This window comes from Acinetobacter sp. AOR01_HL (assembly GCF_027855455.1).
Classification (GTDB): Bacteria; Pseudomonadota; Gammaproteobacteria; order Pseudomonadales; family Moraxellaceae; genus Acinetobacter; species Acinetobacter baumannii.
Window position 1 is genome coordinate 115,343 of record NZ_JAKTIM010000051.1, and the last position, 115,343, is coordinate 230,685.

Genomic DNA, 115,343 nt, shown 5'->3' on the forward strand with positions numbered 1-115,343 from the left:
ACAATGAAGAACGTATTCGTCTAGCTCAATATGGCACTTCTAATATTGGCCGTTTCAAGACGCTTTATCGCCGTGGTTTAGGTATTCGTTATGGTCGCCGTATGCAGACGATTTCGGGCGTACACTATAATTTATCTTTCCCTGATTCTCTTTTTTCTGCCTTGCAGGCACATGAAACTGACGAAAAATTAAAAGCACTTAGTCTGCAAGATTATCGTAGTCATCGCTATTTTGGTCTGATTCGTAACTTTATTCGTTTAACGCCACTGGTTATGTTTTTGGTGGGTGCGAGTCCATCGGTTTGCCGTTGTTTTCTGACGGGTCATGAACATCATTTGTTGCCTTTAATCAAAGGGTCATATTATTTACCGTATGCTACAGCTCTGCGTATGGGACGTTTAGGCTACCAAAACTCGGCACAAAAAAGTTTAGGCATTCACTATAACAACTTAACTGGTTATTTGGATGGTTTACAAAAAGCAGTACATTCTCCATATCCGCCATTTAGCCGTTTAGGGTTAAATGATGCCTCTGGTGAACCATTGCAAATTAATGATCATGTTTTACAAATCGAGAATGAATATTACAGTCTCGTGCGTCCAAAACAAGTTCCTCAAGCGGGTGAAACACCATCTCAGGCCTTGAAAAATCGAGGAGTGGGTTATGTTGAACTTCGTGCAGTGGATGTAAATCCATATTCGGCAATTGGCGTCAATGAAACAACAGCAGGTTTCCTTGAGGCATTAGCGCTTTATTGTTTATTAAGCGATAGTCCTGAACTGTTATGCCCTGAGCAAGATTTGATTGAGAAAAACCAGACAGAAGTGGTTAACCGTGGCCGAGCACCAAACGCAACCATTACTGATTTAAACGGGTCTTACCATATTGAAGATTGGGCACGTCAGCATATTTCTAAAATGCAGGATTGTGCTCGCTTACTCGATCAGACCTATGCCACAGATCTATACAGCTCGGCTTTGGCTGTGATGCAAGAACGTATTGATGAAGTAGATGAAACATTATCTGCTCATGTGATTGATGACACATTAAAGCATGGTGGAACCTGGAGCTTTGGTAGTCATATGGCACAGTTACATGCTGAAACTTATGAAAAGCATGAGATTAGTGCAGAGACTTTGCAATATTTTGAACAATTGGCTGTGCAATCTTTACAGCAGCAAGAACAACTTGAGCAAGATAGTCAGATCAGTTTTGATCAATATCTTGAACAATATAGATAAAAACGAGGTTTTACATGCGATTAAGTTACCGTTTGGTGAGTGGACTGCTTGTTCTGGCAAGCATTGTCGGCATGTCTTTTGCGTTGTATTTAGAACATGTAAAAGGGTTGGAGCCATGTCCGCTCTGTATTTTTCAACGTGTTGGCTTAATGGCAATGGGTTTTGTGGCTCTTATTGCGTTTTTGCATAACCCGGTTTCCAATACGATTAAACGCTTTTATGCATTTTTGGCAGGTATTGCAATTTTATGGTCAGTGGGGGTGGCGGGCCGACATGTTTGGCTACAGCATTTACCACCAGATCAAGTGCCAAGCTGTGGTCCGGGTTTAAATTACCTCATTGATGCTTTACCAATGAAAACCGTTTTACAAGAAGTACTTTCTGGCTCAGGTGAGTGTGCGGCAATTGACTGGACTTTTTTAGGTCAGTCTTTACCAGTTTGGTCATTGGCCTATTTCCTTTTACTGTTATTGGTTTGTTTATGGCAGTTATTCCGTTTTTATCCAGTGTTTAAGACGGCTAAAAAGTAAGTTTAAAGTAATTAAAAAAGCTCAACTTAAGTTGGGCTTTTTTTATAACTTTCGAATAAGTGAAAATATAAAAAAATTGATAGAAATAACGCATAATTTTGTAGACAGATAGTTCTGTTTTTTATAAAGTGCAGCCGTTTATATATCCTTATGATTATAAAAAAATGCTTTTTAATATATTTAGTGTCTTGGAAAAAATAGGGCTAAATGCTCAGAAACGTGCTATCCACGTACAATTTTCTAATGAACTACTCAATCCTCAAGTATTCTTACAACGTGTAGAAGGCCAACATCAGCTAAATGGTGGCCTAATGGCAGAATTGATCTGCCTTTCAACCAATGCCCAAATTGCATTGAAGCAATTTATTGGTGTTCAAGTCGCTGTTGATCAGGTCACTGATTCGGGGCAATTGTTCCGAACTACAGGTATTGTGACTGAGGCCAGTTATGGACAAAGTGATGGCGCTTTAACGCTTTATAAGCTGACTATAGAAGATGCGACAAATTTATGGCACAAACGCCGTAATAGTCGTGTTTTTATGAATAAAAGTATCGTAGAAATTACCGAAGTTCTATTTAAAGAATGGCAAGAAAAAAGTCCACTGTTTGCTGCGAGTTTAAGTCTTGATTTGGGTGGGTTAAGTCAAAACTATGATATTCGTCCGTTCACTATGCAGCACAATGAGTCTGACTATGACTTTCTCACACGTTTGTGGCGAAGTGAGGGGGTTAGTTGGCTCATTGATGAATCAGAGCTTTTTGTCCCTCATTTTACTGCACCAATACAAGCTCAAAAACTAAAATTAATTGATGACAATAACCAATACCAAGCTTTAGCGCGTCGTAGTATTCGCTATCACAGAAGTAGCGCAACCGAATATCAAGATAGTATTACAGGCTTTGTTGCAGTGCGAAGTCTGCAACCGACTGCCGTACATGTACAGCGTTGGCAGCCCGATGCGTTAGCGCAAGAAGAGGGTAATGGTTCAGTTGTTACTACCCATACACACTCAGATAACTTTGATTCGGCTACTTTAAGTCTTGAGCAAGCATGGCACGTAAGCCCCGCCTGGATGCAAGATTTAAAAGGAGAAGATCAGGCAACCGCTTCAAGCAGTAGCCAATTAGAAAAATTAAATCAGCACTTCACTGACATGCATGCGAGTCGGGCCAAATACTTTAAAGCCTACAGTAGTGTGCGCGATACCCAAGTCGGCTATTGGTTTAATCTACGCGAACACCCTGAAATTGATCAGCATGAAGGAGCAGATCAAGAGTTCCTAATCATTGCCAAAAATTTCTATAACCAAAATAATTTACCTAAAGATTTACATCAGCAAGTTAGCCAGTTATTAACCCAAAGTCGTTGGGATCAACATGGTTACGATGATATCGAACGTCAAAGTAATGAGCTGACGTTAATACGCCGTCAAATCAAAACGGCACCTGAATACAATCCGGAACAGCATCGACCAATTGCTTACCCACAAAGAGCGAAAGTCGTGGGACCTGAGGGAGAAACTATTCATGTCGATGAATGGGGACGCATTAAAGTACGTTTTCTATTTACTCGTAGTGATGATCATGGCCATGATGGTGGCGCAGGTAGTAATGACAATGATACCGACTCGGCTTGGGTGGATGTACTGACTCCTTGGGCAGGAGAAGGTTATGGTGCACGTTTCTTACCACGTATTGGTGAAGTGGTGGTCATTGACTTCTTTGATGGCAATATCGACCGTCCATTTGTGACGGGCCGAATCCATGAAGCACAGCGTTCGCCAACTAAATTCGATGTAAAAGGGCAGCTTCCTGATACTAAAAAGCTAAGTGGCATACGCAGTCAGGAGGTTAATGGCAGCGGGTTTAATCAATTACGCTTTGATGACACAACTGGGCAGATCAGTACCCAACTACAAAGTAGTCATGCCGCAACACAGTTGAATTTAGGTAATTTAAGCCATCCTAAAGAACAAGCGACAAGCCAAGGCCGTGGTGAAGGCTTTGAGCTTAGAACAGACGCTTGGGGAGCTGTGCGGGCGGGTAAAGGCATGCTCATTAGTACCTATGCACAAGAGCAAGCGATTGCAGATCATTTAGAGGCCGCACAAGCACAATCCTTACTTTCACAAGGCTATGAAAGCATGAAAATGCTCAGTGAAGTTGCAGCCAAGCAACAAACTGATGCTTTGAACGTGATTAATCGCTTACCCAAATTCATCCAGTCGCTTGAGTTAAAAACCACAGGTCAGGCATTAAATAGTACGGTAAACCTATTCAAAGAAGGAATTAATAACGATCCTATCCATGCCCTAAAAGACTGCGGTGGCTTTATTCAAGACATCGGTGCACTAGGAGGAAACGCAAAAGGCGTTGTAGATGAATTTAATTCTTTCTTTAGCGATGCCAAAGATGCGGTAGAAAATTTAAAAGCATTCATCGAAAACGTTGAAGAACATGGCCCTGATATTGTTAAAGGAAAACTCGCAAGTATTAAAGACCGAATTCATAAAAATCCATTTGAAAGTATTCAAGAGGTCGGGAGAGTCTTAGCAAATGTCGAGACTAAAGACTTTGATTTGATGAGTACGTGCGGAACTTTTAGTAAAGGCAGTAAATTGGAAGTATCACCTTCTAAAGCATTGAGTTCTTTACAAGGCTTTATGGAGGGTTATACCCAAGGTTTAGAAAGCAGTTCCGATACTAAACAGCAAGAGCAAGGTAAGATCTTCAGACAAGCCCTTATGTTGTTAGCATCACCAAATGGTATTGCTTTGACGACGCCTGAAAATATTATTCTACAAGCTTCGCAAGATATTGCCGAAAGTGCCAGCGGTTCAATTAATTTAAGCGCACAGAAAAATATCATTGGGCATGCACAAGACAAAATTAGTTTGTTTGCTGCTCAAAAAGGTTTGCGTGCTTATGCAGCAAAAGGAAAGCTCGAACTACAAGCACAAGATGATGCTATTGAAGCAATTGCGAAGAAGGTCATTAAGCTCATTTCTACCGAAGAAAAAATCGAGCTTACGAGTCCAAAAGAAATTGTATTAACCGCAGGTGGGTCACAGCTCAAAATTAATGCCAATGGCGTATTTTCAACAACAGGTGGTAAGTTTGAAAGTAAAGCTGGGCAGCATTTGTTTACGGGTGGGGCCAAGGTTTCTTATGAGGTTCCTGAGTTGCCGAATACCCCAACTTTTAGTAACCGTTTAGATATTTATGATCTATTTTGGGAAAGTGATTTTAGCAAACTTAGCTATAAAGCGTTCATGCCAGAGACAAATTCATTTACTTCAGGGGCTGTAGATGAGCATGGGCGTACAGGAAAAATCAGTAGTGCTGATCCAACAAATGTTCAAGTTTTAATTGGTTCTGATGATGAATGGGGACTATTAATTGATAGCTTTGATGCAGATGATTTTTTAGAAGATCAGAGCATAAATGGTAGTAACTCTGAAATCGATAATAATACTGAAGATAGGGGCTGAAAAATGAATAAAAAATCATTAGTTACAATACAAATTTTAGATTTATTTGGCAGCCCAATTTCAAAAGCACAATATGTAGTAAAAAATCAGAGAACTGGAAAAGTTATTGCTGCGGGGCCAACAAACTCATCTGGATGTATTGTTGAAATCAGCCAAGATAAAGGAACTACTTTAGATGTATATATTAAAAGTATGTTTAAGGGTTCAATGGTTAAAGTACAAAGTTTTGTAATGTCTAAAGACCGAATGGTCGTAAAAATTACAAGTCCTAAAGTCCTTTTGGATTTAAAAACATTAACAAATCAAGGTAATAATGGGCAATATAAAAGAAAAACGCATATTGTTAAAAAGGGTGATACGCTTTTTGAAATAGCACAAAAAAATCATACGACTGTTCGAGCACTGGAACGTTTAAATAAAATAGACGATCCCAATAAGATCAGTGTTGGTCAAGTCATTAAATTACCAGTTCATATTCCTGCTTCTGGAAATCATTCACACCAAGACAAACCTAAGCACAAGCACTCAGCTCAATCTACAAATAAACCTACTGCTAGTAGTGCAAAAACTACCCCAGCTCCAGCAGCAAAAAGGCCAGCTAATCCTGCTTCTCAAACAAAACAAGAAAATGGGCTTCCAGAAAAAGCACATCAACTTTATGAAGATACTAAAAAAGCATTGAATGAAGCTGCAAGTTCAGTTTCTAAAATTTTGACTGTTGATGATCGTAGTCAAGATGGAGGTACTCCTAAAGCAAATACTACAAATATTTGTAAAACCAATCCTCAATGTATTTCCAGTGGTAAAAGTGAGTTAATCAGAGAAGTTAATATTCGCTTAGCAGGTTTTGGTGGAGCATTACCAACAGATGAATTTACAGAACTAACTGCAACATGTATTAAACAATTCCAACGGGATTATATGGGAGTTCCAGACACTGGAAAGATTTGTGGTTCTGTTTTAGCTGCCTTAGATAGATTCAGAGATGAATATGGAATAGCTTCTTACTTTGAATCAATGAAATGCCCTTGTGGGGAATGTTCGGGTTTTGGTCGTAGCAGAAGTGGTAATTTCAGATTTGAGATGTATAACAAAACTACGAGACAATACGTTGAGGTCTATCGAGATGCGAAAGAATATAATGGCATGCATAGAAGTTTGATCTGGGCACTTAAAGCAATGCTATTTTATTTTAAAAAAATGCCTAACTCAGCAGGATATAAAATTGTAAAAATTTCTTCAGGATATCGTTGTATCGATAATAATTGGAAAAATAGACGTCCAACGACTAATCATATGGGGTGTGCTTTAGATATTGTAGTTCATAATAAGAATAATCAAGTGGTTAGTATGAGCGAACTTGAGAATCAAGTAAGAATAAAATGGTTTGGTAAGTATTTAAATACTAGTCTAGGATGGTCACCAGATAAATTTGGTTTAGAACGTATCTCAGACGGTGCAAAAACATGGGTTCATTTAGATGTTCGTGAATTTAATAAAAAATATAAAATTGACAAGTTATTTAGCACTAGTAAAGATGGGTTAAATGGAGATTATCTAATAAATTTATTTAAAGCTGATGAGAAAGCTAATAAAATATTAGGATGTTCCGGAATAGTTGTTTCCCCAAATAAAAATCCTAATCTAAATGATAGTTCTTTAGAGGATCTGATTAGGCAGTTGGGGAGTGTTATCTCTCATGGTGAAGGTAATTATGAATCTTATAATACTGGAACAAAAAATGTTAAAGGTGATAAAGTTGGCTATTCATTTAAAAACCCTGGAAAAGGCACCGTAACAAGCAAAAGAATTCAGCAAATTATTGATAATGCAGAAGCAAAAGATGGTAATGATAAAAATCGTCTATTTGCAACAGGTAAATATCAGACGACCTACTATACTCTTCAGGAAGGGATTAAACAGGGATATTTTACTGGAAGTGAAGTATATGATGCAAATATGCAAGAACAGGTATTTCGAGAATTTCTAATTAGTAAACGAACAAAACTTTCTCAATTTGTGAGAAAGGGTATCGGTAGTTTAAGAGATGCCCAATATGATGCTGCTCAAGAATGGGCATCAGTAGCAGTACCAAAAGGCCTTCCTTTAAAAAATGGGAAGATATCCGATGGAAATAAATCTTATTATGAAAAACCTGGACAAAATTCTTCTTCTCCAGAGTCGACTAAAATGGTTTTAGAAATTTTAGAGAAAATTCATAGATTTCATAAAGATGGTAAATAGATTAAGTGGTGGAAAAATGAAAAATACGTCTGTTAGCTCAACTATGCTTATAGTTTTATCAATTTTAGGATGCTCAAGTAATACATCTATAGCTAAGGGTATCAATAAAATAGATGTCAAGGACTGCTCAATTGATTATGATGAGGTAGATTTTTGTTCCAAAGAAAGATTAAAAGATTATAATAATATTTTAAAAAACAAAGTATCAAATTTTGATAAAAACAAGTTTTTAATGAATTTTAAAGAAAAAAACTATTTATATTTTGCAGTTATTGATTTAGAAAAGCTTAAGGTTTTCACATTCCCAGCTTCATTAAGTGTAATGTCAAATATTAAACCTATAGAATTCTCATCTGATAGTAATTCATTTTGTTTAAATGGTAACTTTAATCAATATCAAAACTCTTATAGAGCAGTAAAAACTTGTTATACATATAATAATGGAAGTTTTGATTTTAAATCTAGAGTTGAATTAGATAAGGATATAAATAATTCTAATAATGTGATAAAAAAACTCAATTTACCAATTTCCTCAGATTTTTTCTCTAAATGTAGGGAGAAGAACTCAGCTAAGAAATGCACGCAACTTGAAAATTCTAATAATCGGGCTTACTCTTTCTCTGAATTAGAAAAAATATCTCCTGATTTTATAAATGTACTTAATGACACAAAAGTGGATTCGTTAAATGTAAATACATTTAGATTCCTACCTCAATTCAAAGATAGCTTTTATGCTATTGCTGAAAAATATATTGATACAGATGAAAGTTCTAGTTCTGAATTTTATTTAATAAAAATAAAACCTGATTTAAAAGTGGAAAAAATAGGAGATTACTACTCAATTGATAGTTCAGGCGTAATAAGTTATAGAGATAAAAATAGTAAAATTTTAAAGAAAAATTTAAGATAAGAATGGTCTTAAAAATTAGACTAATATATACTTTGATTGTACCCCAATAGATTTGGGGTACAGATAGAAATTTTTAATGAAAATTTTGAGAATATTAGTAATATTTTTTATTATTACATAAATATCAAAGTATTTTTCACAAGGAAGATATTCAAAGAGTAAATATTTCTCCTATTAGTTTCAAAAAATGTAAATAAAAAATGTTGCGATGTTTTTTATAATTTTTCTTGTAAAATAAGATATCAGCTTAGGTATAATTTATGAAATATAAATTATTTACATTTATTTTTCTATCCTTTTTCTTTAGTGTTACAAGTGCAAGTAACGATGAGAAATGTTTTGAAGACTCAAAAAGTTTAATCACAAACTTATATAAAAACTATCCTGTGGATGGAAATAAAATTATTGAGAGTGCTGATAGAAAAACTATTTCTAGGTTTTTTTCTAATCAATTAACAAATATGTTAGTAAAAGATTATGCTTGTAGAAGTAATTTAAATGGTGTATGCAATATAGATTTTAATATTTTAAGTAATGCACAAGATGATATAGGTAAATTTAGTATACTACAAGCTACAGATAATATTGTTACTGTTAAATTTAATACTCCTACACATGGTGAGTTTATTGATTTTTTGATAGAAAATAAAGGAAAATGTAAGCTTATTAAGAATATAAAATACGATAATAATAGTAATTTGATTAAGATTTTGCAGCAATAATATTTATTTCTATTTAGTGTATACTAGTGCAATATATAAATTATGGTTGGGTAAAACAAGAAACTTTAATATATTTGTGATGTTGTTGTAAATTTTTTATAAAATAGAAACTTGTCTGAATTTTGATTTTTATTGAAGGTACATATAGTGAGAAATAGTTTCACTAAGTTTTCTAATATTTTATTAGTCTCTAGTTTGAGTATCTATTCAAATGCTGCAGATTATAAACCACAACGGTTAGACGAGAAAACAATATATAGTAATAATGAGCATGATCTGAATGGTATATATTCAGATATAAAAAGCTATATCAGTGATAATAAGAATGAAGTTAAGTATCTGGTAGATACTCAACGTTGTTGGTTGAAAGATAGAAATTTAAAATGTAAATTTAATGGGAAAGAAGCAAGTAGTGAAAACTATAAATGTTTAAGTGATTTTAATAATTCTAAAATAAAAGATTTGAAAAAGTCATATTTGGACCTTGAAAGTTTAGAGGGAAACCTAATAAAACCATTTAAATACACAAATGGTATTGTGAAAGAGTTAGAAACAGGTAGATGTTATTGTAGTGAAAGTACAATTAACATTTTAAAAAATAAAATTTATATATATCAAGCTTGTGATCAAGGGTTAAAGGAGCCACGTATATATAATATTGTTGGTAAGAAAAAAGACGAATTTTCTATGGAATATCAAATTGATACGAATAATAATAAAGTTCCGGAATTTAATTTGGCATTCGTTACTAACGGTAAAAATGTTTGGAATATAGTTCCGAAAATCTTTAGAAAAGAAGATTTAATAAATTTAAATTTTGCAATTAATTATACAACTGATGTGAATATAAAAAACAAGAAAAATGATTGTTATGATGATAAAGAATAACCATGAATTTTTAAAATTTTGATTATATTTTATAATAATATCATTTTGAAAGATGATATTATTATAAAAGAGATCATTCAAAGTAAATAATGAGCTTAGCTTAAATGAATAAATATCTTAAATTTATAGTTTTTACCGCTTTCATGATTGGTCCTATAGTATCTTCATATGCTGTCTTTGGTTTTATTCAAGATAAGGATGGGTACGTTAATGTACGAGGAAATTCAAGTTTAAATTCTAAAGTTACGACCAAATTAAATAATAATGAAATTGTTTCTTGTGTGATGGATGAAGGGACAAATAATTTTTGTTTAGTTAATGCAAGCAATGGTGTAACTGGATTTATCTATAAAAATAGAATAAATAATTTTAGTGGTTACACTTCTATTAAGCTATCTCAATATTCTAGAGAAAAAGCTGTTTATAATGATAAAAACATAATAGTAGAAGTGTATGCAAAAAAAGCTATTTTAGATCCTAAACTTTATAAAAATTTTAAAGGTGAATATAAGTATTTTAATAATAAACCATTCTTTGGTACTGATGGTACTTTACCTAATAATGATTTTTTACAACTTGATAAAATCATAATTAAGAATAAAGATAAGAAAATAGAAATTGGTAAAAAAGATATAGAGCAATACTTTTTTCCTAAAAATGGTATAGATGGTGACAAGAACGAGCTTGGTGATTTTAAAATATATTATTTAAATAATAATATTTATATTTTAAATACTTTTAATAATGGTGGTGCAGCAGCTTACAATATTGTTTTAAATATAAAAAATGGAAAAGTAATTGCCAATAAAGCTTGGAAGGTTGAAATTTAAAAATATTTTCTTTCTTCTACAAAAGCTAATTAATTAAAAAAGCCCAACAAAAGTTGGGCTTTTTTACACCTCTAGAATCCCTTCCAAATCTTTGAGTGTATAGTTCCATTCATTAATTATGAGTTTGAATACGTTCTTGCACATAATCATGTACATGGGTAAACAACTAACAAGTATTTTTTTTAGAAAAATTGAATGGTGCTGAATTTAAGAATACTTTAAAATAAAAAACATTGCCTTATATGAGTTCGTAACTATAAGCATAAATAAATAATTGATTTAAATTCAATAATGTTATGTTAATAAATTGAGTGTATTAGATGTATAGAATTAAATTGTTTTTAATATTAGCTTTATTAATACCAAACCTTTCGCAGGCAAAAAATATTATTTTATATGATGATTCAAATAGTTTTATTTCTCAAGGGTATAAAAGTATTAATAAACTTGGCCAATCTGTAAGAATAGATAAAGATTATGAAATTCTAGCTAAAGAAAATTATTTGAATTCTAGTGATAAAGATACTCATTCTTATAGTATTCTTCTGAAGGAAGGGAATAGTTTATATACTTTGTATAATAATAAAATATATGGTTTGAATAAATATATTATTTCACTATATTTTTCAGATAATAATTTTATTGGTTTTGTGGAATATACAGAAAATGTATTAAGAGGTGATTTTTATATCATAAAGAAATTTTATATTTTTAATAAAAAGGCAAAAGAAATTGCTGTTGTTAAATTAATAAATACAAGTGTTTTACCAAATAGAAAAGGTCAATATGATTATAATTTTCTTGATCAAAACTATATAAAGAAAATTACTATGAATGATTCTTTAAATATTTATGCTATAAATTCTATATATGTTAAAAACAATCCTGCTGTCTGGGGAGTGATGTCAAAAGAATTTAAATCAGGCTATAAAGTTAATGATGGTTTTAAATTTAGATTAACAAAAGATAATAAAATTAAATGTGAGAATTTAAAAGGTTCAACTTTAGAATGCAATGAAGGTTTTATGCAAATTTATCAAATAAAATAGAGCTTTAGTTTTTGCTTAATTTTTAAACGTGTAATTATATTTAATTAAGAGTCAAATTAACCGGTAAAGATCACTTTTATAGGCACTTTTATTACTAAAAGTGCCTATACTATCTTCATTTAGTCGTTAGAAAGCTTATATAAACAATACTCATATCATAACTTTTAAACCCAATTTAATAGTTTTAAATTTTTGATTTTTATATGTTTAATCTTATTATTATCTCCATTAATTAAGTAGGAGAGTTTGGCACCCATCAAAATAGGCAAGTCATCTTCAATATCATCACTGTATGTCGCGAACCAAGGTTGTTTGATATCAAGTTTATTCAATCTTCTTACTTTTTCTTCAGACCTACAATGTATCCCACTTGTCCATCCTCCTAGTTTCTTTTGCAAAGGAGTACCAATAATTTGTACATCTAGATTGATAGACTCGAGTAAAACATTCGCTAACTTTTCTGGTGCAGCCGTGGCAATAAACACAATCCTTCCATGTGCTAAATGATCTTTAACTTCAGTTATACCTTGCTCAAACCAATATAATGAATCAGAAGTAATATCTTTGATATTATTGGAAAAAAATTTTAAAACTGTATTCTAATTCTTCTTCATTCACACCATACGTTGCAATCCATAAATATAATGAAGCACCTCTAGATTTATACTTCTTAAATTTCATAAGAGGTAAAGCAACTGGCGTAACAATGAATGCAGCGATAAATCTGAGAAGATTAGATTTCAATTTATCTGTTAACCATGCCTTTGTAGAATCACCCGAAAGTAATGTCCCATCCAAGTCAAAAACAACGATTTCCTTCATATATTTCTCTAAATTTAGTAATAGTGATAAGAATTAGTTTTTAAAAGAAACATTTTAATATTTACTTTATAAATTTATAAAATATTTTATTATAATTTTGTTATAGTTGTTTGATCTTATTATTTATAAGCTAATTTAATGAAAAAATATTTTACTATTATTATGTTTTTCATATCATCTCTAATATTATATTCTCAGAATTTATTTGCAAAGGATCAATGTAAGATTGACCAACAAGTAAAATTAAATATATTTAAGAAAAATGATTATAAATTTTATAATTATATATGTGAGTCTTCAGAAGATTCATATCTTAAAGGTTATTTTGGAGATCAAGAGAAGAAAATATTTGTTGGTGATTACTCTGATTTTGCAGCTAAAGAAAGTCCTAAACTTTTAGCTGTCGGTATCTATAAATCAACTAAAAGAAAACCTCCAATATTGATTACTATTAATTCAGCATATTACTGTTGTACTCCACAAATAGAAGGGAAGGTTTATCAAGTTAAGCTATATCAAATTAGTGAAAATAAGATATTAAATCTGAAAAATATAACAAATATATTAGGTAGTAATGCAGAGGGTTTTGAAGGAATTGCAGAAGGGAAAGTCTATTATAAATATAAAACTATATCTGAAATTAAAAAATGGTTAGATAAAAGTTATTGATGGGTTTATGACCTTGAAAAATATAAAATTTAAAAAAACCCAACATAAGTTGGGCTTTTTTTACGTCTCTACAATTCCTTCTAAATCTTCGAGTGTATAGTTCGGCATATCAATAATATGGGTTTGAATACCGTCTTGCACATAATCATTCACATGAGGATATAACCAGCGAGTAATCTGTTCGGCAACACTTGAGTGATACTGAATTTCAAAGTGATTTAAGCCATAAAACACCGCTTTATGTGAATCTGGAACTTTAAGCTGAAAACGTGGATTAGGATGTTCACCTAGTGCGCTTTTTACACTCACTAAGTAATCGCCAATCACGGTAAGCGCTTTATTACGCACCTTTTCAAACTCGAGTGTTCCTGCCACTAAAAAGGTATTGATATGGGAAGGTAGAGGAGCCGGAGCACGGTTGTCATCCATCATACCAATACGGGCATCCATGTATTCCCAGTCATCATCTCGAACACTACCATGGCGTAAGTCTAAAATCCCATTACTACGGATGTTAACCAGCTGACCAATTAGGCCAACAAATGGAAAAGCGCCTAGCCGATCTTGTAGCGCAAATCCAAAACGCTCAAGCACTGCACCGTGGTGGGGAGATCCAATACAGACGAGGTTTTCGACCATATGAATCCATTGGTACATATTTTGTTTACCGTAAAACAGTGCGCTACGGGAAACTAATCCACCCATGCTATGACCAATTAAATCAATGCTAGTAATTCTTGGATTACGCTGTACTAAATCTTCTAATAAATTTGAGAAACTGCGGCCATTGGCTGAAATACGGCGGCCTGTATTGTAATTTAAATACAGCATCGTGTTGTGATCACGCTGCGCTAACAAACGCTCGCCAATCCCGCCATAATGCGCATTTGACCAAGTAAGATGGTTCATGCACAAACCATGAACCAAAATTACAATACGGCCTGCAAGTTCGCCTTGTTGGATTGCACCGTAGTGGTCGTATAGAACCATTGGCAAGGCGAGGGGACTATGTTGTTTAAGTAGATAGTCTCCGAAAATACCATTTAACACTCCTACTAAAAAATGAAGGGTTGGTGTTAATGGCTTCTCATGAAGGGTTGGAAATTTTTCAATAATGCGACGTAATCCTGGTGCTAAAAAACAACTACCATATTTTTGTAAGGCACCATAAGAAAACTGATATGCCTTTTGGACAGAAGGCCGTTTTTGGAAATTTTTAGCATTTTGGGCACTAATACCAAAAGCATTTTTTAATACTTCAATATTAATGACTTGTATTAATTCATGTACACCATTTAAGCTGGTACTGAACAGTTGAGCTAAACCTTCTAGTACGTCGGCCTGACTAGGTGGCGTACGATCCCATTTACAATAAGTTTCATGTAACGGTGTTAAGCTCGGCATATCTTTTCCCCATTTACGTTATAACCGACGTTTTAAGCTGTACTTTTTATCAACGGCAGCTAACGTTTCCATCTTAGTAGTTTAAATAACACATGTTTTTAAAATACTGATGAATGGTAAGTTGAGTGGTTTTTCTTGTCTGACAATAGTGTTTTTATATACAAACTGAGAACAAAAATGTGAGTTTATTCTCAATTTAGAGGGAAAAATATATGAATATTATCTACCTCCATGGCTTTAATAGTAGCTCTTCTTCAATTAAAGGGCTCAGCCTTAAGCAGTATTGTAGCGAATTGGGCATAAATGTGCATTTGCCAGATTTAAATAGATCTCCGGAACAGGTAGTAGCACAGGTTTCAGAGCTGATTGAGTCTTTACAAGAGGTGGCTTTAGTCGGCAGTAGTCTTGGTGGATTTTTTGCGACATATTTTGTCGCGAAATATAATATTCCGGCTGTACTGATTAACCCTGCTATGCAACCATGGAAGCTGTTTGATGAGTTATTTCAAGTTGAAAGCATGCCTTATAAGGTGAACGATCAATGGTCAATTGATCATGTTCAGTTACGACAGTTAGAACAACTGGAACTGAAACAGCCTGAAAATGCTGACAAAATACTCGTCTTGTTGCAACAAGGCGACGAAATTTTGGATTATCGTCAAGCACAACGCTATTATAGTGCTGCAACACCATCCTCATTGATTTTGACGGATGCTCATGGCAATCATGCCATGGAAGATTTTGAAGAAAAATTACCCTTAGTGATCGAATTCTTTGCGCACACCATCAAATAAGGAAAACGTACAACGTGACACAATATACGGCTCAATCGCTTGAAGTTCTTTCCGGTTTAGACCCTGTTCGTCGTCGTCCGGGGATGTATACCGATACTTCTCGTCCTAACCATTTAGCCCAAGAAGTTATTGATAATGCTGTCGATGAAGCCTTAGCCGGTCATGCCGACAAAATCTGTGTCACGGTTTATAAAGATGGTTCGTTGTCGGTTGAAGATAATGGCCGTGGTATGCCAGTCGATATTCACCCTGAATATGGACAAAGTGGTATCGAAATCATTTTAACCAAGCTGCATGCTGGCGGTAAGTTTAGTACCGATAACTATCAGTTTTCAGGTGGTTTACATGGTGTGGGGATTTCGGTTGTAAACGCTTTATCTACACGTGTTGAAGTAGAAGTTCAGCGTCAGGGTAATTTATACCAGATGGCATTTGAGCAAGGTGAACCTGTTGCTCCTTTAGCGGTGTTAGAAGGTAAAGCACCTAAACGCGCGACAGGAACTACGGTACGTTTCTGGCCTGAAGCCAAATATTTTGATAGCCCAAAATTTGCTTTAAAAGCACTCAAACATAATTTAAAAGCCAAAGCTGTTTTAGCTGCTGGTTTAAAAATCACTTATATCGATCAAATTAACGATGAAAAAATCGAATGGCAATTTGAAAATGGCCTTGTCGATTATTTGATGGATGAATTGCAAGACCGTGAAATTCTACCAAACCCTGCATTTGTAAGCAGTGGGCAAGCAGACCGTGCGGCATGTGAATTTGCGATTTGCTGGAATGTAGAGGGTGGCGAACAGGTTCAAGAAAGTTATGTCAACCTGATTCCAACTGCACAAGGTGGTACTCATGTGAACGGTTTGCGTTCGGGAGTGACCGAAGCGCTACGTGAATTCTGTGAGTTACGTAATTTATTACCACGTAATCTTAAACTTTCGGCTGAAGATGTTTGGGATGGCGTGAACTATATTTTATCGCTTAAGTTCCAAGAACCACAGTTCTCTGGTCAAACCAAAGAGCGTCTTTCGAGTCGTGAAGCTGCCAATATTGTTTTAAATATTGCTAAAGATGCGTTTGCGCTCTGGCTCAACCAGCATGCTGAAATTGCCATGCAACTTGCTGAAATGGCAATTTCTAAAGCAGGGCGCCGTTTAAAAGCTGCGAAAAAAGTTGAGCGTAAAAAGATTGTTTCTGGCCCGGCTTTACCGGGTAAGCTGGCGGACTGCGTGGGCCAAACGCGTGAAGAAAGTGAACTCTTTATTGTTGAGGGTGACTCTGCGGGCGGTAGTGCCAAGCAGGCGCGTGATAAGAACTTTCAGGCCATCATGCCAATTCGTGGAAAAATCTTAAATACATGGGAAGTTTCTTCAGATGAAGTACTTGCTTCTCAGGAAGTTCACGACATTGCCATTGCAATTGGTGTAGACCCGGGTAGTGATGATTTATCTGAATTACGTTACGGCAAAATCTGTATTTTGGCCGATGCCGACTCGGATGGTTTACACATTGCGACTTTGCTTTGCGCTTTATTCGTTAAACATTTTCCAGCATTGGTTGAAGAAGGGCATTTGTATGTAGCAATGCCACCATTGTTCCGTATCGACATTGGTAAAGATGTCCATTACGCGCTAGATGATGAAGAGCTTGAAACCATTTTGAAAAATGTTAAAGGCAATAAGAATCCGCAAATTACCCGATTCAAAGGGTTGGGTGAGATGAACGCAATTCAACTACGTGAAACAACAATGGATCCGAACACCCGTCGTTTGGTGCAACTCGATCTAGATGATGCACATTTAACAGCAGGTTTACTCGACAAACTCCTTGCGAAAAAACGTGCAGCAGACCGTAAGCAGTGGCTTGAGCAAAAGGGTAACTTAGCTGATATCACTGTTTAATTAAAGTGTGCAGGATAATTTTTTATAAAATTATCCTGCACCTGACAACTCATATACTTTATTGAAAATAACTAATTTATGAGTAATTTTCTTAATTTTAGGCAATCCTTTATCTTTTGATAGCCATACTTCTAAAAAAGCTGTCTTATTCTGTTCTTTAAAGAACAAATGTTTTCCTTTGGCGGTTGTTTATCCCCTCTGCTGCTAACCATACACTTCATATAAATCATCGTTATGGTGTTTTAGTCATCTCAGTTTTTCCATGAATTTATGTAATTAATTTGCAAAACGTATTGGAACAGGATGAAAGGGAATTTAGTAATACTTTAGCTCTCTTTACATCTCATGTGGTGACTCATCGCTAATAGGCCCTTGATCCGAACTTGGCTAGATCTGGTATAGCCAAAGAATGATTAAAGCGTCTGCACACCATCTTTAAATATGAAAAGGAAAAAGCTATGGATCTCCAACTGAAAGGTAAAACAGCTATTGTAACTGCGGCAACAGCAGGCATCGGTCTAGCAATTGCGAAAACTCTGGCTAAAGAAGGAACTGATGTCATCATTACGGGCCGGACCCAAGACAAATTGGCGGCGGCGGTAGCCGAGATAGAAGCAAATGCTCCCTTGGGCAAAGTATGTGGTTTTTTAGCTGATCTTAGTACATCAGAGGGAGTTGAGACATTAATTTCACAACACCCTTACACTGATATTTTAGTAAATAACTTGGGATATTATGAAGCTAAACCATTTACTGAGATTACAGACGAAGACTGGTGGCATATGCTTAATGTGAATGTTATGTCAGGTGTACGCTTATCTCGTCACTACTTTCCAAAAATGTTAGAAAATAATTGGGGAAGAGTGATTTTTATGTCGAGTGAGGTAGGAGCATTCACTCCACCAGATATGGTGCATTATGGCGTAAGTAAATCTGCTCTATTGGCTGTATCACGTGGAATGGCCGAGTTAACAAAAGGCACAGGAGTGACGGTGAACAGCGTACTTCCTTCTGCCACACGTTCCGAAGGTATTATGGACTATTTACGTCAAACTGCTACTCGTCCCGACATGACAGATCAGCAGATTGAAGCACATTTTTTTGAGACATATCGTCCAAGCTCATTGATTGCAAGAATGATTGAAGCTGATGAAATCGCATCTATGGTTGCGTTGTTAGCAAGTCCCTTGGGATCAGCATCTAATGGCGCAGCAGTTCGTGTTGAAGGCGGAACCTTCCGTTCCATTCTGTAATACTCAAAGCTTAGGTTGGCGTTTGAAGCGCACGACTCTGTTCTTACGCGGCCATTGGCATTTTGATCACTAAATTAAAATAGACAGATTTGTCTATTTTAATTTAGACAGTAATTTTTATCGGATGGGGAAATTGAAAAATATCGCAATTTGCACCGCCTCCAATTTGATCCACTACTGCAAAATCACTCGGCGCTTCAAAGGTAAGCAAAGGATGATGCCAAGTACCTGCCCGATAATTGATACTTTGCTTACCATCCGAAACAAAAGCACATAGTTTTGAAATATCAGGAGTATTTTCGTCTAAAGCAGGGGCCACAATAATTAAAAATTTTTGTTGCTGTAATGGAATGAATGCTTGAGAGCCTTTCGGATGGCGCTCTAGCATTGAAATTTCCATAGGTAACACACTGGCCTTAATATTTCGGAAAATACTAATTCCTGCCTTTGCTTCGCCTTCAATTTCAGTTTCGACGAGCGCATGGTAGCGTTCGGTGTGTGCATCATTAATATGAAAAAAATCATGCCCGTCACAACAAATGACTTCTCCGAAGGGCTGAAAGTTCTCAATGGTTAAAGGCTGAATTTGAATATTCTTCATGATCATGACTTGGCAATTTTTCCCCATAAACGGACACGGCTAATACCACCATCCGGAATCATATTAATACGGATATGCGAGGCTTTTTCATGCTGTAAAATTTCATTCATATATTCATGAATATGGTCCATTTGCATAGGTTGGGCTTCAAGTAAGTAAGACCAAAACATACTTTGTGGAATCAGCTGTGCATCGGTTGCATTTTCAAGGTAGACAGCCTGAATAGAAACTTCAGCAGGAAAGTTACCTTTAAAATGCGCCGTATCAATTTCAATTTTTTCAATTTTTCCGCTTTTACCCAATGCAAGAATACACCAGTCATAACCTGGTGCACGGCGGCGTTTGGTTTCCCACCCATCGCCCATGTTGACGCCACGGCCTGGGTTAATCAAATTACGTGGATGTCCAAAGTGCGCATCGCTATAAGCAATTACACGACCGCCATTTTCTAAGGCCAATAAATCGAGAGTCTGCTCGTGGTCGGTCACCTGAATATGAACGTCACCATAAACGCGTAAACGGGCAACACCACCATCTGGGAAAATATTGAGGCGTATATGCGTGAAAATTGCATCATTATTGACCATAAAAATATGATGTTGACTCGGCCCTAGCTCGGTATTTTCTAAAATACTCTGCCACTTTGCCCCAGTAAGGTCATCATTTGGTGCATAACATGCCTCTAATGAGGCAGATGCAGGATAATTTCCTGTAAAAAACGTGGTGTCGATATCAAGTGCACTGATTTTTCCACTCACACCTAGTTTCACAATACACCAGTCATAGCCTGCATGACGTTTACGGCGGGTCTCCCAACCGTCCATCCATTTGCCATGATCATCAAATTTATCTTCAACAAAAATAGGTGCTTCAAATTGCAGCATACGCTTTGCTTCTGCAAAGAAATCATCTGAACACTCAATCACTTGTGCACCAATTCGGGCATCTGCCAAATTTGTTTTAGTATTCAGAATTTCAGGAAGTTCAAAAGCTGGAGCGTGCAATGTTGCCATAATGGAGTATCCGTATTTCTTGTTAAAAACATGATTTTTCATTTAAAACTGCACTCACACTGAGCGTGTTGAGATGAGTTTTATACATAAATATATAAGCATGGTGCATGCCAGTTTTGTGGAAAAGCTAAATAAATTTTGAACGATGGCATGTTTTTAGCATAAGCACCCTATAGGTGAATATCTATAGGAGCGTGTTATGAATGTGGTGATTATTGGTGCGGGAATGGGAGGTCTAACCACAGGCATTGCATTAAAGAAATTTGGTCACCAAGTTCGTATTTTTGAGCAAACTGAAAAGATTCTTCCGGTCGGCGCGGCAATTTCGCTGTGGTCGAATGGGGTGAAATGTCTGAACTATCTGGGATTAACTGACAAAATCGCCAAACTTGGTGGACAAATGGATGACTTGGCCTATGTAGATGGTTTAACTGGAGATGTGATGACACAATTCAGTTTACGACCATTAATTGAAGAAGTAGGACAACGCCCTTATCCGGTTGCACGTGCCGATTTACAAAATATGTTAATGGATGAGTTTGGTCGAGATCAGATTTATTTAGGCAAAAAAATGGTCAGCCTTGAAGATAAAACTGATTTTGTCGAAGTTCATTTTGCTGATGGTAGCTCAACACAGGCTGATTTACTCATAGGGGCAGATGGTACGCATTCAATGACACGGACTTATGTGCTCGGTCAGCAAGTGCAGCGCCGTTATGCGGGATATGTGAACTGGAATGGCCTAGTTGAAATATCTGAAGATTTAGCGCCAGCCGAGCAATGGACGACTTATGTGGGCGAAGGTAAACGTGCCTCCCTAATGCCAGTTGCAGATGGAAAGTTCTATTTCTTTTTAGATGTGCCTTTACCAGCAGGGTTGGATAATAATCGAGATGAATATAAAAAACTTTTAAAACAATATTTTGCTGATTGGTGTCAACCAGTACAGCAGCTTATTGAACGCTTAGACCCGCAAAAGACCAATCGGGTAGAAATACATGATATTGAACCATTCACTCAATTTTATAAAGGTCGCGTGGTGATTTTGGGTGATGCTGCGCACAGTACGACACCTGATATTGGACAAGGCGGTTGCCAAGCGATGGAGGATGCGATTTATTTAGCGCGTTCTCTGCAAATTAATACTTTGGGGCTAGAGGATGCTTTGCGACGTTATCAAAACAAGCGCAATGAACGTGCCAATGAGTTGGTGCTTCGTGCGCGCAAACGCTGTGACGTAACGCATATGAAAGATGAAACGGTCACGCAGGCATGGTATGCGGAACTACGCCGTGAACAAGGCGGACATATTATGCAGGGAATTATTAGTAATATTGTGGGTAATCCACTCGATTAAAAACAAAAACAGCAAGGAGTTTTCCTTGCTGTTTTATCTTCTAAATAAAAATTTTAGAAGTGGTATTTAACCAATGCACTGACGTTATTTTCGTCGGCACCTTTAATACCAAATTTGTTATTCCACACAGAGTGCTCAATACCGAGGTATAGACGTGTATCAGGAGAAATGTGTTTACCTACATTCCATTTCCATTGAGTGGTCCAGTTCAACTCACTCGCATGGTCATCTTCAGCGGTTGACCAGTCTAGGAAACCATCTACCAAGAAATCTTCAGATGCGATTTTAAATGGAATTCCATAAACGAACGTCATTTGATAATCGTCGTCAGTGTTCTCATTATTCGCACGGTAGAAGTTTAAATTCGCATATTGGAAATATGGGATATCTAAATCAACTGCAAAACCATACAAGAAGTTGTCAAAGTTATTGCCGTTTTCGCTATTACTTTCCCAAGTGGTACTAATGAGTACATCTTTAATTGGGCCGTACGCCAGTTTTTTGCCAGACACTTCGCCTAAGCTTAAACGTGGTGATAACTCAAAATAAGTACTCTTATGGTCATTTTCGCCACGCATGCGGTCCATAAAGAAAAATACATCAGCATATTTAACTTTTGCTGCATATTCCAAAGTAATCGTAGTTTCTTTGTCATCTACAACTTCATAGTTTTCACCATAAAGTCCAGTCACGCTAAAATCTTGCCAGATTGGTTTTGCCTGAACCATGGCAGTTGCAGATAACAAGGCACAAGTCGCCGCAAGTTGCTTTAATTGCATTTAAATGATCTCCCCCAAATAAAGCACGCTAAGGATACAGGGTCTTAAGCAAAAATGAAGCCAAATTTGATCAACGGTTAAAAAAAAGCCCACCGAAGTGGGGCGCTAAAAAACTAACTCATTAATGTGTATTTCGTGTGTTTATTGTTTGGCTCAAATGCGGGGTACGCGAGCTGCGAAATGAAGGTAAGTGATTAAATAACAAATTCAATAAGATAGCAAAGATACAAGTCGAACTAATACCCGAATGGAACAAAGTTTGTACCCAAACTGGGAAATGAGCATAAAATTCATGGTTAATAATTGGAATCATCCCAGCTGATAAAGCAGTTGCCACAATAATCAAATTTTTCTGATCGTTATAATCAATTTTTGCCAAAGTGCGAATTCCACTTGCTGCAACCGACCCAAATAAGACCAAACCCGCACCACCAAGTACTGGCATAGGAATTGCCGCAATAAGGCGGCCCATAACAGGTAATAGACCTAAAATAATCAGAATGACTCCGCCTGCTGCCACGACAAAGCGGCTTTTGATGCCTGTAATTGCCACCAGTCCAACATTTTGGGCAAAAGCACTTTGCATGAATGAACCAAAGATAGGAGCAATAGCGCTTGAAAACATATCTGCACGTACACCATTGGCGATGCGTTTTGAATCGACTTGGGTTCCTACAATGTCTCCGACAGCAATAATATCGGCTGTGGTTTCCGTCATAATCACCAAAGTAACGATTAGCATCGATAAAATTGCACTTAGCTCGAAAGTTGGTAAACCAAATGCAAATAAGTGTGGAAATTGCAGCCATGCGCCTGAGCTCACCTGACTAAAATCTCCAAAACCCATAAAGTAGGCAAGGGTAGTACCAGCAACAATAGCCAACAAAATTGATAAACGGCGAATACTTGCTTGTGGCAGCATATTTAGAATAATCACAATGCCTAAGGTCAGCAAAGCTAAAGAGATATTCTCGACGCTACCCCAATCAGGTGCTTTGTTGTTGCCACCCATCATCCAGCGAATCGCAACGGGTAACAGAGATAACCCAATAATCGTGATGACACATCCCGTCACAACAGGTGGAAAAAAACGAATAATTTTTGAAAAGTAAGGTGCAAGGCATAGTCCAATTAAAGATGCGGCAATAACCGCGCCGTAGACAGCAGGTAAACCACCGCCTGTAGTGATAATAGCAACCATGGTTGCCACACCAGCAAAAGACACACCTTGCACCAGAGGTAATTTTGCCCCTAGATATTTGGTTCCGATGGTTTGTATGAGAGTTGCCAACCCGCCTACAAATAAGGCTGCTGCAATGAGCATTCCGACTTGTGCTGCGCTTAAGCCAGCTGCCGTTCCAATAATCAGTGGCGGGGCTACAATACCCCCATACATGGTGAGTACATGCTGTAAGCCGTAAGCAAAACTTTTGGAAATTCCTAAATATTCATGCTCTGGAGAAATCGCATTCTTTTGCTGATAATTCATATTTTTCTCCTATTTATATTTGAGTTAGCTGCCGCGATAAGTGGAGTAAGCAAATGGACTAATGAGTAATGGAATGTGGTAATGCTGATTGGTGTCTTCTATGAAAAATTGAATACAAACACGGGGGAAAAAAGTTTTGATTTGCTGTGATGAAAAATAAGGGGCAACTTCAAATTCAAGTTGATAAGCACCTTTACCTAAGTTTTTTATTCCAAAATTAATCACTCGCCCATCTTGGTTGGTAATTGCAGTCGCTATCAGTTCATGAGTGACTGCATGAAACAACTTCACTTCGACCTGTGCAGCCGGTTTACCTAAATTCGTATCTAAAATATGAGTGCTGATCATGCTGGTACTTCCTGAGATAAACGTAATAGAGCAATTGCAGCGAGTTGCTCATGTACAATGACTTTTTCTATAGCTAAGTTGTTTTGAAGACGTTGATGGAGTTTTTTTAAAATCTCGTCGCTACTGAGGCCTGCGGCTTTAATTAGAAAAATAAAACCAAACTTCTGCTCATACTCGATATTACCTTGCAGCAGGGCTTGTTGTGTTTGTTCATCTAAGGAAATGCCAGCTTGTTCTTGGGCTGAAAAATTTTGCTCTTTTGCATTGAGCTGCTTTTTTGCTTGTCTTTCACCAATTTTTGGATGGGTGGCTAATGCGGCCTGAATCTCTTGCCATGACCATGTGTGGCTTAATTGTTCTGCATACCCTAAAAGTACTGATGTTGATGAGTAGGGACGTTCTGAAATAATTTTTTCGGCCCATACAGGAATATGGACGCAGTTGTTTAACAGAGTCTTGAGTTGGTCGGGTGGGGCTTGATTAAACTCGGCTAAAAACACTGTTATTCCTAAACTCGTTGTCGTGATATAGAGTTTTAGCAATAACAGTGCCAAGAGTGATTTGATATTTGCTTAAGAATTTGGAAAATTAAAAATCAATTATTGATTTATGTGATTTTTAAACCAATATTCTGCAATATCCTGACGGCGACATACCCAAACACGATCATGCATTTCAATATAGTCTAGGAATCTTTGTAATGCTTTAAAACGACCCGGACGCCCTAAAATACGGCAGTGCATTCCAATAGACATCATTTTTGGTGCAGTTTCTCCCTCGGCATACAACACATCAAAACTATCTTTTAAATATTGAAAAAACTGTTCTGAGCTATTAAATCCACCTGGTGAGCAGAACTTCATATCGTTACATTCCAAAGTATAAGGAATAATCAGATGAGGTCGTGATGCACCCGCCGTATCGGTAAGTGTGGTCCAAAAAGGCAGGTCATCACCATAATAATCAGAGTCGTATTGTATTTGCGGGAACTCTGCAAGCAACTGACGCGTATTGGGGCTATCACGCCCGGTGTACCAACCTATGGTTTTATTTCCAAACAAGTTTTCTAAAACAGATAAGGCTTGTTCCATATGCTGTTTTTCGACTTCAAGATCACTCTCTTGATAATGAAGCCAGCGGTAGCCATGAGAAACCACATCGTAATCGGCTTGTTTAATTGCCTCTACAATATAAGGGTTGCGAACAAGTGCCATTGCTACTCCAAAAATGGTCATGGGGAGCTTGCGCCGTTGAAACTCATTATGAATGCGCCAAAAACCAGCACGTGAACCATATTCGTACATAGAGTCCATCGACATATGTTTGGCTGGGTAACTTGCAGCGCCAATAATCTCGGATAAAAACTGCTCTGAACCTTCGTCGCCGTGTTCAATATGTTTTTCGCCACCTTCTTCATAATTCAGCACAAATTGCACGGCAACCTTAGCATTATTAGGCCATTTCACCTCTGGAGGCTGTCCGTGATAACCGATTAAATCACGTGAATAAGGAGACTTTTGAATCTGCTCAATAAGTTCTGCTCCAGATAGATAAGATTCGGACACAATTGCTCTCCTTTTGTTCAATTTTTCATAAAAATTTAAAAAATCAGCTTGCATATTTTTATAGATGGATTGATATTGAAGGTATGAAGATCTTCAAAATAAATTAAAAGCAGTACGTTTAAGTCAGGAGATAACAAACCATTACACCATCAAAATGTACAATTGAAGTCAGTTCATGCATGCTTAAAACATGCCAACATAAAAAAGTTTTGCATAGAAAAGATCCACAGTAAGAAAGAGAGGATGGTATTTATGAATATTGAAATCCGCACAGATAAAAACATCCATAATAGTGAACGTTTAATTACTTATGTACGTGCAGAACTTACTCAAGAATTCCAACGTCATAGCGAACGTATTACACATTTCTCGGTTCATTTTAGTGATGAAAATGGGGACAAAGGTGGAGACAAAGATATCCACTGTATGATCGAAGCACGTCCTTCTGGCTTAAAACCAGTTGCAGTGCACCATAAAGCAGGAAATATTGACGCTTCAATTCATGGCGCGATTGAAAAGCTAAAACGTAGCCTTGAACATACCTTTGAGAAAAAAGAACACCCGAGAGGTGGTCAACCAGAATTCATTGATGATGAAGTTTAAAAAACACTAAAAAGCCCTTCGGGGCTTTTTTTATGAAGACATAAAAAAACCAATAAAAACTCTTCACAACTTTAGGTTTGCAATGCAATAGCGTTGACCTCTAAAATCTTCAGTAGAGATTAGGCATAATAGCGCTAATATATTTTTGAGAGATGGTCATGTTAACCACCCAACAGCAGGCTTTAATTAAAGCCATAGAAGAATTAGAACTCGCGCAAGTACAAAAATTACTTGCTGAGGGTCTTGATCCGAATTTCATTGATCCGGAACAAGGACCGCCAGTGTCCATTATTTGTGATGGAATTTTTAAATGGTGGGAAGACGTCTCTGAAGCGTATGAAGCGGGGACTCCATTATCACAAGAAGAAAAACAGCAAGCCCTGCAAGTTTATCTCGATATTCTTGAAGCCCTCATTCAGGCAAAGGCAAATGTTCATCTTTGGGATGCAGAAGAGTTTTATGGTCCACTATGGGATGCAGCAAGTTCGGCATGTGCACCAGCAGTTCAGCGCTTGCTAGATGAAAAAGTTGATCCAAACACACGTGATGAAGAAGGACTCACCATTTTATCTTCAATCAGTCAGTTGTTCTTTGATTGTGATTTTGATGAAATAGATTGGTCAGAAGCGCTTCAAGAAGAGCGTGAAACACTAGAGTTATTGCGCCGTCACGGAGCAAAAATGTCAAAAGAATTAACTACTTGATTGGATAATAGAATGAGAATATTTCAAATTTTAACTTTTGCTCTGACCGCTGTTGCTGCAGGAAGTACTTTTGCCGCAGAGTTCTCGTTTGATCGTCCGGGTTCAGGCTTTGGAACAGGCATTACGCCAGTTGGTAAATTAGCATGGGAACAAGGTTTACCAAGTGCAACTTATACAGAGACAACTGTTGATGGCGTTAAAGAAAAAACAGTTACTGTAAATGAGGATATGTTATTCCGTACAGGTTTAGCTGATGGTTTGGAATTGCAATTAGGCTGGCAAGGTCCGGCATGGACTCAAACTAAACGTGCTGGTAAAAAAACGGATAACTCTGGTTTTGGCGATGTAAGTATCGGCTTAAAAAAAGCGATTGATTTAAATGATGAAAATTTAACAATGGCTGTATTGGCTGAAGCTGTTATCGCAACAGGTAATGATGAGTTTACTGCCCATGACGATATATATAGTTTAAGTTCAGCAGTAGCTTATAAATATAATGATTTGTTGGATACTTCTATTACCATGCGTTATGAAGTACAAAACAGTAACTGGGCAGTGACTGCAATTCCAACCATCAATTATAAGATTGCGGGCAAACTTTCAGGATATTCTGAATTTGTTTATCATAAAGCTGAAAGCCAAGACTACCAATATGGTTTAGGAACAGGTTTAGTTTACGCAGTAAATAACCGCACTCAACTTGATGCAAATATTGGTGTGGACTTAGAAGGTCAAGATAAGAGCTACAAAGGTGGCTTAGGCATGGCATTCTTATTCTGATCAGACTAACTTGAATTAATTATTATTGATGAAAAAGCTTATTTCTCAGGGAATTATTTATTTTCTAGTAGCCGCTACTTTTGTATTGAGTCAGTTTGTCTTTGCAGAAGATAAGTTATTGTCACCCGAACAGGCTTTTTCATTTTCGGTTGAATCGCCACAATCGCATACCGCAAAGTTATCGTGGCAGATTCAGCCGAATTATTATTTGTATCAGCATAAATTTACCGTACAACAGGGCAATCAGCCTTTAACTTTAAATTTGCCTAAAGCGGTTTCTCAATATGATGAGAACTATGGCCAAAGCCAAGTTTATTACCATCAAGTCAACTTCCAGATTAAAACCAAGCCTTCAGAGCACTACACAGTAACTTGGCAAGGCTGTGCCAAAGACCGTATTTGTTATCCTCCACAAACTATTGAGTTTCAAACTGACGCAGATGGTCTGGTCGGTCTGCAAAATCAGGCAGGTGCAGCACCAAAACGCTTATTAGATTTGGCAAATACCCAAGCATCAAACTCTACGGAGCCTTTAGAAAATCAGAGTTCAGCTACTCAAGCTGAAGGAGCTGCTCCAGAGATTGCCCAAGATCAGGTTTGGTCAGCAAAGTTAATTGAACACTCGCTTTGGTATGGTGTTTTATTATTTTTAGGTTTAGGCATGCTGCTTGCATTTACGCCATGCTCTTTACCAATGCTGCCGATTTTAACTTCATTAATTATCCGAGATCACAAAGGTTTAAAAGCTTGGACGATTGCACTTACTTTTGTGTATAGTATGGCATTGGTCTATGCAGGTCTAGGCTTGATTGCTTCTTCAGCGGGTTTAAATTTCCAACGCTGGCTACAACAGCCTGCTACTCTTATTGCGTTTAGTTTGTTGTTTGTGGTTTTTGCGCTAAATCTGTTTGGGCTTTTTGAGCTTCGGTTACCGCAAACTTGGTTAAATCGCCTTGATCGTATTCAGTCTATGCAACAAGGCGGCACTTTAGTTGGTGCAGGCGTTATGGGCGTGGTTTCTGCGCTCTTGGTTGGCCCATGCATGACTGCGCCTTTGGCTGGAACTTTATTATTTATTTCTCAAACCCAGAACCAATGGCAAGGTGCTTTGCTTTTATTCTGTCTCGGTTTTGGCATGGGAATCCCTTTACTCATCGCGAGTGTTTTAGGTGCAAAGTTCTTACCTAAAGCGGGCGACTGGATGCATCAGATTAAAGTGATTTTTGCTTTTCTGATGTTGGGGTTAAGCCTTTATTTCATCCGTCCTTTATTACCAGATTGGGGGATGCAAGCACTTAGTTTTGTACTTGGGTTGGCTTTTATTATCTATGCGCTGTATCAGTTCTTTTGGAAAAAAGGACAGTTACAGTGGCTTTATGCGCTCCTACTTTTATTGGTAACGCCATTCGTGGTTTATAACCAGTATCAACATATTCAAAATCGTAGCTTACAAAATTCTGAGCATATGGCTGAGTGGCATGTGGCGACCACGGCAGCAGACTTTCAAAAGATTTTAGCAGCAGCTCCTGCTGATCGGGCTATTGTTGTTGATGTCTATGCCGATTGGTGTGTGGCTTGTCAGCCTATTGAACATCGTATTTTAAAAGCATCTGAGGTTCAGACGGCTCTTGCACCTTGCTATCTCATTAAACTTGATTTGAGCCATTATGACCAATCACATGAAGCATTGCTCAAACAATGGAATATTCTTGGGCCACCTACATATCTCTTTTTAAACAAGCAACAGCAAGAAATTCGTTCTTTACGTTTAACAGGCGCATTTAGTCAGCAAGAGCTTTTACAACAACTGGCAAGCTTATCAAAAGTTAAAGATTCAAATTGATTTGATCTGAGGTAGTTGGTGAAAAGTGCGTACTTGATTACGCCCAGAGGCCTTTACCGCATAGAGGGCTTGATCGGCTTGTCTAATCACAAGATAGGGGTCATTTGCAAAAGCAGAACTGCTGATGCCAAAGCTGGCACTTACATGAATTTGGATATTTTGATTATTTAAGATAGTCAATTCTTGTAAAGCTTGTCGGCAACGTTCGGCAATTTTTTCTGCTTGAATAATATCGGTATGAGGAAGTAATAAAATAAATTCTTCTCCACCAAAACGTCCAATAATATCTTCATTACGTAAGTTTTCAGAAAGACATTGAGCAATTTTAATCAAAACCTGATCACCTTGGTGATGTCCGTATATATCATTAATTTTTTTAAAATGATCGATATCAAGAAGTATCACGGCATAATCAAATTGTTGCTCATGAAGTGCTTCAAGATGAGTGTTTAAGCTTCGTCTATTTAAGACATTAGTTAACGGGTCGATTTGGCTTAAACGTTGAATATAGGTTTCTCGTTGACGCCATTGGGTCAGCAATATTTCAAATAAAATAAAACACGCCACTAAAATAGGCATAATAAAAAACAGCATACTTCCTAGCCAAAATGGATTGGTTTGGGCATGACGCATCGCTGTAAAATTAAATAGGGGCGCATATGAGATAACCCCCGTCATACTTAAATATGTACATATCGCTAGAATAATAGTTGCAGGTATAAAAGCGCTATAAACAATTTTTCTTTCAAATAAAACCAAACCTACGCCAATAGTACCTACATAACCCACCATTGTGGCAGGGCTGATACTACCAATTAAATATCCATCGTGGCACAACATCAGCATAAAGGCTTGTACACTAATTAAAGGCACAATTTTTTGCGCCCAAGCTTGGTCTTTGTAGCGATAACAAGGAATAATGAGTACAGCTAATAAAAATAAGGTCAGTAAATTCAGCCAGATTTGTGATTCAACTAAAGATAGATTTGCCCATTGCCAAATACTAGGAGTAATTAAAATATAGCCTTTCCATAAAATCCAACTAAAATTCATTGCGCAGGCGAGGGTAAGCATTAATGCGCTTTTTTGTAATGGGGTCCAGTTAATAATGTGATTGTGATGGATGAAATCGAGAATCACCTGTTTTATTTTATTTATAGGACGAGTGATTAAACGAATTTTCATAATAATAAAGGAACTCCTAAATAGAGATGTCTCTTCGTCAGATCATCCTAAAGAGGGAGAGTTTGAAGGATTCATAACCTAAACATACCATGATTCATAAATTAAACCTCATGATTTGGATGATGAAAAATAAGAAGAAGCGACAAATTTTAAATTTGTCACTTCTTCATTTTGATTACGTCTTATCAAGTTCATGAGCAAACTCAGCAATATCCGCCATCGCCTGTTTTGCTTCTTCGAACCAAGCATTAAACATTTGGAAGTTATGCCACATGCCTGTGTAAAGTTTAAAATGCACTTTTACACCTGCTTCTTCAGCTTTCTCTCTAAAACGTTTGGCATCGTCTAATAAAATTTCTTTTGAACCGACCTGAACTAATGTTGGCGGTAAACCTTCTAAGTTATCGAAAATAGGTGAAACACGCGGGTCATCTGCCGCAATATGATTGCCAATATAATGCTGAATACCTATTTGCAGGGCTTCAAGAGAAAGCAGGGCATCATGTTTTTGGTTAAATCTTAAAGACTCACTGGTTAGGGTTAAATCTAGAAAAGGTGACATTAAAATCAGGCCACTTGGCATAAGTTCAGGTTGTTCTTTTAAACGTAAGCAAAGTGCCAAAGCCAAATTAGCTCCACAAGAGTCACCAGATAAAATAATATCTTTAGGTTGGATACCTTGAACTAATAACGATTGATAGACGTCATATAAGGCCTCAGTCGCCTCAGGATATGGATGCTCCGGTGCAAGTGGATAGTCCACATGAATAATCTGCATTTGGGTACGAGCAGCCAAATCTGTCATGAACGCATGATGTGTTTTTAAATTTCCTAAAAAAAAGGCGCCGCCGTGAATATGAAAAATAAGCTGGGTCGCTGAATCTTGGGCTTTAATTTCTTCACCCTTAATGCCAGCAAGTCGGATTGGTCGAACGGTTACATTTTTTTGTTTTGGAAATGCTCGGCAAAGTTGTTCAAGCATAGGGCGCAGAGCAGTTGGAGGTAAATTCAACTGACTTGGTTTGCGAATTGCTGTTTTAAGAAATGTTTCTGTGAAATAATATTTTAAAACATTAGGTATATTCATATAGTATCCGCTTATGTTAATTACTTGTTTCCCTATAAATTTTATTTTTCAAGGTTACAAGGTTACACGAAACAGTCACATTCAAAAATTGCAATATCGTTGCGAGTTTTGAATACTGAAGTCTTGGAAGACCCAAGGATATTACAAAAATGAAAAAGATTGCTTTAGCTTTAGGACTTGTTGGTATGGCTGCATTTGCCAATGCGGCTGACCCACTAAACGGAACGGTATGGAAAACGATTGATGACCAAACCAATAAGCCCAAAGCCGTAGTAAAATTTACGGAACAGAAGGATGGAACCTTAACTGCAACCATTCAAAACATTTTGACACCAGGTGAAGAAAACGCTTGTACAAAATGTGAAGGTCCGTATAAAAACAAACCGCTTAAAGGTGTGACCATTGTACATAATCTAAAAAATGTAGGTGGCAACAGTTATGAAAACGGTACAATTTTAGACCCTAAATCTGGCAAAACTTACAAATTAAAAGGTGAGTTGGCTGAGGGCGGTAAGAAGCTTAAATTACGTGGTTATATTGGCGTTTCAGCATTGGGCCGTAACCAAACTTGGATTCGTGCGAACTAAAAGCCTAAATAAAAAAACGAGCCATTGGGCTCGTTTTTTTATGCACTTAAGTTTTGATAGGCCGTTTCATCAAAGCCCACAAGAAACCCTTTAGAGGTCTGTAGAACTGGTCGCTTGATTAAGCTTGGCTGAGCAATTAGCGCTTCAATAAGATGATCTTCACTGCTTAAAGCACGCGTTTGTTCTTCTTCAGATAGTTTTTTCCACGTAGTACCTTTCTTGTTGAGCACCGTATCTTGTCCAATTTCTTTTAGCCAGATTTTTAGAGTATCAGCATCGATCCCTTGTTTTTTATAATCGTGAAATTCGTAGCTCAAACCTTTTGCTTGTAAAGCATCAAATGCTTTTTTCATCGAGTTACAGTTTTTAATACCATAAATTTTTAACATTTTATCGGACCATGTCAAAAAGAAAGAACATACAGCCTAACCCAAAATGCATTTGAGCACTACTTTATACAGATACTTTTAAAACAAATGAAAAATAATGATTAAAACAATAAAGAATGTCATGTTATTGTCATAAGACAAGGTAATAATGAGCTTAATAAGAATAAATTAAAAACTAAAAGAACGTAGCGCAAAAAATAAGAGATAGAAAAGAGAAAACCCGCATTTAATCATCCTGATCATGCGGGTCTCATTTCAACGTCCATTGTCACATCCTTGCAAATAAACTTATCTTAAGTTTATTTTATCTTCCTACGGCGTCCTATCCTTTTGCGTCATCCTGACTGCTTCCCTGTGCCGTGGGGCTATAATGCCGTTAAACATGTGTAAGAAAAATACTCAAAAGCGACATGTGTTGTAAGCAAAAACGACAATGTAAGTGAACATGTGTTCACTTATTCTTGAATTTTATAGTCGATAATAACTGGAGCATGGTCACTAAACCATTGATCTTTATAGACCCATGCATTTACAGTGCGCGCTTTCCAGTCTGGTGAACATGCGTGATAGTCAATACGCCAACCTACATTTTTCGCACGCGCTTGTCCGCGATTTGACCACCATGAATACAATTCCGCTTCTGTTCTTACAACACGGAAAGTATCTACATAACCAAGTTCATCATAAATGTGGTCAAGCCAAGCACGCTCATGTGGTAAACAGCCAGACGACTTTTGGTTGCCAGACCAGTTTTTAATATCAATCCGTTTATGAACAATGTTGTAATCGCCACAAATAATGATGGACTTATTCTCATCACGCCATTGTTTCAAGATTTTGGCATATTCACCTAAAAATAAATCTTTACGTGCTTGCGCTTCTTCACCACTTGAGCCTGAAGGTAAGTATAATGATGCAATATGTACGGGATGTGACAAACCTAAATCGAATTCGGCAGAAATGAAGCGGCCTTGACTATCGGCCAATTCAAACCCTAAACCATCTTTAATAGAGACAAAGGGTAAGCGGCTATAAATTGCAGTACCTGCGTAGCCTGCACGCTCTGCTGGAAAGAGATGGGTATGCCATCCCTCGGGTCTAAATTTCTCAGTCCATTGTTCATGGGTAATGCGGCTTTCCTGCATGCATACGACATCGGCATCTGATTGTTCTAACCATTCAAGTAAGCCTTTCGTCACTGAAGAACGTAAGCCATTTACGTTAATGGAAACGACTCGAAGAATTTTTACATCACTTGGATACTGATCCTTTGGTATCATGCGAAAATTTAACCTCAATTGTGAATTTGGAGCACCTCATGACAACGCCTGTGTCATTTCACCCGCAAGCATTTATCGAACTCGCATTATCACGCGGTGTGCTTAAATTTGGTGAGTTTACTTTAAAATCTGGACGCGTGAGTCCTTATTTTTTTAATGCAGGCCTACTCAACGATGGTGAAGCTTTATCTCTTTTAGCACAAGGCTATGCCGATAAATTAACACAATGTGAAAATGTTGATGTGATTTTTGGACCAGCTTACAAAGGTATTCCATTTGTAGCTGCGACTGCTGTTGCTTTATCGCAAACACATAACAAGAGCGTGCCATGGGGCTTTAACCGTAAAGAAGCAAAAGATCATGGTGAAGGCGGTGTTTTAGTCGGTGCTGCAGTTGAAGGTAAAAAAGTCTGGATCATTGATGACGTGATTACCGCAGGCACAGCGATTCGCGAAGTGGTAACGATTTTGAAAAATGCCGGTGCAACTATTGCGGGTGTGTTGGTTGCGCTAGATCGTCAAGAACGTGGGCAAGGTGAACTTTCTGCAATTCAAGAAGTTCAAAAAGAATTAGAAATCCCTGTGCACGCACTGATTACCATGAAAGATTTAATGGATTATTTAGATGGAAAAGACGAAAAAGAAGCTTTAGCCGATATGCGAGCGTATCGTGAAAAGTACGGAATTTAATTTTTAACAATTTAAAAGGAAGCACAAAGCTTCCTTTTTCATTATTAATTTTTCTTAAAGGATATATAAAAAATAGAGTTAAAAATTATATAAAATATTCTTTCTTATTGTAAATATTATAAATTACTAAATAATACTTTGATTTTTTTACTAAATAATATTTTTATTTTTATTTTTATTTTTATTTTTATTTTTGGTTTTGTTTTTATTTTAAAATTCATGTGAAATCAATAATTATATTTAAAACTTAAAATACTCTTTAGAAACTATATTTTTTTCTTTTTGATAAAATATATTAAATTGCTGATGAATAATAAATTTAATAATTTTTAATTTTAAAAATTTTACCTAAGTTATTGATCTTGACGAATGCTAGAAATGAGCTCATTTATAGATAAAAGCGTTAAAAGATGTAAGAAATTTTCCAGTTTTTCATTTCATAAGGATAAGAGGTGGAAACATGGCAGTTTTTGGATATTCATCAGCAACTTCCGTCTTACCTGGAAGTTCAATCAGTTTTTATCTCAGTACTGATGTACCTGGGGTAATGAATTTAACCATAGAGCGTATAGGAACAACCTCAGTATCATCAACAATTACTACAACTCTTTTTACCCGATCACTTCCGACTACCAACCCATGGGAAGGATTTGGTTGGCCAGTTTCAACAACATTTAATATCCCTTCAAATTGGCCTTCTGGGTTATACAGACTTGCCTATATGTCTCAAGATGTGCTTACTTTTGTGATTCGGCCAGTCATTCCGGCGGCCGTTTCTAAGGTGCTTTTACAAGTCTCTTTTCTGACACCGACCGCCTATAATGCGGCAGGTGGCAAAAGTTTATATGATTTTAATAGTGTGGGAGGAGCTCGTGCGAATAAAGTTTCATTTAATCGATCTGGTGGTACACCAGCAAGTAATGGGCCTGAGTCTATTCTCATTCACTGGCTTGAAACTGAAGGAATAGCAATTGAATATTGCTCAAGTGTGGACCTCCATAGTATTTCAAATCTACTCACGAACTATGAGTGTTTGATCATTGCAGGACATGATGAGTACTGGACAAGAGCAATGCGAGACCAAACGGAGCAGTTTATTGCTAACGGTGGTAACCTGATCATACTTTCTGGTAACACATGCTACCGAGCTGTAAGGTTAGAACAAGGGAACCGCATGGTTGTTTTTTATAAATTTGCTGGTAGTGACCCGAATCAAAATGCTTATGATACGACTGTAGCATGGGCAGAGCCACCATTGAACCGACCCCAGAATTCATTTCTTGGGACTGGTTTCACTGAAGGTGCTTATGGTGGAACAGCGACAGCATATACAATCCGGTTTCCAGAACATTGGGTGTTCAACGGAGTTTTATCCACAACTACAACATCAGCTTTTATGACCTATGAGACTGATGCTGCAGCTTATGTAGATGAGGAGGAGGGTTACCCACGTGTTACTGGAGATGAAAATACACCACTGACTATGACTGTGCTTGCCTCAGCAGAGCTTGGTTCATGGACTGGTAAACCAGGGCGCGCGACAATGGGTATATTTTCTCATAACGGTACAGTTTTTAATGCTGCAACAACGGACTGGATATATGTTTTGGGTAGTGATGCCGTTGTGACTACTATCACACGTAATGTATTTTCCCGTCTTAAACAGCGTATAACATGGGATTGGGAGAATATTGGATATGCAAATGATTGCTGTGCGCTCACCGCATTGCAAGGCAAAATTTTCATGGCAACAACACAAAATAGACTTTTACAGCGGTACCCTATTGGTGCAGATGTAGCTTGGCGTGATGTTAGTCATGCGTATAATGTCGTTGCAATGACAGCTCTTGGAGATACACTTTATTGTGTTACATCCGATAATCAACTTTGGTGGAAGCCTGCTTCAGAGGGGGGGGCAGCCTTGGGCTTCAATGGGGACTGGCCCGACTGGTGGAACCAAGGCGTTAGCTGCTACGGGCGGAATGCTTTATGCAGTTGATAGTCTGGGAGCATTATGGAGGGCGCCAGCAACGAGAACAACTCCGTCATGGGTAGCAATGACGACATTCACGCAGGATGCTACTGTTAATGCAATGGCTGCTTATGGAGATATTCTCTTCGCTTCAACTACAGATAATCGCTTGTTACGTTCAAACAATGACTTTATTTGTGAAAGTAGTGCATGGGCCTATATCCATCACTGTAACTATTCTGCTGGTCTGGCAGTAGTTGAATCAATCCTCTTTGTTGCTACAACCCAAAATCTTCTTTGGAAAATTGACCTTTATGGACTCCGTCAGCCTTAAGATTCTAAAATGTATACTATCTAATAAAAAGGCATACCTCTAAAATAGGTATGCCTTTTTAATACTTACTTAAAATTGATAATTCAAACGCAATAATACATTACGTGGTGTGCCTGGCATGCTGTCCGAACGCCAGTACTCTTTATTGGTTAGGTTATTTACCGCAAGTGTGACATTCCAAGGGTCGGCACTGTAGCCAATTGCTGCATCGACACGATTGAAGCCTTCCATTTTTACTTGATTATTAATATTTGGATAATAAGAACCCACATAGGTCACGCCCACTTCGGTATACCACTGCTCGGTTGGTAAATAACGAACAAATAAATTACCTGTGTTCTTAGATGTGTTGGCTAAATAATTGCCTTCACGTTCAGGATTTTGCTTGTCTTCTTTAACTTTGGCATCGGTATAGCCATACCCACCGCGAACAAAGACATTATCAAGTACACGGCCAATAAAACTAAATTCGAGACCACGAGATTGATGTTGACCAGCAGTTGCCCATACCTCTGGTTCACTGTCAGGATTCGGTTTATAACGAATATTATTTTTACGAATATCAAAGACAGAAAATTGAGTATTTAAACGATTATCGAACCATTCACTTTTTACCCCAACTTCATATTGCTCGTTATATTGAGGCTCTTTATCCATTTTCGCGACATCGGTACTTCCAGTAACTTGGTTGACACCCATTTGTCCACCAAATGGTGCGAAGCTTTTAGAGTAAGACGTATAAAAGCTATGTTCAGGAACTGGTTGCCATACCAAGCCAACATTTGGGCTAAAAGTACTGTCTTTTACATTACGATGTTCATTCTTAATTTTGTTAGTGGTTGAAAAATCGAAGTAATCGTAGCGGAGTCCCATCATAAGTTTAAGTTGGTCATTTAGACCAATTAAATCTTGAATAAATACGCCGTAAGTTGTGCCTTCATTATAGTTATGCTGACTAATCTTTAATGGGCCATTGCCACGACTGTACTCTCGTTCACCAGTGATTGGATTAACGTAACCATAAATGGCCGATCCATTTTGAGTTTTATTGGCTAGACGTGGTTCTCGTTGTTCATAAGTCCAGTCTGTACCGACCATAATTTGGTGTTCAAGCTGGCCTGTCTTGAACTTTCCTTTAATATCAAATGTATTGGTTGTGGTCTTGTTGCTGGTTTGTTGCCAGTAGTAAATTTGATCGATGTAACCTTTTTTTGTACAAGCCTCATTCTTTGAGTTTTTTCCATTTAAACCACAATAATTTCCAAAGTAAAAGTGGTCAAAGTTCTGTTCTGCTTGTCGGTAGCTTGCTGCCCAGTGGAAGTTCCAATCAGGCGCATATTCATAATTCACATCGGTACGAACGACTTGCAAAATATCATCAACATAATCGCCGTCTTGGGCAAATCCCATTTTAATTGAAGTTCCCGCAGGCAAGTTGTCACGTGTTGGCCCACGGTCAGGTACACGATTTAATTTGTCATAGGTATATTGTGTGGTCCAAGTCAGCTTTCCATCGTCATTCTTATAGGTAAAGCTTGGAGAAAACATCTCAATCTTATTTTCAATACCAGAGCGGAAGCTGCCTGCCTCGCCATATTCTCCAGTCAAACGCACTGCTAAATTGTCATTAAGTACTTGGTTGATGTCAGCGGTTGTTCCGTAGTTATCGTATGAACCCGCATATGCGCCAACTGAACTTTTAGAGTCAAAATTGGCGAATTTACTCACCATATTCACAACCCCGCCGCCAGCACTACGGCCATATAAAACCGAAGCGGGGCCTTTTAAAATTTCTATACGTTCGATATTGGCTGTACTGCGGCGTACTTGCCCGCTTTCACGTATGCCATCACGGTAAATATCACCTGTATCAGCACCAAAACCACGAATCGTGATCCCATCACCACGCATATCGTAACTGGTTGATACACCTGGTGTACCTTGCAGCATGACGCTTAAATCATTCGATCCATAAATTTTATATTTCTGAACATCAATGGTATCAACGGTTTGAGGGATATCTTTTTTATCTAAACCATTACGAGTGACATTGGCTTTGTCATAATCGATATAGCTTTTAATCGGGTCGAGCTCACTCATGGCCTCGATTTTTATAGTTGGCATGGTGGCTGCGGCTTTTGATGAGGAGTCAATCAATTCCTCGGCGTTAGCACCTTGAATATTTAAAATCATTAAACTGAGTAAGCTGAGCGGGAATGAACCCTTAATTTGGGGAGATGATATAGAAATTCTTAACATAAAAATAAAATCAATTAACAAAAATAAAAGTATAAATGATAATTATAATCATTTAATTATTTAGAATAAAAGAACTATTAACTTAAAAAATGGCATATTTATTTTTTATTAACTGATTTTTAGGAAGTTAATTAGCAAATTAAAGGACTTGTTGGGTTGACTCATTAGTTTTTCTTGTTAATTAGGTTTTAGAGGGGCTTTTTATTGATAAAAATGCCCCTCTAAAATCACGCATTATTTTTGAGAACATCTAAAATATCCATTTCTGGATCATAATTTTCATCAATTGTTTTGCAAATCGCTTGGCCTACAATAACTTGAGAGCCATTAAAAGTCATGGTAGGTGCTTCATAGAGCTCCCAACCATGATTAAGTGCTTTAGTCACTCGTGCACAAAAAGCAGAGTCATCAGGTCCAGTTAAATAGCGATAAAGTTTCATCTTTAGCCTTTAAAAATAATATTTTATGATCATAGTTTAACTGAATTTACCTTAATTCAAGATAAAGAAATAACCGATAAGGTTTTACTAAAATTAAGAAAAACGAGTGAAAAATCTCAGCTATACTCATGCTAATTTAAATTTTAAGAAGAGCTTGAGCATGCGTGTACTTGTCGTCATGGATCCGATTGAAACCGTAAATCTGAAAAAGGATTCAACCATGGCAATGTTGTGGGTGGCGAGCCGTCGTGGACATGAGTTAGGTTATGCATTACAACAAGATTTATATATCGATCAAGGTAAGGCTTACGGTCTCATCTCTCCGTTAAAAGTTTTCGAAGATTACAACCATTATTATGAGTTAGGCGAAAAGAAAAAAGAATCAATAGCGGCTTATGATGTTGTCCTCATGCGTAAAGACCCGCCTTTTGACATGAACTTTGTCTACACAACTTACGTGCTTGAACAAGCTGAGCGTGAAGGTTCATGGATTATTAATAAGCCCCAATCACTACGTGATTGCAATGAAAAATTGTTTGCTACGCAATTTCCTGAATTACAGGTGCCGACACTAGTAACATCGCAGCAGAGCTTGATTCGCGAATTTATTACCGAGCACGGTGATGTGATCGTTAAGCCACTTGATGGTATGGGTGGTATGGGTATTTTCCGTTTATACCAAGACGGTGTAAATATTGGTTCTACCTTAGAAATGCTTACAGAATTAGGCACTCGCCCAATTATGGCTCAGCGTTATATTCCTGAAATTGTAGAAGGGGATAAACGAATTTTAATGGTAAATGGTGAGCCTATTCCTTACTGTCTGGCACGTATTCCGCAAAATGGTGAAGTGCGCGGGAATTTGGCAGCTGGGGGCTTAGGTCAAGCGCGTCCACTCACAGAAAATGACAAACTCATTGCTGCTAAAGTTGGTCCTTTCTTACGTGAAAAAGGTTTGGTATTTGTAGGTCTTGATGTAATTGGTAATTATGTCACTGAAATTAATGTGACAAGTCCAACCTGTATTCGTGAAATTGATGCGCAATTTGGTACATCAATTGCCGATGACCTATTTGATGTATTAGAAGCCGGTCGTCCAGCATAATGGTCTAGTTCGGGTGGTTTTCTAAGCTTATTATTGGAAATCACCCGAAAATATATGAATTAATAAAATCACAATATGAAATACGCTAGCGCTTTGTAGGCATATTTTCAAAAAAGCACATCTTTCTGTTATAAACGAGTGAAATTCGCTTTTCGTTAATGAAGCTTTAGGATTAAAATAAACGGCTACAAAAATAGATGACAATTTCCATTGTTTTTTGAGTTGAAGAATTAGACCGTGACCGATTCACAGCAAAGCAAACCTAAACATGTCATGATGATGGCTGCCGGTACTGGTGGACATGTTTTTCCAGCCCTCGCCGTAGCCAAACAACTTCAACAACAAGGTTGTCAAGTTTCATGGTTAGCCACGCCAACAGGTATGGAAAATCGTTTATTAAAAGATCAAAATATTCCAATTTATCAAATTGATATTCAAGGTGTGCGTGGAAACGGAGTGATCCGTAAACTTGCTGCACCTTTTAAAATTTTAAAAGCAACTTTTAGTGCAATGCGCTATATGAAACAGCTTAAAGTGGATGCTGTTGCAGGCTTTGGGGGATATGTGGCAGGCCCGGGTGGGCTAGCAGCGCGTTTATTAGGTATTCCTGTTCTCATCCATGAGCAAAATGCGGTTGCAGGATTTACCAATGCACAGTTATCCCGTGTTGCTAAAGTGGTATGTGAAGCTTTTCCAAATACATTTCCTGCTAGCGAAAAAGTAGTGACAACCGGAAATCCGGTACGTCGTGAAATCACTGATATCTTAAGCCCAAAGTGGCGCTATGATGAACGCGAGCAAGCGGGTAAGCCGTTAAATATTTTAATTGTGGGCGGATCTTTAGGTGCAAAAGCACTGAATGAACGCTTACCTCCGGCATTAAAACAACTTCAGGTTCCACTGAATATTTTCCATCAATGTGGTCAGCAACAGGTTGAAGCAACTCAAGCTTTGTACGCAGACGCACCAGCAAATTTGACCGTACAGGTTTTGCCGTTTATTGAAGATATGGCGAAAGCTTATAGCGAAGCAGACCTGATTATTTGCCGTGCTGGTGCTTTAACTGTGACAGAAGTAGCAACAGCTGGTGTTGCAGCAGTTTTTGTACCGCTTCCTATTGCAGTGGATGACCATCAAACTGCAAATGCCAAATTTCTGGCCGATGTCGGTGCTGCAAAAATTTGCCAGCAATCGACTATGACACCAGAAGTTTTAAATCAATTGTTTACTACGCTGATGAATCGCCAATTACTTACAGAAATGGCAGTGAAAGCGCGTCAACATGCCCAACCAAATGCAACTCAGCATGTGGTTGATCTTATCCAAAAAATGTAATCGGATTTACTATGTCTCCAACAACAGCTGCGAACCAAGCAAAAAAACTGATTAAAGTGCCTGAAATGCGCCGTATCAAACACATTCATTTTGTGGGAATTGGCGGTGCAGGTATGTGTGGTATTGCTGAGGTGTTAGCTAACCAAGGATATAAAATTTCCGGTTCAGATATTAAGGCATCAAAAACCACACAACAATTAGAAGAAAATGGCATTAAGGTCTATATCGGACACGAAGCAGAAAATATTAAAAATGCAAATGTGCTTGTCGTGTCAACAGCAATTGACCCGGAAAATCCGGAAGTTAAAGCTGCCATTGAACAACGTATTCCGATTGTACGTCGTGCAGAAATGCTCGGTGAACTTATGCGTTACCGTCATGGTATTGCTGTGGCAGGTACACATGGTAAAACTACAACCACAAGTCTTTTGACGACAATGTTGGCGGAAGAAAACCTCGACCCAACTTATGTGATCGGTGGTTTACTTAACAGTACAGGTGTAAATGCAGCGCTTGGTGAAAGCCGCTTTATTGTTGCTGAAGCTGACGAATCGGACGCATCTTTCCTTTATTTACAACCAATGGCAGCGATTGTAACAAACATTGATGCTGACCATATGGATACTTATGAAGGCAGTTTCGATAAATTAAAAGATACCTTCGTACAGTTCCTTCATAACTTACCATTCTACGGCTTGGCTGTGGTTTGTGGCGATGATGCGAACATCCGCGAGATTTTGCCACGTGTAGGCCGTCCGGTTATTACTTATGGTTTTAATGAAGATAATGACATCCGTGCGATTGATGTAGAGCAAGATGGTATGCGTTCGCACTTTACTGTATTACGTAAAGGACGTGAGCCGTTACGTCTAACCATTAATCAACCGGGTTTACATAACGTTTTAAATGCTTTGGCTGCAATTGGTGTTGCAACTGATGAAGGCGTTTCGGATGAAGCAATTAGCCGTGCATTAAAAGGTTTTAGTGGTGTTGGACGTCGCTTCCAAGTACAAGGTGAATTTGAGCTTGGTGAAGGGAATGTAAAATTAGTCGATGACTATGGGCATCATCCTAAAGAAGTGGAAGCTACGATTAAAGCTGCTCGTCAGAGCCATCCTGATCGTCGTTTAGTTATGCTTTTCCAACCACACCGTTACTCTCGTACACGTGATTGTTTTGATGACTTTATTGAAGTTTTATCTCAAGTCGACCAATTATTATTACTAGAAGTTTATCCGGCTGGGGAAAAACCAATTGTTGGCGCAGATAGCCGTACTTTGGCGCGTAGTATTCGCTTGCGTGGTCAGGTTGAACCGATTTTGATTGATCCGGTTGAAGGTAATTTGCAAAACATCATGCAAAATGTGTTACAACCAAATGACTTGTTATTAACGCAAGGTGCAGGTAACGTGGGAGCAATTTCAGTAGAACTTGCACAGCACCATTTGTATGTGAAATAAACAAAAAGTATTGAATTATCGGGTTAAGGATTTAAACGTGTCAAATGCTACAAAATTCGGCAAAGTTGCCGTGTTACTTGGTGGGAAATCGGCTGAGCGTGCTGTGTCTTTAGATAGTGGTCAGGCAGTTTTGGACGCCTTGTTACGTTCAGGTGTTCAGGCTGAGGCATTTGATCCGCAAGACCGTAGCGTGACTGAACTTGTAAACTATGACCGTGCATTTATTGTATTGCATGGTCGTGGTGGCGAAGACGGTCAAATCCAAGGTGTGCTTGAGTGGTTGAACATCCCTTATACAGGAACGGGTGTACAAGGTTCTGCCATTGGTATGGATAAAGTCAAAACCAAGCAAATCTGGCAAGGAAGTGATTTACCAACTGCACCGTATCGCATTATTACTAAAGAAACTGACTTGGATTCAGTGATTGCTGAATTGGGGTTGCCTGTCATTATCAAGCCTGTACATGAAGGTTCAAGTGTAGGCATGAGTAAAGTTGAGAAAGCTGAAGATTTTGCGGCAGCAATTGAAAAGGCAACTCAGCATGATGCTGTAGTTATGGCAGAAAAATGGATTACAGGACGCGAATTTACGATTTCATTCTTAAATGGTCAGCCTCTACCTGTTATTCGTTTGCAGCCACCAGCAGATGTTGCTTTCTATGACTACGAAGCAAAATATCAACGTAATGATGTTGAGTATGGCATTCCTTGTGGTCTTAGCGAAACTGAAGAGAAAAAACTACAAGCTCTATGTTTACGCGCTTTCCAAGCCGTAGGTGCAGAAGGCTGGGGACGTATTGATGCAATGCAGGATGAGCAAGGTAACTTCTGGCTTTTAGAAGTAAATACTGTGCCAGGCATGACCAGTCATTCGCTTGTACCAAAGGCTGCTAAAGCAGTAGGTTATAGCTTTGATGAATTGTGTGTTGCAATTCTTGAGCAAACATTGGAAGGTACGGCTTAAATATGGCACAACTTCCGGCATCCATGCGCCGTAAACGTGCGGCAATTACCTCCATTCATGAAAAACCGCCTACGCGCAAGCAAAAACTTGCCAATGCCGGCGGATGGGTGTTGCTGGTTATTGCCTTTTTAGTCTTGGCGGTCGGAATTTACGGACTATATAAAGTTATTACTGATGCAACTGTTGCAAAACTTGAAGTTGTAGGTTCAACAACTCCAGTTGAGACTCAGCAAGTGATGCGATATGTGCAGCCGATTGTAAAAGATAACTACTTTACATCTGATTTAGAGCAGATTCGTGATAAAGCATTAGAAATTTCTTGGGTAGACCGAGTCGTCGTATCTCGTGCTTGGCCCAATGGTATTCGCGTTCGTGTTATGCCTCGACATGCTATCGCCCGTTGGGGAACAGGTCGCTTATTGAGCGATGGTGGCGATGTATTTAGTGAAGCAGAGCCGAGACTTCATCCTGAGCTTCCGTTGCTACACGGTCCGGTAAGTCAGTCTAAAATGATGATGCGACGCTATAATGAAATTAATCAGTTATTCCATCCTGTTAATTTGCGTTTAAAAGAGTTATATCTAACAGAGCGAATGACTTGGTTTATGCAGTTTGACTCTGGTTTACGAATTATTGTTGACCAAGATCAAACAATGAATAAATTGCAACGTTTAAGTCACTTGGCACAATCTGACCTAAAACCTGTGTGGCCGAAAATCTCAGCCATTGATTTGCGATATCGTAATGGATTATCTATTCAATGGAAGAATGCAACCCCACCTAAAATCGTGAATGGTCAGTTTGTTGTAACGAGTGATGACACAAGCATTGCAGGTGGTACAAAAGCAAAGCCATAATACGTGGCTTTAAAATAGGCAATTTGCCTGGTATTAGACAACAAAGAAATGGTATGAGTGATGAGTGAAGCTGTTCCCTCAGTTGTTGCGATTGACATTGGGACGCATAAAGTTTCAGTTTTGATTGGAAAAATTCATGCGCCGGATAACATTCAGGTTATCGGTATGGCAACTGCTCGCAATCGAGGCATGAACAAAGGAAAAATTGTAAGTCTCGATAAAGTCATTGCTGCGATTAAAAACGCTGTTGCTGAAGCGGAAAATATGGCCGAATGTCGCATTCATAGTGCGTGGGTATCTATTCCGAGTACCGAGCTACAAAGTTTCTATGCTTCTGGACGCACACCTGTTGCTAACCCGGCACATGTGATTACAACCAATGAAGTTGTACGTGCATTAGAGTTGGCAAAAGCAAGCCATGTGACTTCTGACTATTATCTAGCGAGTGCGGTCCCATTAGGATTTGAATTAGGCGACTCATCTGAATGGGTTCAAAACCCAATCAATATGACCGCTCACAGCATGACTGGTCATTATCAGCTTATGATGATGCCGATTGCCACTATGCAAAACCTTGATCGTGCGATGAAAGGCGCGAACATTGGAGTTGAGAAAATGGTGGTTTCTTGCTTGGCTACGGCTGAGGCAAGTTTGCTTAAAGATGAAAAAGAATATGGTGTCTGTCTTGTCGATATTGGTGCAGGTATTACCAATCTGGCAGTTTATTTAGATGGCCGTTTGGCTTTAGCACGCACCTTACAGCGTGGTGGTGAGCATGTGACACGTGATATTGCTGCCGTGTTGCAAACAACCACTGAAGAAGCTGAACGTATTAAGATTCTGCATGGCTGCGTTGATCTAAGTGCTGTTAAGCCTGACCATATGATTCAAGTACAGGGTATTGATGGTCCGCAAACGATTAGCCGAATTGAGTTAGCGGAAATTATTATTGCTCGTTATGAAGAGATTTTCAGCCAGATTCGCGAAGAACTTGAACAAAGCGGTGCAATCCATGGTCTATATCATGGTGTTGTATTGACTGGTGATGCTTGCCAGATTGAAGGTATGGTAAGTTTGGCGCGTCGTATGTTAGGTGTGTCTGCCCATCTAGGTAATCCGCCATTACAGGTGTATGCTGATGATCAGCATCAAGCTGCATTACGCCGCTCAATGTATGCAACAGCAGCTGGTTTACTTATGTTTAGCCAAAGTGAATTACAAGAAGCTGTTGAGGAGCCTGAAGAGGGAAATGACCGTTCGGTATGGGAACGAATGGTGAATGGCTGGAATGCTTTTAATAGCAAACTTAAAGCCATTTTTTAGGATGTATGTATTTATTGGTAGAATTGTTAGGAAGTTGTAAGAGAAAACCACTGTACTTGACAAGGTTGGTATTGCACAGCATTCTTAAAATTAGTTATTTTTGAAAATCAAGGCAGTATACGGGCTGAAGTGACTGCCATAATGTATTAGGAACCCTAAAGGTCATGGCCTCATTTGAATTTATAGAAGATGAACTAAACGATGGCAACGGTCAAGCCCGTTTCACTGTATTTGGTGTAGGTGGCGGTGGCGGTAATGCCGTTCAGCACATGGTACAGTCTGATATTCAGGGTGTTAAATTCGTTTGTGCTAATACAGATAAACAAGCACTTGACTGTATGAATGCCCCTTTCAAAATTCAGTTAGGTGAGCAAAGTACACGCGGTCTAGGTGCAGGTGCTAACCCTGAAGTAGGCCAGGTAGCAGCAGAAGAAAGCCGTGAAATTATTCGTCAGCACCTTGAAGGGACTGACATGGTGTTTGTAACCGCTGGTATGGGTGGTGGTACAGGTACTGGTGCAGCTCCGGTTGTTGCCGAAGTTGCTAAAGAAATGGGGATTTTGACTGTTGGTGTTGTAACAACTCCATTTAACTTTGAAGGCCGTCGTCGTCAAAAGTCTGCTGAGCGTGGTATTGAAGCACTTGAAGCTCATGTTGATTCATTGATTATTATTCCTAACCAACGTTTATTAAGCGTTTATGGCGATATTTCAATGAAAGATGCCTATAAAAAGGCAGATGACGTATTGTTAAACGCTGTACGCAGTATCTTTGACCTTGTAGTTAACCGTGGTCACATTAACCTTGACTTCGCGGACTTGAAAACTGCAATGAGTACTCGTGGTTACGCAATGATGGGTGCTGGTTTGGGCCGTGGTGAAGACCGTGCGCGTCAAGCAGCTGAACAAGCTATCCGTAGCCCATTGCTTGATAATGTGAATATTATTAATGCGAAAGGCGTGTTAATTAACATTACTGGTGGCGATGACATCACATTACGTGAAACAGAAATCATTACTGACGTTGTTAACCAGATTGTTGACCTCGATGAAGGTGAAATCTTCTACGGTACAGTATTTGACCCAGATGCACGTGATGAATTACGCGTAACTGTGATTGCAACTGGTTTAACACGTAATGCCGCTGATGCAGAGCCAAGAAAGCGTAATACAGTTAGTCATACATCAACTCAGTCTGCTCAATCTGTAGATGAAGATGACGTTCCTGCAATTAATAAACGCCAAAATGCTGAAAATGACGTGAATAATGCGCCAAGTTCAACACCGCGTTCTTCGCCAATGAGTATTCAAGATTACTTGAAAAATCAGCAACGTAAGTAATTTAGCGTACAATCTATTGAAAGGCAGTGTATAAACACTGCCTTTTTTTATTTTTGATCAATGACTAAATATGCTAACGTATAGCGGTTTTAAAAAAGAAGTTACAAAGCATGGTGAAACAGCGTACTCTCAATCGTGTGGTAAAAGCGAGTGGAATAGGTCTTCATAGCGGTCAAAAAGTGATGATCAATTTCATTCCACATACCGTGGATGGAGGTATTGTATTTCGCCGTATCGATTTGGATCCACCTGTCGATATTCCTGCTAATGCATTGCTGATTCAAGAAGCATTTATGTGTTCAAATCTTGTCACTGGCGATATTAAAGTCGGGACAATCGAACATGTGATGAGTGCGATTGCCGGTTTAGGAATCGATAACTTAATTGTGGAAGTGTCTGCTTCTGAAGTTCCAATTATGGATGGTAGTGCTGGTCCATTTATTTATTTGCTCATGCAAGGTGGCCTGCGTGAACAAGATGCTCCTAAGAAATTTATAAAAATATTAAAGCCAGTTGAGGCTTTAATTGATGATAAAAAAGCAATATTCAGCCCGCATAATGGCTTTCAGCTTAACTTTACGATTAATTTTGATCATCCTGCATTTGCCAAAGAATATCAGTCTGCAACCATCGATTTTTCTACTGAAACGTTTGTGTATGAGGTCAGTGAGGCACGAACTTTTGGTTTTATGAAAGACTTGGATTACCTCAAAGCAAATAATTTAGCTTTAGGAGCAAGTCTAGATAATGCAATTGGTGTAGATGATACGGGTGTTGTGAACGAAGAAGGTTTACGATTTGCCGATGAGTTTGTTCGTCACAAAATTTTAGATGCAGTTGGTGATTTGTATTTACTTGGTCATCAAATTATTGCCAAGTTTGATGGCTATAAATCAGGACATGCCTTAAATAATCAGCTATTACGCAATGTTCAAAGCGATCCGAGTAATTATGAAATTGTAACATTTGATGACGAGAAAGACTGTCCAATTCCATACGTGAGTGTGACATAAGTCATTGTCTTTATTTGGCTATGTTATAATGTAACATTAATAAGTGTGATTTTTATCACATATTAAGAACGATTCTAATTAAGAAATAGAAAGCTCATCATTTTTTATTGCTTGCCAAACGTAGTAAAGCTTGGCTAAGCTTAGGGTCGCTCACGAAGTCGGCAGCACTACGTAACATTTCTTGTGTTTCCGGGGGGATGGATTTAGAAGGCTCAGATGAGGTCGTTACAGGAATAGTTTTATTTCTTAAGCGAACTTGAATTCTTTGTAGGTCTTTTAATCCTTCAAGTTGAGATAATTTAGATACATATTGGCTCTGTAAATAGCTGAGTTGACTAATCATTGCCTGATTTTCACCAGTAATAATTAAAGAGCCATTTTGATAACACACGACTTGCCATTGTTCCGGTTGGGGCAATAAGGGTTGGATTATTTTCGTAAGTCTTTGCCATTGCGCGACTTGCGTTGTTAGAAACGTAAGGTTTCCTGTTTTTATGTGTTTTCCGGTTTGTTGAAAAACGTTATCGGGTTTAGACATTGATCATTCTCAAATGGTTTCTTGTCCTAATCTTAAGCGTTCATTTCAACCGATATCAAGGAAGAGATCATAAGGAACTTGAGTAAGAACAGTTTCAAGAGGTTTTTATGCACACGCGTCGTATTTTATTAGCGTTTTCACTTGCCGCTTCGGCAGCATCGGTTGCTTTTGCAGATTATCAAAATATTAACCAATCTACTGATTCAGATCGATTGGAACAGTTATCAAAAACACTATCTCAAGGCTCATATACTCATCCTGATGATTTAGATCTTCCGGCGAGTGCAAAAGTTTCAGTGACTTTACGTGAGAAAACAGTTGAACTCAACAATGATTCACTGGCAAAGAAATACGGCACTACGACAGCTAAAAACTCATTTAAAACCTCTTCTTCAAATCCTTATTCTTGGTTAGTTTCTCATCCTCTTCCTGATACAGTACGTGTTTCTTCTAACTTTGGTGGTCGTACCATGGGTGGTCGTGCAGAGCATCATGGTGGTTTAGATATGGCTGCACCAAGTGGTACGCCAATCTATGCGACTGGCCCGGGTATTGTGACTAAATCAGGCTGGGGCACAGGTTATGGCCAATATGTTGAAATTAACCATGGTAATGGTTATTTAACACGTTACGCGCATGCTTCACGCTTAATGGTTCGAGTAGGTGATCAGGTTTCTGCGGGTGACCATATTGCTAATGTCGGTTGTACAGGCCGTTGTACTGGTCCACATTTACATTATGAAGTAGTTAAAGATGGTCAACGTAAGAATCCATCAACTTACCTGGCAATGTTGCCTTAATTGCATTGCCTCCAAGGTCAAGGTTATTAAATTTATGAATTTGAAATTAACTTAAACCTTTTTTAACGTAATGATTGTATAAAAAAACGCCTTTATTGGCGTTTTTTTGTTATTTTGTTTACTGCTCGGTCAATGACTATTCATTCAGAAAATAATAGGCCCCCCCCACATTCACCCGTGGCAATAACTTGAAAGGGGTAAAACGTGGTAAAAATACAAAGTAGATTAGAGAACAAGGAACAGGTGAATTATGGCGTTTTACGGTGACTCCGACGCACAAGAAACCCAAGAATGGCAAGATGCATTCGATTCAGTTTTACAACACATGGGAACTGAGCGAGCGGCATTCTTGTTGGAAAAACTTTACCAACAAGCAATTGCTAAGCATGTTCCAATTCAACGTCTCAATACACCTTACTTAAATACAATTTCTGTTGAAGAGCAACCTGCAATGCCAGGCGACCAAGATATGGAACGCCGTATTCGTGCATTGATTCGTTGGAATGCCTTAGCAATGGTACTTCGCGCGAATAAAACAGGTGATGATTTAGGTGGTCACTTGGCGAGCTTCGCATCAAGTGCAACATTATATGACGTAGGTTTTAACCATTTCTTCCGCGCTAACAGTGATAACTTTGGCGGAGATATGATTTATTACCAAGGACACTGTGCTCCTGGTATTTATGCACGTTCATTCCTTGAAGGACGTTTAACTGAAGAACAGTTAAGTAATTTCCGCCGTGAAGTTGGCGGTAACGGTTTACCAAGCTATCCGCATCCATATTTAATGCCAGACTATTGGCAATTCCCAACTGTATCAATGGGTCTTGGTCCAATCATGTCGATTTATCAAGCGCACATTCAAAAATATTTGATGAACCGTGGCTTGATCAAAGAAGAAGATCGTAAAGTTTGGGCATATCTCGGTGATGGCGAGATGGATGAGCCAGAAAGCTTAGGCGCGATCTCACTTGCTGGTCGTGAGAAGCTTGATAACTTAATTTGGGTAGTTAACTGTAACTTACAGCGTCTAGATGGTCCTGTACGTGGTAACGGTAAAATTATTCAAGAACTTGAATCAATCTTCCGTGGCGCAGGCTGGCGTGTCATTAAAGTAGTATGGGGTCGTCATTGGGATCCATTACTAGCTAAAGACACAAGTGGCGCATTAAAAGCACGTATGGAAGAAGCTGTTGATGGCGACTATCAACGCTATCAAGTAAAAGGCGGCGCATATACACGCGAAAAATTCTTTGGTAAATACCCTGAAGCTGCGGAACTTGTAAAAGATTTAAGCGATGAAGATATCGATAATCTTAACCGTGGTGGTCATGACCCTTACAAAGTTTTTGCTGCATATGCAGAAGCGATGAAGGCAAAAGGTCAACCAACAGTAATCTTGGCGAAAACCATTAAAGGTTACGGTTTATCTGAAGAAATTGAAGCGGTAAACAAAACTCACCAAATCAAAAAAATGCAAATCGACTCTTTAAGATATGTACGTGACCGTTTCAATCTTCCATTCACAGATGAGCAATTAGAAGAGCTTCCATTCTATCGCCCAAGTGAAAACTCTCCAGAAATGAAATATATGAAAGCGCGTCGTGAAGCGTTAGGTGGTTACTTACCTGCACGTCGTCGTGAGAGTGAATCTTTAGCGATTCCTGATTTATCTGTATTTGATGCAGTGTTGAAAGGTTCGGGTGGCAAAGAACAATCAACCACTATGGTGATGGTTCGTTTAATTGCTGCTTTACTTAAAGAAAAAGCAATTAAAGACCGCGTAGTGCCAATCGTTCCAGATGAAGCACGTACTTTTGGTTTAGAGGGTATGTTCCGTCAGCTTGGTATTTATGCCGCTCACGGTCAAAAATATACACCGGAAGACCAAGAGCAGTTAATGCATTACCGTGAAGCAAAAGACGGTCACATGTTACAAGAAGGGATTAACGAAGCAGGTGCGATGAGTGCATGGGCTGCGTTAGCGACAAGTTATTCAACCAATAACTTGCCAATGATTCCAATGTACATGTACTACTCAATGTTTGGTTTCCAACGTATTGGTGATATTGCATGGGCTGCGGGTGACGCACAAGCTCAAGGTTTCTTGTTAGGTGCGACTGCGGGTCGTACAACATTGAACGGTGAAGGCTTACAGCACCAAGACGGTCATTCTCACATCTTGGCGAACACGATTCCAAACTGCGTATCTTATGACCCATGTTTTGGTTATGAGTTGGCTGTCATCGTACATGACGGTTTACAACGTATGTATGTGAATCAAGAGCGTGTGTTCTATTACTTAACTGTAATGAATGAAAACTACGAGCATCCTGCAATGCCAGAAGGCGTTGAAGAAGGTATTAAACGTGGTATGTATTTATTCGAGAAAGATGAAAAAGCAACTGTTCAGTTACTTGGTTCAGGTGTAATCCTTCGCGAAGTGATTAAAGCTGCGAAAATCTTACGTGATGAATACCAAATCCATTCAAACGTTTGGAGTGTAACAAGCTTCAATGAATTGGCACGTGATGGTATGGCATGTGAAGAATACAACCGCCTACACCCACTTGCTGAAGAAGTTAAAGAATCTTGGGTATCTAAACAATTACGTGGTACGGAAGGTATCGTAGTTTCTGCGACCGACCATATGCGTGCTTACAGTGAACAAATCCGTGCTTATCTTCCAGATGGTCGCCCATTTGTTGCATTGGGTACAGATGGTTACGGCCGTTCAGATACACGTGCGAATTTACGTAGTTTCTTTGGTGTTGATGCTGCGCACATCGTTGTTGCTACCTTGAAAAAATTAGCTGACGAAGGTGAAGTAGACGCACGTTTAGTGAAAGATGCAATTTCTAACTTTGAGCTAGATACTGACCGTCCGGTTGCATGGGCGCCGCAAGCACATCCGGAAGTTCAGCCAGTTGCTGAATACAATGAAACGCAAACAGGTGAGGGGAACTAAGCATGCAAATTAAGATCCCTGATATTGGTGTAGATAAAGCAAATGTCGCTGAAATTTTAGTAAAAGTTGGCGACCGTGTTGAAGTTGACGACAGTATCGTTGTGCTTGAGTCTGATAAAGCAACTGTTGAAGTGCCTAGCACTTCAGCAGGTGTCGTAAAAAGTATCTTGATTAATCAAGGTGATGATGTGACTGAAGGTGTTGCTTTGATTGAGATCGAAGCAGAAGGTGCGGCACAACCAGCACCGGAACCAACACCAGCTCCTGCGGCTGAAAAGCCAGCTGCTCCAGCACCTGCGCAACAAACTCAAGCTTCAGCTCAACCTGCTGCCGCTACATCAAGTGCAACTGTTGAAGTGACTGTACCTGACATCGGTGTTGAAAAAGCATTGGTTGGTGAAATCCTCGTTAAAGTGGGTGACCAGATCGATGTTGAACAAAGTATTGTGGTTGTAGAGTCGGATAAAGCAACTGTAGAAGTTCCAAGTAGTGTTGCTGGTACTGTAGAAAGTATTCAAGTGAAAGAAGGCGATACCGTTAAAGAAGGTGTTGTTCTTATTCAAGTGAAAACAGCAGCTGCATCTAATGCGCAAGCAGAAGCTCCTGCTACTACACCAGCTCCAGCTGCGGTAGCAGAACCGGTTGCTGCAAAGCAAGAAACTGTGGCAGCGGCTCCAGCTCAGTCTGGTTCAGTTGATATCAATGTTCCTGATTTGGGTGTAGATAAAGCTGTTGTTGCTGAAATCTTGGTTCAAGTTGGTGATAAAGTTGATGTAGACCAAAGCCTTGTTGTTGTTGAGTCAGATAAAGCAACTGTGGAAGTCCCAAGTACCGTTGCGGGTGTTGTAAAAGCAATTCACTTGCAAGCAGGCCAACAAGTTTCACAAGGTGTATTGCTTGCAACAATTGAAGCTGAAGGCCAAGCACCTGCTGCTGCACCAGCGGCAAAAGCAGAAGCAGCCCCAGCTCCACAGGCAGCAGCACCTAAAACAGCCGCTCCTGTTGCAACTCAGTCTGCACCTGCGGCACCTGCATCTGGTACTGATAAGTTAACGAAAGAGCAAGAAGCAGAAAACGCTAAAGTGTATGCTGGTCCTGCTGTTCGTAAGCTGGCTCGTGAACTTGGTGTGATCTTGTCACAAGTTAAAACTTCTGGTGAGCATGGCCGTGTTGTTAAAGAAGATATCTTTGCTTATGTGAAGAGCCGTTTAACTGCGCCGCAAGCTGCACCAGTGGCTCAAGCTACTGCTGCTCCGGCTGGATTGCCGTCATTACCTGACTTTACTGCTTTTGGTGGCGGTGAAGTGAAACCAATGACGCGTTTACAGCAAGTTTCTGTACCGCAGTTGTCTTTAAACAACTACATTCCACAAGTAACTCAGTTTGACCTTGCGGATATTACTGAGCTAGAAGCTTGGCGTGGTGAGCTGAAAGACGGCTTTAAGAAACAAGGTGTGAGCCTAACAATTTTGGCATTTATTGCAAAAGCAGTAGCACACTTGTTGAAAGAAGAGCCTTATTTTGCGGGTCACTTAGCAGATGATCAGAAATCTGTATTGCTCCGTAATGAAATCCATATGGGTATTGCGGTTGCAACTCCAGATGGTTTGACCGTGCCTGTACTACGTAATCCTGACCAAAAATCAATTAAGCAAATTGCTGTTGAATTAGGTGAGTTGAGTAAAAAAGCGCGTGATAAGAAATTAACGCCGAAAGATTTACAAGGTGCTAACTTCACGATCACAAGCTTGGGCTCAATTGGCGGTACAGCATTTACGCCACTAGTTAACTGGCCACAAGTTGCAATTTTGGGTATTTCACCTGCAACGATGCAGCCTGTATGGAATGGTAAAGACTTTGATCCACGCTTAATGTTGCCGTTGTCATTGTCTTATGACCACCGTGTAATTAATGGTGCGGATGCAGCGCGCTTTACAAATAAACTTACGAAACTTCTTAAAGATATTCGTACTTTATTAATCTAATGCTTTGAAAGAACATACTAAAACCTCGCTTCGGCGGGGTTTTGTTTTAATGTCTATTTGACTTAATTTTAGGTTAATCTACAGATTAAGCAGGACTTATCGAGAGTGAGGATACATTTCTCGTTATTACGTAAAGGAGAAATAGTAAATGTTGGGTTTTCTGAAAATTATGTTGCCCTTGTTGTTGGTTGTATTTTTATTGATGGGAATATGGGTCAGTATTTTGCACTTCCCTTGGGAGTGGATGACTTATGTTGTCATGGGGATTGAAGTGTTTGTCGCTACTCTGATTTTACCCCTTGAATATCAAACTGGAACAAGTAGCAGCTATATTGGTTTTATCAGTATAAGTGCTTGTTTTGCAGTGCTGTTAGGAATAGCCCGTTTATTCGTGTGGACATGGGTAAAATTTTTTGCCTGAATATTTGAAAAATAGATTTAGTCGAATATAATAAGCCCATACTTCATTGGGGAGTAGCCGCTATTCACAGCAAATGTGAATAGGTGATGGTCAACATAATTGTTCAACAGAACATGGTCATCATAGCTTAAACGTCTCATCGTTCCTGAGTTGGCAAGACCTTTGATTTACCACTCTGCAATCATTTTATGATATTTGGCTAGCAGGAGGGGTAGGTCATAGGCATTTATGCTAGCCAGAGAACCGACATGCAAGAATTTCTGATTTCTACCTCGATTGTTGCCCTCGCTGAAATGGGCGATAAAACTCAATTGTTGGCACTTTTATTATCTGCACGTTTTCGTAAGCCAATCCCTATTTTAATCGCGATTCTTTTAGCAACTTTAATTAACCATGGTATTTCTGCTGTGCTTGGGCAGTGGATTACAACGGTTTTAAGCCCTGAAATCTTAGTCTGGGTACTTGCGGTTGGTTTCATTGGTATGGCGTTCTGGATGCTTATTCCGGATGAGCTTGATGATGAAACAGCGAGTATTAATAAATGGCAAAAGTTTGGTGTTTTTGGCGCAACTTTTATTTTGTTTTTCTTGGCGGAAATTGGTGATAAGACCCAAATTGCAACAGTCGCTTTAGCTGCACGTTATGACAGCATTTTCTGGGTAATGTTAGGCACAACTTTAGGAATGATGATTGCCAATGCACCTGCTGTATTTATTGGCAATAAGTTGGCTGAACGTTTGTCTATTGCGCTCATTCATAAAATTGGCGCCGCTATTTTCTTCATTGTAGGTGTTTCTACGCTCGTACAGCATTATTTCTTCTAACGCATTTTAAGCTGCGAAAAAAACGCACTCGAATGGAGTGCGTTTTTTTATAGGTAATTTTAATAGTTAAATTTCACAGTAAAGTTAATTTGGCGTGGATTGCCTAGAGTTACCAAATTTTCGTTGAGAGCACCTGTATAGTAATCTTTATCAAATAAATTACGAATCGCAAGTTGGGCACCCCAACGCTCAGCATCATAACCCGCTTCGGTATCAAATACTGTATAGCCCGGAACATGCACATCTAAACCATCAACGGTTTTATAAGTTTCACCTCGGAAACCACCACCTACATACCAACCAAGTTTTGATGATGGATCAAATTTGTAACGAGCTGACAAGCTATAAGCGTGTTCAGGAATATTGTCGAGCGCTTTCCCTACATTGCTTGCATTTGCATCTTTACTAATTTCTGCATCAATTGTGTAGGTATATGCAGCCGTTAATTTTAATCCTTCTAAAATTTCTGCACTAAGTTCAGTTTCAATACCGCGAGTTAACTGTTCACCACGTTGTACTTTATAGCCACTATTCGCAGTATCAGTAACCAAAACATTCTGACGTTTTAGATCATACCAAGCGATAGCACCTTGAATTCGTTGATCGGGACTTTGTAATTTCATCCCGACCTCAACCTGTTTTCCTTTTTCTGGCTTAAATGGGTTGCTATTTACATCAGTACCACTATTTGGGGTAAATGAAGTAGCGTAGCTCACATAAGGTGCCACAATGTCATTGAGGGTATACATGACAGAAGCACTGCCCGTAAATGCATTATCTGATTGTTTACTCGCATTGCCAGTTACTAAACTTGTAGTTTGGGTTTGTGCCCAATCTTGACGTCCTGATAAGCTTAAAAGTAATTGATCATTAAGCTGAATACGGTCGCGTAAATAAAGCCCCAGATATTTGAGACGGTTGATATCACGTACATTTTGCTTCAATGTCACGTTCTGACCATAGACAGGGTCATAGATATTTAAATTACCAATATTATATTTATCATTGGTGTAATCACTTTTTTCCTGAAAAGCATCAACTCCAATATTAACGTCATGTTGCATGCCATATAGATCAAATTGTTTATTTAAACGGTTATCAATGGCGAAACTTAGGTTATCAATAATTTGGTGACGGCTGTTATTTGCTCGATTTATTGTTGTGTAAGTTGAGTCAGCCCAAAACTTTTTAGTTTGAGCAAAGACTGCTTGGCCATCCATTTCAGTTTTTTGTACGGCAAAATTCTGGTTAAGGTTCCAGCCATTATCAAAAGTATGTTTAAACGTATAACCAGTGCGATAAACATCTGCCTCATATTTACCGAAATTAGGATCGCCAATATATAAACTACGATCTATAGGTCCATTAGGGTTGTCTTTTAATGTACCAATTACAGGTAAACCTTGCTGACGAATATATTCACGGTGTTGATAGCTTGCGATTACAGAGAGGTCAGTGTTATCACCGAGGTCAAAATTATAAGAAGGCGAGATATAAAAATTTTTAAAATAAACATAATCGGTCGGATCATCTTGATCAGAGATACGTCCATTTAAACGGAAAGCACCTTTTTCACTATTGTTTGGGCTGTAGTTTAAATCAAATGTTCCTTCTTTAAGGCTGTAACTACCATAAGTCATGCTAGCACGTGCAAAGCTTTCTGCTTCCGGTCTTTTAGTCACTAAATTGACCATACCACCCGGAGCAACTAAACCGAAATTAATAGAAGCAGGACCTTTTAAAATTTGTACCTGATCCATTCCCGAAATTTCAGCAGCTACAGAAGGGGTAGGAGAACTTTGCCCAATTCTTAAACCATCGACATAAACCGAATCAGAAGAAGTTTGGCCTCGAATAATAAAGTCGTCCCAACCGCGGCGACCAAGTTTCCCAGCTTCTACACCTGCGACCCCTTCAAGCGCATCCGTAAGAGTTCTTGCTTGTTTTTGGTCAAGTTGTTCACGGGTGACGACAGAAACTGATTGAGCAGTTTTAAATAGAGATGCATCTGATTTTAAAGCTGAGTTTGCTTTTGTTGCGATATAAGAAGTGGGGTTTTCTTTTTGTGCTTGAATAGAAATAGTGGGTAACACATTGGTTGAATTTTGCTGTTCTGCCGTTTCTTCAGCATGACTTGTTGTCATTGAAGTAAAAATAGCAACTGCTAACAAAGTTTTTGAAGTTGAAAAAGTAAAGCGGTGAGTCATGGGAGGCCTAAACAGCACAAAAAGTAAATTTGATAATGAGAATTATTTTAATTTATTGCAGTTTAATTTTAAATAACATTATGATTCATTTATAAAATAAGAAAAGCAAAATCAATTTTAAAATATTATGAGAAAAATAGAGTAATTCATTGCATGAGTTATTGAATCCCATTATTTTATTATGGAAATAAAAATATCTAATATTTAAAGTTTTTTTTGGGGAATTTTATGGGGTTTGAAAAAACAACATCACAGATATTATTTGATAATGGCGTACACAAATGTATTAGTTTTACCAGTTTGGTCAAAGGGGAAGGTATACAAGCCAATCAATTTTTAATTATTGATCATGAGCGTGCTGCCGTGATCGACCCGGGTGGTGATTTGACCTATGTTCCGCTGACAATGGAACTTAATAAATATACGCGCCTTAAAAATCTTGATTATGTGATGGCTTCGCATCAGGATCCAGACATTATCACTTCAATGCCCCGCTGGTTGGTTTATACCGATGCTAAAGTGGTGGCCTCAAAATTATGGGCACGTTTTTTACCTCACTTAAATTCATCATTTATGAGTGAGCGTATGAAAGGGAATTGGGAAGACCGTCTGATTGAGCTGCCCGATCGTGGTCAAGTGATTCAATTAGGTGAATCGAAACTTGTAATCGTTCCAGCGCATTTTCTACATTCGGTGGGTAATTTTCAGTTTTATGATCCCGTTGCTAAAATTTTATTTTCGGGCGATATGGGAGCATCTATTGTAGATGATGCAAGTCAGCCTCTAAAAGATTTTGATAGCCACGTGATGAAAATGAAAGCTTTTCATCAACGTTATATGTGTTCAAATAAAGTCATTCGCTTATGGGTCAACATGGTCCGTCAGATGGATATTGAAATGATTGTCCCTCAGCACGGTAGTCCATTTATTGGTAAAGAGATGATTAATCAGTTTTTAGACTGGATTGAAACATTGCCATGCGGTGTAGATTTAATGACAGAACAAATTTTTAGCTGTCCAACATAAAAAATAATATTCGACATATTGAGTCCAATTTGAAATTTTTTTAGGATTTCGCGTCGCAGAAAAATTTTTGATGACGAGAATTTGAATAAAAATGTTATCTCAAGTTGCGACTCCAGATGAATGCCTACGCTGTGGGGCATGTTGTGCACATTTTCGGGTTTCATTTTACTGGGCTGAGGCCGAGTTAATGGAAGAACATCTAGTTGAACCTTTGACACCTGTCTATTCATGTATGCGTGGAACTAATCAGCCTGAGCCCCGATGTCAGGCTTTGACGGGTGAAATTGGTAAAGAGGTGGGTTGTTCCATCTATGCGGTGCGTAGTTCTACCTGTAGAGAAGTGCAGATTGCTGATGAGCAGTGTAATAAAGCTCGTTTAGCGCACCAGCTTATTCCTCTTATTCAAGTTAGCCCGGCAGATTCAGAGAATGATCACGACTATGATCAGGTGAGCTAAATATAAGCTAACACAATAATAAGTGGGAAATATTTAGAGTAGGCGAATATCTATTGCTGAAAAAGGCAAAGATAATATGAAAATTGCATCGAAATTTGTTTATAATAGCTCACGGAATTTACCAGTGAGATTGTTATGCTGACCATCGTTCAAGAAGCGCTAACCTTCGATGATGTCTTATTACTTCCTGCCTACTCTACTGTTCTCCCAAAAGATGTCTCTCTAAAGACACGTTTAACTCGCGGCATTTATTTAAATATCCCATTAGTTTCAGCTGCAATGGATACAGTGACTGAGTCACGTATGGCGATTGCAATGGCGCAAAATGGTGGTATCGGGATTTTGCACAAAAACATGGATATTGCTGCTCAAGCTGCAGAAGTACGCCGTGTGAAAAAATTCGAAGCGGGTATGGTGAAAGACCCTATCACTGTAAGCCCTGAAACTACAGTACGTGAACTGATTGCAATTACCTCTGCTAATAACATTAGTGGTGTACCTGTTGTTAAAGACGGCAAGGTTGTTGGTATTGTGACAGGCCGTGATACGCGTTTTGAAACCAATTTAGAACAACCTGTTAGCAACATCATGACAGGCCAAGATCGTTTAGTCACTGTACGTGAAGGCGAGTCTAAAGAAAATATTCAAGCATTATTGCAAAAACACCGTATTGAAAAAGTCTTGGTCGTTGGCGAGAGCAACGAACTTAAAGGCTTAATTACAGTGACTGACTTCCGCAAAGCTGAGAGTTATCCAAACAGTTGTAAAGATGATCTTGGTCGTTTACGTGTTGGTGCTGCGGTAGGTACAGGTGCTGATACACCAAGTCGTGTGGAAGCATTGGTTGAAGCTGGTGTTGACGTCATTGTTGTTGATACAGCACATGGCCACTCTGCTGGTGTAATTGAACGTGTACGTTGGGTGAAACAAAACTTCCCTCAAGTACAAGTGATTGGTGGCAACATTGCAACTGGTGATGCTGCATTAGCATTATTAGATGCAGGTGCAGATGCTGTAAAAGTGGGTATTGGTCCTGGTTCTATCTGTACAACACGTATTGTGGCTGGTATCGGTATGCCACAAATTTCTGCAATTGACAGCGTTGCTAGTGCACTAAAAGATCAAATTCCTTTAATTGCAGATGGCGGTATCCGCTTCTCTGGCGATATGGCAAAAGCGATCGGTGCGGGTGCAAGTACGATCATGGTTGGTTCATTACTTGCAGGTACTGAAGAAGCGCCGGGCGAAGTTGAGTTTTTCCAAGGTCGTTACTACAAAGCATATCGTGGTATGGGTTCATTAGGTGCAATGGCGGGAGCAACTGGTTCTGCTGATCGTTATTTCCAAGATTCAAAAGCGGGTGCTGAGAAGTTAGTACCAGAAGGAATCGAAGGCCGCGTTCCATATAAAGGCCCAATGGGTAACATCGTTCATCAAATGATGGGTGGTTTACGTTCATCGATGGGTTATACAGGTTCAGCTGTGATTGAAGATCTTCGCCAAAATGCGAAATTTGTGAAAATTACTTCAGCAGGCATGTCTGAGTCACATGTTCATGATGTAACGATTACTAAAGAAGCTCCGAACTATCGTGTTGGTTAGATTTTGGTAACCAAAACAATCAAGAAAGCCGTCAGTACACTGACGGCTTTTTGTTTTTGGTGTAAAGTAAATCCGATGAAAAGAGATATGGCGGAATAGCCATATATGAAATGAGCCACGGCTGAAGTGGCGTAAAAATGAGATAAGCTATGAGTTATTTTGGAACGGATGGTATTCGTGGAAAATTTGGGCAAATGCCGATTACGCCAGAGTTTGCTTTAAAACTCGGTTTTGCTGCAGGGAAGGTATTAAAACGAACGAGTCCGAAAAATAAACCACTTGTTGTATTAGGAAAAGATACTCGTTTATCCGGTTATATTTTAGAGTCTGCTTTGCAGGCGGGATTAAATGCTGCTGGTGTATATGTTCACTTACTTGGACCATTACCGACACCAGCTATTGCACATCTTACCCGTGCCTTACATGCACATGCAGGGATTGTTATTTCTGCATCACATAACCCATATTTTGATAACGGGATTAAGTTCTTCTCAAGTGAAGGTAAAAAATTACCAGATTCATTGCAGGAAGAAATTAATAAAGAATTAGAAAAAGATTTATTTATCGAAGACACTGCAAACTTAGGTAAAAGTGTTCGTGTGACCGATGCAAATGGTCGTTATATCGAATTTTGTAAATCTACATTCCCATATCATTTTGATTTAAATAATTTAAAAATTGTTGTGGATTGTGCTCACGGCGCTGCTTACAGCGTTGGCCCTTCAGTTTTCCGTGAACTCGGCGCTAAAGTTGTCGCTTTATACAATGAGCCAGATGGTTTAAATATTAATGAAAACTGTGGTTCAACTCATCCAGAGAGCTTACAAAAAGCGGTTGTGGAACATGGGGCTGACTTAGGTATTGCCTTTGATGGTGATGCTGACCGTGTAGTGATGGTTGATAAGTTCGGTAACTTAATTGACGGTGACCACATCTTATATATTTTAGCGACTCAGGCAAAAAACAAGCCAGCAGGTGTTGTTGGTACGTTAATGAGTAACATGGCACTTGAAGTGGCACTTGAAAAAGCAAATGTTGGCTTTGTCCGTGCAAAAGTCGGTGACCGTTATGTGTTACAAGCCCTAGAAGAAAACGGATGGGTAACAGGTGGTGAGCCTTCTGGTCATATTCTGACTTTAGACAAGAGCACAACAGGTGATGCGATTATTGCAGCATTACAAGTGTTAACCGTGATGGTTGAGCAGAACAAAGCGCTGCACGAATTGGTTCACGACTTTAAATTGTACCCACAAGTTCTTGTAAATGTACGTTTGGAACAAATGCTTGATCCATATTCTATTCCTGCATTAGTTGCTGAGTTCAATAAAGCTGAAGAGCAGCTCAAAGGACGTGGACGTATTTTAATTCGTAAGTCTGGAACTGAGCCAGTCATTCGTGTCATGGTTGAAGGTGATAACGAGCAAGAAGTGAAAACTTTAGCTGAACATTTAGCAAATGCAGTTCGTTCACAGGCACAAGTCGCATAAGGTGTATGGCATGAGTGATGTCATTAAAGACTTAAGTGAATTGCGCTTAAGCTATGAACAAGGTGAGTTGTACGAGACTCAAGTTGCTAGCAATCCCCACGAGCAATTTCTAGGTTGGTTTAATCATGCTTTAGCAGCTAACTTGCATGAACCGTATGCAATGTCATTAGCAACTGCGAGTGCTAGTGGTCGTCCGCATGTCAGAACTGTGTTGTTACGCGGTGCGACAGAAGCAGGTTATGATTTCTATACCAACTATGACAGTCAAAAAGGTATAGATTTGGCAGAAAATCCATATGCTGAATTGTTATTTTATTGGCCAAGTCTAGAGCGTCAGGTACGAGTAGGTGGGCATGTTGTAAAAATTCCTGAACAGGAATCTACAGACTACTATCATAAACGTCCACGTGATAGCCAGATTGCAGCTCATATCAGTACTCCTCAAAGTGGCAAAATTGAAAGTCGCGAATTGTTACAACAGCGTTTTCAAGACTTGCAACAACAAGTTCAAAGCCGTGAAGTACTCGATAAGCCGGAGTTCTGGGGCGGATATCGTCTACAGCCGGATTATTATGAGTTCTGGCAAGGGCGACCAAATCGTTTACATGACCGCTTGAGTTATGAAAAAATCGACGGTCAATGGACGTTGCACCGACTGATGCCTTAAATGACAAAAATACAAATTAAACAAAGACCTTTATTGACACGCCCTGAACAGTTTCAGGGCGTGCCTCCGTTTATTGCCGAAATTTTGGCAAGACGGGGCGTACAATCCGAGCAAGAACTAGAGTTAAAGCTTAAGAATTTATTGGCCCCTGAACTCAAAGGGTTGGACGCTGCTGTAGCATTAATGGATCAAGCCATCGATGAGCAGAAAAAAATAGTTATTGTGGGGGACTATGATGCTGATGGCGCAACCAGCACTGCTTTAATGATGCTCGTGCTTCGCGATATGGGAGCACAAGTCGACTATTTGGTACCGGATCGTTTTAAATACGGTTATGGACTTACTCCTGCCATTGCTGAGCTTGCTCATCACACCTATCAACCCGATCTATTAATTACGGTAGATAATGGTATTTCTAGTCATGCTGGTGTTGATGCAGCACATGCTCTAGGCATGCAAGTGATTATTACTGATCATCACTTAACGACTAAAGAAACACCACTTGCAGAAGCAGTGGTTAATCCAAATCAATTAGGCTGTGAGTTTCCAAGTAAAGCACTGGCAGGTGTGGGCGTCGCTTTTTATGTACTTGCCAATTTGGCGAGCCTACGCAATAGACAAGGCAAAAGCACAAGTAAAGTGACTCAATATTTAGATTTAGTCGCTTTAGGAACTTATGCTGATGTTGCTGTCCTAGATTATAACAACCGTATTTTGGTCGATGCAGGTGTAAAACGTATTCAGCAACATCAGTGTCGAGTGGGAATCTTAGCCTTACTCGATATTGCTGGTCGGGAAGCTACTTCAATACGTGCCCAAGATTTAGGTTTTGTGCTTGGACCGCGCATTAATGCTGCTGGACGTATGGAGAGTATGCGTATTGGGATCGAGTGTCTATTGGCCGAGACAATGGAAACTGCATACCCCATTGCTCAGCAATTAAATCAGTTAAATATCGATCGCCGTCAAATTGAAGGAGAGATGAAGCAACAAGCTTTATCTGCTTTAGACAGTTTACAACTCTCACAACAAGATATTCCGGCGGCGCTTGTTCTGTTTGAAGAAAACTGGCACCAAGGTGTAATCGGGATTGTCGCGGGACGTTTAAAAGAACAGTTTCATCGCCCAACGATTGTGTTTGCTCCAGATGAAGATGGTATTCATATTAAAGGCTCAGCACGTTCCATTGATGGGGTGCATATTCGAGATACCATTGAACAAGTTGCCGAACAACATCCTGAGCTGGTGAGTCATTTTGGTGGACATGCGGCAGCGGCAGGCTTAACGATTCGTAAAGAAAACTTTGAAGCTTTTAAAACCGTATTTAATGATTGTGTAGCTGCTATGGATGAATCAATCTTTCAAGCGACATTATGGACCGATGGTGAGCTACCTGTCTCTGCTTTGCAATTAGATACCTTAAACTGGATTGAGCAATTAGGTCCGTGGGGACAAAAATTTCCACTGCCTCAATTTGAAGGACATTTTAAAGTTATCGATTTTCGTTGGCTCAAAGAGACACATTTAAAGCTTAGATTAGCGATAGACCAATATAGTTTCGATGCTATTGCTTTTAATGCGGCAGGTCGCTTCGAGTTTGATCCGATGCGTGACCATGTGCATTTGGTTTATGAAATAGACCGTAATGTCTTTAATGGTAATGTGAGCTTACAGCTACGCATTGTGCATTTAAATCAATAAAAAAATCCGCTCAATTGAGCGGATTTTTTTAATCTAGGTTAGATTAGAAGCGGTATGCTGCACGAACACCATAAGTGTTGTCGTTATCACCGAATCCAACACGACCTTCAACACTTACTTGCTGATTTAAGAATTTTTTAGCATTGATACCAAATTCATCTTTATCAGTTAAGTCGTTGTTGTAGTAGTCCACACCTAAACTTAAAGTTTTATCCATGTAGTAGTCACCACGAACTTTATATTCGTCAAGGTCACCAAACGCACCATAAGCTTCAAGGTTTACGTCATGTTGACCAACTTGGGTTACATACTTAGCACGAACGGTAGGATCTGCACCGTCTTTACCGTCTTTCTCGTCGTAACCTTTAACACCTAGAGCAAGTAATAAACCAGGAGCTGGTAAATAACCTACTTCTGCAGCATAAGTAGTCACTTTACTGTCGATATTAGTGTTGTCGATTTCACGTTCGTTTCTGCCTACATCACCGCTAAGGTAAAAGTCAGAGTTAGGAACGAAGTACTCAACGCCTACGCCATATTGAGTGTCTTTTGTGCCGCTGTTATCGCCATAGTTAACATGTGCGTTAACGTTACTTGCACGGTTTAAGAATGCTGCTTCTGCAAGCGGTGCATTACGTGTTTGAACAGGGTTGAAATAATAAGTCCCATCAACACCGAATTTGCTTACGCTGCTGCCGTTATCTGGATCAAGATAATTGTAAGAACCACCAACTTCAGCTTGGTAAGCGTTTGCTGCGCCACTTACTGCAAGAGCAGATAAAAGAGCTGATGCAATTGCTAGTTTTTTCATGGAATCTCTCCCCTCTAAAAACGATTTTATAAATGTTTTGTTACAACTTTCAGTCTAGAGCAAAATCATTCACCGTCAATCTTGTCCAAGTAACTGGACTGTAACCATGTGCTTTTTATGTAACTATATTTAATTTAATATATTGATTTTAAATAATAAAAAAACAATGTTTTATTTTATTAAAAATGAGGAGATTTTGTGTAGAAACTTAAAAATGCTGGAAAAGTACCCAATTTTGTATGGGGATGTTACGAGTTAAGCTTAAAATCTACTGAAAGAAAATTAGCAAACTTATTCAATGAAATAAGAGTTAGCGATTAAAGCAGGTTCGAAGATAACCGTAGCTATGATAAAATATTCGACTGTTTATCTGCTTTTATGGGAACACTCGCGTGGAAATTAATCCTTATCTAAACCAATTGAAAGACTTAACTGATCGTAGCCAAACACTACGGGGGTATCTTTGACTACGATCTAAAAAAAGAACGTTTAGAAGAAGTTTTACGTGAGTTAGAAGACCCTGCGATCTGGAATGATCAAAACCGTGCTCAGGCAATGGCGAAAGAAAAGGGCGAACTAGAAAACGTTATTAATGTATTAGATGGCTTATCTACACAGCTTGAAGATGCAAAAGCAATGTTGGATTTGGCTGTAGAAGCTGATGATGAAAGCTTGCTTGAAGATGTTCAGTCTGAACTGAGTACTGCTGAAGAAGAATTAGCAAAACTTGAATTCCGCCGTATGTTTAGCAATCCAATGGACCCGAATCCTTGCTATGTCGAGATTCAGGCGGGTTCAGGTGGTACAGAAGCACAAGATTGGGCTTCAATGCTATTACGTATGTATATGCGCTGGATTGAACGTCATGGTTTTAAAGCAGAACTTATGGAAGTCTCTGACGGTGACGTCGCAGGTATCAAATCTGCAACAATTCGTGTTGAAGGTGAATATGCGTATGGTTGGTTACGTACAGAATCTGGTGTACATCGTTTAGTACGTAAATCACCATTTGACAGTGGTAACCGTCGTCATACTTCTTTCTCTGCGGTATTTATTTCTCCAGAAGTTGATGACAATATCGAAATTGATATTAATCCTTCAGATGTTCGTACTGATACTTACCGTGCATCTGGTGCAGGTGGTCAGCACATTAACAAAACCGATTCGGCAGTACGTTTGACGCATATTCCGACTGGTATTGTAGTGGCATGTCAGAACCAGCGTTCACAGCATGCGAACCGTGATCATGCATGGAAACAGTTACGTGCAAAATTGTATGAATTAGAAATGCAAAAACGTAATGAAGCCGCTCAAGCACTTGAAGACTCGAAGTCTGATATTGGTTGGGGTAGCCAAATTCGTTCTTATGTACTTGATGACTCTCGAATCAAGGATTTACGTACGGGTGTTGAAAATTCAAATACTGGTGCGGTTCTTGATGGTGACCTTGATCGTTTTATTGAAGCGAGTTTAAAACAGGGGTTATAAGAGTCTTTTGAACTTTTAATTCTCTATAACTCTTAAATTTTTAGCGATTAAAACGGCAAAGCAGTTCAGTGTTTGGAAGTTAATCGGAAAAATACGATATGAATATCGAAAAAAATAGATATGAATATCGTCAAAATACGATATTATGTTTCCGAAATGCTGAACAAAGCTTTGTTCGTTTACAAGACGTGTTGAGCCTATGGATATTGATGCAATTAGCAAAGCCCTAGCCAATCCTCTGCGTCGGCAGATTCTGCAATGGTTAAAAGAACCGGAGCATTATTTACCGGTAGAAGAGTGTGGTGGTAGTTTTGAAAAAGGGGTTTGCGCAGGTCATATTGAACGTTTGGGTAAAGTAGCTCAGTCTACGATGTCCAATCATTTGTCTGTATTACAGCAGGCGGGTCTCATTCAGGTCCAAAAATATGGACAATGGTCTTATTTTTCACGTAACGAAGCTTTGATTCAGCAATATATCGAACATTTAAAACAAACACTTTAAAACAAATAAAGTGTAAGTCGAGGCGATCATGGCTGAACTCAATACTCCCTTAACAGTTGGTGATTTTGAAATTAAAAATCGACTGGTAATGGCCCCATTAACACGTGCGCGTAGTGGCGAAAGCCGTGTTCCAAACGATTTAATGGTGGAATATTATCAGCAACGTGCAAATGCTGGTCTCATTCTCACTGAAGCAACAGTGATTGGTTCAAAAACCGTAGGTTATGCAGATACTCCGGGACTATGGTCACAAGAGCAAGCACAAGCATGGAATAAGATTATTGAAGCAGTTCATGCTCAAGGTTCAAAAATTGTAGTTCAACTGTGGCATGTGGGTCGTATTTCACATCCAGAGCTTTTAGATGGCGATATTCCTGTTGCACCGAGTGCGATTCAACCTGCGGGTGAAGTAAGTTTATTACGCCCTAAACGTCCATATGTAACGCCACGTGCGCTTTCAATTGAAGAAATTCAGGAAATTGTTGCTCAATATAAGCATTCAGCTGAATTGGCTAAAGCAGCAGGTTTTGATGGCGTTGAGCTACATGCAGCAAATGGTTATTTAATTGACCAGTTCCTTCAAAGTAATACTAACCAGCGTGATGATGAGTATGGTGGTCCGGTTGAAAACCGCGCTCGCTTGTTATTAGAAGTAGTTGATGCCTTTATTGAAGTGTGGGGCGCTGGCCGAGTAGGTGTGCATATTGCACCGCGTGGCGACTCGCATGATATGGGTGATGAAAACCCGCTAGCAACATTTGGTTATGTGGTTGAACAACTCAGCCAACGTAATGTGGCTTTCATTTTCTCTCGTGAATATGAAGCAGCTGATAGTATTAGCCCACAATTACGTAAAAAATTTAATGGTGTATGGATTGCCAATGAAAATCTGACACCAGAGTCAGCAAAACGTATCTTGCGTGAAGGTCAAGCAGATGCTGTATCTTTTGGTAAAGCATATATCGCTAATCCAGATCTTTTACAGCGTTTAGAACAAGGCTTACCATTAAATGAACTTCAACCAACGACTTTATATGCTAAAGGCGCTGAAGGATATACAGACTATCCGGCTTTAGAAGCTTCATAAGTTCATAATATTATTTAAATTTACTATATACTGAACTTGCTCTTTTGTGAGTTCAGTAAATAACTTTTCTTGTATATGGTAGAGTTTAGGTATCGAAACTCTGCCATTTTTTTTATCTATGTTATATTTTCCGCAGTTTTTGAATTTTGACTATTTGAGGCAAACCGCTTGGCGACCCCATTTTGGTACAACACCGCACTTCATTTATTAAAATCGTTTTATCGTTGGCGGATAAAAAGACGTGCAGAAAGTCTAGAATTATATCAGCAGGAATGTCTGGAAAGATTTGGGCCGTTTGAAGCACCGAAGAATGTAAAAGCGATCTGGTTTCATGCTGTTTCAGTCGGGGAAACCAATGCTGCACAGCCCTTAATTGAATATTACCTAAAACTTGGGCAGCCAGTCTTAGTGACCAATACCACGAAAACAGGTCAGGCTCGTGCCAAGTCACTTTTTCTAAAAGAACCATATTTAGATTTATTTCAAGCCGTTTATTTGCCTGTAGACCAGAAGCCTCTTTTAAAAAAATTTTTTGAGTTATATCAGCCAAAGCTTTTAGCACTGGTTGAAACTGAACTCTGGCCAAATTTAATCGATCAAGCCAAATTACAGCATGTACCTTGTTTGCTGCTTAATGCTCGGTTGTCAGAAAAATCTGCAAAGGGGTATGGTAAAGTCTCGGGTTTAACCGCAGGTATGTTAAAACAGCTGGACTGGGTGTTAGCGCAAGATAGTGCAACTCGTCAGCGTTATGTTGAGCTTGGTTTAGACGAACACAAAAGTCAGGTCGTTGGTAATATTAAGTTTGATATTCATGCGCCAGAGGCTTTTATTAAACAAGCTGCCCAATTGCATCAGCAATGGTATCTGGAAAATCGGCAGGTTGTGACGATTGCCAGTACACATGCACCCGAAGAACAACAAATTTTGGAAGCACTCGCACCTTATTTAAATTCAGATCGTGAGTTGGTGTGTATTGTGGTGCCTCGTCATCCTGAGCGTTTCGATGAAGTATTTGAAATTTGCCAAAATTTAAATTTAATTACGCATCGTAGAAGTATGGGCCAAAGTATTCATGCCAGCACGCAAGTTTATCTCGCTGACAGTATGGGTGAGCTCTGGTTATGGTATGCCTTAAGTCGGGTGTGTTTTGTAGGCGGTTCTTTAAATGAGCCGGGTGGTGGGCATAATATTTTAGAACCTATGGTTTTAAATGTACCTACTGTAGTTGGACCGCGTTATTTTAACTTTCAAACGATTGTCGATGAGTTCATTGATGAAAACGCTGTGCTTATTGCTCAAGATGCACAGCAGGTCGTTGATATCTGGTTAGCATGTCTGGCAGAACCTGAGGCGACTGAACAGTTAGTGGTACAGGCGCATAAAGTGTTGCAACGTAATCAAGGTTCCTTACAAAAACATATCGGGGTGATTAATCGCTATCTGGCCGAAAAATCATGAATATTGTTTTACTAGAGTCTGAAGATGTTCAATCGGATACATGGTCTATCCATTCAAAACGTCAATTACAGCATTTGCGTGAACATCTTGAGATTACAGTCGGCCAGAACCTGAAAGTTGGTATTCGAAACGGCGCCCGTTATATCACTGAAATTGTTTCGATGAATGAGCATGAAGTCCGTATACGGCCTATTCGTGAAGAATTACTACCAGCAAAACTTCCGGTTCATTTAATTGTAGCTTTACCAAGACCTAAAGTTTTACGCCGTCTAATTATGGACAGTGTGACTTTAGGGGTTGAAAAGATAAGCTTGATTCATAGTTATCGTGTTGATAAAAGCTATTGGCAAACTCCTTTTTTACAGCAAATAGACAACTACGTTACGCTGGGACTTGAGCAAGCAGGCGATACAATTGTTCCTGAAATTCAACTCTATAAACGCTTTAAACCTTTCGTTGAAGACGTCTTGCCAAGTTTAATTACGCAGGAAACACCTGCCTATGTGGCTCATCCTTATGCTGAGCAGCGTATGCCAATTAATATTAGCCATGCTTGTAGTGTAGTGGTCGGGCCGGAAGGGGGATTTATTCCTTACGAAGTAGATTTGCTCATAAAAAACGGCTGCCAAGCTATGAGCTTAGGCAACCGTATTTTAAGAACCGAAACGTCTATTTCTTATATTTTAGGTCGTTTGTTTAGCTGATGTTTCAGGGTTTAAAGCTGGTGGATTAGATACCATTTTTAATTCCTGAATTGGGTAAGGAATATCAATATCATTTTCATTGAAAGCTTGTTTTACTTGAGCTTGAATATTACTAATAGATGAAGAGATATCAGTTTCAGTGGTATCAACCCACCAGCGTACAGTCAGGTTAACCGAGAAATCTGCTAAAGCTGTGACGTTAACCGAAAACGCAGGCTGACTCAGTACATTTCGGTCATTGTTGAGAATATCTAAAATAATCTGTTTTGCTTTTTGCTCATCATCATCATAGCCAATTCCGACTACGAACTCACAGCGTCGTTGTTGATAAGCAGTATTAACAGTTAAGGCACTTGTATAAACCGTTGCATTTGGAATAACAATACGGCGACCATCCGGTGAGCGTAGGAAGGTTGCACGGATCTGGATGTCTTCTACAGTTCCTTCAAGTGAATTCACCACAATTGAATCGCCAATACGGAATGGCTCGCTCAATAAAATCAAAATACCTGAAAGTAGGTTTTGGAAAATATCTTTAAATGCAAAACCAATGGCGACCGAACCGATACCTAGCGCACTCATAAGCTGGCCTGGTGTGAACCCTGGAATCATAATGACAAGGGCTATTAAGAAACCAAAGAATAAGATCGCTGTACTACCGACACGGTTTAAAACTAAAACTAGATTTTGACGAGTATAAGAGCGATTTTCTAAAGTCTTACGAACAAAGAACTTAAATAATTTGGTCAGTAGCCAAAAAATAAGAAAAACAACAATCGCAATGCAGATATAAGGTACACGTTCCCAAAAACTATCTACGATTTTGTCGATAGTGGTATAGGCATCATGGTATTTCTCGGTATGCGCTAAAACTGTTTGAGTGGTTTTAGTACCTGCTTCTTGCAAAAGTTCGCCTGTATTTTTTGCAACATCCGTTAAGGATTTTTGTTCATCAGCCACGACAAGTCTCTAATTGAATAAATTCAGAAAGCCTTTTCAGCTTCCATCATAGTAGGAGATAAAATGTGCGCCTACTATAATGAGTTCATCTAAATAATAAAGTGTTTTTTAATTAAAAGTATTCCGTTCCTTTTTGTAAGATTTGTGTCGGGGTTTGAATAGTATCGGTACCAGAGAAGTAGTAAAAAAAGCCTGCTGTAGAAATAAGGCTAATTAAAATAGCGATTAAAATAAGCCAAGCCATCAGTTTTTCTATAAACGTTGAAGGCCGAACAGGACCATATTGATTAGTGCCCGCTGTACCAGAAGCAAGCAGTAAATAAAGCATAAAAAAGAACTGAACGACTGGAATAAATAACAGTAGTCCCATCCAGCCACTTTTATTTAAATCATGTAGGCGTCGAACGACCAGAATAATGTTGAGATAGATCAGAAATAGCCAGAAAGCCCAGACCATTAAAGCACTTATACCGGAGAGAGAGCTGTAAAATTCAAAATTAAAAAGATCACTTGAAAGCTGAAAACTTCCAAGAAACGAAGCCAGTATAAAATAGCCCACGATTGTGACTAAATAAATCAGGCCATATCCACCCAAATAACTCATTCGGTTAAAGCGGCCATGAATTGAAAAAGGGCTGTCTTTAAACGGGAGTTGAGGTGGACGTGAAGAGGGAGTTTCGGCAAACATCTTATTTTATTCCTGCACTGCTTCTAAAAGCTAAAATAAACTTTGTTGATGGTCAAAACCATCAAAACTTAAAAAAATTATAAAAGTAAAAGCTATAGACAAATGTTTTAAATCAACTTAATTTTATAAAAATGTTCACAATTTCGTATGCTTGAGTAAGTGATTAATATATGACCAAAGTCGCATTGTCTAGGCTTTGAAAGAGTCATCATACTGAAAAGGCAAACAAATAAGATCCAGTAAAATAATAGCCACAGTCTCGAGATGGGATGCACAAGATCAAGGAAGTTGCGTATGAATGAGATCTATCCAGTACCAGAGGAATTTAAAAAAACAGCTCGTACTGTTGAAGCAGACTACTTTAAACGTTATCAACACTCTATCGAGAACCCAGATGAATTCTGGGCAGAGCAAGCTAAAATTGTCGATTGGATAAAGCCATTTACCCAAGTTAAAAATACCAGTTTTGACAAAGACAATTTCAAAATTGAGTGGTTTGCTGATGGTGAGTTGAACGTTTCAGCAAACTGTTTGGACAGGCATCTTAAAGAACATCCACATAAACCTGCCATTATTTGGGAAGGTGACCATCCTTCTCGTCATAAAATCGTTTCTTATAAAGAATTACACGATGAAGTCTGCCGCTTTGCCAACGTTTTGAAGAAATATGGCATTGGTAAAGGTGACCGCGTTGTGCTGTATATGCCAATGGTGACTGAGGCTGCAATTGCCATGTTAGCCTGTGCCCGTATTGGTGCAGTTCACTGTGTGGTATTTGGTGGCTTCTCGCCAGACTCTTTGGCAAGCCGTATTGAAGACAGCCAAGCTAAACTTGTAATTACCGCAGACTCAAGCCTACGTGCCGGTAAGCTGTTACCACTTAAAGAAAATGTCGATTTGGCTTTAGCATTGCCGGGTACCGAATGTGTTGAAAATGTGATTGTGGTTTACCGTAATGCAAACCCAATCGAAATGAAGCCAGGCCGTGATTTGTGGTATCACCTTATTATTATGGAGGTGGATGCTGACTGTCCTCCAGAACCAATGAAGGCAGAAGACCCTTTATTTATTCTTTATACCTCAGGCTCAACAGGTAAACCCAAAGGTGTGTTGCATACCACAGGCGGTTATCTGGTCTATGTAACCAGTACTTTCAAAGAAGTCTTCGATTTAAAACAAGACGATGTGTATTGGTGTACAGCCGATATTGGTTGGATTACAGGGCATAGTTATCTGATTTATGGTCCGTTGGCAAATGGTACGACCACCTTAATGTTCGAAGGTGTACCTCAATATCCAACATGGGCACGTCTTGGTCATGTGGTCGATAAACATAAAGTTTCTATCTTGTATACAGCGCCAACTGCGATTCGTGCCATGATGCGAGAAGGTGATTCGTATGTACGTGAAAGTAATCGTAGCAGTTTACGTTTACTTGGTTCGGTTGGTGAACCTATTAACCCAGAGGCTTGGAACTGGTACTACAATGTTGTTGGCGAAGGCCGTTGCCCGATTGTTGATACATGGTGGCAAACTGAGACAGGTGGTATTTTGATTGCGCCATTACCGGGTGCAACAGCTTTAAAACCAGGTTCGGCAACGCGTCCTTTATTTGGTATTCAACCAGCCATTGTAGATGGTGAAGGTAACGAGTTAGAAGGTGCAGCTGAAGGTAACCTTGTGATTAAAGATTCATGGCCAGGCCAGATGCGTACTATTTGGGGGGACCCAGACCGCTTTATTGAGGCGTATTTCTCAACCTTCAAAAATACTTATTTTACAGGTGATGGCGCCCGCCGTGATGAAGATGGTTATTACTGGATTACAGGTCGTGTTGACGATGTCTTAAACGTTTCAGGCCACCGTCTAGGTACGGCTGAAATTGAAAGTGCTCTTGTTTCACATGAATCAGTAGCAGAAGCAGCCGTGGTAGGTATGCCGCATGATATTAAAGGACAAGGTATTTGTACTTTCGTGACCTTACAGGCGGGTGTTCCAGAATCGGAAGAGCTGCGTAAAGAGTTAATTAACTGGGTACGTAAAGTACTCGGGCCAGTAGCTTCACCAGATGCATTGCATTGGGCGCCAGCATTACCTAAAACGCGCTCTGGCAAAATCATGCGCCGTATTTTAAGAAAAATTGCGGCAAACGAGCTTGATAGTTTGGGCGATACCTCAACCTTAGCTGAACCTGCTGTAGTAGAGCAGTTAATTGCAACGGTTTATCCCGATAGACAAAAATAATCTCTAAAAAAGCCCCTAAGGGGGCTTTTTTATTAAGCACCATTAAGAGCTTGCTAGAAAGTCAGTCGTATTTTGTACATTTGCAAATGTACTAAGCGCAGTTAAAAAAGCTATTTGCACGTCTTCAGCTTTTACGGTCTTTCCAGCATAGCTTAAATCACGTGTTGCGGTGGCATCTGCAATTAAGATAGGTTGATAGCCAAGCTCTTTGGCTGCACGTGTCCCTGAATCAATACACATATGTGTCATCATGCCTGTAATCACGAGTTGATCAATTTGGTGCGCTTTTAAAAGTTCTTCTAAATTAGTTTCTAAAAAACTATTGGGATAATGCTTAGTTACAACCAATGAATCATTATGAACATGCAGTTCGGGATGAAGTAAAACCCCATCTGTATTTTCTTGAAAAAAACTGGCTTGTGGCGGGTTAATATGTTGCACATAAATAATCGGTAAATCTTTTTCATTAAAATATTGCTCGAGCTGTTTTATTTTATCGAGCGCTTGATCTGGTCCAACCAATTCCATTTTGCCATTTTTAAAATAATCATTTTGTACATCGATAACTAACAGTGCTTGTTTCATGAAAACACTCTTGTTGATATGAGATAAAACAAGATTATTCTCTGCTTGAAAAATCGGCTATAGTCAAATGAAAGCATTATCGCAAGTTTTCTTTCGCCATGAAAAATGAATATTGAATTAGACCCGATTGATCTAAAAATTATTGCATTACTCAAGCAAGATTCCCGTTTAACAAATAAAGAAATTGGTCAGCGTGTCCATCGAACGGGGCAGGCTGTAGGTGCTCGAATAGCCCAGTTGATGGATGCAGGAGTTATTAAAAACTACACCATTGCCGTGCAATACATACATAAACAATTTATTCATTTACATTTAAATGAACAACGCGCTTTTGAAGAAATTGAAAATTTGGTCAAGCAATACGAACAGATTGATGAATGCTTTAAGGTTATGGGGAATGCCTGTTATATGATTGTTAGTCATTTTGAACCTGCAGCATTAAATGAATTTATTGAGGTTCTTTCAAAATGGTGCCGCTATTCAGTTGAAACTGTTGTTCGAGAAGTTGAGAAATCTTAAAAAATAAAAGCTCCAAGCCGAGTCTTGGAGCCAATAAAACTTTATTTTAATTTGTTGTTTTTATTATCTTGCGCTGTTTAACTGGAGTTTTTTAGGCTGATTTAGCTGGGATTTCTACCTCCTTTTCCTGTTGAAGTTCTAACTGACGAACGAGCGGCAGAACTTTTTCTCCGAAATATTCCACCTCTTCAATAAAGTGTAAGAAACCGGAAAGAACCAAATCGACACCTACATTTTTAAGCGCCACAATACGCTCTGCAATTTGCTGAGGTGTACCAATTAAATTGGTTTTAAAGCCATCGTTATATTGAACTAAATCTTCAAAAGTTGATTTTGCCCAGTTGCCTTCTTGTTCTGGTGAAGCCGCACCCGCTTCACGAGTTGCATCGCCAAATGCATTGACTGCTTCAGTATTGGCTTTATCAATAATTTCTTGAAGTACTGCTTTAGCTTCTTCTTCCGTATCTCTGGCAATAATGAACGCATTTACCCCAATTTTGACATGGTGATTATTGGCTTTTGCTTTGGTACGAATATCTTCGACTTGTTTTTGAATTTCTTCTACAGTATTACCATTGGTGAAATACCAGTCGGATACACGAGACGCCATATCTCTTGCTGCACGTGAACTGCCGCCCTGAAAGACTTCAATATGTGGTTTTTGCAGAGGTTTTGGCTTAAGTGTGTAGTTCTGGAATTGGTAATACTTACCATCGAAACTATAGTTATCTGTGGTCCAGATTCCTTTTAGCGTGCGAATAAACTCTTCAGAGCGAACATAACGCTCATCATGCTCAGGCCATTCTTCGCCAATAGCATCAAACTCACCTCTGAACCAGCCACTTACCACATTAATGGCAATACGACCTTGAGTTAGATAATCTATCGTCGCGAGTTGTTTAGCTGCAAGTGCCGGTTTCCAGGGGCCGGGCAGAATAGCCGCAATCACTTTAAGTTTCTCAGTTTTTGCAAGTAATGCATGACTGAAACTCACAGACTCATGCTGGTTTTCTGCCCCATAGCCCGCCGTAAAACGAATTTGGGTGAGCGCATATTCAAAACCATTGTTTTCGGCTGCCTGTGCAAGTCGAACATTGTAGTCATAACTCCAGTCTGTACGCTGTTCGATGTTACTTACGACAAGGCCACCACTTACATTTGGTACCCAATAAGCAAATTTAATTGGTTGTTGTAATTGCGTCATGGTGCTCTCTCCCCATTCGTTATTTTTATTTAGCTATATTGCGCTTAGGCAACATGCGTTAATGATTTACCGGACTTATGATGCAAACGAGATTCTGCTGCATCGAGATTTGGTACAGCTGCTGAAGGCAATACTTCTTCTTGCTCAATTTGCTTGTTAATACCGAGCTCTTGATTCGCTTGCTGAGATTTAGGTTTAACCACTTCAGCACGTTTACCTTTCGCTGGCGCCCATTCTAAAATTGGCAATGCACGCGCTACGGCTAGCGTAATACGGTCAGATAACTGTTCACTTTTCACCGTATATTCAGGAGTAAAGTCGCGATCTGTTGCGTATACGCCAATTGGTAAAGTTTGCGCCTGAAAGAAGCTAAACAATGGGCGAAGCTGATGCTCAAGTACGAGTGCATGACGATCACTACCGCCTGATGCAGCTAAAAGTACAGGTACATCTACTAATGCAGTTTGTTCAACGAAGTCAAAAAAGTGTTTGAAAAGGCCTGTAAAAGAAGCACGGTAAACAGGCGTACCAACAATTAAGGCATCTGCTGCTTCAACCGCTGCAAGGTCATCTTGTACGCGCTGTGGAAGCTGGTTGCGATAAAATGCGCCGCCTAATAAGGGCCCGATTTCACTCAATTTAATAAAGTGAACTTTAATATCAATTGCTTCAGATAACTCATCAAGAATGGCCTGAACCAGACTTTCGGTTTTAGATGGCGTATTCAAACCACCAGAAACAGCAACAATATTTAAGGGTTTTGATGATGCGATACCAGTCATGATTTGGTTCCTAAGCCTAAAAAAGAAGATTGGACTTATTAATCAACAATGCTGGCGAACTGTAAAATAACGAAATTGGTCAACCTTATCAGTTTTAAATATAAAACCCGAATAGTTGATTTTTATTATTTAATAGTGAGTTAAATAACTGTTTTTATTTTATATAATTATTGGTGATATATTTTTTAGAATAAAAATAAAGCTTATATAAAAAACAGATTAATTTTGATTAAAAGGTAAAAAACATCTGAAAATCGAAGCAAAGGTCTGTATTTAACAACATTTTGCATAAAAATGGATAAGATGAGCATATCTTTCATCTAAATAGTAGGGTTACAATAGGCCATACTTATGCTCAAGATTACTTTAATCGCTTATGAATATTTTAATCGTTGATGATCATCCTTTGTTTCGTCATGCTTTGATTCAAGCAGTACGTTATAGCCTGCCGCAGGCACAAATTCATGAAACAGCTTCGGTTGATGAGTTTTATGAGCGTTTGGAAAATGGGGCAGAACCTGATCTGGTATTACTCGATTTAAACTTACCGGGTGCTTCAGGCTTTTCGGCTCTGGTCTATGTAAGAGCACAATATCCATCTATTCCTATTATTGTGGTTTCTGCACACGAAGAAGCGTCAATTATTCAACGTGCAATTGCGCATGGTGCAATGGGTTATATTCCTAAATCGGCTCATCCAAGTCATATTGGCGAAGCAATCCGTCAAGTGTTAGATGGGGAAATCTGGTTGCCGCCAAACTTGCCATCGAATATTAATCTTGACCCGAGAGCGGCAGATGAAACTGCTTTAGCTGAACGTATTCAGTCGTTAACGCCTCAGCAATTCCGAGTTTTGATGATGGTTGCAGAAGGTTTATTAAATAAACAAATCGCTTATGAACTCGATGTTTCAGAGGCTACTATCAAAGCGCACGTAACCGCTATTTTTAGAAAACTAGGCGTACAAAATCGTACACAGGCTGTATTGGCAATTAGTGCATTAAATATTGAAGATAAAAAAATCTAAAATAAAAAAGACCTCAATTGAGGTCTTTTTTATATGTTCCACTTAGGCAAGGCAATCTTGCTTAGGTGTTAGGCTGTCGCAGTACAGTGGGTTAAGCGCACATTGCAAATCATCAATTTGTTCTTGGGTCACATAGCCTTTGCTTTTTAAATATTCAGCCACGCGGTCATCACGCAAGCTTAAGAAAGCCGCATCATAAACACCTAAATCAACAAAGAGAGCTGCGGTTTCTAGGCTATTGAACCGATCAAGGAAAATATCATTGCCATACATTAAGAAGATATGGTCAAGTTTTGCTTTTTCATCTACATGCAAACGTTCAGCAAGTTGATGTGGAGGTGTCTTAATAAACAGCAAGTCAGAAAGCTCATCGAACTGAGTCATATCTAACAGGTTTTCTCCGAGTTTGACATGACCAAGCCAAGCCTTGAAAACCAGAACAGCGCCACCGCGTAGAAGCATACTCCAGATTTGATGGCGTGTCTCATGGTCAAGGTTTTCACTTTCAGCAGTAAGAACTTTTAAGAAGTTCTCTTCTTGTTGGGCTAATTTATCAAATAAACCTAAGCCTTGCGGATGATATGCAGCAGGCGCAAATACATCAAAATTTAGATCATGAAATACATTAAGTGCGAGAGGTACAGCACACTGATAAATAGTATTGAGTGCTTTGATATGTGCTTCGCTCAGCTTGCTATGCGGAAAAATACTTTGCCAATCTAACTCAGGAAGTAGGGCATTGGCACTGTATTGACGATAAAATTGTTGAGACGAGAGTTGCCCTTGTGGGGTGTTATCAGAAATATTCATGGCAGTTATCCTTTGCATTCATTCTAGAGCAGTGAAGCTATATAGATTGGAAATCGATTTGATAATTCGTTATACAATTTAAAAATTCGTTTTGAATATTTATGTGTCATGAAGAATGCAAGTAGAATACGACTAAAGTCGTATAAGGTGATTTTTTGTAAATAATCTATTATAAAAACAATGATTTATTAAATTGTAACTAAGTATACAAGTGTTCACTTACAAAAAAGGTGGGCTTTGCCATAGAAAAAAAGGCATTGGAAATTTTGGTCAATGATTTACTGGGTAAAAGTAGACTTTTTGAGCAGTTCTGCCTATTGGCTTAAATTCAGTCAAACATTTTTGCCAAGAACCGCTCCCCAAACTTATTAAAGGTTGGGAAGCGATAAATGATTAGTCTGTCGTGCTGGCAATTTTAAGCCCAGATAACCATGCTCTTAATGAAGCAGGTTTTAACGGTTTTTTGAGTAAAACAATATTCAGTTCTTTTAATTGCTGCGGTAATTCAGGGTGCGAGTCCGCTGTAATTAAGGCAACAGGAACATCTTCTTGACGATTTTTAGTAATAAAATCAACGCCAAGTTGATTGTGGTTTAAGTGCTGGTCAATGAGCCAAACCTGTATATTCTCTTTTTGAATAATTTCTAGCGCCTGTTCAGGTTCAGTCGCTTTGAAAACTTGATAACCCCATCTTCCTAATAAACTACTCATTCCTTCAAGAATAGTTTCATCATTGTCTAGGCACAAAATACGGTAGGCTTTAGTTTTTAAAGGTACGGCTTGTACAGCTGGTGTTGCAACTTTTGGTGGCTCGACAATAGGTACTTCAATCATAAAGCATGAGCCTTTGCCCAACTCCGAGTAAACATGAACAGGGTAATTTAGCAAACCTGTCATACGTTGTACGATGGCAAGTCCTAGCCCTAAACCTTGTTCACCCCAAGGTGATAAGTGCCCACAGCGTTCAAACTCTTGGAATAGCTTAATCCGTTGTTCTTCGGCAATACCTGGTCCAGTATCCCAAACCCCAATTCGAATATGTCCAGACTGCTGCGCAGAGCGGAGTACGCCCACCACCACTCGACCTTTGGCGGTATAACGCAAAGCATTACTGACAAAGTTCTGAATAATACGACGAATCCACTGCGGGTCGGTATCGATCCAGAAAGACACATCGTGGACTTTCAGTGAGATATTTCGCTGAGCAGCGATCGATTTAAACTGCAACTCAAGATCACTGAGTAAATCATGTAATGGATAAGGTTGTCTCTTTGGCTGTATGGTGCCGCCTTCCAAACGCGCAATATCGAGTAGGGCAGATAACATACTTTCTGCACCATAGAGTGCTCGGTCAAGCTGTTGTAGGGTCTGGCGGTCTTCTTCGGTCGAAATACTTTGCTCAAGAACAGTACTAAACAGACGAGCAGCATGCATAGGCTGTAATAGATCGTGACTTGCCGCGGCAATAAATCGACTTTTTGACATATTGGCCATATCAGCTTGTTCACGTGCAAGCTGTTGTTCAGTTAAGGCATCGGCAAGTTGTTGTGTTCTATCTTTTACGCGTGCTTCAAGTACGGCTTCGTTCGCACGGAAGGCCGTAATATCGGCAAATGTCGTTACAAAGCCTCCACCTGCGATTGGATTTCCTCGCATTTGAATTACACGGCCATCTTTACGAATACGTTCAAATTCGTGAGCACTTCCCACTTTCATCCAGTGAAGACGTTTACGCACATGTTCCTCAACTGAACCGGGACCACATTCACCGCGTTCGGCGTTATAGCGAATGAGGTCGGCAATTGGGCAGCCTACATAAACGAGGTCTTTTGGGTAACCAAACAGTTTTAAATATTGATTGTTCCATGCGACCAAACACATATTTTTATCAACCACGCTTACCCCTTGGGTCATGTGGTCAATCATGGTCATAAGAAGGTTCTGATTAAAACGTTGCCACTGCGATGCTTGGTCTAAAATATTAGCCACTTGCCCTAAAGCGAGGCCGTTATTAATCATTGCTGTTGTGAGCAACGTACGTGCAGAAGCGGCACCGATAATACCGGCCAGATATTGCTCGGTAAAACGCCACCACATGCCATTGGCAATACTATTTGGGTTGAGGGTGAGGTGATTTTGCTCACAAAAGTTCTCGAACGCTTGCGTAGTGGGTTGCTCACCCGTAATTCTTTTGGCTAGGGCAAATAAATCACCCACTTTTAAGCGGGCCGCATCATGAGGAAGATAGGTTAAATCAGTAGATGTGTGCGGTGATGGTAAAGGCTTTGTTTCATAATAAAAGAAGCTTTCTGCCTGAATTTGTTCAGCGACGCTTGGCCGATAAATTTTTGAAATCCAGATATATAAAACAATATTTAAACCGAGTGACCAAATAACACCGTGAGTTAAAGGTGCAAATGACTCAAAACCAAATAAAGATTCCGGGCGTAGGGCATTAATGCCGAAAGGACCGAAAAGTAAAATACTTTGAGCAGTTTCCTGATAGGCTTCAGGCAAGCTACGCAAAATAGTTGGAAATAGTAATGTATAACTCCACATTAAAAATCCAATAATAAGTCCTGCATAGACGCCTTGACGGCTTCCGCCACGCCAATACAAACCACCAATCAGTGCAGGTGCAAACTGTGCTACAGCACTAAAGGCCAATAAGCCGAAAACTGAAAGTTGGTTAATGTCATTAAAGAAATGGAAGAATAAAAAGCCAAGTAGCATCACCGCAACAATACTGATACGGCGGCTAAATTTAAGAACTTTAGGTAAATGCTTATCGTGACGTGACAGCAACTTAAATCGCCATAGAGCAGGCATAATCAAGTCGTTACTGAGCATAATAGACAATGCTACTGATGACACCAGTAACATACCTGTTGATGCAGAGAACCCGCCTAAAAAGGCCAGTAATGCCAGCCACTCTTGGTTATAACTTAAAGGCAATGACAGCACAGCCACATCAGGCACGGTCAGAAACTTCGGTGCGGCATGTAAAGCCCAGCTTGCAATCGGAATAATGGCAAGAATAGTTAAAATGAGATAAACCGCGAACCATTTACGGGCACCGCGAATATGCTTCTCATCGCGGAGTTCGACCACAGCCACGTGGAACTGACGTGGTAAGCAAATAATGGCTAAGCCCGCCAATAATGTTTGAATCCAGAAGGTTTCGGGTACACCAAAGAGCTGAACTTCCTGAAAAGTCTGGTTTACATCAGAGGTCATTTGGCTCAGGTTGGCCGGTGATTCAAAAATAAAAAATAAAGCGACACAAAGTAAGGCAAATAACTTCACAAATGACTCAAATGCAACCGCAAGCATGAGGCCGCCGTGTTGCTCCGTGTTTGCAATCTGCCTTGTACCAAAAATCATGGCTAAAATCGCAAGCACACTGGTGAGCAATAACACGCTGTTGGTCGTCGTATGAATATGCGAGCTTTGCTCCATAATGACCGAGGTACTTAAAGCAATCGCACGCAGCTGTAACGCGAGGTAGGGGATAATCGCAATAACGGCAAGAATAGTGACCAATGATGCGAGTACACCACTTTTACCATAGCGTGCCGCGACAAAGTCAGCGATTGACGAAATCGCATGATGCTGACGAACTCGACCTAGACGCCGCCAGATGTCATAACCAAACCAAACAAATAACAGTGGACCTAAATAAATAGGTAAGAAGATAACGCCTTCACGTACGGCAGCCCCAGTTGCCCCATAGAATGTCCAAGAGGAACAATAGACACCTAAAGTTAAGCTAAATAAAAACATACGGCCACGCGTGCTAAGACGACTGGCATGCCTCTCACCAAAAAAAGCACAGACAAATAAAAGCGCAATATAAAGAGTGAGCACCCCAATAATCAGCCAGCTGTTCATATGACCTACATAAGTGAAACCTTATGCCTATCATAACCCAAGCCGAAACAAAGCTATAAATTGATTAAATTTTAACGACCAAAGTCTAAGTTACGACTGAGCTGGAATCTTGCTAACTTTAATAATGAAAAAATACATTAAAAAAAGTGACCAAGGTTGGGCACTATGTAAGGAGTTTGGTTATGGATCAAAGCCAAGTAGAACAGATTCTACGTAATCCAAAGTTTCAAAAAATGGTCAAGAAAAAAAGTGCATTAAGCTGGACGCTCACAATCATCATGTTAGTGCTTTATGTGGGCTTTATGCTACTTGTGGGCTACAACAAAGAATTTTTGATGAGTTCCTTTAGTGGTGGTGTAACGACATGGGGGATCCCGCTAGGTTTAGGAATTATTGTTTTATCTTTCCTACTTTGTGGTGTGTATTCCTATATCGCAAATAATACCCTTGACCAATTGAGTGAAGAAGCGTTGAAGGAAGTTGAAGCCATCACGCATGAGAAAGGACTACACTAATATGAAATGGAATTCATTCAAAGCGAAAGCCTTATTGGCAGCAGCATCGCTATATTCAACTGTTGCTATGGCAAGCCCGGACTTAGGTGAAGCAGAACAGCAAGCCACCAACTGGCATGCCATTATCATGTTTATCATCTTTGTTGGCTTTACCTTGTTTATTACCAAATGGGCGGCTAAACAAACTCAATCGGCGCAAGACTTCTATACTGCTGGTGGTGGGATCAGTGGTTTCCAAAACGGTTTGGCGATTGCGGGTGACTATATGTCTGCGGCGTCATTTCTTGGTATTTCTGCAATGGTGTTTAGCTCAGGTTTTGACGGCTTGCTCTATTCACTCGGGTTCATGGTCGGTTGGCCAATCGTTTTATTCTTGGTGGCAGAACGCTTACGTAACCTTGGTAAATATAACCTTTCTGACGTAGTGTCATTCCGTCTTGAAGAAAAACCAGTTCGTACTTTAGCTGCTTTCAGCTCACTTGTTGTAGTCGCGTTCTATTTGATTGCACAAATGGTAGGGGCAGGTCAGCTCATCAAACTATTATTTGGTTTGAACTATAACATTGCAGTTGTGATTGTCGGCTTGCTCATGATGGCATACGTTATTTTCGGCGGCATGCTAGCAACCACATGGGTACAAATCATTAAAGCAGTGATGTTATTAAGTGGTGCAACGTTCATGGCCTTTATGGTGATGAAAGCGGTTGGTTTCAGCTTTAGTAACATGTTCACCCAATCAATTGAAGTGTTCAGTAAAGTTCATGATGTAAGCTTTGAAGATGCTGCAAAAATTATGGGACCAGGTAAACTTGCCGCAAACCCGATTGATGCCTTATCTCTTGGCTTGGCACTCATGTTTGGTACAGCAGGTCTTCCACACATTCTTATGCGTTTCTTCACGGTAAAAGACGCAAAAGAAGCGCGTAAATCGGTTGTCGTTGCAACAGGTTTTATTGGTTACTTCTATCTTTTAACTTTCATTATTGGTTTCGGTGCGATCCTTTTCGTATCAAATAACCCGCAATTCCTTGATGTTGCGAAAATGGCAATGACCGGCAAACTTGAGCTTGTTGGTGGTAACAATATGGCAGCCGTGCATTTAAGTGACGCTTTAGGCGGTGACTTATTCATGGGCTTCATTTCAGCAGTAGCGTTCGCAACGATTCTTGCTGTTGTTGCTGGTTTAACGCTTTCAGGTGCATCTGCGATCTCACACGATTTATACGCTAACGTATTTAAAAAAGGTCAAACCACTCCAGCTTCTGAGCTTCGCATGTCAAAAATCGCGACGCTTGGTTTAGCAATCTTTGCCATGATTTTAGGTATTTTGTTTGAAAAGCAAAACGTAGCATTCATGGTAGGTTTAGCATTCTCTGTAGCGTGTTGTGCAAACTTCCCAATTCTTGTTCTTTCAATGTTCTGGAAAGGTTTAACAACTCGTGGTGCGGTCATTGGTGGTGTAGTTGGTCTTGTAACAGCGGTTGTACTCATTATTCTGTCTAAAGCAGTATGGGTAGATACTTTAAAAATCTCTGACACCCCAATTAACCCGTTCAATGGTCCTGCATTATTTGCAATGCCTTTGTCGTTCCTTTGCTGCTGGTTCTTCTCGGTAACTGACAGCTCAGCACGTGCGAAAAAAGAACGCGCTTCTTTCGATGCTCAATATGTTCGTTCAATGACAGGTATTGGTGCTTCTGGTGCATCAGACCACTAAAATCACAACCACTTGAACATCTCAAAAAAGCCCTACGGGGCTTTTTTATTTATCTCATAAAGTGTATTGAAAGAAGCTCCTTAATAAAGAACAACTTGTTTATCCTATTTTTTGTACAGTATGATTTTCTATAATCCAAAACATAATGAAAAAATGGAAAATAATTAAATGCGATCTATCATTGAATTCTGGTCGAGCTTTCGATTGTTGCCTTCTGCATGGCTGCTGTTGGTGCAATTCATTTTACTTATTCTGGCTATGCTGACTTTTGATAATGAGGCTTACAGGACCTTAACTTGGGCGCTAGGGGTACTTGCATTACTCATTATTGCTAAAGTTATTCGCCAAACACCCATGTTCACTTTTCTCGGTCTCGCATTTGTCAGTGGGGCAATTATAGCTTCGGTCTTTATTTTATTAGGCTATAGTAATTTAACCATCCAGATTTTTGCCCATAGCTGTGAAGCCTTAGCTTACTTTTCGGCTGCTTATGGTTTATTTCGCTATATGTTTGCCGACCGATATTTAACCCGCGATGAGTTGTTTGCAGCTGCCGCAGTTTTTACCTTGCTGGCTTGGGGATTTGCATTTTTATATAACATTTGTCAGTTACTCATTCCTAATAGCTTTCAAAATCCAAACCACATCCATCACTTACAAACTTGGTTAGATTTACTGTTTTTAAGCTTTAGTTTGCAGTCCGCTACGGGACTGTCTGACTTAATGCCCCTTAGTCCACCAGCACGTGTTTTAGCGATGTTACAGATGTTTTGTGGTGTGATGTATTTGGCCCTAATAGTTACGCGTTTAATCGCTTTACAATATATCAAGCACACGCCTAAAAAGAATTCTGATAAATAAAGAAGGAGGTGTTTTAATTTATTTACACCTTTGTAACTGCAATATTATTTAAGTTTATTTAAAGTATTATCGGCTTTCTCTATTGAAAGATATAACTTTGTTCATTCCTGAATGTCTTTATTGGCTTTAAGCCTGTCATTTTCATTAAAATAACATGGAGGATTTATGCCTTCCAAACAAGCGAGTTGGTTCGCAAATGTTAATCCCAATGTCTTTTTGGGTACGGTCATTATTATTGCTTTGTTCTTAGCAGTTGTTGTGATCGCTCCGAGTTCTTTTGAACTTCTCACGCAACAGTTAAAGCAGTGGATCACTGATTCTTTTAGTTGGTTCTATGTCTTATCGGTTGCCTTCTTTCTTATCCTACTCATTTATATTGCCTGTTCTGCGATTGGACGTATTAAATTAGGCCCTGACCATAGCCAGCCCGAATATAGTAACGGATCATGGTTTGCCATGTTGTTTACTGCGGGTATGGGTATTGGCTTAATGTTCTTTGGTGTGGCTGAACCTGTCATGCACTATGTCAACCCACCAAGTGGTGAGCCACAGACAATTGAGGCAGCACAACAAGCTTTACGTGTAACCTTTTTCCACTGGGGCTTACATGCATGGGCAATTTACGCCGTGGTCGGTTTAGCATTAGCTTATTTTGCTTATCGGCATAATTTACCGCTAAAAACCCGTTCAGCACTGTATCCACTGATTGGTAAAAAGATTTATGGACCGTGGGGCGACAGCATCGATATATTTGCGACCATTGGTACAGTCTTTGGTGTAGCGACTTCTCTCGGATTTGGTGTTACCCAAATTAACTCTGGTTTACATTATTTATTTGGTATTGAGCAAAGCACCACTACTCAGGTTTTACTCATTATTTTTGTGAGTATTCTCGCTTCATTATCTGTGTTCTTAGGACTAGATAAAGGGGTCAAACGTTTATCAGAGCTAAACTTAGTATTAGCTTTAATATTATTAGTATTCGTTTTTATCGCTGGCCCTAGTATTTATTTACTTCAGACCACTATTCAAAACACTGGGCAGTATATCTCTAACCTTTTTACCATGACATTCAATTTATATGCTTATCAGCCGAATGGATGGATTGGGGGATGGACGATTTTATATTGGGCTTGGTGGATTTCTTGGTCGCCATTTGTAGGTATGTTTATCGCAAGGGTTTCACGTGGTCGTACCATTCGAGAATTTATTGTCGGGGTACTCCTCATTCCAACAGGCTTTACCATTATCTGGATGGGCTTTTTAGGAAATGCTGCATTATTTAGCATTATCCATGAACATCAAACCACTTTGATTCAGGCTGTTCAGCAAGACTCGTCAGTTGCTCTATTTGAGTTTTTAGGACACTTGCCATGGTCAGGTGTCATGAATATTCTGGCGACTATTTTGGTGGTTTTATTCTTTGTGACTTCTGCTGACTCAGGGGCATTGGTTACTGACTACTTAACAGCAAAAACAGAAAATTCACCTACTTGGCAGCGCCTGTTCTGGACAGTGCTTATGGCGGTGTTGGCTATTATTTTACTCTTGGTGGGCGGTCTTGCGGCGCTTCAGTCTTCAATCATTATGAGTGCGTTGCCTTTTACCGTAGTCATGCTGCTAATGAGTTGGGGCTTAATAAAAGCCTTGCATCTTGATGTCACTAAAATGATAGCAATTCAAGAAGCTCGCATTACACCACGCGCCATTCATAACCCTAGAAGCTGGCAGCAGCGCCTTGGTTTAATCATGCATTATCCTCATAGTGAAGAAGAGGTGAAGCAATATATTGAAAAGCAGGTTTCACGTGCTTTTGAAAATATTCAGCATGAGTTTAGACGCCGTCATCTTGAGGTGTCGATTAGTGAAGTGGAAGATGGTATGCAGCTTCGAGTCGATCATCATCATGAAATTAATTTTATTTATAAAGTTGTTTCACGTGAAACAGTACCTCCAAGTTTTTTAATTGGTCGTACAGAAGCAGAAGACGGTCAGTATTTTCAAGCTGAGGTATTTTTGAGAGAAGGCGGACAAAACTATGATGTAATGGACTGGACTCAGGAAGATTTGATTCAGGATATTATTGATCAGTACGAACGTCATTTACATTTCTTAAATATCGTACGCAGTTAATAGTCATAAAAAAAGGACTCAATTGAGTCCTTTTTTTTAATTCAATTTCTAAATTAAATTAGAAACGGAATTTAGCATTTAAGCCGATAGTTTGTGTATCGTAGCTAGACTTTTTAACGTCAGCTTTCATGTAAGATGCACCAACTGCTAAAGCAGGAGTGATGAAGTAGTTTACGTTACCACCCCAAGCTTGGCGGAATTCACCAAGGTCATTACCTTTGATGTCAGCTTCGCCATCGTTACCCACGAAAGTAGCGCCAACACTTAACTTAGGAGTTAAGTAAAGGTCAGTTTTTAAACCGTATTGGTTTTCTTGACCGAATGCACCAGCAGCTTCAAAACCGATTGCCATGTTAGTTCCATCGATTGGACCAACATATTTAGCACGTGCTGTAACAGCATCTTGGTCGTTTTGGATAGCAGCAGTTTGGTTAACAGCAGAGTAGATACCGTTACCGATGATACCGAAGTTATCTAAAGCGAATTGGTTAGCAACACTTGTATAACCAACAGTCATTAAGAAGTTAGGTAACAACATAGCACCAACTTCTAATGCATAACGGTCACCGTTGTCATCTTTAGAGAAGTTGTTTTTACCATCAACATCAGTGTGGTTGTAAGTTGCGCTAGCATATACAGGAAGGTAAGGAGTTGGAACGTATGCCTCACCTTTAACACCGTATGTACCAATGTGGTAGTTTACGTTGTTTTGGTCATATTGTTGATAGCTATAACCTAAAGACACGCTAGAAGCTTGGTTTAAGAAAGCTGCTTCAGCTAAAGGACCCTTAGCTGTATCAACATTTTTCAAATAGAATGTACCAGCAACGTCACCAGTGAAGTTTTTATCATTTGCAGTTGTGTCAACATATTCAGATTGACCTTGAACTTCAAATTGATAAGCATGAGCACCGGTCATGGCTAATAATACAGCAGTGGCTAAACCAAGTTTTTTCATAATCATTTCCAGCATTAACAAGAGATAAAGCTGGGGTCATTGTATTGTAACAATTTATGAAGTCAATAATAGATGAAACGTAATGTTAAGGAAATTTGACACTTATGTTAAAAATGGTTAAAAAAACAACAATTGAAGTGTATTATGTCAACCTGCTAAAAAAATGAACATTAACAAGAGTCTAAACCTTAAGTTTCATAGGGAATTGACACTAAATAGTTTAAAAATAATTACATTTACAATTGAAAAAAGCGATTTTATTAATCGGTTTTAACGTTAATATATTTGTCGACTTGTTTAATAAATATCCACTCAAACATTATTCTTTTTTCAATTTTGCTGTATTTTGAGTAATAGTTAACACTATTTTGATAAGTTCATCTAAATAATCTATCTATTTTGAATTATTATATAATTGAATAAAGCAAAGAAAATATGTTTTTAAACTAAAAAAACGATTAAAAAATTAATTCTGATCAATTTAATCAACTTTACAAAATTAGAGATAAGTCACACAATTCAATTGCAAAGTTCACTATCTAACATTTTTAGAGTTGGAAGTGCTTTCCCAGATACGATGTGTTATCACATCAGACTTTACGAGCTCAGCTTTCCCCAAGGTTGAGCTTTTTTTTATCTATAAGAAAACATTAATATTTATTAAAAAAAATACATGAAATTTCTTCTATTGAGTGTGTATAAAAAAGAACCCAGCTGAGGGCTGGGTTTAGGATGCTGGGAGAAACATCCAAGAGGAAAAAGAAGCTAATTATAGGATTGCGAAATTTACATCATCTGTAAAATGGAGTTTTGCTATAGCCATCATTTGCTCTTTCGATCAAATTTTTAAGAAATAGAAAAGATGAAAGCGTATATTGCGTTAATCGAACTTTGTTGCTGAACTTCTGTTCAGTAAAGTGCTAGGATGCGGATTAATTACTTCATTCTATAGTAGTGATCATGGTAGGACATTTACGGAGTACCAGCTAGAAATGTCAGGATTACGTTCAGAACATATCAGTAATCGACTGTTTTTCTTCATGTTGGTCATTATTTTGTCCTTACTGTTTATGGCGGTTCCGCTTATTGTCAGCAGTTATCAAGAGTACTTAAAAACTAAACAGGCTTTGGTTGAAATTAAAAGCTTAAGATCAATTGCTGAAGTTGCAAATAAAGTCTCTAAAGAACGTGCGCCCGCAAATAAATTAATGTCGAGTAACGCTGCCGATTTTTCAAAAAATCAAAAAAACTTAAAAGAATATCGCCTTTCTGTTGATCGCCAACTTAATGAAACTATTCATATTTTAAAAGAAGAAGGTTATACCGATTTAGCAAATACTTTAGATACTAAATTTAGAGATGATTTAAAACAGGCTCGCGCTGTAGTTGACTATTATGTTGCAACTCCTGAACAAGCGAGAAGCTCTATACAATTCGATAATGCAATTTTGGCTATGTTTGGAGCTTGGGATAGCTGCCGAGAAGTTTTACAAAATTTGATGCTACAGTTAAAAAGTAAAGATAGCCAAATTAACAATTACTTTACTTTGATTGTGGTGTTGACCGATATGCGGGATCAAGCTGGTCGTACCGCATCTAATGTTATTGCGCCTGTGACCTTTAAAGAAACCATACCTAATGATAATAGGGCGCGGTCTTTGCAGACTCAGCAGCAAGCACGCTACTTATGGGCACTTGTAGACACACTACAGTCAGAGCAAGCTAAAACTCCGGAATATCATCGCCTTTACTCAAGGGTTAAAACTGAATTTTTAGATAAAGGCGTACCTATTGTGGGTCAGCTTTTAGATGAAAGCCAAAAGCACCAAGCCTATCATTTAAATGGAACAGAACTGACAGACCAAATCGTTGATAAATTTACCACGGTTATTGATTTGCAAAAGTTTTTACTTAATAAAAGCGTCTTGATTGCATCTCAAGAAAACTATTTAGCAAAAAAGAAGTTTTTCCTTACTTTACTCATTTCAAGCATATCCTTAGCAGCAGCGTTACTTACACTAATTTATGCAAAGAGAAGGGTGTTTGAGCCTCTTATTCAGGCCCGTACCTTAATTCTTGATTTATCTCATAGCACAGATTACCCAATAGATGAGTTGAAACCTAAAAAAGGCGAATTTATTTCGTTGTTCGAAGCTATTGATCGTTTACAAAGGATGCTCAAACAGCGAGATGCTTTTGAATTCCAGCTTAAAAATATTGCTAATACAGATCCATTAACGGGTGTATCCAATCGTTTGGCTTTATCTGAGTATTTAAAAATTGTTGAGAGTTACCCTCAAAAATTTTCTCAAACTTGTTTGATGATTATTGATATTGATCGCTTTAAACACGTGAATGATCAATATGGTCATATTGTGGGTGACCAAGTGATTCGGCGTATCGCAGATCAATTAAAAGCAAATGTACGGGCTTCTGATTTAATTGTTCGTTATGGTGGTGATGAGTTTTTAATTTTGTTAGAACAGGTGCAGTTTTTAGATGCACGTCTCTTGGCCGAAAAAATTCGTATTGCGATTTCTTTAGAGGAAATTGATCTATCTGGTACACAAGAAAAATTGCATGTATCGGTCAGTATTGGGTTTGCGATTGGAGCGACAAGCTGGATGGAGTTATTAGAGAACGCTGATCGTTCACTCTTAAGAGCTAAAGCTCGGGGACGGAATGTAGTAGAGGGATAAAAAAAAGCCGGAAAATAAATTCCGGCTTTTTGTTTTATTGTTTTAACATCGGTTTCAAGAAGCGGCCAGTATGGGAAATCTCGACCTCGGCTACTTGTTCAGGTGTACCTTCGGCAATGATCATACCACCGCCCGAACCACCTTCTGGGCCTAAGTCGACCACCCAGTCTGCTGTTTTAATGACATCAAGGTTATGTTCAATTACCACAATGGTATTACCCTTGTTGCGTAGCTCATGCAAAATATCGAGTAACTTGGCAATATCATGGAAATGCAGACCTGTTGTTGGTTCATCCAAGATATAAAGCGTTTTACCCGTATCACGTTTCGCTAACTCACGAGCCAGTTTGACACGCTGAGCTTCACCACCAGATAAAGTAGTAGCCGCCTGACCTAAACGAATATAGCCTAGACCTACCTGAGTTAAGGTTTCTAAACGACGGTGAATAACTGGAATAGCACTAAAGAACTCAGCAGCATCTTCAACCGTCATTTCTAAAACGTCAGAAATGTTTTTGCCTTTATAACCGACTTCAAGTGTTTCACGATTATAGCGCTTACCATGACAAGCATCGCAAGGTACATACATGTCTGGTAAGAAGTGCATTGCGACTTTAATCATACCGTCGCCTTCACACGCTTCGCAGCGTCCGCCTTTTACGTTAAACGAGAAGCGACCCGCACTATAACCACGAGCTTTCGCTTCTGGTGTTTGAGCAAATAACTCACGAATTGGCGTAAATAGACCCGTATAAGTCGCTGGATTAGAGCGCGGTGTACGGCCAATTGGGCTTTGGTCAATATCAACGACTTTATCCAGATGTTGTAGACCATCAATTGAATCAAATTTTTCAGCGGTTAAAGTCGTTGCACCGTTGAGCTGTGTTGCAGCCAGTGGAAGTAACGTACGGTTAATCAGTGTTGATTTACCTGAACCTGAAACACCCGTGACACAAGTCATAATGCCAAGTGGGATGGTTAAATCGACATTTTTTAAGTTATGACCGGCTGCACCTGAAAGTTTAATTTTTTCTTCAGGTTTAGGTGGTTGAGTTCGCTGTTTTGGCACTTCAATTTTGAGTTTGCCTGAAAGATATTGGCCTGTGAGTGAGTCGGCATGTTTAGCCAGCTCATCATACGTACCTTCAGCAATGACAACGCCACCATGCACACCAGCACCAGGGCCGATATCAATAATATGGTCAGCTGCACGGATTGCATCTTCATCATGTTCAACAACTAATACCGTATTGCCCAAATCACGTAAGCGAATTAGCGTTTGTAATAAACGGTCATTATCACGTTGATGGAGACCAATTGATGGTTCATCGAGTACATACATGACACCCATCAAACCTGCACCAATTTGCGAAGCTAGACGGATACGCTGGGCTTCACCACCCGATAGTGTTTCGGCAGAACGAGCCAGACTTAAATAGTTCAGGCCAACACTCACCAAGAAGTGTAAGCGCTCACGAATCTCTTTAAAGATTTTATCTGCAATTTCACCTTTGGCACCTTCAAGGTTTATACCTTGATAGTAACTTTCGGCATCTCCAATCGACATGCGGGTAATGTCGGCAATAGTTTTGTCTTTTACACGAACATGACGTGAAATTTCATTGAGACGTGAACCGCCACATGCATCACAAGCTGCATTAGACAAATATTGTGCTAAATCGTCTCGTACATAGTTACTTTCAGTTTCACGATAACGGCGCTCAAGGTGAGGCAAGATTCCCTCAAACGATTGTACGCGAGTATGTTTACGGCCGCGTTCATCGATATAACTTAAATCGATTTTTTCTTTGCCAGTACCTTGTAAGAATTTCTTTTGCGTGTCTTTATCTAACTGATTCCAAGGTGTATCAAGTTGAAAACCGAAATGGTCGGCAACTTTTTGCAGCATTGAATAGTAATAAGGACGTTGACGATCCCAACCACGAATAGCACCTTCACTAATTGCCAACTCAGGATTAGGAATGAGTTTTTCAGGGCTAAAATGGCTACGTGTACCTAAGCCATCACAGACAGGGCACGCACCGAACGGGTTGTTAAATGAAAATAAACGTGGCTCAAGCTCTGCGACTGCGCGATCACATTCAGGGCATGAGTGTTTTGCAGAAAAAACGCGATCTGGGTGTTCGCCATTCATCCATGATAAAACGGCAATATCACCACCTAAACGCAGTGCAGTTTCAAATGATTCAGCAATACGGTTGCCTAAGTCATCACGTACTTTAAAGCGGTCAACAACGACTTCAATGGTATGTTTTTTCTTTTTGTCGAGTTCTGGTGGTGTATCAATATCAATGATTTCGCCATCAACACGCGCACGAACAAAACCTTGACCTTGTAGTTGTTCGAACAAGTTGCTGTATTCACCTTTACGCTCACGAACAACAGGGGCAAGCAACATGAGTGCAGTGCCTTCCTCAAGGTTCTTTACCGCATCGACCATTTCAGAAACAGTTTGCGCAACCATAGGTAAGTCGTGTTCAGGGCAATAAGGCGTACCGACACGTGCATAAAGCAGACGCAAATAGTCGTAAATTTCGGTAATCGTACCAACCGTTGAACGTGGGTTATGGCTAGTAGACTTTTGCTCAATGGCAATCGCTGGTGATAAACCTTCAATCGAGTCAACTTCAGGTTTTTCCATTTGCGATAAGAACTGGCGGGCATATGCCGAAAGTGATTCGACATAACGGCGCTGCCCTTCGGCATACAAGGTATCAAAGGCAAGAGAAGATTTTCCTGAACCTGATAGCCCCGTAATTACCACAAATTTGTCGCGTGGAATATCGAGTGACACATTTTTTAAGTTATGGGTGCGTGCGCCTCGAATACGGATATGACTTTGGCTCATAAAACATCTCAATTGTGTATTGATGAAAATTTAGGTGTTGAGTGATCAGCCGCAGGGAGGTGTGACTGGTTATAAACAACAGACCCTATATATGATAACGATTTAAAATTGTTCAAGTGGTATAAAATGATTTAAAGCGACAAATTGTGACGGTTAAACGACAAACGACAAAATTTGTTTAATTAAGCAGGTTGTATTTTTAACATTCCTCCTTCTACATTTCTACTCTAAGCAAATTTTAACCAGCAACATAATTTTACTAAACGACTGGTCTAATAGTTGTTTATGATGAATGCATGAAACGATTAAATAAAAGCGAAACCACACGACAACACATTTTAGATACCAGTTTTGAACTGGTGCTACATAAAGGTTTTGTCGGTGTTGGTTTGCAAGAAATTTTAAAGGCTTGTGACGTACCTAAAGGTTCGTTCTATCACTACTTTGCTTCAAAAGAGGCGTTTGGCTGTGCGTTGCTCGAGCAATACATGGCCAATTATAAAGTCCGTATGGAACAGCTTTGGCAGCACAGTGAGCAAAGTGCCCATGCCCGTTTAATGGCTTTATGGCAAGCGTGGATTGATGATCCGGTAAACGGTAGTTGGGCTGAAAACTGCTTGATTGTGAAATTGGCAGCCGAAGTTTCGGACTTGTCAGAAGATATGCGTCAAATTCTAAATGACGGTGTGCACAAACTAACCCAACGTTTGGCTTTACTACTCAAAGAAGGGCAACAAGAAGGATCAATTCCAAAACATATTGAACCTTTGAAAACTGCCCAAGTCATGTATCAGTTATGGTTAGGTGCTGCTTTACTCACAAAATTGTCGCAAGACAAAGCACATCTACATCTAGCCTTAGAAACCACCCAACAACTCTTAAAACCGATAGAGGAATAAAGCATGCGAAGTATTATCCATCGTAATTTTGGCGAACCTGTAGACGTTTTAGAGCAGGCGGATATGCCAAAGCCTGAACCAAAAGCAGGCGAAGTGCGTATTAAAACCATCATGTCTCCGATCCATAATCATGATGTATGGACAGTACGCGGTAGTTATGGCTATAAACCAACCTTACCTGCGATTGGTGGCAGTGAGGCAGTTGGTATTGTAGATGCGTTAGGTGAAGGTGTTGAACATGTACAGGTAGGGCAACGTATTGCCGTTGCGGCTGTGCATGGCAGTTGGGCTGAATACTTTATTGCGCCTGCTCAAGGGATTATTCCACTCAATAATGAAATTGATGATGAAACAGCAGCACAACTGATTGGTATGCCAATTAGTGCACTCATGCTACTCGACTTTGTAAATGTTCAACCGGGTCAATGGCTCATTCAAAACACGGCGAATGGTGCAGTCGGTAAAACAGTTGCCATGATTGCGCAGGCACGTGGTTTACCTGTGATTAATCTGGTTCGCCGTAGTGATGCAATTGCCGAGATGCAAGCATTAGGTATTCAGCATGTGGTTGCAACCGATCAACCTAACTGGAAAGAGCAAGTTAAACAGATTCACGGTGACCAACCTCTAATTGCCGGTGTGGACTCGATTGGTGGAAGTGCAAGTGGTGAAATGCTGAATTTACTCAGTGAAAATAGCCTGCTCGTTTCGTTCGGTAGTATGACTGGCGAAACCATGCAGATTTCATCGGGTGATCTAATTTTCAAACAAGCGACAGTAAAAGGTTTCTGGGCGAGTGTGGTTAATAAAGAAATGCCAGCAGCTCGTAAAAAGGAACTGATCGTTGAGCTGCTAACATTAGCGACTCAGAAAAAATTAATCCTTCCTGTAGAAGGTGTATTTAGTTTTGATGAGATTAAAACTGCCGCTCAAAGAGCAACGCAAGGCGCTCGTCAAGGCAAAGTATTATTAAAGCCGTAAAACACTAAAAGATCAGTCGAGAGACTGATCTTTTTTCATATCTTTAAAATAAAAAGGAAAATTGTATGATCGGACAAATATTGATTGCGCTTATCGCAATATTACATGTCTATATTTTAGTGTTAGAGATGTTTTTGTGGGACAAACCTTATGGCATGAAAGCCTTTGGAAATAATGCAGAAAAAGCAAAACTCACCAAAGTCATGGCACAGAACCAAGGTCTTTATAATGGCTTTTTAGCAGCAGGTTTATTTTGGTCTTTATTGGCTGATGCACCATTTGCAACATCAATTGCCAACTTCTTTTTAGGCTGTGTACTGATTGCTGGTATTTATGGTGGTCTGACTGCCAGTAAAAAGATTATTTATATTCAGGCGGTTCCGGCATTGATTGCTTTAGTCGCTGTTAATTTTCTTTAAAAAGCGCAAAATACAGCGTTTTGAAATGGATATGACCAGATAGGATCAGCGCATGTGGGCGTTATTTTTAAAGTGTATGTTGGGGGCCGGGGTTGTCCTCATTATTTCGATTTTATCGAAAAGTAAGGCATTTTATATTGCGGGTTTAGTCCCGCTTTTTCCAACCTTCGCTTTAATTGCCCACGTAATTGTTTTTCAACAAAAAGGAGCCGAAGCATTACAGAAAACGGCTTTATTTGGCCTATGGTCACTGATTCCTTATGCCATTTATTTAGTTGCTGTTTATGTGCTGGCAACGCGTATGTCGATGTGGTCTTGTTTAGGAGTCGCAACACTATGCTGGGTTGTGGCTGCTGCAGGTTTGATTTACGGCTGGCAATTGTTTCAAAGTTAAATTAAAGACTGACCATTTAACGAACTAAATGGTCAGAACTCATTTTAGATCTGATCTAAACCTAACCATTGTCTTTGATGGTAGGCACTATCCCAAAATAACCATTCAAGTTTTGCACCCATGGTATAGGCTGCATGCATTTTCTCCAAAGTATCTGCATCACAACGTGCGGCAACTTTATCTACCGTCGCAATCACATTACGAACGGCGGTATGGAATTCTTCACCTGCGTAGGTATCAATCCATGCCTGATAAGGATTGTTCGGGACAGACTTACTCACAATGTCTTTACCGACTTCGGCATAAATCCAGAAGCAAGGTAATAGAGCAGCAAGTACAACAGGGTAGCTTTCAGACCAAGCAGTTGCCGTCAAAAATGAAGTGTAATGATGTCCTGCCAAGGTCAATGGGGTATTTTTAAATTCTTCTTTAGTTACCCCAAAATTTTTCATAAAGTCGTCATGCAAACTGCGCTCGACCACAATTGCGATTTTCGCTGCATCAGAAAACTGCATAATATCGTCAGCATCAAAAGCTTTAGCTGCTGCAACAGCCAGCACACGGCCATAGGCTACTAAATATTGAGCATCTTGAATAACATAATGACAAAAAGCTTCTTTATCTAAAGTACCGTTAGCAAGTTCCTGATTAAAAGGCAGGTCGAGAATTTTTTGATATAAATTTAAATTACGTTGCCAGAGTTCTTGAGAAAAAAGCATAAAAACATTCCATTTAAAATAAGACAGCTAAACCCGATTTTAAATCAATTTTAAAATACAAAAATAATAATGATAGATATATCGCAAGAAAATATTTAATACGATTAATAAGTTAATGAAATATTATAAATTTCTTTATTAAACAGTGAGATAAAGTAAAGTGAATAACGGCACAAAACAACATCGTTTTGTGGTTAATTATCGATATAATAGCCGCGGTTTTAAGAAAGATTAAATTTAGTTCTTGGTATAGGTCTGATCCATGAAGCATTTCCGATTTTCGATATTTTTTACGGTGGTGTGTTTAGCACTATCCGCTTACTGGGGTTTTACCCATGGACCTGAAGCGGGCGTGTCAACCATGCTTAAAGCTTTAACCATTACCGCGATTTTAGCTGTGATGGAAGTTTCTTTATCTTTTGACAATGCGGTCGTGAATGCATCGGTTCTACGTAATTGGGACCCGTTCTGGAAAATGATCTTTTTAACGGTAGGTATTTTAATCGCCGTTTTTGGTATGCGTCTGATTTTCCCAGTCGTGATTGTTGCAGTGACTGCTGATATGGGTGTTATTGAAGTAGCCAAAATGGCACTTAATGATCCGAAAACCTACTCTGAACGTTTAATGGCACATCACGCTGAAATTTCGGCTTTTGGTGGAACATTCCTATTACTGGTGTTCTTAAACTTCTTCTTTGATGACGAAAAAGAAACGCATTGGTTTAGATGGCTTGAATCTAAACTTGCAAGTTTGGCAAGCGTACCGGCAATGTCTGTATTTCTTGCTTTGATTGCTCTCATTGTGATGGCAGGTTATGTCGATGACCATCAACGTTTAGCTGTAACTATGGCCGGTATTTGGGGCATTGTGGTTTACATTGGCGTTGAAGTGTTAAGTCATTTATTGGGCGGCGAACCTGAAATTGATGAAAATGGTAATGCTGTATTACAAGATGGATCAGGCGCTGCTTCTGGTGTTGTAAAAGCCGGTTTAGGTGGTTTCTTATATCTTGAAGTGTTAGATGCATCATTTAGTTTTGATGGCGTAATCGGCGCATTTGCCATTACTAGCGATGTTGTCGTGATTATGCTTGGTCTTGCAATTGGTGCTATTTTCGTCCGTTCAATGACAGTTTATCTTGTAGAAAAAGGTACGTTAGATGCCTATGTGTTCTTGGAACATGGTGCGCATTATGCGATCGGTGCTTTAGCATTCATTATGATTGCAAGTGGTACAGGCGTGCATGTACCGGAAGTTGTTACAGGTTTAATTGGTGTAGCGTTCATTGTTTGGGCGGTTATCGCTTCAATTCAATATTCGAAGCGCGAGCAACAGTCGCCTTAAGCTAATTTTCAGCAAACTTCGATAAACTAAAGAGGCTAAACGCCTCTTTATTTTTTTAAGCCCAAATCGTTATTTTAAATAAGGTGTCCCGTATTTTTAGAAACGAATCGGCTTATAATTTACTTAGTTTGATAACGTGTATTGATATGATGAATGCTTTGGAACGTCGCTCAACTTTTGCCTTAAGTAGTATTTTTGCACTACGCATGTTGGGCTTGTTCATGATTATTCCTGTCTTTTCTGTAGTTGGGCAGTCATATCAATATGCGACTCCAGCACTCATTGGTTTGGCTGTAGGTATTTATGGTTTAAGTCAGGCCATTTTACAAATTCCATTTAGCTTACTTGCTGACCGTTTTAGCCGTAAACCGCTTGTGGTCTTTGGTCTATTGCTCTTTGCTATTGGTGGTGCAATTGCCGGACTATCTGACACCATTTATGGCGTAATTATTGGCCGTGCTATCGCTGGGGCGGGTGCAGTTTCGGCAGTAGTTATGGCACTTTTAGCCGATGTGACGCGTGAAGAGCAGCGTACTAAAGCCATGGCTGCCATGGGTATGAGTATTGGCTTGTCTTTTGTAGTCGCTTTTAGTCTTGGGCCTTGGCTCACAAGCCTTGTAGGTATTTCTGGTTTGTTCTTTGTGACAACCATCATGGGTTTGATCGCGATTGCGATGTTATTGCTAGTGCCTAAAGTCACTCGTCACCATCGTAATTACCAGCAAGGCTACATGGCACAGCTTAAACAAGTCATTCAAATGGGTGATTTAAACCGTTTACACGTTTCGGTTTTTGCATTGCATTTATTGCTGACCGCCATGTTTATTTATGTGCCGTCACAGCTTATTGAGTTTGCGCATATTCCTTTGGCGAGCCACGGTTTGGTGTATTTGCCACTTTTGGTTATTAGTCTGTTTTTTGCATTTCCTAGCATTATCATCGCTGAAAAATATCGCAAAATGCGCGGCATTTTCTTAACAGCAATTACAGGTATTATTGCAGGTTTACTATTACTGATATTTGGTTATCAGTCTAAATATGTCTTGCTTGCTGGCTTAGGAATTTTCTTTATTGCATTTAATGTGATGGAGGCTTTATTACCTTCTTGGCTGTCAAAATCCGCTCCAATCCAGTCGAAAGCCACCGCTATGGGGGTAAATGCCAGTAGCCAGTTCTTAGGTGCTTTTTTTGGTGGCACACTAGGTGGTCAATTATTGATGTTACATAATACTGCGATTGGATGGAGTGTCTTAGCAGGGATTGCTATAATATGGCTGCTAATTAGTTTTGGTTTAGCTCAGCCGCGGTATTTGTCATCTATTGTGCTGCCATTGCCGCAAGTGCAACAGGTGAATGAGTGGACCACACAACTATTGGCAATTCGTGGTATCGAAGAAGTTGTGGTGATGCCTGACCAGCAAGTTGCTTATATTAAAGTCGATAAACAGTCTCTTGATGATGCTTCGCGACGTGATTTAACGCAGTTGTTCGGTAAAGAGGTAGCCATTTAAGCATAACTCTTATAAAGTAAAACATAGAAATGTATAGGATGAAGACAGCTAATGCGTGGTGTAAATAAGGTTATTTTGGTTGGTACTTTGGGTCGTGATCCTGAAACAAAAACTTTTCCAAATGGGGGCTCGTTGACCCAGTTTTCTATCGCAACAAGTGAAGTTTGGACCGATAAAAATACAGGTGAACGTAAAGAACAAACAGAATGGCACCGTATTGTTTTGCATAACCGTTTAGGGGAAATTGCTCAGCAGTTTTTACGTAAAGGTTCTAAGGTTTATATCGAAGGTTCATTACGTACACGTCAGTGGACAGACCAAAATGGTCAAGAACGTTACACTACAGAAATCCGTGGCGACCAGATGCAAATGTTAGATGCTCGTCAACAAGGTGAACAAGGTTTTGCTGGCGGTAATGATTTTAACCAACCACGTTTTAACGCGCCTCAACAAGGTGGCGGCTATCAAAATAACAACCAAGGTGGTGGCTACGGCCAAAACAATGGTGGTTATGGTGGCCAAGGCGGTTTCGGTAATGGTAGCAATAGCCCACAAGGTGGTGGTTTCGCTCCTAAAGCGCCACAACAACCAGCATCTGCACCAGCTGATTTAGACGACGACTTACCGTTCTAATTAAAGTTTCAAAAAAGGCGAGTTTATCTCGCCTTTTTTATTATTCAATACCAAGTAAACGTACCAGTGCCGTGCCCGCAGCTGCCAAGCAAATCACCAATAAAAGCGGGGCTTTTTTCCAAACTAAGAAAAGTGCCAAACTCACCCCAAATATACGTGCGAAACCCGCGAAATGTTGGCCTTCAAAAAATGTAGTGGTCACAGCAATGGCACAGAGCAAAACGGTTGCGCCGTTTGAGAGTAAAACTTGGTATTTTTCAGAAAATGAAAACTTGGCACCTAAGTGAAAGCCAGCAAAACGAATACTGTACGTTCCAAGTGCAAGTAGAGCTATTCCTACAATAATCAGTAACTGTTGACTCATTTTTTTCTACCCCATATCAAGCCAAAAAGTGAAATCAGGATTGGAAGTCCTGCGGCTAAAAAGGGTGTGGTTATCAACGCTAAAGTTGATCCGGCAAATGCAGCTTTTCGAGTCACCTTATTCTTTAAAGCAGAAAAAGTAAGAGCAATTAAAATAGCTGGGAAAATCGCATCTAAGCCAAATGTTTTAGGGTCTGGAATAGCACTCCCAATAAAATAACCTGCAGTGACACCGAGCGGCCAACTGAGCATGATGCCTATACCACATAGCCAGTAAGCAGCCTTTTTGGTTTCGAAATCAGGCTGTGCCATACCAAACAAAACGCTTTCATCGTTCATGATATGAGACCCAAAATATTGAGAGAATTTGCCTCGAATCAGTTCATTGACCGCTATGCCAAAAGGCAGATGTCTTAAATTGACGAGTAGTCCTGCAATTGCAGCTGCAATCGGGCTACCACCTACCGCCAAGAATCCAATAAAAATAAATTCGGCAGTTCCCGCGAGCACAAATATGGACAGACAAAGTGGGATCCAGAGTGCTAAGCCATAACTTGCGGCGAGTGAACCTAAGGACATACCAACAACACTCGTTGCTAGGCACACAAAGAAAATCGAGCGAGTAGTATCTTTACTAAGTTTTCTAATAAGAGCGTATGTAGTCATGGCATGATATAACGAACGATTTTCCATTATAATGAATAAGTCTGATTGTTTTGTCAAAACGAACGATCGTTTTTTTTATAGAACGGATAGAATGAATGTCTCAGCCAATCGAAATTATTGCCAAAGGTTTAACACGTGAACGCCAAAGAGCAGGGCTTTCATTGGCAGAGGTTGCGCGCCGTGCAGGTGTTGCTAAATCTACACTTTCTCAATTAGAGGCAGGGCAAGGTAACCCAAGTATTGAAACCTTGTGGGCACTTTGTGTTGCACTCAATATTCCATTTGCACGTTTGATGGAAGAACCGAGCAATCAAGTGCAAGTCATTCGCTGTGGCGATGGGCCAACGGTGAGTTCGGAGATTGCCAATTACAAAGCAATTTTGTTGGCGACCTGTCCACCCCATGCGCGCCGAGATGTGTATTTATTGATTGTTGAGCCGGGCGAAGATCGACTTTCAGAACCACATCCAGTTGGTTCGGTAGAACATATTATTGTAGTGGAAGGGCGAGCTTTGGTGGGTTTAATTGATGAAGCGGTTGAGCTGGGTGTTGGAGACTATATTTGTTATCCAGCCGATCAAAAACATATATTTAGAGCTTTGGAAACAGGCACAAAAGCGTTGTTAATCTCTGAACAAAACTAAAGAAATTCAATCTGATTAAAATAAAAACAAAGAGCCATTTACCAGCATCTTCTACAAAAAGGGCCAATTTTGCGTATAAATTTTGCAATTGGCTCTCTCTTTTATTACAAAAATGGCTCTCGTTTCTTGAGTGCCGAAACGACAAATTAAAGCCATTGGAAGTATGCATACGGAAGCGCCGGATAAGCTCAGTGAATTTTCTGTTTTAGGAATTGGGCAGAACGGCTAAATTTTTAGGGGATATTTTTTGGCTTCGGAGGATTTCCGAGACTAGCCGATATCCTCCATATATTAAGGAAAATGATATGGCAGCTCATCAAAATGGTTCTGAAGCCAATCACTCCCAAAGTTTAAAACATGGACTTAAATCACGCCACTTAACCATGATCTCGATTGCAGGGGTTATTGGTGGCTCTCTCTTTGTTGGCTCAGGCAGTATTATCTACAACACCGGCCCTGTAGTTTTTCTAACTTATGCTTTAGGTGGCCTACTCGTTTGGTTCATCATGCGTATGTTAGGTGAGATGGCCGTTTTAAATCCCGACAGTGGCTCTTTTTCAACTTATGCAGACCGTGCGATTGGCCGTTGGGCAGGGTTTTCAATTGGTTGGTTGTACTGGTGTACGCTGGCGATGCTCATGGGCTGGGAAGCTTATGTAGCAGGAAAAATTTTAAATAACTGGTTCCCGTTTATTCCGATCTGGGTTTATATGACCGTCGTCATTGTCGCACTGGTTGTTGTCAATTTACAAAACGTCAAAAACTATGGTGAATTCGAGTTCTGGTTTGCGCTCATCAAAGTTATCGCGATTGTTGTTTTCCTTGTGATTGGTAGTTTAGCCATCATGCATTTGTGGCCTTGGGGCAATCCAGCTGCATCTGGTATAAGTAACTTAACCTCTCAAGGCTTTATGCCAAATGGTGGTTCATCAGTGATTACCGCCTTGCTTGGGGTGATGTTCGCCTATATTGGCGCTGAAATTGTTACTGTAGCAGCGGCAGAGTCTGCAAATCCATCTAAAGAAATTCGTAAGGCATCAAACTCGGTGGTTTGGCGTATTATTTTATTCTACGTTGGTTCAATGTTCGTTGCGGTATGTCTTATTCCTCACAACAATGAACTTTTGAAAGATTCAACTTGGGGAACCTATAGCGTGACTTTGTCTGCACTTGGTATTCCGGGCGCGCGCCATATCGTAAATTTTGTAGTTTTAACATCGGTATGTAGTTGCTTTAACTCAGCGCTTTACACGTGTTCACGGATGTTATTCTCGTTGTCTAAACGTGGTGATGCACCAAAAAGTTTTGGTTCTGTAAACAGTAAAAGCAGTCCTTGGGTGGGTGTGATTGTGTCATGCTTCTTCTCTGTAATTGCGGTAATTTTAACTGCAACAGAGAGTATGAATGTTTATGACTTCTTCATGCTAACAACAGGTGCAGCAACACTATATGTGTACCTAACCATTGCTTATTCTCAGCTTCGTATGCGTAAAAAATTAGAAGCTGAAGGCGTGAAGATTGACTTTAAAATGTGGATGTTCCCTTACCTGACCTATGTAGTGATCTTTGCAATTATTGGTGCAATTCTTACCATGTTAATTGAAGGTACTTATTTTAAAGAAGTGATTTACACCACAGCATTGTTCGGCATTATTGTGTTCTTCGGATTATTGTCTGAAAAATTGGGTTGGGGTAAAGACCGTCGCGCAACCCATTTAACTCATGGCCATGAAGAAAAGTTAGTTTAAATTTTTAAATAAAAAAAGAGCCTCACTGTGAGGCTCTTTTTGTTTGTCTTAATAGGGAAGAATCTTTAATTCAGTGTAGGTACGCCTGCTTCACGTAAGCATTGAAGCAAGACACCAAAAGCCATCACCATGTCTTTTTCATTTACACAGGCAAAGCCCATCAGCAGTCCACGCTCTGCATGTGCATGTGATTGCATGTAGTACTGAGACAGTGGACGAACCTTGACGCCACGTTCAAGCGCTGTGGCTGCAATCGCGACATCATCGCAAGAGTTCGGTAGTTTTAAAACCAGATGTAATCCGGCCGCTTCATCATATTCATGAATAAATTCGGGGCCAAGATAGCGTTGAATTAAGCTCACCAAGTAATCGCGGCGTTTACCATAGAGCAGTCGCATACGGCGAATATGCGCTTCATAATGGCCTTCACGAATAAATTCAGCGAGGGCTTTTTGCTCAAGCAAGTGCCCACCACGATAAAGTTCGGCCGCAACAATACGTAGCGGTGAAAATAACGGCTTAGGGACGACCAAATAGCCAATTCTTAAAGATGGATAAATAGTTTTACTAAACGTGCCCATATATAAAACAGGTGCGTTATTTTCTAAGCCTTGCAAAGATGGATAAGGCTGGCCCGAGAAACGGAACTCACTGTCATAGTCATCTTCTACAATCCAGCTATTGTGCTGACGTGCGATTTGAATCAATTGTCTGCGACGATCAAGGCTTAAATGTGAGCCAAGTGGATATTGATGTGATGGTGTGACAAAAATGAGTTTCGGTGGTACAGCCGGATTTTCTTCGGGAATAATGCCTTCAGCATCGACAGGCATCGGCTGAATATCGAGGCCATTAATCCGTAATGTATTACGCATTCCCCAATAAGCGGGATCTTCAATCCAGACTTTATCTCCCATATCACTTAGTGCACGTGAGACTAAATCAATGGCTTGGTGAATACCTTCGGTAATAATAATCTGGTCCGCATCGCACTGGACTGAACGCGCAACACGTAGGTAATCTGCCAACGCACTTCGGAGCTCTATGCATCCACCTGCGTTGCTATAAATCAAGCGGTTAATGTCCGGTTCGCGGCTTAAGCGTGCTTGAATACGACTAAAAATATGATGTGGAAACTCGGTAACATCGGGTGCTCCCGGAACAAAGGCTCCCCATTGATGTGGCGAGGCTGCGGCATAGCCTAATAAGTTTGAGCCACGCTGTGAGAGGGCGTAAGAACTTTGAACATTTGGGCTAGAAACTACTTTTTTCTTGTTTTGTGTATTTAAAAAACTCTCTGGCAACTTTTCGGCAACCCATGTGCCATGTCCTGTCCGTGCTTCTAAATAGCCTTCGGCCTGTAGTTGTTCGTAGGCACTAAGAACGGTATTTCTCGAAACATGAATTTCACTGGCTAAATCGCGTGATGCAGGTAGACGAGTCTTCGGCTGGATCACTCCATCAATAATGGCACCACGCAGGCAACGGAAAAGGCGTTGATGTAGTTTCCCTTCAGTGTCCTGTTGGAGTCGTTGCAGCAAATGATCTCCAAGTAAACTACGCAATTGGCTCTCTCCTACAGTTAAAAAGTGGCTCTCGTCAGTTGCCATCAGACGAGCGAAATTACATGCATAGGCAGTCGTTGTAAAGCACCCTGAAAATTAAGCACAGGATGCAAAAACCAAAGCTGCAACTGATGATGAAAATATGAGGGAATCAAATGGATACTCAACATTCTGCACTTAACGCACGTAAACAGCAAGCAACTCCACGTGGTGTAGGCGTGATGTGTCAGTGGTATGCGGAAAAAGCTGAAAATGCCACGCTTTGGGACAAGGAAGGCAACCAATTTATCGACTTTGCTGGTGGTATCGCGGTTTTAAACACAGGCCATCGCCACCCTAAAGTCATTGCAGCGGTGACTGAACAACTTACTAAATTTACGCATACTGCCTATCAAGTAACACCATATGAAAGCTATGTCGCTTTAGCTGAGCGTATTAATGAACGCGCGCCAATTGCTGGTCCTGCAAAGTCTGCTTTTTTCACAACAGGTGCAGAAGCAGTTGAAAATGCAGTGAAGATTGCTCGTTGTTACACAGGTCGTCACGGCATTATCACGTTTGGTAACGGTTTCCACGGCCGTTCATTCATGACGATGGCAATGACAGGTAAAACTGCGCCTTACAAACGTGATTTCGGTGTAATGCCAGCGGGTGTGTTCCACGCACGTTACCCAGTACCTGCTAAAGGTATTTCAGTAGATGCGGCAATTGAAAGCGTTGAAGATATTTTCAGTGAAGATATTGCACCACATGACGTTGCAGCAATTGTGCTAGAGCCAGTACAAGGTGAAGGCGGTTTCAATGTGGTGCCAGCCGAGTTCTTAAAACGTTTACGTGCAATTTGTGATAAGCACGGTATTTTATTAGTTGCTGACGAAGTGCAATCTGGTTTTGCTCGTACTGGTAAGTTATTTGCGATGAACCATTATGAAACTAAAGCAGACCTCATCACGATGGCGAAAAGCTTGGGCGGCGGTTTCCCTATTTCGGGTGTTGTGGGCCGTGCAGAAGTCATGGATGCACCAAACCCGGGTGGTCTAGGCGGTACTTATGCAGGTAGCCCGATTGCGGTTGCAGCTGCGCATGCCGTGATTGACGCGATTGAAGAAGAGAACCTATGCGACCGTGCAAATGAATTAGGCGCTGAGTTAGTTGCTACGCTTAAAGATATTCAGCAAACAACTAGCGATGTCGTAACTGATATTCGTGCATTGGGTTCAATGGTTGCAGTAGAACTTGAGACTGCTGAACAAGCAAAAGTTGTACAAAACTATGCAATGGAAAACGGGTTGTTACTTCTTACTTGTGGTAAATACGGTAATGTAATTCGTTTCTTATATCCATTAACCATTCCTGCTGAGCAATTCCGTCAAGGTCTTGATATCTTGAAACAAGGTTTTGCGACACTCAAGGCAGGTAGTGCAAAAGCAATGGAGCAATCTGCATGATTCAAAATAATTTGCAGTATTTATTAAAACATCCTGATATTTCATTAGAAGCACCTGCATCAAATGACTATATCGAGGTGAAGGATGCTGCTACGGGTGAAACTTTGGCATGGGTAAAAACCTATGACCGTGCAGGAGTTGAAGCCGCAATTAACCGTTCGGCAAAAGCGCAAGCTGCTTGGAAAAAGCAAACTGCCTTGGCGCGTGCTGATGTGTTATTGGCATGGTACAACCTCATGCTAGAGCACAAAGAAAATCTGGCACAGATTTTAACGGCTGAGCAAGGTAAACCATTGGCAGAAGCACGTGGTGAAATTGGTTATGCAGCATCATTTATTCGCTGGTTTGCCGAGCAAGCGCGTCGTATTGATGGTGAAGTCTTAACACCTACCTTGCCAAACCAACGTCTGCTCGTGATTAAACAAGCGATTGGTGTTACAGCTGCAATTACGCCGTGGAACTTCCCGGCTGCCATGATTACACGTAAAGCAGGTCCAGCCATTGCTGCGGGTTGTTCAATGTTGGTTAAACCGGCAGAGCAAACACCGTTAACCGCCTATGCGCTTGAAGTTTTGGCGTTACAGGCAGGCTTACCAGCAGATGTTTTAATTAACATTAGTGGTGATGCGGTTGAAGTCGGTAAAACCCTGTGCGAAAGTGATATTGTTCGTAAGTTAAGCTTTACTGGTTCAACGCAAGTTGGCCGTATCTTGATGCAACAATGTGCGCCAACCATTAAAAAGCTTTCGCTTGAGCTGGGTGGTAACGCGCCTGTATTGGTATTTGATGATGCCAACCTTGAACAAGCGGTTCAGGGCATCATGGCAAGTAAATATCGTAACAGCGGTCAAACCTGTGTCTGCGCTAACCGTATTTATGTTCAAGATGGCATTTATGATGCATTGGCAGAGCGTTTGGTTGAAGCGGTGTCTAAGCTTAAAGTTGGCGATGGCCGTCAAGAAGGTTCAACTCAAGGACCTTTAATTGATGAGGATGCAGTTGCAAAAGTTCAGTCTCATATTGCAGATGCTACTGAGAAAGGTGCAACTGTTCGTATTGGTGGTCAACGCTCGGCACTTGGCGGTACATTCTTTGAACCAACAGTTTTAACTGGCGTAACGCAAGACATGAAAGTGTCTAAAGAAGAAACTTTTGGTCCACTTGCCCCATTGTTCCGCTTTAAAACTGAAGATGAAGCAGTGGCAATGGCGAACGATACCGAGTTCGGTTTAGCTGCTTATTTGTTTACTCAAAGCACAGCTCGTCAATGGAGAGTAGGTGAGGCACTTGAGTACGGTATGGTCGGCATTAACACAGGCGCGATTTCAAACGAAGTTGCTCCGTTTGGTGGCGTAAAACAGTCAGGTCTAGGTCGTGAAGGTTCAAAATTCGGCATCGAAGAATATGTCGAAATGAAATACCTCTGCGTAGACTTATCTGAGTAAGGAATAAAGCGAGTTCGTTTTGTTCTGAACGAGAACATACAGTTATGTGTATGTGATGTTTCACAAAAAACCGGTCATGCCCATTCATGACCGGTTTTTTATTTAAGTCGGCAAATATCCTTCATGGCTTTCGGGTAAACGACGAAGCTCATCAATCAGGGTTTCAATGAGTTTTTCGACCACCAGACGTTGCCCTTTTCGGGACACATAAACCAGTTGTAGCATGCCGATATTCGACTTCCAGTCAGGAAGAATATGAACCAGTGTTCCTTTACGAATTTCCGATTCAACGGTTAAAAATGGAAGGTCAGCAATACCTAAACCGTCCATCACGGCATAGTAAACACCTGCCAAGTCATTACTTTTAATTCGTGGTTGATAAGGAACATTAACCGATTCGCCATTTCGAATATTGCATAAATGCCAAATATAATTTTGCTTTTGTGTGCCTAAGCTAATACTTGGAAAGTCCTGTAATTCGGAATAATGCTTAATGGTGCGACCTTGCAGTAATTCAGGCGAAGCCACCAGACAGTGGTCGGTTTTAATCACATCACGAACAATTAAATTTGAATCTTCATTCGGTTCAAAATTGGTTCGAATCGCAAGGTCGATGTCATCATGCAAGATATCTACTCGACGGCTGGTTAGCTCAAGAGATATTTCAACTTTAGGGTAGGTTTTTAAAAACTGATTTAAAATTTTTCTAATTTGAAAATGCATCATTAAAGGCGGGCAGCTTACTTTTACCAAACCTTGAGGCTCACTTTTTTGCTTTAATAACACGTTTTCTGCACATTCAACTTGAGCAATGACTTTGCAGCATTCCTCGTAAAATTCTTGACCTAAATCGGTCACTTTAAAATGGCGGGTTGTTCTTTGAATCAGGCTGACATTAAATTTATTTTCAAGGTCAATAATGCGTCGGCTGAGCTTGGATTTACTAATATTTTCGGCCTCACTGGCAGCACTAAAGCCGCCGTGTTTCACGACCAAATAGAAATAATAAAAATCATCAAAAGAGCTTATCAATGTCCGTTCAACCCATTTAAATGTAAGATTAGAATGCTTAAGCATTCTAATCTTGGCAGTAGAACTTATTTTTGGCTAGTGTTGTGATTGTAACTTGAAATCAGGTTACGGTAGTCAGGGATATGATTTGAGAACAATGTGCCCAAACCTTCAATATCATTACGCCAGTCACGGTGTAATTCACACGCCATACCGAACCAAGTCATTAGCTGAGCACCTGCTTTAGACATACGGTCCCAAGCTGCATCACGTGTTAATTCGTTGAAAGTACCAGAAGCATCAGTAATCACGAATACTTCAAAGCCTTCTGCCAAAGCAGATAGTGCAGGGAATGCCACACAAACTTCAGTTACAACACCTGCAATAATCAGTTGTTTTTTACCAGTTGCTTTAACCGCTTTTACGAAATCTTCATTGTCCCACGCATTGATTTGGCCTGGACGTGGAATAAAAGGTGCATCTGGGTGAATTTCTTTTAACTCAGGAACTAAAGGACCGTTTGGACCAGTTTCAAAACTGGTTGTTAAAATTGTTGGAAGATTGAAGTATTTTGCTGCATTTGCAACAGCAAGTACGTTGTTTTTAAATTTATCCGGATCGATATCTCGAACTAAAGAAAGTAAACCTGCTTGATGGTCAACCAAAAGAACCGCAGCATTATCCTTGTCTAAGCGTACATAATCTTGAGCCATTTTTTATGTCCTCATGTTATCAAATTGAATAATCAAAAATTATTGGGTAGGTCATCAGTGCCTAAAATCATGCTAGATGAGTTTGTTGTCGTAATTAAGTCTAAAAAATAGGATTAAGAATTTTAAAAATAGGACGATCTCTTGAACAAAACATCAAAATTTATGATTGTCTCATAAATGCAATAATGTGTTGCTAATCCTGATCTATAAACTGCAATTATTGAGGCGTAAAATCAATCTCAGTTCAAGAAAATCCTACATATATAGGAGAGATCAGATGAAGAAATTTCTTGGTGCATATCAAAATAACCACATGCATTGGGTTGGTGATGGTTTCCCTGTATATAACCTGTTCTCTTATGACCGTTTAGGCCAAACCCTAAGCCCATTTTTGTTACTGGATTATGCAGCGCCTTATAACTTCTCACCAACCACCGAACAACAAGGTGTAGGTTCACATCCTCACCGTGGCTTTGAAACAGTTACTATTGCCTATCAAGGTGAAGTGACTCATAAAGACTCAAGTGGTGGTGGCGGAACCATTAAAACCGGTGACGTGCAATGGATGACTGCGGGTGCAGGGGTGTTACATGAAGAGTTCCATTCTCCTGAATTTGCAGAGCATGGCGGTCTTTTTGAAATGGTGCAATTGTGGGTAAATTTACCTTCGCATTCAAAAATGACCCCTGGAAAATATCAAGCCATTGAAGCTAAAGATATTCCGGACATTGCACTAGACGAGCACGGTAGTCATTTGCGTGTGATTGCAGGTGAATATGCGGATGCAAAAGGTGCAGCAACTACATTTAGTCCATTAAATGTATGGGACGGTAAATTGGTAAAAGGCCAAAAACATACCCTATATGTACCTGAAGGGCATACTACCCTTGTTGTTGTGCTAGAGGGTGCGGTTGTGGTTAATGATACAAACCGTCTTGAAGGCAAAACTGTTGCGATTTTATCTCGTGAGGGCGTTGAGTTTAGCTTAAATGCTGAAGAAGACACTAAATTCTTGGTGTTGACTGGCCAACCACTGAATGAGCCAATCGAAGGTTATGGTCCATTTGTCATGAATACCAAAGCCGAGATTATGGAAGCGATTAACGATTTTAATCGTGGAAAATTCGGTTCAATCATGCAAGAAGGATAAATTGCTAAGCTGTGCTTAATGATCTTTAAAAGCAAAGTAATAAAAAGCCCGCTATCAAGTGTGAATAGCGGGCTTTTTCGCTGTAAAGTTTCTGTTTTTATGATGGATATCATTATTGTGTCGGCATTGTTTTGTGTGATTTAGTTCTCATTATTATGCCACCATGATACCGCAAAAAATGATACTTGTAAAACGAATGATATAAATACAGTTAAATTATCTTATTTTATTTAAAAGAATTTTTTTAAATTTTTAAAAAATATAGATTTTTATACAGTCATCCTCTTTTGTAAAATTTTATGAAAAACTTTTGGGCTTATCTCTTAAAATTTTTCTATATAAATTGATGCAAAAAATAAAAATCTGGTAGTTTTTAATACGGTGTTTTTTTAGGGTATGAGTGATAATCAAAAAAATTCTCGAAAAATGGGACATCATTTTGGATATCGCAATTATTGGCAGTGGAATGGCAGGACTTGCAGCAGCAAGAATTCTGAAAGATGCAGGACATACAATCACGATATTTGAAGCACTTCCTGGCCGGGGAATGGACAGTCATAGCATTGAGTTCGATGGTGGGATTATTGATGCACCATTGCGTGTTATGAACCCGCATCTATGGAAAAATACACTCAGCCTTGCTGCACATTTAGGCATTAAAACTTTTCCGGTTCGTACCTATATGTCTTGTAGCTGGTTATTTGAAGATCGTACTGAAACATGGTTAACCACATCTCGTAGCCGTATTGGTAATTTCCCAATTATCAATAACCGTAAAGGTATCCAGCAATATGGCTGGCGTCTGGTAAAAGGGATGCTGCAATTAAAAACTGCGATTCACCAGTTCTTTAAATCTAAAAATCAAGATATTACTCTCGCTGAATTTATTAATCAGAACGATATTGAAGAAGTATTCTGGCATGGTGTAGTTATGCCGGTGCTTTATACGATTTGTACATGTAACCCAAAAACAATTGGTGATTGGCCTGCGAAAAACCTTCTTGAGTTTTTGCGTCATTTAACTGATGGTGACATGTTGTTGCGT

The 115,343-nt window shown here is 39.5% G+C and carries 99 protein-coding genes, 1 pseudogene and 1 riboswitch (2 of these 101 running past the window's edge); of the genes and pseudogenes, 67 read left to right on the forward strand and 33 right to left on the reverse strand.

The features are described from left to right. From gshA to MKL62_RS15990, 9 genes are all read left to right on the forward strand, one after another. On the forward strand, nucleotides 1-1,241 hold the 3' portion of the coding sequence (gene gshA, locus MKL62_RS15950; protein ID WP_000082281.1) for a glutamate--cysteine ligase. It extends 337 nt beyond the left edge of the window; the window shows 1,241 of its 1,578 coding nt (coding positions 338-1,578); its start codon lies beyond the left edge, outside the window; the stop codon is at nucleotides 1,239-1,241. Nucleotides 1,242-1,255: 14 nt separating this feature from the next. Continuing rightward, nucleotides 1,256-1,771, forward strand: coding sequence for a disulfide bond formation protein B (locus tag MKL62_RS15955; RefSeq protein ID WP_001240042.1), 516 nt, complete (start codon nucleotides 1,256-1,258; stop codon nucleotides 1,769-1,771). Between the two features lie 164 nt (nucleotides 1,772-1,935). Continuing rightward, a complete protein-coding gene (locus MKL62_RS15960; RefSeq protein WP_000898354.1) occupies nucleotides 1,936-5,262 on the forward strand; it encodes a type VI secretion system Vgr family protein in 3,327 nt (1,108 codons plus the stop codon). A 3-nt stretch (nucleotides 5,263-5,265) separates the two neighbouring features. Next, on the forward strand, nucleotides 5,266-7,506 hold the full coding sequence (locus MKL62_RS15965) for a LysM peptidoglycan-binding domain-containing protein (protein ID WP_001036456.1): 2,241 nt from the start codon (nucleotides 5,266-5,268) through the stop codon (nucleotides 7,504-7,506). A 16-nt stretch (nucleotides 7,507-7,522) separates the two neighbouring features. Further along, a complete protein-coding gene (locus MKL62_RS15970) occupies nucleotides 7,523-8,416 on the forward strand; it encodes a hypothetical protein (RefSeq protein WP_002015486.1) in 894 nt (297 codons plus the stop codon). Between the two features lie 260 nt (nucleotides 8,417-8,676). Beyond that, nucleotides 8,677-9,138 carry a hypothetical protein gene (locus tag MKL62_RS15975; protein ID WP_270899792.1) on the forward strand — a complete coding sequence of 154 codons (462 nt, stop codon included), beginning with the start codon at nucleotides 8,677-8,679 and terminating at the stop codon, nucleotides 9,136-9,138. A 147-nt stretch (nucleotides 9,139-9,285) separates the two neighbouring features. Then, nucleotides 9,286-10,026, forward strand: a complete 741-nt coding sequence (locus MKL62_RS15980) for a lysozyme inhibitor LprI family protein (protein WP_005127836.1) — start codon at nucleotides 9,286-9,288, stop codon at nucleotides 10,024-10,026. Nucleotides 10,027-10,130: 104 nt separating this feature from the next. Then, nucleotides 10,131-10,856 (forward strand): SH3 domain-containing protein, encoded by a 726-nt coding sequence (locus tag MKL62_RS15985; RefSeq protein WP_001046164.1) that lies wholly within the window; start codon nucleotides 10,131-10,133, stop codon nucleotides 10,854-10,856. A 320-nt stretch (nucleotides 10,857-11,176) separates the two neighbouring features. Then, the gene (locus MKL62_RS15990; RefSeq protein WP_000285694.1) at nucleotides 11,177-11,905 is read left to right on the forward strand and encodes a hypothetical protein; all 729 of its coding nucleotides are present in this window, start codon (nucleotides 11,177-11,179) and stop codon (nucleotides 11,903-11,905) included. Between the two features lie 164 nt (nucleotides 11,906-12,069). Here the strand turns inward: MKL62_RS15990 and MKL62_RS15995 are convergent. Then, nucleotides 12,070-12,727 (reverse strand): annotated as a pseudogene (locus MKL62_RS15995) (haloacid dehalogenase-like hydrolase). Nucleotides 12,728-12,865: 138 nt separating this feature from the next. Between MKL62_RS15995 and MKL62_RS16000 the strand changes: the two are divergent. Next, on the forward strand, nucleotides 12,866-13,396 hold the full coding sequence (locus MKL62_RS16000; protein ID WP_005127838.1) for a hypothetical protein: 531 nt from the start codon (nucleotides 12,866-12,868) through the stop codon (nucleotides 13,394-13,396). 60 nt (nucleotides 13,397-13,456) lie between these two features. Here MKL62_RS16000 and MKL62_RS16005 read toward each other — a convergent pair whose 3' ends face one another. Beyond that, entirely contained in the window at nucleotides 13,457-14,800 is a 1,344-nt protein-coding gene (locus MKL62_RS16005) for an alpha/beta fold hydrolase (RefSeq protein WP_001139636.1), read from the reverse strand. A gap of 212 nt (nucleotides 14,801-15,012) precedes the next feature. Here MKL62_RS16005 and MKL62_RS16010 point away from each other — a divergent pair, with 212 nt between their 5' ends. The 3 genes from MKL62_RS16010 to MKL62_RS16020 all read left to right on the forward strand — a co-directional run bounded on the left by MKL62_RS16010 (nucleotide 15,013) and on the right by MKL62_RS16020 (nucleotide 18,745). After that, on the forward strand, nucleotides 15,013-15,594 hold the full coding sequence (locus tag MKL62_RS16010; RefSeq protein WP_001021725.1) for a YqiA/YcfP family alpha/beta fold hydrolase: 582 nt from the start codon (nucleotides 15,013-15,015) through the stop codon (nucleotides 15,592-15,594). A 14-nt stretch (nucleotides 15,595-15,608) separates the two neighbouring features. Next, nucleotides 15,609-17,492 carry a DNA topoisomerase IV subunit B gene (parE, locus tag MKL62_RS16015; protein ID WP_000195974.1) on the forward strand — a complete coding sequence of 628 codons (1,884 nt, stop codon included), beginning with the start codon at nucleotides 15,609-15,611 and terminating at the stop codon, nucleotides 17,490-17,492. Between the two features lie 458 nt (nucleotides 17,493-17,950). Further along, on the forward strand, nucleotides 17,951-18,745 hold the full coding sequence (locus tag MKL62_RS16020) for an SDR family NAD(P)-dependent oxidoreductase (RefSeq protein ID WP_000365666.1): 795 nt from the start codon (nucleotides 17,951-17,953) through the stop codon (nucleotides 18,743-18,745). Between the two features lie 103 nt (nucleotides 18,746-18,848). Here MKL62_RS16020 and MKL62_RS16025 read toward each other — a convergent pair whose 3' ends face one another. Both MKL62_RS16025 and alc read right to left on the reverse strand, forming a co-directional pair. Then, a complete protein-coding gene (locus tag MKL62_RS16025) occupies nucleotides 18,849-19,352 on the reverse strand; it encodes an ureidoglycolate lyase (RefSeq protein ID WP_000605497.1) in 504 nt (167 codons plus the stop codon). Then, the gene (alc, locus tag MKL62_RS16030; RefSeq protein ID WP_000212401.1) at nucleotides 19,349-20,359 is read right to left on the reverse strand and encodes an allantoicase; all 1,011 of its coding nucleotides are present in this window, start codon (nucleotides 20,357-20,359) and stop codon (nucleotides 19,349-19,351) included. Before alc ends, MKL62_RS16025 begins: the two co-directional genes overlap by 4 nt. 199 nt (nucleotides 20,360-20,558) lie before the next feature. Here alc and hpxO point away from each other — a divergent pair, with 199 nt between their 5' ends. After that, entirely contained in the window at nucleotides 20,559-21,716 is a 1,158-nt protein-coding gene (gene hpxO, locus MKL62_RS16035) for an FAD-dependent urate hydroxylase HpxO (RefSeq protein WP_001103531.1), read from the forward strand. Nucleotides 21,717-21,769: 53 nt separating this feature from the next. Here the strand turns inward: hpxO and MKL62_RS16040 are convergent, their stop codons facing one another. From MKL62_RS16040 to puuE, 5 genes are all read right to left on the reverse strand, one after another. Beyond that, on the reverse strand, nucleotides 21,770-22,495 hold the full coding sequence (locus tag MKL62_RS16040; protein ID WP_001176277.1) for an outer membrane protein OmpK: 726 nt from the start codon (nucleotides 22,493-22,495) through the stop codon (nucleotides 21,770-21,772). 121 nt (nucleotides 22,496-22,616) lie between these two features. Next, nucleotides 22,617-23,984: a nucleobase:cation symporter-2 family protein gene (locus MKL62_RS16045; RefSeq protein ID WP_001109258.1), complete on the reverse strand. Its 1,368-nt coding sequence runs from the start codon at nucleotides 23,982-23,984 to the stop codon at nucleotides 22,617-22,619. A 24-nt stretch (nucleotides 23,985-24,008) separates the two neighbouring features. After that, a complete protein-coding gene (uraH, locus tag MKL62_RS16050) occupies nucleotides 24,009-24,332 on the reverse strand; it encodes a hydroxyisourate hydrolase (protein ID WP_000626021.1) in 324 nt (107 codons plus the stop codon). Further along, complete coding sequence (gene uraD, locus MKL62_RS16055) at nucleotides 24,329-24,832, reverse strand: 2-oxo-4-hydroxy-4-carboxy-5-ureidoimidazoline decarboxylase (protein ID WP_000477672.1); 504 nt, start codon at nucleotides 24,830-24,832, stop codon at nucleotides 24,329-24,331. Before uraD ends, uraH begins: the two co-directional genes overlap by 4 nt. A 99-nt stretch (nucleotides 24,833-24,931) precedes the next feature. Continuing rightward, nucleotides 24,932-25,897 carry an allantoinase PuuE gene (puuE, locus tag MKL62_RS16060; RefSeq protein WP_000004705.1) on the reverse strand — a complete coding sequence of 322 codons (966 nt, stop codon included), beginning with the start codon at nucleotides 25,895-25,897 and terminating at the stop codon, nucleotides 24,932-24,934. Between the two features lie 252 nt (nucleotides 25,898-26,149). Here puuE and MKL62_RS16065 point away from each other — a divergent pair, with 252 nt between their 5' ends. The 4 genes from MKL62_RS16065 to dsbD all read left to right on the forward strand — a co-directional run bounded on the left by MKL62_RS16065 (nucleotide 26,150) and on the right by dsbD (nucleotide 29,827). Continuing rightward, entirely contained in the window at nucleotides 26,150-26,500 is a 351-nt protein-coding gene (locus MKL62_RS16065; RefSeq protein ID WP_001019316.1) for an HPF/RaiA family ribosome-associated protein, read from the forward strand. A 158-nt stretch (nucleotides 26,501-26,658) separates the two neighbouring features. After that, nucleotides 26,659-27,204, forward strand: a complete 546-nt coding sequence (locus MKL62_RS16070; protein ID WP_000958427.1) for an ankyrin repeat domain-containing protein — start codon at nucleotides 26,659-26,661, stop codon at nucleotides 27,202-27,204. Nucleotides 27,205-27,216: 12 nt separating this feature from the next. Then, the gene (locus MKL62_RS16075; RefSeq protein ID WP_001218017.1) at nucleotides 27,217-27,984 is read left to right on the forward strand and encodes a transporter; all 768 of its coding nucleotides are present in this window, start codon (nucleotides 27,217-27,219) and stop codon (nucleotides 27,982-27,984) included. A 28-nt stretch (nucleotides 27,985-28,012) separates the two neighbouring features. Further along, nucleotides 28,013-29,827 carry a protein-disulfide reductase DsbD gene (dsbD, locus tag MKL62_RS16080; protein WP_000733824.1) on the forward strand — a complete coding sequence of 605 codons (1,815 nt, stop codon included), beginning with the start codon at nucleotides 28,013-28,015 and terminating at the stop codon, nucleotides 29,825-29,827. Here dsbD and MKL62_RS16085 read toward each other — a convergent pair. Continuing rightward, entirely contained in the window at nucleotides 29,819-31,012 is a 1,194-nt protein-coding gene (locus tag MKL62_RS16085) for a sensor domain-containing diguanylate cyclase (protein ID WP_000702275.1), read from the reverse strand. The two genes, dsbD and MKL62_RS16085, sit on opposite strands and share 9 nt — an antisense overlap. A 175-nt stretch (nucleotides 31,013-31,187) precedes the next feature. Beyond that, nucleotides 31,188-32,099, reverse strand: coding sequence for an alpha/beta hydrolase (locus MKL62_RS16090; RefSeq protein WP_001025103.1), 912 nt, complete (start codon nucleotides 32,097-32,099; stop codon nucleotides 31,188-31,190). Nucleotides 32,100-32,248: 149 nt separating this feature from the next. Here MKL62_RS16090 and MKL62_RS16095 point away from each other — a divergent pair, with 149 nt between their 5' ends. Beyond that, on the forward strand, nucleotides 32,249-32,686 hold the full coding sequence (locus MKL62_RS16095; RefSeq protein WP_000717015.1) for a DUF2147 domain-containing protein: 438 nt from the start codon (nucleotides 32,249-32,251) through the stop codon (nucleotides 32,684-32,686). 38 nt (nucleotides 32,687-32,724) lie between these two features. Here the strand turns inward: MKL62_RS16095 and MKL62_RS16100 are convergent, their stop codons facing one another. Continuing rightward, the gene (locus tag MKL62_RS16100; protein ID WP_000913165.1) at nucleotides 32,725-33,075 is read right to left on the reverse strand and encodes an arsenate reductase; all 351 of its coding nucleotides are present in this window, start codon (nucleotides 33,073-33,075) and stop codon (nucleotides 32,725-32,727) included. Nucleotides 33,076-33,530: 455 nt separating this feature from the next. Then, entirely contained in the window at nucleotides 33,531-34,355 is an 825-nt protein-coding gene (locus tag MKL62_RS16105; protein ID WP_000612365.1) for an exodeoxyribonuclease III, read from the reverse strand. 38 nt (nucleotides 34,356-34,393) lie between these two features. Between MKL62_RS16105 and pyrE the strand changes: the two genes are divergently transcribed. From pyrE to MKL62_RS16120, 3 genes are all read left to right on the forward strand, one after another. Beyond that, nucleotides 34,394-35,044, forward strand: a complete 651-nt coding sequence (gene pyrE / locus MKL62_RS16110) for an orotate phosphoribosyltransferase (RefSeq protein WP_000211302.1) — start codon at nucleotides 34,394-34,396, stop codon at nucleotides 35,042-35,044. Nucleotides 35,045-35,504: 460 nt separating this feature from the next. Further along, the gene (locus MKL62_RS16115) at nucleotides 35,505-37,043 is read left to right on the forward strand and encodes a N,N-dimethylformamidase beta subunit family domain-containing protein (protein WP_223236529.1); all 1,539 of its coding nucleotides are present in this window, start codon (nucleotides 35,505-35,507) and stop codon (nucleotides 37,041-37,043) included. Between the two features lie 58 nt (nucleotides 37,044-37,101). Continuing rightward, entirely contained in the window at nucleotides 37,102-37,350 is a 249-nt protein-coding gene (locus MKL62_RS16120) for a hypothetical protein (RefSeq protein WP_227552504.1), read from the forward strand. A 69-nt stretch (nucleotides 37,351-37,419) separates the two neighbouring features. Here the strand turns inward: MKL62_RS16120 and MKL62_RS16125 are convergent, their stop codons facing one another. Together MKL62_RS16125 and MKL62_RS16130 are read right to left on the reverse strand one after the other, a co-directional pair. Next, the gene (locus MKL62_RS16125; protein ID WP_005127840.1) at nucleotides 37,420-39,609 is read right to left on the reverse strand and encodes a TonB-dependent receptor; all 2,190 of its coding nucleotides are present in this window, start codon (nucleotides 39,607-39,609) and stop codon (nucleotides 37,420-37,422) included. A gap of 227 nt (nucleotides 39,610-39,836) precedes the next feature. Continuing rightward, complete coding sequence (locus tag MKL62_RS16130; RefSeq protein WP_000781166.1) at nucleotides 39,837-40,049, reverse strand: DUF1737 domain-containing protein; 213 nt, start codon at nucleotides 40,047-40,049, stop codon at nucleotides 39,837-39,839. 160 nt (nucleotides 40,050-40,209) lie between these two features. On the opposite strand from MKL62_RS16130, the gene gshB reads away from it, so the two are divergent. From gshB to lpxC, 8 genes are all read left to right on the forward strand, one after another. Beyond that, entirely contained in the window at nucleotides 40,210-41,154 is a 945-nt protein-coding gene (gene gshB, locus MKL62_RS16135; protein ID WP_030423583.1) for a glutathione synthase, read from the forward strand. Between the two features lie 237 nt (nucleotides 41,155-41,391). Continuing rightward, nucleotides 41,392-42,489: an undecaprenyldiphospho-muramoylpentapeptide beta-N-acetylglucosaminyltransferase gene (gene murG / locus MKL62_RS16140; RefSeq protein WP_000132437.1), complete on the forward strand. Its 1,098-nt coding sequence runs from the start codon at nucleotides 41,392-41,394 to the stop codon at nucleotides 42,487-42,489. An 11-nt stretch (nucleotides 42,490-42,500) separates the two neighbouring features. Next, a complete protein-coding gene (gene murC / locus MKL62_RS16145) occupies nucleotides 42,501-43,949 on the forward strand; it encodes a UDP-N-acetylmuramate--L-alanine ligase (protein ID WP_000075472.1) in 1,449 nt (482 codons plus the stop codon). A gap of 37 nt (nucleotides 43,950-43,986) precedes the next feature. Then, complete coding sequence (locus MKL62_RS16150) at nucleotides 43,987-44,913, forward strand: D-alanine--D-alanine ligase (protein ID WP_000063661.1); 927 nt, start codon at nucleotides 43,987-43,989, stop codon at nucleotides 44,911-44,913. A gap of 2 nt (nucleotides 44,914-44,915) precedes the next feature. Further along, nucleotides 44,916-45,770 carry a cell division protein FtsQ/DivIB gene (locus tag MKL62_RS16155; protein ID WP_000057903.1) on the forward strand — a complete coding sequence of 285 codons (855 nt, stop codon included), beginning with the start codon at nucleotides 44,916-44,918 and terminating at the stop codon, nucleotides 45,768-45,770. 60 nt (nucleotides 45,771-45,830) lie between these two features. Continuing rightward, a complete protein-coding gene (gene ftsA, locus MKL62_RS16160; RefSeq protein ID WP_001287630.1) occupies nucleotides 45,831-47,093 on the forward strand; it encodes a cell division protein FtsA in 1,263 nt (420 codons plus the stop codon). A 164-nt stretch (nucleotides 47,094-47,257) separates the two neighbouring features. Then, nucleotides 47,258-48,433: a cell division protein FtsZ gene (gene ftsZ, locus MKL62_RS16165; protein WP_000135734.1), complete on the forward strand. Its 1,176-nt coding sequence runs from the start codon at nucleotides 47,258-47,260 to the stop codon at nucleotides 48,431-48,433. 110 nt (nucleotides 48,434-48,543) lie between these two features. After that, on the forward strand, nucleotides 48,544-49,446 hold the full coding sequence (gene lpxC, locus MKL62_RS16170) for a UDP-3-O-acyl-N-acetylglucosamine deacetylase (RefSeq protein WP_005127841.1): 903 nt from the start codon (nucleotides 48,544-48,546) through the stop codon (nucleotides 49,444-49,446). A 97-nt stretch (nucleotides 49,447-49,543) separates the two neighbouring features. Here lpxC and MKL62_RS16175 read toward each other — a convergent pair whose 3' ends face one another. Beyond that, nucleotides 49,544-49,984, reverse strand: coding sequence for a DciA family protein (locus MKL62_RS16175; protein WP_000042455.1), 441 nt, complete (start codon nucleotides 49,982-49,984; stop codon nucleotides 49,544-49,546). A gap of 107 nt (nucleotides 49,985-50,091) precedes the next feature. Here MKL62_RS16175 and MKL62_RS16180 point away from each other — a divergent pair, with 107 nt between their 5' ends. From MKL62_RS16180 to MKL62_RS16200, 5 genes are all read left to right on the forward strand, one after another. Beyond that, a complete protein-coding gene (locus MKL62_RS16180; protein WP_000557460.1) occupies nucleotides 50,092-50,784 on the forward strand; it encodes a M23 family metallopeptidase in 693 nt (230 codons plus the stop codon). Nucleotides 50,785-51,034: 250 nt separating this feature from the next. Beyond that, complete coding sequence (gene aceE, locus MKL62_RS16185; protein WP_000896433.1) at nucleotides 51,035-53,752, forward strand: pyruvate dehydrogenase (acetyl-transferring), homodimeric type; 2,718 nt, start codon at nucleotides 51,035-51,037, stop codon at nucleotides 53,750-53,752. 2 nt (nucleotides 53,753-53,754) lie between these two features. Next, complete coding sequence (locus MKL62_RS16190; protein WP_004742018.1) at nucleotides 53,755-55,737, forward strand: 2-oxo acid dehydrogenase subunit E2; 1,983 nt, start codon at nucleotides 53,755-53,757, stop codon at nucleotides 55,735-55,737. A 148-nt stretch (nucleotides 55,738-55,885) separates the two neighbouring features. Beyond that, complete coding sequence (locus MKL62_RS16195; protein ID WP_030423582.1) at nucleotides 55,886-56,158, forward strand: hypothetical protein; 273 nt, start codon at nucleotides 55,886-55,888, stop codon at nucleotides 56,156-56,158. Nucleotides 56,159-56,194: 36 nt separating this feature from the next. Then, nucleotides 56,195-56,391, forward strand: a riboswitch (yybP-ykoY riboswitch). A gap of 15 nt (nucleotides 56,392-56,406) precedes the next feature. Further along, nucleotides 56,407-56,982, forward strand: coding sequence for a TMEM165/GDT1 family protein (locus MKL62_RS16200; RefSeq protein WP_001154984.1), 576 nt, complete (start codon nucleotides 56,407-56,409; stop codon nucleotides 56,980-56,982). Nucleotides 56,983-57,041: 59 nt separating this feature from the next. On the opposite strand, the gene MKL62_RS16205 is transcribed toward MKL62_RS16200, so the two are convergent. Beyond that, on the reverse strand, nucleotides 57,042-59,189 hold the full coding sequence (locus MKL62_RS16205) for a TonB-dependent siderophore receptor (protein WP_030423581.1): 2,148 nt from the start codon (nucleotides 59,187-59,189) through the stop codon (nucleotides 57,042-57,044). A gap of 228 nt (nucleotides 59,190-59,417) precedes the next feature. Between MKL62_RS16205 and MKL62_RS16210 the strand changes: the two genes are divergently transcribed. The 6 genes from MKL62_RS16210 to recJ all read left to right on the forward strand — a co-directional run bounded on the left by MKL62_RS16210 (nucleotide 59,418) and on the right by recJ (nucleotide 66,129). Continuing rightward, the gene (locus tag MKL62_RS16210) at nucleotides 59,418-60,215 is read left to right on the forward strand and encodes an oxygen-binding di-iron domain-containing protein (RefSeq protein ID WP_000505322.1); all 798 of its coding nucleotides are present in this window, start codon (nucleotides 59,418-59,420) and stop codon (nucleotides 60,213-60,215) included. Between the two features lie 91 nt (nucleotides 60,216-60,306). Beyond that, nucleotides 60,307-60,672, forward strand: coding sequence for a YkgJ family cysteine cluster protein (locus tag MKL62_RS16215; RefSeq protein WP_000952249.1), 366 nt, complete (start codon nucleotides 60,307-60,309; stop codon nucleotides 60,670-60,672). A gap of 135 nt (nucleotides 60,673-60,807) precedes the next feature. Then, complete coding sequence (guaB, locus tag MKL62_RS16220) at nucleotides 60,808-62,274, forward strand: IMP dehydrogenase (protein WP_000956023.1); 1,467 nt, start codon at nucleotides 60,808-60,810, stop codon at nucleotides 62,272-62,274. 149 nt (nucleotides 62,275-62,423) lie between these two features. Continuing rightward, complete coding sequence (glmM, locus tag MKL62_RS16225) at nucleotides 62,424-63,761, forward strand: phosphoglucosamine mutase (protein WP_030423580.1); 1,338 nt, start codon at nucleotides 62,424-62,426, stop codon at nucleotides 63,759-63,761. Nucleotides 63,762-63,771: 10 nt separating this feature from the next. Then, entirely contained in the window at nucleotides 63,772-64,428 is a 657-nt protein-coding gene (gene pdxH / locus MKL62_RS16230) for a pyridoxamine 5'-phosphate oxidase (protein ID WP_001286115.1), read from the forward strand. Further along, the gene (gene recJ, locus MKL62_RS16235; RefSeq protein ID WP_000161620.1) at nucleotides 64,429-66,129 is read left to right on the forward strand and encodes a single-stranded-DNA-specific exonuclease RecJ; all 1,701 of its coding nucleotides are present in this window, start codon (nucleotides 64,429-64,431) and stop codon (nucleotides 66,127-66,129) included. Nucleotides 66,130-66,172: 43 nt separating this feature from the next. On the opposite strand, the gene MKL62_RS16240 is transcribed toward recJ, so the two are convergent. Continuing rightward, a complete protein-coding gene (locus MKL62_RS16240; RefSeq protein WP_005127842.1) occupies nucleotides 66,173-66,940 on the reverse strand; it encodes a putative porin in 768 nt (255 codons plus the stop codon). Between the two features lie 392 nt (nucleotides 66,941-67,332). On the opposite strand from MKL62_RS16240, the gene prfB reads away from it, so the two are divergent. The 5 genes from prfB to MKL62_RS16265 all read left to right on the forward strand — a co-directional run bounded on the left by prfB (nucleotide 67,333) and on the right by MKL62_RS16265 (nucleotide 72,182). Then, nucleotides 67,333-68,428 (forward strand): peptide chain release factor 2 gene (gene prfB, locus MKL62_RS16245; protein WP_096640204.1). Its coding sequence is split into 2 segments (ribosomal slippage): nucleotides 67,333-67,404 and nucleotides 67,406-68,428, totalling 1,095 coding nucleotides; the frame shifts between segments, so codons are not numbered across the junction. 199 nt (nucleotides 68,429-68,627) lie between these two features. After that, entirely contained in the window at nucleotides 68,628-68,930 is a 303-nt protein-coding gene (locus MKL62_RS16250) for an ArsR/SmtB family transcription factor (protein WP_000350419.1), read from the forward strand. 28 nt (nucleotides 68,931-68,958) lie between these two features. After that, nucleotides 68,959-70,017, forward strand: coding sequence for an alkene reductase (locus MKL62_RS16255; protein WP_000819048.1), 1,059 nt, complete (start codon nucleotides 68,959-68,961; stop codon nucleotides 70,015-70,017). Nucleotides 70,018-70,185: 168 nt separating this feature from the next. Next, entirely contained in the window at nucleotides 70,186-71,478 is a 1,293-nt protein-coding gene (locus MKL62_RS16260; protein ID WP_030423579.1) for a 3-deoxy-D-manno-octulosonic acid transferase, read from the forward strand. Continuing rightward, nucleotides 71,475-72,182 carry a 16S rRNA (uracil(1498)-N(3))-methyltransferase gene (locus MKL62_RS16265; protein ID WP_001028417.1) on the forward strand — a complete coding sequence of 236 codons (708 nt, stop codon included), beginning with the start codon at nucleotides 71,475-71,477 and terminating at the stop codon, nucleotides 72,180-72,182. Before MKL62_RS16260 ends, MKL62_RS16265 begins: the two co-directional genes overlap by 4 nt. Here MKL62_RS16265 and MKL62_RS16270 read toward each other — a convergent pair. Together MKL62_RS16270 and MKL62_RS16275 are read right to left on the reverse strand one after the other, a co-directional pair. Next, nucleotides 72,162-73,142 carry a mechanosensitive ion channel family protein gene (locus MKL62_RS16270; RefSeq protein WP_000752853.1) on the reverse strand — a complete coding sequence of 327 codons (981 nt, stop codon included), beginning with the start codon at nucleotides 73,140-73,142 and terminating at the stop codon, nucleotides 72,162-72,164. The two genes, MKL62_RS16265 and MKL62_RS16270, sit on opposite strands and share 21 nt — an antisense overlap. Before the next feature lie 112 nt (nucleotides 73,143-73,254). Continuing rightward, the gene (locus MKL62_RS16275) at nucleotides 73,255-73,830 is read right to left on the reverse strand and encodes a DUF805 domain-containing protein (RefSeq protein ID WP_000457175.1); all 576 of its coding nucleotides are present in this window, start codon (nucleotides 73,828-73,830) and stop codon (nucleotides 73,255-73,257) included. 294 nt (nucleotides 73,831-74,124) lie between these two features. On the opposite strand from MKL62_RS16275, the gene acs reads away from it, so the two are divergent. After that, complete coding sequence (acs, locus tag MKL62_RS16280) at nucleotides 74,125-76,074, forward strand: acetate--CoA ligase (RefSeq protein ID WP_002053963.1); 1,950 nt, start codon at nucleotides 74,125-74,127, stop codon at nucleotides 76,072-76,074. A gap of 42 nt (nucleotides 76,075-76,116) precedes the next feature. On the opposite strand, the gene MKL62_RS16285 is transcribed toward acs, so the two are convergent. Then, a complete protein-coding gene (locus MKL62_RS16285) occupies nucleotides 76,117-76,659 on the reverse strand; it encodes a cysteine hydrolase family protein (protein ID WP_002054030.1) in 543 nt (180 codons plus the stop codon). Nucleotides 76,660-76,764: 105 nt separating this feature from the next. On the opposite strand from MKL62_RS16285, the gene MKL62_RS16290 reads away from it, so the two are divergent. After that, nucleotides 76,765-77,178 carry an Lrp/AsnC family transcriptional regulator gene (locus MKL62_RS16290; RefSeq protein WP_005127845.1) on the forward strand — a complete coding sequence of 138 codons (414 nt, stop codon included), beginning with the start codon at nucleotides 76,765-76,767 and terminating at the stop codon, nucleotides 77,176-77,178. Nucleotides 77,179-77,269: 91 nt separating this feature from the next. Here the strand turns inward: MKL62_RS16290 and sfnG are convergent, their stop codons facing one another. Together sfnG and msuE are read right to left on the reverse strand one after the other, a co-directional pair. Further along, nucleotides 77,270-78,382, reverse strand: a complete 1,113-nt coding sequence (gene sfnG, locus MKL62_RS16295; RefSeq protein ID WP_005127846.1) for a dimethylsulfone monooxygenase SfnG — start codon at nucleotides 78,380-78,382, stop codon at nucleotides 77,270-77,272. A gap of 44 nt (nucleotides 78,383-78,426) precedes the next feature. Continuing rightward, a complete protein-coding gene (msuE, locus tag MKL62_RS16300) occupies nucleotides 78,427-79,164 on the reverse strand; it encodes an FMN reductase (RefSeq protein ID WP_000145704.1) in 738 nt (245 codons plus the stop codon). A gap of 376 nt (nucleotides 79,165-79,540) precedes the next feature. On the opposite strand from msuE, the gene MKL62_RS16305 reads away from it, so the two are divergent. Then, entirely contained in the window at nucleotides 79,541-80,191 is a 651-nt protein-coding gene (locus MKL62_RS16305) for a response regulator (protein WP_001023261.1), read from the forward strand. Nucleotides 80,192-80,233: 42 nt separating this feature from the next. On the opposite strand, the gene MKL62_RS16310 is transcribed toward MKL62_RS16305, so the two are convergent. Together MKL62_RS16310 and MKL62_RS16315 are read right to left on the reverse strand one after the other, a co-directional pair. Continuing rightward, entirely contained in the window at nucleotides 80,234-81,001 is a 768-nt protein-coding gene (locus MKL62_RS16310) for a hypothetical protein (protein WP_001026732.1), read from the reverse strand. A gap of 393 nt (nucleotides 81,002-81,394) precedes the next feature. After that, nucleotides 81,395-84,892: a hybrid sensor histidine kinase/response regulator gene (locus tag MKL62_RS16315; RefSeq protein ID WP_004742040.1), complete on the reverse strand. Its 3,498-nt coding sequence runs from the start codon at nucleotides 84,890-84,892 to the stop codon at nucleotides 81,395-81,397. Nucleotides 84,893-85,074: 182 nt separating this feature from the next. Between MKL62_RS16315 and MKL62_RS16320 the strand changes: the two genes are divergently transcribed. The 4 genes from MKL62_RS16320 to MKL62_RS16335 all read left to right on the forward strand — a co-directional run bounded on the left by MKL62_RS16320 (nucleotide 85,075) and on the right by MKL62_RS16335 (nucleotide 90,118). Next, the gene (locus MKL62_RS16320; protein WP_000372818.1) at nucleotides 85,075-85,407 is read left to right on the forward strand and encodes a DUF485 domain-containing protein; all 333 of its coding nucleotides are present in this window, start codon (nucleotides 85,075-85,077) and stop codon (nucleotides 85,405-85,407) included. A gap of 1 nt (nucleotide 85,408) precedes the next feature. Beyond that, nucleotides 85,409-87,124 carry a cation acetate symporter gene (locus MKL62_RS16325; protein WP_000871878.1) on the forward strand — a complete coding sequence of 572 codons (1,716 nt, stop codon included), beginning with the start codon at nucleotides 85,409-85,411 and terminating at the stop codon, nucleotides 87,122-87,124. A gap of 168 nt (nucleotides 87,125-87,292) precedes the next feature. After that, on the forward strand, nucleotides 87,293-87,985 hold the full coding sequence (locus MKL62_RS16330; RefSeq protein WP_001256565.1) for an ion channel: 693 nt from the start codon (nucleotides 87,293-87,295) through the stop codon (nucleotides 87,983-87,985). 165 nt (nucleotides 87,986-88,150) lie between these two features. After that, nucleotides 88,151-90,118, forward strand: a complete 1,968-nt coding sequence (locus MKL62_RS16335) for a glycine betaine transporter (protein ID WP_001139472.1) — start codon at nucleotides 88,151-88,153, stop codon at nucleotides 90,116-90,118. 58 nt (nucleotides 90,119-90,176) lie between these two features. On the opposite strand, the gene omp33-36 is transcribed toward MKL62_RS16335, so the two are convergent. After that, a complete protein-coding gene (omp33-36, locus tag MKL62_RS16340) occupies nucleotides 90,177-91,076 on the reverse strand; it encodes a porin Omp33-36 (protein WP_000733005.1) in 900 nt (299 codons plus the stop codon). Nucleotides 91,077-92,068: 992 nt separating this feature from the next. On the opposite strand from omp33-36, the gene MKL62_RS16345 reads away from it, so the two are divergent. Beyond that, nucleotides 92,069-93,775 (forward strand): GGDEF domain-containing protein, encoded by a 1,707-nt coding sequence (locus tag MKL62_RS16345; protein ID WP_000016119.1) that lies wholly within the window; start codon nucleotides 92,069-92,071, stop codon nucleotides 93,773-93,775. A gap of 34 nt (nucleotides 93,776-93,809) precedes the next feature. Here MKL62_RS16345 and uvrA read toward each other — a convergent pair whose 3' ends face one another. Next, entirely contained in the window at nucleotides 93,810-96,644 is a 2,835-nt protein-coding gene (uvrA, locus tag MKL62_RS16350) for an excinuclease ABC subunit UvrA (RefSeq protein ID WP_270899793.1), read from the reverse strand. 296 nt (nucleotides 96,645-96,940) lie between these two features. Between uvrA and MKL62_RS16355 the strand changes: the two genes are divergently transcribed. From MKL62_RS16355 to MKL62_RS16370, 4 genes are all read left to right on the forward strand, one after another. Then, nucleotides 96,941-97,543, forward strand: a complete 603-nt coding sequence (locus tag MKL62_RS16355) for a TetR/AcrR family transcriptional regulator (protein WP_000826323.1) — start codon at nucleotides 96,941-96,943, stop codon at nucleotides 97,541-97,543. A gap of 3 nt (nucleotides 97,544-97,546) precedes the next feature. After that, on the forward strand, nucleotides 97,547-98,524 hold the full coding sequence (locus MKL62_RS16360) for a zinc-binding dehydrogenase (protein WP_001256576.1): 978 nt from the start codon (nucleotides 97,547-97,549) through the stop codon (nucleotides 98,522-98,524). 65 nt (nucleotides 98,525-98,589) lie between these two features. Beyond that, entirely contained in the window at nucleotides 98,590-98,943 is a 354-nt protein-coding gene (locus MKL62_RS16365) for a DUF1304 domain-containing protein (protein ID WP_000580165.1), read from the forward strand. 52 nt (nucleotides 98,944-98,995) lie between these two features. Further along, the gene (locus MKL62_RS16370; RefSeq protein ID WP_000263327.1) at nucleotides 98,996-99,337 is read left to right on the forward strand and encodes a GlpM family protein; all 342 of its coding nucleotides are present in this window, start codon (nucleotides 98,996-98,998) and stop codon (nucleotides 99,335-99,337) included. Nucleotides 99,338-99,381: 44 nt separating this feature from the next. On the opposite strand, the gene tenA is transcribed toward MKL62_RS16370, so the two are convergent. Beyond that, nucleotides 99,382-100,056: a thiaminase II gene (gene tenA / locus MKL62_RS16375; protein ID WP_000899418.1), complete on the reverse strand. Its 675-nt coding sequence runs from the start codon at nucleotides 100,054-100,056 to the stop codon at nucleotides 99,382-99,384. Between the two features lie 262 nt (nucleotides 100,057-100,318). Here tenA and MKL62_RS16380 point away from each other — a divergent pair, with 262 nt between their 5' ends. From MKL62_RS16380 to ssb, 3 genes are all read left to right on the forward strand, one after another. Further along, nucleotides 100,319-101,401 carry a DUF475 domain-containing protein gene (locus MKL62_RS16380; RefSeq protein WP_000680211.1) on the forward strand — a complete coding sequence of 361 codons (1,083 nt, stop codon included), beginning with the start codon at nucleotides 100,319-100,321 and terminating at the stop codon, nucleotides 101,399-101,401. 146 nt (nucleotides 101,402-101,547) lie between these two features. Next, nucleotides 101,548-102,912 carry an MFS transporter gene (locus MKL62_RS16385; RefSeq protein WP_000980460.1) on the forward strand — a complete coding sequence of 455 codons (1,365 nt, stop codon included), beginning with the start codon at nucleotides 101,548-101,550 and terminating at the stop codon, nucleotides 102,910-102,912. 51 nt (nucleotides 102,913-102,963) lie between these two features. Next, the gene (ssb, locus tag MKL62_RS16390) at nucleotides 102,964-103,545 is read left to right on the forward strand and encodes a single-stranded DNA-binding protein (RefSeq protein ID WP_002068963.1); all 582 of its coding nucleotides are present in this window, start codon (nucleotides 102,964-102,966) and stop codon (nucleotides 103,543-103,545) included. Nucleotides 103,546-103,585: 40 nt separating this feature from the next. Here the strand turns inward: ssb and MKL62_RS16395 are convergent, their stop codons facing one another. Beyond that, nucleotides 103,586-103,909, reverse strand: a complete 324-nt coding sequence (locus tag MKL62_RS16395; protein WP_000082715.1) for an AzlD domain-containing protein — start codon at nucleotides 103,907-103,909, stop codon at nucleotides 103,586-103,588. Continuing rightward, on the reverse strand, nucleotides 103,906-104,601 hold the full coding sequence (locus tag MKL62_RS16400) for an AzlC family ABC transporter permease (protein ID WP_000431603.1): 696 nt from the start codon (nucleotides 104,599-104,601) through the stop codon (nucleotides 103,906-103,908). The genes MKL62_RS16395 and MKL62_RS16400 overlap by 4 nt, the downstream gene beginning before the upstream one ends. Nucleotides 104,602-104,669: 68 nt before the next feature. Between MKL62_RS16400 and MKL62_RS16405 the strand changes: the two genes are divergently transcribed. Both MKL62_RS16405 and MKL62_RS16410 read left to right on the forward strand, forming a co-directional pair. After that, on the forward strand, nucleotides 104,670-105,218 hold the full coding sequence (locus tag MKL62_RS16405; protein ID WP_000081859.1) for a helix-turn-helix domain-containing protein: 549 nt from the start codon (nucleotides 104,670-104,672) through the stop codon (nucleotides 105,216-105,218). A 305-nt stretch (nucleotides 105,219-105,523) separates the two neighbouring features. Next, nucleotides 105,524-106,966, forward strand: a complete 1,443-nt coding sequence (locus tag MKL62_RS16410) for an amino acid permease (RefSeq protein ID WP_004742051.1) — start codon at nucleotides 105,524-105,526, stop codon at nucleotides 106,964-106,966. A gap of 65 nt (nucleotides 106,967-107,031) precedes the next feature. On the opposite strand, the gene pdxR is transcribed toward MKL62_RS16410, so the two are convergent. Beyond that, complete coding sequence (gene pdxR / locus MKL62_RS16415; protein ID WP_001257166.1) at nucleotides 107,032-108,531, reverse strand: MocR-like pyridoxine biosynthesis transcription factor PdxR; 1,500 nt, start codon at nucleotides 108,529-108,531, stop codon at nucleotides 107,032-107,034. Nucleotides 108,532-108,686: 155 nt separating this feature from the next. On the opposite strand from pdxR, the gene gabT reads away from it, so the two are divergent. Continuing rightward, nucleotides 108,687-109,979: a 4-aminobutyrate--2-oxoglutarate transaminase gene (gene gabT, locus MKL62_RS16420; RefSeq protein WP_004742053.1), complete on the forward strand. Its 1,293-nt coding sequence runs from the start codon at nucleotides 108,687-108,689 to the stop codon at nucleotides 109,977-109,979. Next, nucleotides 109,976-111,424, forward strand: a complete 1,449-nt coding sequence (locus MKL62_RS16425) for an NAD-dependent succinate-semialdehyde dehydrogenase (RefSeq protein WP_004742056.1) — start codon at nucleotides 109,976-109,978, stop codon at nucleotides 111,422-111,424. The genes gabT and MKL62_RS16425 overlap by 4 nt, the downstream gene beginning before the upstream one ends. A 102-nt stretch (nucleotides 111,425-111,526) precedes the next feature. On the opposite strand, the gene MKL62_RS16430 is transcribed toward MKL62_RS16425, so the two are convergent. Together MKL62_RS16430 and ycaC are read right to left on the reverse strand one after the other, a co-directional pair. Beyond that, nucleotides 111,527-112,501 carry a LysR substrate-binding domain-containing protein gene (locus MKL62_RS16430; RefSeq protein WP_004742058.1) on the reverse strand — a complete coding sequence of 325 codons (975 nt, stop codon included), beginning with the start codon at nucleotides 112,499-112,501 and terminating at the stop codon, nucleotides 111,527-111,529. A 20-nt stretch (nucleotides 112,502-112,521) separates the two neighbouring features. Next, nucleotides 112,522-113,148 (reverse strand): isochorismate family cysteine hydrolase YcaC, encoded by a 627-nt coding sequence (ycaC, locus tag MKL62_RS16435; RefSeq protein ID WP_000046156.1) that lies wholly within the window; start codon nucleotides 113,146-113,148, stop codon nucleotides 112,522-112,524. Nucleotides 113,149-113,425: 277 nt separating this feature from the next. Here ycaC and MKL62_RS16440 point away from each other — a divergent pair, with 277 nt between their 5' ends. Both MKL62_RS16440 and MKL62_RS16445 read left to right on the forward strand, forming a co-directional pair. Continuing rightward, nucleotides 113,426-114,298, forward strand: coding sequence for a pirin family protein (locus tag MKL62_RS16440; protein WP_000713965.1), 873 nt, complete (start codon nucleotides 113,426-113,428; stop codon nucleotides 114,296-114,298). 439 nt (nucleotides 114,299-114,737) lie between these two features. After that, nucleotides 114,738-115,343: the start of an NAD(P)/FAD-dependent oxidoreductase gene (locus tag MKL62_RS16445; protein ID WP_000350212.1), read on the forward strand. The gene runs 693 nt beyond the window's last position; only the first 606 of its 1,299 coding nucleotides appear in the window; it begins with the start codon at nucleotides 114,738-114,740; its stop codon lies beyond the right edge, outside the window.

Bases quoted from the DNA above. Each gene is read 5' to 3' on its own strand.
- guaB (WP_000956023.1), top strand. From the start codon at position 60,808: ATGCTGACCATCGTTCAAGAAGCGCTAACCTTCGATGATGTCTTATTA.
- hpxO (WP_001103531.1), top strand. From the start codon at position 20,559: ATGAATGTGGTGATTATTGGTGCGGGAATGGGAGGTCTAACCACAGGC.
- MKL62_RS16325 (WP_000871878.1), top strand. From the start codon at position 85,409: ATGAAATGGAATTCATTCAAAGCGAAAGCCTTATTGGCAGCAGCATCG.
- MKL62_RS16180 (WP_000557460.1), top strand. From the start codon at position 50,092: ATGCACACGCGTCGTATTTTATTAGCGTTTTCACTTGCCGCTTCGGCA.
- MKL62_RS16005 (WP_001139636.1), bottom strand. From the start codon at position 14,800: ATGCCGAGCTTAACACCGTTACATGAAACTTATTGTAAATGGGATCGT.
- MKL62_RS16285 (WP_002054030.1), bottom strand. From the start codon at position 76,659: ATGAAACAAGCACTGTTAGTTATCGATGTACAAAATGATTATTTTAAA.
- msuE (WP_000145704.1), bottom strand. From the start codon at position 79,164: ATGACTGGTATCGCATCATCAAAACCCTTAAATATTGTTGCTGTTTCT.
- MKL62_RS16360 (WP_001256576.1), top strand. From the start codon at position 97,547: ATGCGAAGTATTATCCATCGTAATTTTGGCGAACCTGTAGACGTTTTA.
- MKL62_RS16305 (WP_001023261.1), top strand. From the start codon at position 79,541: ATGAATATTTTAATCGTTGATGATCATCCTTTGTTTCGTCATGCTTTG.
- dsbD (WP_000733824.1), top strand. From the start codon at position 28,013: ATGAAAAAGCTTATTTCTCAGGGAATTATTTATTTTCTAGTAGCCGCT.
- sfnG (WP_005127846.1), bottom strand. From the start codon at position 78,382: ATGACGCAATTACAACAACCAATTAAATTTGCTTATTGGGTACCAAAT.
- MKL62_RS16345 (WP_000016119.1), top strand. From the start codon at position 92,069: ATGTCAGGATTACGTTCAGAACATATCAGTAATCGACTGTTTTTCTTC.
- MKL62_RS16365 (WP_000580165.1), top strand. From the start codon at position 98,590: ATGATCGGACAAATATTGATTGCGCTTATCGCAATATTACATGTCTAT.
- MKL62_RS16100 (WP_000913165.1), bottom strand. From the start codon at position 33,075: ATGTTAAAAATTTATGGTATTAAAAACTGTAACTCGATGAAAAAAGCA.
- MKL62_RS15960 (WP_000898354.1), top strand. From the start codon at position 1,936: ATGCTTTTTAATATATTTAGTGTCTTGGAAAAAATAGGGCTAAATGCT.
- MKL62_RS16085 (WP_000702275.1), bottom strand. From the start codon at position 31,012: ATGAAAATTCGTTTAATCACTCGTCCTATAAATAAAATAAAACAGGTG.
- MKL62_RS16395 (WP_000082715.1), bottom strand. From the start codon at position 103,909: ATGAGTCAACAGTTACTGATTATTGTAGGAATAGCTCTACTTGCACTT.
- ftsA (WP_001287630.1), top strand. From the start codon at position 45,831: ATGAGTGAAGCTGTTCCCTCAGTTGTTGCGATTGACATTGGGACGCAT.
- MKL62_RS15990 (WP_000285694.1), top strand. From the start codon at position 11,177: ATGTATAGAATTAAATTGTTTTTAATATTAGCTTTATTAATACCAAAC.
- ftsZ (WP_000135734.1), top strand. From the start codon at position 47,258: ATGGCCTCATTTGAATTTATAGAAGATGAACTAAACGATGGCAACGGT.
- MKL62_RS16010 (WP_001021725.1), top strand. From the start codon at position 15,013: ATGAATATTATCTACCTCCATGGCTTTAATAGTAGCTCTTCTTCAATT.
- MKL62_RS16195 (WP_030423582.1), top strand. From the start codon at position 55,886: ATGTTGGGTTTTCTGAAAATTATGTTGCCCTTGTTGTTGGTTGTATTT.
- MKL62_RS16255 (WP_000819048.1), top strand. From the start codon at position 68,959: ATGGCTGAACTCAATACTCCCTTAACAGTTGGTGATTTTGAAATTAAA.
- MKL62_RS16105 (WP_000612365.1), bottom strand. From the start codon at position 34,355: ATGATACCAAAGGATCAGTATCCAAGTGATGTAAAAATTCTTCGAGTC.
- MKL62_RS16385 (WP_000980460.1), top strand. From the start codon at position 101,548: ATGATGAATGCTTTGGAACGTCGCTCAACTTTTGCCTTAAGTAGTATT.
- MKL62_RS16045 (WP_001109258.1), bottom strand. From the start codon at position 23,984: ATGAATTATCAGCAAAAGAATGCGATTTCTCCAGAGCATGAATATTTA.
- MKL62_RS16205 (WP_030423581.1), bottom strand. From the start codon at position 59,189: ATGACTCACCGCTTTACTTTTTCAACTTCAAAAACTTTGTTAGCAGTT.
- MKL62_RS15985 (WP_001046164.1), top strand. From the start codon at position 10,131: ATGAATAAATATCTTAAATTTATAGTTTTTACCGCTTTCATGATTGGT.
- MKL62_RS16355 (WP_000826323.1), top strand. From the start codon at position 96,941: ATGAAACGATTAAATAAAAGCGAAACCACACGACAACACATTTTAGAT.
- ycaC (WP_000046156.1), bottom strand. From the start codon at position 113,148: ATGGCTCAAGATTATGTACGCTTAGACAAGGATAATGCTGCGGTTCTT.
- gshB (WP_030423583.1), top strand. From the start codon at position 40,210: ATGCGTGTACTTGTCGTCATGGATCCGATTGAAACCGTAAATCTGAAA.
- MKL62_RS16120 (WP_227552504.1), top strand. From the start codon at position 37,102: ATGACGACATTCACGCAGGATGCTACTGTTAATGCAATGGCTGCTTAT.
- MKL62_RS15965 (WP_001036456.1), top strand. From the start codon at position 5,266: ATGAATAAAAAATCATTAGTTACAATACAAATTTTAGATTTATTTGGC.
- acs (WP_002053963.1), top strand. From the start codon at position 74,125: ATGAATGAGATCTATCCAGTACCAGAGGAATTTAAAAAAACAGCTCGT.
- MKL62_RS16155 (WP_000057903.1), top strand. From the start codon at position 44,916: ATGGCACAACTTCCGGCATCCATGCGCCGTAAACGTGCGGCAATTACC.
- MKL62_RS16200 (WP_001154984.1), top strand. From the start codon at position 56,407: ATGCAAGAATTTCTGATTTCTACCTCGATTGTTGCCCTCGCTGAAATG.
- MKL62_RS16370 (WP_000263327.1), top strand. From the start codon at position 98,996: ATGTGGGCGTTATTTTTAAAGTGTATGTTGGGGGCCGGGGTTGTCCTC.
- MKL62_RS16095 (WP_000717015.1), top strand. From the start codon at position 32,249: ATGAAAAAGATTGCTTTAGCTTTAGGACTTGTTGGTATGGCTGCATTT.
- lpxC (WP_005127841.1), top strand. From the start codon at position 48,544: ATGGTGAAACAGCGTACTCTCAATCGTGTGGTAAAAGCGAGTGGAATA.
- MKL62_RS15955 (WP_001240042.1), top strand. From the start codon at position 1,256: ATGCGATTAAGTTACCGTTTGGTGAGTGGACTGCTTGTTCTGGCAAGC.
- aceE (WP_000896433.1), top strand. From the start codon at position 51,035: ATGGCGTTTTACGGTGACTCCGACGCACAAGAAACCCAAGAATGGCAA.
- MKL62_RS16215 (WP_000952249.1), top strand. From the start codon at position 60,307: ATGTTATCTCAAGTTGCGACTCCAGATGAATGCCTACGCTGTGGGGCA.
- pdxH (WP_001286115.1), top strand. From the start codon at position 63,772: ATGAGTGATGTCATTAAAGACTTAAGTGAATTGCGCTTAAGCTATGAA.
- MKL62_RS16025 (WP_000605497.1), bottom strand. From the start codon at position 19,352: ATGATCATGAAGAATATTCAAATTCAGCCTTTAACCATTGAGAACTTT.
- murC (WP_000075472.1), top strand. From the start codon at position 42,501: ATGTCTCCAACAACAGCTGCGAACCAAGCAAAAAAACTGATTAAAGTG.
- MKL62_RS16380 (WP_000680211.1), top strand. From the start codon at position 100,319: ATGAAGCATTTCCGATTTTCGATATTTTTTACGGTGGTGTGTTTAGCA.
- glmM (WP_030423580.1), top strand. From the start codon at position 62,424: ATGAGTTATTTTGGAACGGATGGTATTCGTGGAAAATTTGGGCAAATG.
- MKL62_RS16250 (WP_000350419.1), top strand. From the start codon at position 68,628: ATGGATATTGATGCAATTAGCAAAGCCCTAGCCAATCCTCTGCGTCGG.
- tenA (WP_000899418.1), bottom strand. From the start codon at position 100,056: ATGCTTTTTTCTCAAGAACTCTGGCAACGTAATTTAAATTTATATCAA.
- MKL62_RS16320 (WP_000372818.1), top strand. From the start codon at position 85,075: ATGGATCAAAGCCAAGTAGAACAGATTCTACGTAATCCAAAGTTTCAA.
- uvrA (WP_270899793.1), bottom strand. From the start codon at position 96,644: ATGAGCCAAAGTCATATCCGTATTCGAGGCGCACGCACCCATAACTTA.
- MKL62_RS16000 (WP_005127838.1), top strand. From the start codon at position 12,866: ATGAAAAAATATTTTACTATTATTATGTTTTTCATATCATCTCTAATA.
- MKL62_RS16310 (WP_001026732.1), bottom strand. From the start codon at position 81,001: ATGAATATTTCTGATAACACCCCACAAGGGCAACTCTCGTCTCAACAA.
- MKL62_RS16175 (WP_000042455.1), bottom strand. From the start codon at position 49,984: ATGTCTAAACCCGATAACGTTTTTCAACAAACCGGAAAACACATAAAA.
- MKL62_RS16400 (WP_000431603.1), bottom strand. From the start codon at position 104,601: ATGGAAAATCGTTCGTTATATCATGCCATGACTACATACGCTCTTATT.
- MKL62_RS16190 (WP_004742018.1), top strand. From the start codon at position 53,755: ATGCAAATTAAGATCCCTGATATTGGTGTAGATAAAGCAAATGTCGCT.
- omp33-36 (WP_000733005.1), bottom strand. From the start codon at position 91,076: ATGAAAAAACTTGGTTTAGCCACTGCTGTATTATTAGCCATGACCGGT.
- MKL62_RS16440 (WP_000713965.1), top strand. From the start codon at position 113,426: ATGAAGAAATTTCTTGGTGCATATCAAAATAACCACATGCATTGGGTT.
- ssb (WP_002068963.1), top strand. From the start codon at position 102,964: ATGCGTGGTGTAAATAAGGTTATTTTGGTTGGTACTTTGGGTCGTGAT.
- MKL62_RS16410 (WP_004742051.1), top strand. From the start codon at position 105,524: ATGGCAGCTCATCAAAATGGTTCTGAAGCCAATCACTCCCAAAGTTTA.
- MKL62_RS16405 (WP_000081859.1), top strand. From the start codon at position 104,670: ATGTCTCAGCCAATCGAAATTATTGCCAAAGGTTTAACACGTGAACGC.
- MKL62_RS16130 (WP_000781166.1), bottom strand. From the start codon at position 40,049: ATGAAACTTTATCGCTATTTAACTGGACCTGATGACTCTGCTTTTTGT.
- MKL62_RS16240 (WP_005127842.1), bottom strand. From the start codon at position 66,940: ATGAAAAAACTAGCAATTGCATCAGCTCTTTTATCTGCTCTTGCAGTA.
- MKL62_RS16040 (WP_001176277.1), bottom strand. From the start codon at position 22,495: ATGCAATTAAAGCAACTTGCGGCGACTTGTGCCTTGTTATCTGCAACT.
- MKL62_RS16315 (WP_004742040.1), bottom strand. From the start codon at position 84,892: ATGAACAGCTGGCTGATTATTGGGGTGCTCACTCTTTATATTGCGCTT.
- MKL62_RS15975 (WP_270899792.1), top strand. From the start codon at position 8,677: ATGAAATATAAATTATTTACATTTATTTTTCTATCCTTTTTCTTTAGT.
- recJ (WP_000161620.1), top strand. From the start codon at position 64,429: ATGACAAAAATACAAATTAAACAAAGACCTTTATTGACACGCCCTGAA.
- uraH (WP_000626021.1), bottom strand. From the start codon at position 24,332: ATGATCAGCACTCATATTTTAGATACGAATTTAGGTAAACCGGCTGCA.
- MKL62_RS16290 (WP_005127845.1), top strand. From the start codon at position 76,765: ATGAATATTGAATTAGACCCGATTGATCTAAAAATTATTGCATTACTC.
- MKL62_RS16090 (WP_001025103.1), bottom strand. From the start codon at position 32,099: ATGAATATACCTAATGTTTTAAAATATTATTTCACAGAAACATTTCTT.
- MKL62_RS16070 (WP_000958427.1), top strand. From the start codon at position 26,659: ATGTTAACCACCCAACAGCAGGCTTTAATTAAAGCCATAGAAGAATTA.
- MKL62_RS16275 (WP_000457175.1), bottom strand. From the start codon at position 73,830: ATGTTTGCCGAAACTCCCTCTTCACGTCCACCTCAACTCCCGTTTAAA.
- MKL62_RS16065 (WP_001019316.1), top strand. From the start codon at position 26,150: ATGAATATTGAAATCCGCACAGATAAAAACATCCATAATAGTGAACGT.
- MKL62_RS16075 (WP_001218017.1), top strand. From the start codon at position 27,217: ATGAGAATATTTCAAATTTTAACTTTTGCTCTGACCGCTGTTGCTGCA.
- MKL62_RS16425 (WP_004742056.1), top strand. From the start codon at position 109,976: ATGATTCAAAATAATTTGCAGTATTTATTAAAACATCCTGATATTTCA.
- gabT (WP_004742053.1), top strand. From the start codon at position 108,687: ATGGATACTCAACATTCTGCACTTAACGCACGTAAACAGCAAGCAACT.
- pyrE (WP_000211302.1), top strand. From the start codon at position 34,394: ATGACAACGCCTGTGTCATTTCACCCGCAAGCATTTATCGAACTCGCA.
- MKL62_RS15970 (WP_002015486.1), top strand. From the start codon at position 7,523: ATGAAAAATACGTCTGTTAGCTCAACTATGCTTATAGTTTTATCAATT.
- MKL62_RS16335 (WP_001139472.1), top strand. From the start codon at position 88,151: ATGCCTTCCAAACAAGCGAGTTGGTTCGCAAATGTTAATCCCAATGTC.
- MKL62_RS16265 (WP_001028417.1), top strand. From the start codon at position 71,475: ATGAATATTGTTTTACTAGAGTCTGAAGATGTTCAATCGGATACATGG.
- MKL62_RS16125 (WP_005127840.1), bottom strand. From the start codon at position 39,609: ATGTTAAGAATTTCTATATCATCTCCCCAAATTAAGGGTTCATTCCCG.
- MKL62_RS16115 (WP_223236529.1), top strand. From the start codon at position 35,505: ATGGCAGTTTTTGGATATTCATCAGCAACTTCCGTCTTACCTGGAAGT.
- alc (WP_000212401.1), bottom strand. From the start codon at position 20,359: ATGGCAACATTGCACGCTCCAGCTTTTGAACTTCCTGAAATTCTGAAT.
- MKL62_RS16020 (WP_000365666.1), top strand. From the start codon at position 17,951: ATGGATCTCCAACTGAAAGGTAAAACAGCTATTGTAACTGCGGCAACA.
- MKL62_RS16330 (WP_001256565.1), top strand. From the start codon at position 87,293: ATGCGATCTATCATTGAATTCTGGTCGAGCTTTCGATTGTTGCCTTCT.
- MKL62_RS16210 (WP_000505322.1), top strand. From the start codon at position 59,418: ATGGGGTTTGAAAAAACAACATCACAGATATTATTTGATAATGGCGTA.
- MKL62_RS16430 (WP_004742058.1), bottom strand. From the start codon at position 112,501: ATGCTTAAGCATTCTAATCTTACATTTAAATGGGTTGAACGGACATTG.